The 115,343-nt window shown below is 60.1% G+C and carries 98 protein-coding genes and 4 pseudogenes (2 of these 102 cut by a window edge); 44 read left to right on the forward strand and 58 right to left on the reverse strand.

Annotation, left to right across the window (positions count from 1 at the left end):
• From ACZ5MJ_RS35260 to ACZ5MJ_RS35275, 4 genes are all read right to left on the reverse strand, one after another.
• Nucleotides 1-142: the 5' end (the start) of a TetR/AcrR family transcriptional regulator gene (locus ACZ5MJ_RS35260; RefSeq protein WP_464227452.1), read on the reverse strand. It extends 428 nt beyond the left edge of the window; the window shows 142 of its 570 coding nt (coding positions 1-142); its start codon is at nt 140-142; the stop codon falls past the left edge of the window.
• Nucleotides 143-359: 217 nt separating this feature from the next.
• Nucleotides 360-929, reverse strand: coding sequence for a c-type cytochrome (locus ACZ5MJ_RS35265; protein ID WP_464227453.1), 570 nt, complete (start codon nt 927-929; stop codon nt 360-362).
• Nucleotides 913-2,133 (reverse strand): sulfite dehydrogenase, encoded by a 1,221-nt coding sequence (gene soxC / locus ACZ5MJ_RS35270; RefSeq protein WP_464227527.1) that lies wholly within the window; start codon nt 2,131-2,133, stop codon nt 913-915. The genes ACZ5MJ_RS35265 and soxC overlap by 17 nt, the downstream gene beginning before the upstream one ends.
• Before the next feature lie 278 nt (nt 2,134-2,411).
• Entirely contained in the window at nt 2,412-2,990 is a 579-nt protein-coding gene (locus ACZ5MJ_RS35275) for a TetR/AcrR family transcriptional regulator (protein WP_464227454.1), read from the reverse strand.
• 377 nt (nt 2,991-3,367) lie between these two features.
• Between ACZ5MJ_RS35275 and ACZ5MJ_RS35280 the strand changes: the two genes are divergently transcribed.
• Nucleotides 3,368-5,317 carry a sigma-54-dependent Fis family transcriptional regulator gene (locus ACZ5MJ_RS35280; RefSeq protein ID WP_464227455.1) on the forward strand — a complete coding sequence of 650 codons (1,950 nt, stop codon included), beginning with the start codon at nt 3,368-3,370 and terminating at the stop codon, nt 5,315-5,317.
• Nucleotides 5,318-5,393: 76 nt separating this feature from the next.
• Here the strand turns inward: ACZ5MJ_RS35280 and ACZ5MJ_RS35285 are convergent, their stop codons facing one another.
• From ACZ5MJ_RS35285 to ACZ5MJ_RS35310, 6 genes are all read right to left on the reverse strand, one after another.
• Complete coding sequence (locus tag ACZ5MJ_RS35285) at nt 5,394-6,143, reverse strand: TSUP family transporter (RefSeq protein ID WP_464227456.1); 750 nt, start codon at nt 6,141-6,143, stop codon at nt 5,394-5,396.
• A 114-nt stretch (nt 6,144-6,257) separates the two neighbouring features.
• Entirely contained in the window at nt 6,258-7,568 is a 1,311-nt protein-coding gene (locus ACZ5MJ_RS35290; RefSeq protein WP_464227457.1) for an MFS transporter, read from the reverse strand.
• Nucleotides 7,569-7,678: 110 nt separating this feature from the next.
• Entirely contained in the window at nt 7,679-7,996 is a 318-nt protein-coding gene (locus ACZ5MJ_RS35295) for a Rieske 2Fe-2S domain-containing protein (RefSeq protein WP_464227458.1), read from the reverse strand.
• Nucleotides 7,997-8,014: 18 nt separating this feature from the next.
• Nucleotides 8,015-9,055: a 2Fe-2S iron-sulfur cluster-binding protein gene (locus ACZ5MJ_RS35300; RefSeq protein ID WP_464227459.1), complete on the reverse strand. Its 1,041-nt coding sequence runs from the start codon at nt 9,053-9,055 to the stop codon at nt 8,015-8,017.
• A 13-nt stretch (nt 9,056-9,068) separates the two neighbouring features.
• Complete coding sequence (locus tag ACZ5MJ_RS35305) at nt 9,069-9,530, reverse strand: aromatic-ring-hydroxylating dioxygenase subunit beta (protein ID WP_464227460.1); 462 nt, start codon at nt 9,528-9,530, stop codon at nt 9,069-9,071.
• Nucleotides 9,531-9,573: 43 nt separating this feature from the next.
• Nucleotides 9,574-10,791, reverse strand: coding sequence for an aromatic ring-hydroxylating oxygenase subunit alpha (locus tag ACZ5MJ_RS35310; protein WP_464227461.1), 1,218 nt, complete (start codon nt 10,789-10,791; stop codon nt 9,574-9,576).
• 470 nt (nt 10,792-11,261) lie between these two features.
• Between ACZ5MJ_RS35310 and aldA the strand changes: the two genes are divergently transcribed.
• The 3 genes from aldA (at nt 11,262) to ACZ5MJ_RS35325 (ending at nt 16,159) form a co-directional block, all read left to right on the forward strand.
• A complete protein-coding gene (aldA, locus tag ACZ5MJ_RS35315) occupies nt 11,262-12,698 on the forward strand; it encodes an aldehyde dehydrogenase (protein ID WP_464227462.1) in 1,437 nt (478 codons plus the stop codon).
• Between the two features lie 875 nt (nt 12,699-13,573).
• The gene (locus ACZ5MJ_RS35320; protein WP_464227463.1) at nt 13,574-14,914 is read left to right on the forward strand and encodes an MFS transporter; all 1,341 of its coding nucleotides are present in this window, start codon (nt 13,574-13,576) and stop codon (nt 14,912-14,914) included.
• Nucleotides 14,915-14,956: 42 nt separating this feature from the next.
• Complete coding sequence (locus ACZ5MJ_RS35325) at nt 14,957-16,159, forward strand: mandelate racemase/muconate lactonizing enzyme family protein (RefSeq protein WP_464227465.1); 1,203 nt, start codon at nt 14,957-14,959, stop codon at nt 16,157-16,159.
• A gap of 36 nt (nt 16,160-16,195) precedes the next feature.
• Here the strand turns inward: ACZ5MJ_RS35325 and ACZ5MJ_RS35330 are convergent, their stop codons facing one another.
• The 8 genes from ACZ5MJ_RS35330 to ACZ5MJ_RS35365 all read right to left on the reverse strand — a co-directional run bounded on the left by ACZ5MJ_RS35330 (nt 16,196) and on the right by ACZ5MJ_RS35365 (nt 24,826).
• Nucleotides 16,196-16,867 carry a GntR family transcriptional regulator gene (locus ACZ5MJ_RS35330; protein ID WP_464227466.1) on the reverse strand — a complete coding sequence of 224 codons (672 nt, stop codon included), beginning with the start codon at nt 16,865-16,867 and terminating at the stop codon, nt 16,196-16,198.
• Nucleotides 16,868-16,992: 125 nt separating this feature from the next.
• A complete protein-coding gene (locus tag ACZ5MJ_RS35335; protein ID WP_464227467.1) occupies nt 16,993-17,391 on the reverse strand; it encodes a helix-turn-helix domain-containing protein in 399 nt (132 codons plus the stop codon).
• An 80-nt stretch (nt 17,392-17,471) separates the two neighbouring features.
• Nucleotides 17,472-18,152: a Crp/Fnr family transcriptional regulator gene (locus ACZ5MJ_RS35340; RefSeq protein WP_464227469.1), complete on the reverse strand. Its 681-nt coding sequence runs from the start codon at nt 18,150-18,152 to the stop codon at nt 17,472-17,474.
• A 77-nt stretch (nt 18,153-18,229) separates the two neighbouring features.
• Complete coding sequence (acs, locus tag ACZ5MJ_RS35345; RefSeq protein WP_464227470.1) at nt 18,230-20,212, reverse strand: acetate--CoA ligase; 1,983 nt, start codon at nt 20,210-20,212, stop codon at nt 18,230-18,232.
• Between the two features lie 118 nt (nt 20,213-20,330).
• Nucleotides 20,331-21,332, reverse strand: a complete 1,002-nt coding sequence (locus ACZ5MJ_RS35350) for an AraC family transcriptional regulator (RefSeq protein WP_464227471.1) — start codon at nt 21,330-21,332, stop codon at nt 20,331-20,333.
• Nucleotides 21,332-22,321, reverse strand: coding sequence for a LysR substrate-binding domain-containing protein (locus ACZ5MJ_RS35355; RefSeq protein WP_464227472.1), 990 nt, complete (start codon nt 22,319-22,321; stop codon nt 21,332-21,334). Before ACZ5MJ_RS35355 ends, ACZ5MJ_RS35350 begins: the two co-directional genes overlap by 1 nt.
• Nucleotides 22,322-22,457: 136 nt before the next feature.
• Nucleotides 22,458-23,252 carry an enoyl-CoA hydratase gene (locus tag ACZ5MJ_RS35360; RefSeq protein WP_464227473.1) on the reverse strand — a complete coding sequence of 265 codons (795 nt, stop codon included), beginning with the start codon at nt 23,250-23,252 and terminating at the stop codon, nt 22,458-22,460.
• Between the two features lie 257 nt (nt 23,253-23,509).
• A complete protein-coding gene (locus tag ACZ5MJ_RS35365; RefSeq protein ID WP_464227528.1) occupies nt 23,510-24,826 on the reverse strand; it encodes a sigma-54 interaction domain-containing protein in 1,317 nt (438 codons plus the stop codon).
• A gap of 279 nt (nt 24,827-25,105) precedes the next feature.
• On the opposite strand from ACZ5MJ_RS35365, the gene ACZ5MJ_RS35370 reads away from it, so the two are divergent.
• From ACZ5MJ_RS35370 to metC, 3 genes are all read left to right on the forward strand, one after another.
• Complete coding sequence (locus ACZ5MJ_RS35370; RefSeq protein WP_464227474.1) at nt 25,106-26,005, forward strand: MBL fold metallo-hydrolase; 900 nt, start codon at nt 25,106-25,108, stop codon at nt 26,003-26,005.
• An 80-nt stretch (nt 26,006-26,085) separates the two neighbouring features.
• Nucleotides 26,086-27,396, forward strand: coding sequence for an NAD(P)/FAD-dependent oxidoreductase (locus tag ACZ5MJ_RS35375; protein ID WP_464227475.1), 1,311 nt, complete (start codon nt 26,086-26,088; stop codon nt 27,394-27,396).
• Nucleotides 27,397-27,466: 70 nt separating this feature from the next.
• Nucleotides 27,467-28,642: a cystathionine beta-lyase gene (gene metC, locus ACZ5MJ_RS35380; RefSeq protein WP_464227476.1), complete on the forward strand. Its 1,176-nt coding sequence runs from the start codon at nt 27,467-27,469 to the stop codon at nt 28,640-28,642.
• A gap of 50 nt (nt 28,643-28,692) precedes the next feature.
• Here the strand turns inward: metC and ACZ5MJ_RS35385 are convergent, their stop codons facing one another.
• Nucleotides 28,693-30,318, reverse strand: coding sequence for a 3-(methylthio)propionyl-CoA ligase (locus ACZ5MJ_RS35385; RefSeq protein WP_464227477.1), 1,626 nt, complete (start codon nt 30,316-30,318; stop codon nt 28,693-28,695).
• Between the two features lie 249 nt (nt 30,319-30,567).
• On the opposite strand from ACZ5MJ_RS35385, the gene ACZ5MJ_RS35390 reads away from it, so the two are divergent.
• Nucleotides 30,568-30,786 (forward strand): tautomerase family protein, encoded by a 219-nt coding sequence (locus tag ACZ5MJ_RS35390; RefSeq protein ID WP_111516981.1) that lies wholly within the window; start codon nt 30,568-30,570, stop codon nt 30,784-30,786.
• A gap of 258 nt (nt 30,787-31,044) precedes the next feature.
• Here ACZ5MJ_RS35390 and ACZ5MJ_RS35395 read toward each other — a convergent pair whose 3' ends face one another.
• The 10 genes from ACZ5MJ_RS35395 to ACZ5MJ_RS35440 form a co-directional block, all read right to left on the reverse strand.
• Nucleotides 31,045-31,434: a DUF779 domain-containing protein gene (locus tag ACZ5MJ_RS35395; RefSeq protein WP_464227478.1), complete on the reverse strand. Its 390-nt coding sequence runs from the start codon at nt 31,432-31,434 to the stop codon at nt 31,045-31,047.
• Between the two features lie 84 nt (nt 31,435-31,518).
• Complete coding sequence (locus ACZ5MJ_RS35400) at nt 31,519-32,862, reverse strand: MFS transporter (protein WP_464227479.1); 1,344 nt, start codon at nt 32,860-32,862, stop codon at nt 31,519-31,521.
• A gap of 196 nt (nt 32,863-33,058) precedes the next feature.
• Nucleotides 33,059-35,383, reverse strand: coding sequence for a molybdopterin-dependent oxidoreductase (locus ACZ5MJ_RS35405; protein ID WP_464227480.1), 2,325 nt, complete (start codon nt 35,381-35,383; stop codon nt 33,059-33,061).
• 105 nt (nt 35,384-35,488) lie between these two features.
• Complete coding sequence (gene adh, locus ACZ5MJ_RS35410) at nt 35,489-37,009, reverse strand: aldehyde dehydrogenase (protein WP_464227481.1); 1,521 nt, start codon at nt 37,007-37,009, stop codon at nt 35,489-35,491.
• 91 nt (nt 37,010-37,100) lie between these two features.
• Complete coding sequence (locus tag ACZ5MJ_RS35415; protein WP_464227483.1) at nt 37,101-38,777, reverse strand: cation/acetate symporter; 1,677 nt, start codon at nt 38,775-38,777, stop codon at nt 37,101-37,103.
• Nucleotides 38,777-39,085: a DUF485 domain-containing protein gene (locus tag ACZ5MJ_RS35420; protein WP_464227484.1), complete on the reverse strand. Its 309-nt coding sequence runs from the start codon at nt 39,083-39,085 to the stop codon at nt 38,777-38,779. Before ACZ5MJ_RS35420 ends, ACZ5MJ_RS35415 begins: the two co-directional genes overlap by 1 nt.
• 38 nt (nt 39,086-39,123) lie before the next feature.
• Nucleotides 39,124-39,567 (reverse strand): OsmC family protein, encoded by a 444-nt coding sequence (locus tag ACZ5MJ_RS35425; RefSeq protein ID WP_078199046.1) that lies wholly within the window; start codon nt 39,565-39,567, stop codon nt 39,124-39,126.
• A gap of 540 nt (nt 39,568-40,107) precedes the next feature.
• A complete protein-coding gene (locus ACZ5MJ_RS35430) occupies nt 40,108-40,419 on the reverse strand; it encodes a carboxymuconolactone decarboxylase family protein (protein ID WP_464227485.1) in 312 nt (103 codons plus the stop codon).
• 103 nt (nt 40,420-40,522) lie between these two features.
• Nucleotides 40,523-40,858: a carboxymuconolactone decarboxylase family protein gene (locus ACZ5MJ_RS35435; RefSeq protein WP_078199044.1), complete on the reverse strand. Its 336-nt coding sequence runs from the start codon at nt 40,856-40,858 to the stop codon at nt 40,523-40,525.
• Nucleotides 40,859-40,891: 33 nt separating this feature from the next.
• Complete coding sequence (locus ACZ5MJ_RS35440; protein WP_464227486.1) at nt 40,892-41,686, reverse strand: SDR family NAD(P)-dependent oxidoreductase; 795 nt, start codon at nt 41,684-41,686, stop codon at nt 40,892-40,894.
• Between the two features lie 551 nt (nt 41,687-42,237).
• Here ACZ5MJ_RS35440 and ACZ5MJ_RS35445 point away from each other — a divergent pair.
• Entirely contained in the window at nt 42,238-43,056 is an 819-nt protein-coding gene (locus ACZ5MJ_RS35445; protein ID WP_464227487.1) for a sulfite exporter TauE/SafE family protein, read from the forward strand.
• A 232-nt stretch (nt 43,057-43,288) separates the two neighbouring features.
• Here the strand turns inward: ACZ5MJ_RS35445 and ACZ5MJ_RS35450 are convergent, their stop codons facing one another.
• Nucleotides 43,289-43,855 (reverse strand): TetR/AcrR family transcriptional regulator, encoded by a 567-nt coding sequence (locus tag ACZ5MJ_RS35450; protein WP_464227488.1) that lies wholly within the window; start codon nt 43,853-43,855, stop codon nt 43,289-43,291.
• Nucleotides 43,856-44,043: 188 nt separating this feature from the next.
• Here ACZ5MJ_RS35450 and ACZ5MJ_RS35455 point away from each other — a divergent pair, with 188 nt between their 5' ends.
• Nucleotides 44,044-44,271: a hypothetical protein gene (locus ACZ5MJ_RS35455; RefSeq protein ID WP_464227489.1), complete on the forward strand. Its 228-nt coding sequence runs from the start codon at nt 44,044-44,046 to the stop codon at nt 44,269-44,271.
• 221 nt (nt 44,272-44,492) lie between these two features.
• On the opposite strand, the pseudogene ACZ5MJ_RS35460 reads toward ACZ5MJ_RS35455, so the two are convergent.
• A pseudogene (locus tag ACZ5MJ_RS35460) lies at nt 44,493-44,861 on the reverse strand (SDR family oxidoreductase); the annotation flags it as partial.
• Here ACZ5MJ_RS35460 and ACZ5MJ_RS35465 point away from each other — a divergent pair.
• Nucleotides 44,848-45,153: pseudogene (locus tag ACZ5MJ_RS35465) on the forward strand (integrase core domain-containing protein); the annotation flags it as partial. The pseudogenes ACZ5MJ_RS35460 and ACZ5MJ_RS35465 sit on opposite strands and share 14 nt — an antisense overlap.
• 250 nt (nt 45,154-45,403) lie before the next feature.
• Nucleotides 45,404-45,547, forward strand: a complete 144-nt coding sequence (locus tag ACZ5MJ_RS35470) for a hypothetical protein (protein ID WP_464227491.1) — start codon at nt 45,404-45,406, stop codon at nt 45,545-45,547.
• Between the two features lie 126 nt (nt 45,548-45,673).
• Here ACZ5MJ_RS35470 and ACZ5MJ_RS35475 read toward each other — a convergent pair whose 3' ends face one another.
• Nucleotides 45,674-46,486, reverse strand: a complete 813-nt coding sequence (locus ACZ5MJ_RS35475; protein ID WP_464227493.1) for an SDR family NAD(P)-dependent oxidoreductase — start codon at nt 46,484-46,486, stop codon at nt 45,674-45,676.
• A gap of 302 nt (nt 46,487-46,788) precedes the next feature.
• Nucleotides 46,789-47,055: an AMP-binding protein gene (locus ACZ5MJ_RS35480; RefSeq protein ID WP_464227495.1), complete on the reverse strand. Its 267-nt coding sequence runs from the start codon at nt 47,053-47,055 to the stop codon at nt 46,789-46,791.
• Between the two features lie 145 nt (nt 47,056-47,200).
• Between ACZ5MJ_RS35480 and ACZ5MJ_RS35485 the strand changes: the two genes are divergently transcribed.
• The 5 genes from ACZ5MJ_RS35485 (at nt 47,201) to ACZ5MJ_RS35505 (ending at nt 51,527) form a co-directional block, all read left to right on the forward strand.
• Nucleotides 47,201-49,186: an oxidoreductase gene (locus tag ACZ5MJ_RS35485; protein WP_464227496.1), complete on the forward strand. Its 1,986-nt coding sequence runs from the start codon at nt 47,201-47,203 to the stop codon at nt 49,184-49,186.
• A complete protein-coding gene (locus ACZ5MJ_RS35490; protein ID WP_464227498.1) occupies nt 49,173-49,577 on the forward strand; it encodes a nuclear transport factor 2 family protein in 405 nt (134 codons plus the stop codon). The genes ACZ5MJ_RS35485 and ACZ5MJ_RS35490 overlap by 14 nt, the downstream gene beginning before the upstream one ends.
• A 105-nt stretch (nt 49,578-49,682) precedes the next feature.
• Nucleotides 49,683-50,159 (forward strand): SDR family NAD(P)-dependent oxidoreductase, encoded by a 477-nt coding sequence (locus ACZ5MJ_RS35495; protein WP_464227500.1) that lies wholly within the window; start codon nt 49,683-49,685, stop codon nt 50,157-50,159.
• A complete protein-coding gene (locus ACZ5MJ_RS35500) occupies nt 50,042-50,590 on the forward strand; it encodes an SDR family oxidoreductase (RefSeq protein WP_464227529.1) in 549 nt (182 codons plus the stop codon). Before ACZ5MJ_RS35495 ends, ACZ5MJ_RS35500 begins: the two co-directional genes overlap by 118 nt.
• A gap of 88 nt (nt 50,591-50,678) precedes the next feature.
• Nucleotides 50,679-51,527, forward strand: a complete 849-nt coding sequence (locus ACZ5MJ_RS35505; RefSeq protein WP_464227501.1) for an SDR family oxidoreductase — start codon at nt 50,679-50,681, stop codon at nt 51,525-51,527.
• Between the two features lie 694 nt (nt 51,528-52,221).
• On the opposite strand, the gene ACZ5MJ_RS35510 is transcribed toward ACZ5MJ_RS35505, so the two are convergent.
• The gene (locus ACZ5MJ_RS35510; protein ID WP_464227530.1) at nt 52,222-52,731 is read right to left on the reverse strand and encodes a porin; all 510 of its coding nucleotides are present in this window, start codon (nt 52,729-52,731) and stop codon (nt 52,222-52,224) included.
• A 318-nt stretch (nt 52,732-53,049) separates the two neighbouring features.
• On the opposite strand from ACZ5MJ_RS35510, the pseudogene ACZ5MJ_RS35515 reads away from it, so the two are divergent.
• Nucleotides 53,050-53,258, forward strand: a pseudogene (locus ACZ5MJ_RS35515) (IS5/IS1182 family transposase); the annotation flags it as partial.
• Between the two features lie 237 nt (nt 53,259-53,495).
• On the opposite strand, the gene ACZ5MJ_RS35520 reads toward ACZ5MJ_RS35515, so the two are convergent.
• The 9 genes from ACZ5MJ_RS35520 to ACZ5MJ_RS35560 form a co-directional block, all read right to left on the reverse strand.
• On the reverse strand, nt 53,496-54,203 hold the full coding sequence (locus ACZ5MJ_RS35520) for an SDR family NAD(P)-dependent oxidoreductase (RefSeq protein ID WP_464227502.1): 708 nt from the start codon (nt 54,201-54,203) through the stop codon (nt 53,496-53,498).
• Nucleotides 54,204-54,264: 61 nt separating this feature from the next.
• Nucleotides 54,265-54,990 (reverse strand): ABC transporter ATP-binding protein, encoded by a 726-nt coding sequence (locus tag ACZ5MJ_RS35525; protein WP_464227504.1) that lies wholly within the window; start codon nt 54,988-54,990, stop codon nt 54,265-54,267.
• A 2-nt stretch (nt 54,991-54,992) separates the two neighbouring features.
• A complete protein-coding gene (locus tag ACZ5MJ_RS35530) occupies nt 54,993-55,751 on the reverse strand; it encodes an ABC transporter ATP-binding protein (RefSeq protein WP_464227505.1) in 759 nt (252 codons plus the stop codon).
• Entirely contained in the window at nt 55,738-56,625 is an 888-nt protein-coding gene (locus ACZ5MJ_RS35535) for a branched-chain amino acid ABC transporter permease (RefSeq protein WP_464227506.1), read from the reverse strand. Before ACZ5MJ_RS35535 ends, ACZ5MJ_RS35530 begins: the two co-directional genes overlap by 14 nt.
• Entirely contained in the window at nt 56,622-57,521 is a 900-nt protein-coding gene (locus ACZ5MJ_RS35540) for a branched-chain amino acid ABC transporter permease (protein ID WP_464227507.1), read from the reverse strand. The genes ACZ5MJ_RS35535 and ACZ5MJ_RS35540 overlap by 4 nt, the downstream gene beginning before the upstream one ends.
• An 83-nt stretch (nt 57,522-57,604) precedes the next feature.
• Complete coding sequence (locus ACZ5MJ_RS35545; RefSeq protein WP_464227508.1) at nt 57,605-58,771, reverse strand: ABC transporter substrate-binding protein; 1,167 nt, start codon at nt 58,769-58,771, stop codon at nt 57,605-57,607.
• A gap of 151 nt (nt 58,772-58,922) precedes the next feature.
• Nucleotides 58,923-60,743, reverse strand: a complete 1,821-nt coding sequence (locus tag ACZ5MJ_RS35550) for an acetyl/propionyl/methylcrotonyl-CoA carboxylase subunit alpha (protein WP_464227509.1) — start codon at nt 60,741-60,743, stop codon at nt 58,923-58,925.
• 5 nt (nt 60,744-60,748) lie between these two features.
• Nucleotides 60,749-60,898: a hypothetical protein gene (locus ACZ5MJ_RS35555; RefSeq protein ID WP_464227510.1), complete on the reverse strand. Its 150-nt coding sequence runs from the start codon at nt 60,896-60,898 to the stop codon at nt 60,749-60,751.
• Nucleotides 60,895-62,499, reverse strand: a complete 1,605-nt coding sequence (locus ACZ5MJ_RS35560; protein WP_464227511.1) for a carboxyl transferase domain-containing protein — start codon at nt 62,497-62,499, stop codon at nt 60,895-60,897. Before ACZ5MJ_RS35560 ends, ACZ5MJ_RS35555 begins: the two co-directional genes overlap by 4 nt.
• A 537-nt stretch (nt 62,500-63,036) precedes the next feature.
• On the opposite strand from ACZ5MJ_RS35560, the gene ACZ5MJ_RS35565 reads away from it, so the two are divergent.
• Nucleotides 63,037-64,248, forward strand: coding sequence for a Fic family protein (locus ACZ5MJ_RS35565; RefSeq protein ID WP_464227063.1), 1,212 nt, complete (start codon nt 63,037-63,039; stop codon nt 64,246-64,248).
• Nucleotides 64,249-64,817: 569 nt separating this feature from the next.
• On the opposite strand, the gene ACZ5MJ_RS35570 is transcribed toward ACZ5MJ_RS35565, so the two are convergent.
• Nucleotides 64,818-65,294 carry a 3'-5' exonuclease family protein gene (locus ACZ5MJ_RS35570; RefSeq protein ID WP_464227065.1) on the reverse strand — a complete coding sequence of 159 codons (477 nt, stop codon included), beginning with the start codon at nt 65,292-65,294 and terminating at the stop codon, nt 64,818-64,820.
• A 34-nt stretch (nt 65,295-65,328) separates the two neighbouring features.
• Between ACZ5MJ_RS35570 and ACZ5MJ_RS35575 the strand changes: the two are divergent.
• From ACZ5MJ_RS35575 to ACZ5MJ_RS35630, 12 genes and pseudogenes are all read left to right on the forward strand, one after another.
• Nucleotides 65,329-65,541 (forward strand): annotated as a pseudogene (locus tag ACZ5MJ_RS35575) (hypothetical protein); the annotation flags it as partial.
• Nucleotides 65,542-65,673: 132 nt separating this feature from the next.
• Nucleotides 65,674-65,976, forward strand: coding sequence for a hypothetical protein (locus ACZ5MJ_RS35580; protein WP_464227066.1), 303 nt, complete (start codon nt 65,674-65,676; stop codon nt 65,974-65,976).
• Nucleotides 65,977-66,364: 388 nt separating this feature from the next.
• Nucleotides 66,365-66,622 carry a hypothetical protein gene (locus ACZ5MJ_RS35585; protein WP_464227067.1) on the forward strand — a complete coding sequence of 86 codons (258 nt, stop codon included), beginning with the start codon at nt 66,365-66,367 and terminating at the stop codon, nt 66,620-66,622.
• A gap of 267 nt (nt 66,623-66,889) precedes the next feature.
• On the forward strand, nt 66,890-67,279 hold the full coding sequence (locus tag ACZ5MJ_RS35590) for a hypothetical protein (protein ID WP_464227068.1): 390 nt from the start codon (nt 66,890-66,892) through the stop codon (nt 67,277-67,279).
• 154 nt (nt 67,280-67,433) lie between these two features.
• Nucleotides 67,434-68,546: a type IV toxin-antitoxin system AbiEi family antitoxin gene (locus tag ACZ5MJ_RS35595; RefSeq protein WP_464227069.1), complete on the forward strand. Its 1,113-nt coding sequence runs from the start codon at nt 67,434-67,436 to the stop codon at nt 68,544-68,546.
• Nucleotides 68,547-69,359, forward strand: coding sequence for a hypothetical protein (locus tag ACZ5MJ_RS35600; protein ID WP_464227070.1), 813 nt, complete (start codon nt 68,547-68,549; stop codon nt 69,357-69,359). It begins immediately after the preceding gene.
• Between the two features lie 18 nt (nt 69,360-69,377).
• Nucleotides 69,378-70,649, forward strand: coding sequence for an IS256 family transposase (locus tag ACZ5MJ_RS35605; protein ID WP_464227531.1), 1,272 nt, complete (start codon nt 69,378-69,380; stop codon nt 70,647-70,649).
• Between the two features lie 711 nt (nt 70,650-71,360).
• The gene (locus ACZ5MJ_RS35610; protein WP_464227072.1) at nt 71,361-72,809 is read left to right on the forward strand and encodes a site-specific integrase; all 1,449 of its coding nucleotides are present in this window, start codon (nt 71,361-71,363) and stop codon (nt 72,807-72,809) included.
• Nucleotides 72,806-74,686 (forward strand): integrase, encoded by a 1,881-nt coding sequence (locus tag ACZ5MJ_RS35615; RefSeq protein ID WP_464227073.1) that lies wholly within the window; start codon nt 72,806-72,808, stop codon nt 74,684-74,686. Before ACZ5MJ_RS35610 ends, ACZ5MJ_RS35615 begins: the two co-directional genes overlap by 4 nt.
• Nucleotides 74,683-76,566: an integrase gene (locus ACZ5MJ_RS35620; RefSeq protein ID WP_464227075.1), complete on the forward strand. Its 1,884-nt coding sequence runs from the start codon at nt 74,683-74,685 to the stop codon at nt 76,564-76,566. The genes ACZ5MJ_RS35615 and ACZ5MJ_RS35620 overlap by 4 nt, the downstream gene beginning before the upstream one ends.
• Nucleotides 76,563-76,925 carry a hypothetical protein gene (locus tag ACZ5MJ_RS35625; RefSeq protein ID WP_464227077.1) on the forward strand — a complete coding sequence of 121 codons (363 nt, stop codon included), beginning with the start codon at nt 76,563-76,565 and terminating at the stop codon, nt 76,923-76,925. The genes ACZ5MJ_RS35620 and ACZ5MJ_RS35625 overlap by 4 nt, the downstream gene beginning before the upstream one ends.
• Before the next feature lie 456 nt (nt 76,926-77,381).
• Entirely contained in the window at nt 77,382-77,549 is a 168-nt protein-coding gene (locus ACZ5MJ_RS35630; RefSeq protein ID WP_464227078.1) for a hypothetical protein, read from the forward strand.
• 115 nt (nt 77,550-77,664) lie between these two features.
• Here ACZ5MJ_RS35630 and ACZ5MJ_RS35635 read toward each other — a convergent pair whose 3' ends face one another.
• Nucleotides 77,665-78,924, reverse strand: coding sequence for a tyrosine-type recombinase/integrase (locus ACZ5MJ_RS35635; RefSeq protein ID WP_464227079.1), 1,260 nt, complete (start codon nt 78,922-78,924; stop codon nt 77,665-77,667).
• Nucleotides 78,925-80,188: 1,264 nt separating this feature from the next.
• On the opposite strand from ACZ5MJ_RS35635, the gene ACZ5MJ_RS35640 reads away from it, so the two are divergent.
• Genes ACZ5MJ_RS35640 through ACZ5MJ_RS35650 form a run of 3 tightly spaced genes read left to right on the forward strand, consistent with a single transcriptional unit; the run spans nt 80,189 to nt 82,134 of the window.
• A complete protein-coding gene (locus tag ACZ5MJ_RS35640; protein WP_464227080.1) occupies nt 80,189-80,668 on the forward strand; it encodes a hypothetical protein in 480 nt (159 codons plus the stop codon).
• 26 nt (nt 80,669-80,694) lie between these two features.
• Complete coding sequence (locus tag ACZ5MJ_RS35645; RefSeq protein WP_464227082.1) at nt 80,695-81,480, forward strand: hypothetical protein; 786 nt, start codon at nt 80,695-80,697, stop codon at nt 81,478-81,480.
• Between the two features lie 3 nt (nt 81,481-81,483).
• Nucleotides 81,484-82,134, forward strand: coding sequence for a hypothetical protein (locus ACZ5MJ_RS35650; RefSeq protein ID WP_464227083.1), 651 nt, complete (start codon nt 81,484-81,486; stop codon nt 82,132-82,134).
• Between the two features lie 594 nt (nt 82,135-82,728).
• On the opposite strand, the gene ACZ5MJ_RS35655 is transcribed toward ACZ5MJ_RS35650, so the two are convergent.
• The gene (locus ACZ5MJ_RS35655) at nt 82,729-84,126 is read right to left on the reverse strand and encodes a replication initiation protein (RefSeq protein ID WP_464227084.1); all 1,398 of its coding nucleotides are present in this window, start codon (nt 84,124-84,126) and stop codon (nt 82,729-82,731) included.
• Between the two features lie 1,384 nt (nt 84,127-85,510).
• Here ACZ5MJ_RS35655 and ACZ5MJ_RS35660 point away from each other — a divergent pair.
• Both ACZ5MJ_RS35660 and ACZ5MJ_RS35665 read left to right on the forward strand, forming a co-directional pair.
• Nucleotides 85,511-86,722 (forward strand): ParA family protein, encoded by a 1,212-nt coding sequence (locus ACZ5MJ_RS35660; RefSeq protein ID WP_464227532.1) that lies wholly within the window; start codon nt 85,511-85,513, stop codon nt 86,720-86,722.
• Nucleotides 86,719-87,690, forward strand: coding sequence for a ParB/RepB/Spo0J family partition protein (locus tag ACZ5MJ_RS35665; RefSeq protein ID WP_464227085.1), 972 nt, complete (start codon nt 86,719-86,721; stop codon nt 87,688-87,690). Before ACZ5MJ_RS35660 ends, ACZ5MJ_RS35665 begins: the two co-directional genes overlap by 4 nt.
• A 1,208-nt stretch (nt 87,691-88,898) precedes the next feature.
• Here ACZ5MJ_RS35665 and ACZ5MJ_RS35670 read toward each other — a convergent pair.
• Nucleotides 88,899-90,068: a tyrosine-type recombinase/integrase gene (locus ACZ5MJ_RS35670; protein WP_464227086.1), complete on the reverse strand. Its 1,170-nt coding sequence runs from the start codon at nt 90,066-90,068 to the stop codon at nt 88,899-88,901.
• Between the two features lie 1,345 nt (nt 90,069-91,413).
• On the opposite strand from ACZ5MJ_RS35670, the gene ACZ5MJ_RS35675 reads away from it, so the two are divergent.
• The 3 genes from ACZ5MJ_RS35675 to ACZ5MJ_RS35685 all read left to right on the forward strand — a co-directional run bounded on the left by ACZ5MJ_RS35675 (nt 91,414) and on the right by ACZ5MJ_RS35685 (nt 92,775).
• Entirely contained in the window at nt 91,414-91,854 is a 441-nt protein-coding gene (locus ACZ5MJ_RS35675; protein ID WP_464227087.1) for a cupin domain-containing protein, read from the forward strand.
• A gap of 304 nt (nt 91,855-92,158) precedes the next feature.
• Entirely contained in the window at nt 92,159-92,413 is a 255-nt protein-coding gene (locus ACZ5MJ_RS35680; protein WP_464227088.1) for an AbrB/MazE/SpoVT family DNA-binding domain-containing protein, read from the forward strand.
• Nucleotides 92,413-92,775, forward strand: a complete 363-nt coding sequence (locus tag ACZ5MJ_RS35685) for a type II toxin-antitoxin system PemK/MazF family toxin (RefSeq protein WP_464227089.1) — start codon at nt 92,413-92,415, stop codon at nt 92,773-92,775. The genes ACZ5MJ_RS35680 and ACZ5MJ_RS35685 overlap by 1 nt, the downstream gene beginning before the upstream one ends.
• A gap of 343 nt (nt 92,776-93,118) precedes the next feature.
• Here ACZ5MJ_RS35685 and ACZ5MJ_RS35690 read toward each other — a convergent pair whose 3' ends face one another.
• From ACZ5MJ_RS35690 to ACZ5MJ_RS35700, 3 genes are read right to left on the reverse strand one after another with little or no spacing between them, the layout of a single operon-like run.
• Nucleotides 93,119-94,987, reverse strand: a complete 1,869-nt coding sequence (locus ACZ5MJ_RS35690; protein ID WP_464227090.1) for a hypothetical protein — start codon at nt 94,985-94,987, stop codon at nt 93,119-93,121.
• Nucleotides 94,980-95,948 (reverse strand): ATP-binding protein, encoded by a 969-nt coding sequence (locus ACZ5MJ_RS35695; RefSeq protein ID WP_464227091.1) that lies wholly within the window; start codon nt 95,946-95,948, stop codon nt 94,980-94,982. Before ACZ5MJ_RS35695 ends, ACZ5MJ_RS35690 begins: the two co-directional genes overlap by 8 nt.
• 59 nt (nt 95,949-96,007) lie before the next feature.
• Nucleotides 96,008-98,011: a hypothetical protein gene (locus ACZ5MJ_RS35700; RefSeq protein WP_464227092.1), complete on the reverse strand. Its 2,004-nt coding sequence runs from the start codon at nt 98,009-98,011 to the stop codon at nt 96,008-96,010.
• Between the two features lie 535 nt (nt 98,012-98,546).
• Here ACZ5MJ_RS35700 and ACZ5MJ_RS35705 point away from each other — a divergent pair.
• The gene (locus ACZ5MJ_RS35705; protein ID WP_464227093.1) at nt 98,547-101,981 is read left to right on the forward strand and encodes an AAA family ATPase; all 3,435 of its coding nucleotides are present in this window, start codon (nt 98,547-98,549) and stop codon (nt 101,979-101,981) included.
• A gap of 670 nt (nt 101,982-102,651) precedes the next feature.
• On the opposite strand, the gene ACZ5MJ_RS35710 is transcribed toward ACZ5MJ_RS35705, so the two are convergent.
• The 8 genes from ACZ5MJ_RS35710 to dapA form a co-directional block, all read right to left on the reverse strand.
• Nucleotides 102,652-103,362: an SDR family NAD(P)-dependent oxidoreductase gene (locus tag ACZ5MJ_RS35710; protein ID WP_464227094.1), complete on the reverse strand. Its 711-nt coding sequence runs from the start codon at nt 103,360-103,362 to the stop codon at nt 102,652-102,654.
• 69 nt (nt 103,363-103,431) lie between these two features.
• Nucleotides 103,432-104,196 (reverse strand): DeoR/GlpR family DNA-binding transcription regulator, encoded by a 765-nt coding sequence (locus ACZ5MJ_RS35715; RefSeq protein ID WP_464227095.1) that lies wholly within the window; start codon nt 104,194-104,196, stop codon nt 103,432-103,434.
• Between the two features lie 90 nt (nt 104,197-104,286).
• Nucleotides 104,287-105,459 (reverse strand): sialidase family protein, encoded by a 1,173-nt coding sequence (locus ACZ5MJ_RS35720; RefSeq protein WP_464227533.1) that lies wholly within the window; start codon nt 105,457-105,459, stop codon nt 104,287-104,289.
• Between the two features lie 34 nt (nt 105,460-105,493).
• The gene (locus tag ACZ5MJ_RS35725) at nt 105,494-106,930 is read right to left on the reverse strand and encodes a sodium:solute symporter family protein (protein WP_464227097.1); all 1,437 of its coding nucleotides are present in this window, start codon (nt 106,928-106,930) and stop codon (nt 105,494-105,496) included.
• A gap of 141 nt (nt 106,931-107,071) precedes the next feature.
• The gene (pdxA, locus tag ACZ5MJ_RS35730) at nt 107,072-108,097 is read right to left on the reverse strand and encodes a 4-hydroxythreonine-4-phosphate dehydrogenase PdxA (RefSeq protein ID WP_464227098.1); all 1,026 of its coding nucleotides are present in this window, start codon (nt 108,095-108,097) and stop codon (nt 107,072-107,074) included.
• On the reverse strand, nt 108,094-109,374 hold the full coding sequence (locus ACZ5MJ_RS35735; RefSeq protein WP_464227099.1) for a four-carbon acid sugar kinase family protein: 1,281 nt from the start codon (nt 109,372-109,374) through the stop codon (nt 108,094-108,096). The genes pdxA and ACZ5MJ_RS35735 overlap by 4 nt, the downstream gene beginning before the upstream one ends.
• A complete protein-coding gene (locus ACZ5MJ_RS35740) occupies nt 109,371-110,540 on the reverse strand; it encodes an iron-containing alcohol dehydrogenase (protein WP_464227100.1) in 1,170 nt (389 codons plus the stop codon). The genes ACZ5MJ_RS35735 and ACZ5MJ_RS35740 overlap by 4 nt, the downstream gene beginning before the upstream one ends.
• 47 nt (nt 110,541-110,587) lie before the next feature.
• Nucleotides 110,588-111,484, reverse strand: coding sequence for a 4-hydroxy-tetrahydrodipicolinate synthase (gene dapA / locus ACZ5MJ_RS35745; protein ID WP_464227102.1), 897 nt, complete (start codon nt 111,482-111,484; stop codon nt 110,588-110,590).
• 734 nt (nt 111,485-112,218) lie between these two features.
• On the opposite strand from dapA, the gene ACZ5MJ_RS35750 reads away from it, so the two are divergent.
• The 4 genes in view from ACZ5MJ_RS35750 to ACZ5MJ_RS35765 are tightly spaced (at most 30 nt apart) and all read left to right on the forward strand, a layout consistent with a single transcriptional unit that may run on beyond the window.
• Nucleotides 112,219-112,668 carry a MarR family winged helix-turn-helix transcriptional regulator gene (locus ACZ5MJ_RS35750; RefSeq protein WP_464227103.1) on the forward strand — a complete coding sequence of 150 codons (450 nt, stop codon included), beginning with the start codon at nt 112,219-112,221 and terminating at the stop codon, nt 112,666-112,668.
• A 30-nt stretch (nt 112,669-112,698) separates the two neighbouring features.
• A complete protein-coding gene (locus tag ACZ5MJ_RS35755; protein ID WP_464227105.1) occupies nt 112,699-114,681 on the forward strand; it encodes an FUSC family protein in 1,983 nt (660 codons plus the stop codon).
• A complete protein-coding gene (locus ACZ5MJ_RS35760; protein WP_464227106.1) occupies nt 114,678-114,887 on the forward strand; it encodes a DUF1656 domain-containing protein in 210 nt (69 codons plus the stop codon). The genes ACZ5MJ_RS35755 and ACZ5MJ_RS35760 overlap by 4 nt, the downstream gene beginning before the upstream one ends.
• On the forward strand, nt 114,884-115,343 hold the 5' portion of the coding sequence (locus ACZ5MJ_RS35765; RefSeq protein WP_464227107.1) for an efflux RND transporter periplasmic adaptor subunit. 509 nt of this gene lie beyond the right edge of the window; only the first 460 of its 969 coding nucleotides appear in the window; its start codon is at nt 114,884-114,886; the stop codon falls past the right edge of the window. Before ACZ5MJ_RS35760 ends, ACZ5MJ_RS35765 begins: the two co-directional genes overlap by 4 nt.

A 115,343-nucleotide genomic window follows, 5' to 3' on the forward strand; every position in this document is an offset into this window, starting at 1 on the left:
TGGGAAAATGGTGATGGATGCTTGCCTTCTTGATACCGACGGTGTCAACAAGGTCGGCATAGCTGAAAGCAGCGTACCCCTTCGAGCGCATCAAATTTTCCGCAGCGCACACCAGCGCTTCCCGCGTTCCCATCGCCGTCATCCGACTAACCATCCCTTCGTCATCCAATGCAGGACATTCTACCTACTAGTTGGTTGGTTGTCAAACACTCAAGCTGGGCGGTGACGATTGCCTACAGGGTCACTTCCCTATGGCGAAATGCGTAGCACTAGTAACACAGCATTAGGAGTAGCGCCGCTTCCGTCGATTGGACCGAGGGAAGCGGGGTACCAGATGAACGCAAGCTAGCTTCGAGCAACTAAGGCTTCTTGTTTCGGGGGTCTGGAATAAAGCCATCCCGGTTCGGCATCCTCACATTCGCAAGCGTCTTATGGCTCAACGTGGTAGTGGAGTCAATGATCTTCCCTTCCGAAAGGATATAGGCTGACAACGCATATACCTCATTGTTGGTCAGACTACCAGGCGCATTAAAAGGCATGGCACGCTTAATGTAATCGAAAAGAGTTGTTGCATAGGGCCAATAGCTTTCAACTGTCTTTATCGGGGCTTTAGTTGGATCATTATTTACCAGGGTGCCGCGGCCACCTATAAGGCGATCAGCAATTCCGCCTTCCAGGCTGACACCATGGCATGCGGCGCATTTTTGCTGAAAGATTTCCCTCCCCTCCTTCGCACTGCCAGCTCCTTTTGGCAATCCTGTACCATCTGGCAGAGGAGATATAAAACCCGCGAGATCGTTCTCAGTCGCAGGCGCTCCAAAGCCAAACGTTCGCACACTATCCGCGGCAATCGATAGTCCTTGGCCGCCTCCCGCGTAAAGAACGCAAAGAAGGACTACATTACGTACGCGCCTAGCCGTAGTGAACATTGGAGACCCTCCCGTCAGATGCTACTTTCCAGCTTTGGATTGCGTTCAAGTGATATACCGAGGCGACGGGTCCGTTGGTGCCACGAACTTTGGTAAGCTCAGCCAGCGTTGGCTGCCGGTATCCAGTGTCATCGACACAGCGGCTTTGCAGGACACACTCCTTCCCATCCCATTGCCATGCGAACCGGAAGCGTGTGTGACAGATCGGGAGGACAGGTCCTTGCAATTTCGCTTCCATCCAACTTTTTCCGCCATTGACGCTGATTTCAACCTTGCGGATGCTGCCCCGGCCGGACCATGCGAGCCCTGTGATCTCATAAAAGCCGGGCCCACGGAGCAACATCTCTCCCGAGGGATACGTGATTACAGACTTTGCGTCCATCTCGAATGAAAATTGGATAGCCTTCCCACTCGGAAGCAAATCAGTGTACTTGGAGGTTTCCTCTCTCGTCATAAATGGCCGGTCGGAAATCTCAAGGCGCCTTAGCCATTTGATATGCGTGTTTCCCTCATAGCCTGGAACGATCAGGCGCAACGGGTATCCTTGCTCGGGACGAATGGCTTCACCGTTCTGGCCATATGCCAGAAAACAATCCTTCAACGCCTTATCGAGAGGAATGCTCCGAGTCATGACTGCTGCGTCGCCACCTTCCGCTAACAGCCATTTAGCACCAGGCTTTATACCAACTTCGTTCAGAATCGTAGCAAGCGAAACGCCGGTCCACTCGGAGTTCGATGTCAATCCGTGCGTACCTTGCACCGTTTTCATCGTCGGCTTTATCCATTCGGTCAGACCGTTCCCTGAGCATTCAATGAATAAAATGCGGGATATAGATGGAAAACGCCTTATATCTTGCATACCAAACTTCTTGGCCTGCTTCACCATGCCATGAACGTAGAGCATGTGCTTGGAGGGATCAATAGTCGTGATACCTCCATGATGGCGTTCGAAGTGAAGTCCGGAAGGGGTGATAATCCCGAGACCATTTTGCAGCGGCGTCATCGTCCAAGATGACTGGTTTGTCGGTGTTTTAGGCCGAGTACGGATTTCGGTCTCAAACTGCGAACGCGTTCCATAGCCTCCATCCGCCCATGTGTCTTCACCCTGCACTTTGGTCGGATCTGGGGGAACCTCCCGGTTTTTCGCCCCTGCCGGTGTAGCTGACATGGCACTGCTAGCTACCCCCGCACCCATCGCGGCCATACCGCTAGCCAGGAATGCTCGACGACTAAACGAGTGGTTTTCATCGAGATAATAGGGAGAGTCGGGATTGCTTCGTTCGGTAGTCAAAAAGCTCTCTTCCCTCGATCGACGAGCTTCCACCGTTGGCCCCGCCCAAGGATCTTTTCGGCCGCCAGATTTCTCCTGCATTGGGTTGTCTCCGCATGGGTTTTGGTTATGAAACTGTACCGATCGGTCGGTACAGTGCGGCCCGTGATAATGCGCTACAGGGCCTCGATGAAATGATGCTTAGTTAAGGTTTACGGTTGCACCATGCGAAGCGCCATCTCATTTAGACGCTCCGCGATTGCCTCCGGGCTAACCGGCCCTTCAGGGCGAATCCAAAGGTAACTGTAGAAATACATCCCTAGCACGCCCTTCAAAACGACGGAATCGTAGGGCCGGAAAATTCCCAGGTCGGCCCCATCGACAAGAACCTCGCGCCACGCCTTCTCGTATTTCGAATGCAGCGCCAGGACCTCCTCTCGTCGGCCATCAGTTAGCGATTGCACGTCACGGAAGCAAACTGTCAGTTCGGCTTGGTGAGACGCAATCTTCAGCACGAGATGCTGACCAAGTACTTTGATCCTCTCGCGAGGATCCATATCTGCATCCAGCTGCTCGGCGAAAGCTGCAAGATCCGTGATGTACTCTCGCGTAATCTCGTAGAGCAAGTCCTCCTTGCTGTGAATGTGGTGGTATAGCGCTCCGCGTCCCAGTTTGACCGCCTCTTGAATCGCGCTAATGCCTACAGCGTGGTATCCCCGTTGCGCAAAAAGCTGCGCCGCAGCCCTCAGGATGCGGTCTCGTTGCAGACCGTGACTGACTCCCTTCCCCATAAGCTTGTGGCTCCCATCATTGTCTGCCCTTAAGAATAGGTCGTTGGACCGACCAGTCAATACAATCCCGCACTTTTAGCGTTTTGTGCCAAAAAAAGTGCAGATATTAGCTCATCAAGGCTGACTAGCAGTGTGGTAACGCGCATTTTCTGTACCGAACGGTCCACCAGGCTGGCCATGCTCGAGCCTCCAGGCCCGGACGGAAATGGCAAATCCCGAGAGGAGCGGCGAGCACCTCCTCGAGCGGGCGCTTCGGGCAAACGATAGGCGGCTTCTTGCCCACAAAGGGGCGCCTTATACCGAGAACTGCTTTACCATAACGATGAGTGCCGACCAGCGAAGTCGCGCCTACTTACCCCAAAACAGTGGAGACACGTGTGCCCCCGGAGTTCCATCCAGCCAAAGGCGCCCTAGCAAAACATGCCTTGGAGGCGTCTTGGCAGCGTTCTGTTGCGTCAGGATTGGCCGAAACACATCAGGTTCGCCCAACTGGGACGTCCTGGGCAGATGCCCGGGCGGTTAGGTCGCGCAACAGCAAACTTCTTAAATATGCCGAGCCTTCTGTCGAAAACACTTTCGAGCAGATGGCCGGTACCGGCACCGTGGTCGTGTTAGCCGATGCTGAGGGCATCATTGTTTGTAGCAAGGGGGATGCTGACCTAATGTCCGGGCCTTTCGGCCCCCTCTTTCAGCCGGGCGTTAGTTGGTCAGAAAGGATTGCTGGCACAAATGCCATCGGCACTTGCGTAGCCAGCCGTGCGCCAGTGACAGTCGATTTGGCCGAGCATTATCTGATCCCATTTCGGTCACTGAGCGGGGCAGCTGCGCCGTTTTTTGACTCTGCCGGCGCAATAGCAGGCGTTTTCGCTGCATACAGCACGAGCCCTGCCATCCACGCACTTCCATTGATTCGTACGGTAGCGGTGCTGATAGAGAACCGCATGCTCGTGCGTGAGATGGCCGACGAAATCGTCGTCGTTTTCCATCCTGTCGCCGAGTACCTTACGACCATCAAGCAAGCGATAGCGGTGTTTGGGCCCGACGGAAAGCTACTCGGTTCGAACAGTGCAGCACGTTGTCTCCTGAATCTGGGCCCAAGCGACACCCTGGGCAAGCGATTCACGGATTTGTTCGGGTTCAACTTTTCCTTGGAGCGCTTTGTAGACAAGGCCCGCGCGATGAGGGGCAGCCAGTTCGCGGCCTCTCTCCGGGATGGCCGCGACGTAACGATGATCGTGAACGTGGGACTTACTGGCGAGGCAGCTTGCTCAGGCCGGGCCCCCACTGATGCCGGTCAAAGTACGGACCAGCAACAAACGACGCCAAGAAGCGCACGCGTTCTGCTAAAGGACCTCGACCTCGGGGACCCGCAGATGCAACGAGCGATTCAGAAGGCTTCGATGATTCTTGGCTCCGACATCCCGCTGCTTATTGAAGGCGAATCAGGCGTTGGCAAGGAGGTCTTTACTGCTGCGTTTCACAACTCCGGGCCTCGGCACAACGGGCCTTTCGTCGCTGTCAACTGCGCAGCGATTCCAGAGGGGCTGATTGAGTCTGAACTGTTCGGTTACGAGGAAGGGGCATTTACTGGTGCGAAACGCAAAGGCTTCCCCGGAAAAATCTTGCAGGCAAATGGAGGAACGCTATTTCTTGATGAAATCGGAGACATGCCTCTATCCCTTCAAGGCAGGCTGCTGAGGGTGCTGCAGGAGCGTCAAGTCACTCCTCTCGGCAGCACGCGGAGCATGCCTGTCGATGTCTCCATCGTTTGCGCGACACATCGTTCGATGATCGAAGAGGTCACGGCCGGTCGCTTCCGCGAGGACCTTTACTATCGGCTAAATGGTCTTCGCATCCGTCTTCCATCCCTTCGGGAAAGGAAAGACATTTCTTGCCTAATTGATTTTGTCATCAACGCGGAGAGCGGCGGCAGGAAAATTGAAGTCGCACCGGACGTGCGCCACGCGCTTTGCACACACCCATGGCCAGGCAACATCCGTCAGCTTCAAATGACTCTGCGCACCGCGCTTGCAATCCTCAGGGACGGCACTGAGCTAAGGCTTGAGCATTTGCCAGATGAACTTCTTCCAACCGAAGGGTCGGAGACGCCGCTCCAGGCAGATGCGCAACCCTGCGACCTGGCACAAATTGAGATGGATGCCGTTCGACGGGCCATAGCCGCATCGGATGGCAACATGTCCGAGGCCGCGCGAGTATTGGGCATCAGTCGGAAGACGCTATACCGCAAGCTGGAGAAACTGTCGGCCCAGTCTGCGGCAGGCCAGGCTGCAAAAGAGCAGATCGCCCCGCGAACAAAGGGCACCTGATTGGGACCGATGTGGTGCCTCAATGATCTCGGGCTGGCGGCACTGCTTAACGGACCAGGTAGTGGGCGAACGGCGCTCATCGCCACCCCATCGCAACGATACAAATGCCCATCGCTGAAAGCAGCAAAAATGCGGCGCGCCGTATGGCTAACTCAGATAGCTGCGGTGGAAAACGAATGAACAACGCTGTCGTAATTGCCACCACCGGTATCGATAGCAGGCCCAGATAGACGGCGTTAGAGTCGACCCCCCCATTTGCTGCGAGGATAGTGATCCGCATCAGCGATATGGTGCCAAAAATTCCTAGAAGCGTGAGCCTTACCTGTTCCAGTGCCAGTGGCTGTATGTAGAACTGATAGATGATAGGCGGACCAGGTACGCTGAACATTCCACCTAGGACGCCACCGACACCGCCAGCCAATACAAAGCTTGTCGATGGTGAGGTCACCGCTCGCGCACGGGGACGCACGCAAAGCGTAGCCCCAGCCACCAAAACAACGACGCCAAGAGTCAGTTGCAGCAGCACGGCGCTGCGTGAGCTAACGGTTTCAAGCAGCCAAACACCTAACGGCACACCAGGAATTATCCCTAATAGCGTACGAATAAAGAGCTTTCGGTTAAGGAGATGGAGATTGCCGCGAAGCGCCAGCGCTGTGTTCACCAGCGTCATGATATTGATTGCAGTCGCGGTCGTCTCAAGTCGCACGAGTTGAAGCACGACAGCTGCGCCAAGCACGAAGATGCCAAGGGCAAACCCTGTGAAGGCTTGCAGGTAGCTCCCTATGGCAACTATGCAAAGAAAACCAATCAGGGCGGTAGTGCTCACGGTCAGCTCCAAGGCGCGTCGGACCAAAAATTAACCGCGCCACGTTCTTGTTCTCTCATTAAGCTTGGTGACAAATGAGACAAGGCGCGACTGAGTCGCGCCTTGTCTTGACTTTTATGCCACTACCCCGCACTCACTGTCTAGCGCTGCCTTACGGCGACTGAGCGCAACAAGCCCGATAAGTGCCATCACTTCTGAGGCAACGAGCAGCGCTGAGATCGGCCAGGTACCGTACTTCGGAAGCACTGCGGTTGAAAATAGAGGAACGAGTCCGCCGATGATCGTCGCAGCCTGGCTGCCTAGCGAGATGCCGGTATACCTGAGTTGCTCGGGGAACAACTCGGTAAAGTACGCCGGCAGGACTCCCCACATAGCCCAGAGGGGGCCAGCCATCAACAGCATTGCCAGCCAGATCCACTTGATCTCACCGAGGTCAGCGATTGTGAAAAACGGGAACGCTATAGCAGTGAGAATCACAAACCCAGTCAGGAAGATCGGCCTCTTTCCAATACGGTCCGACAATGCTCCCGCAGCTAGGATGACAAGGGTGAGCAAAAGGTTGACCACTACAACACCGAGAAGCACCATCGATCTGTCCAACTTCAGGACGGAGGTGGCGTAATAGGTCAGAAACACCCACACTGTGTAGAACGGGACCGTAATCGCACCCAGGTAGACGAACGCGGTATACACGACAACCCCCGGATGATCCCGCAGCACTTCGACAACGGGAAACTTGGCAATCTTGCCCGCTGCTTGCGCTTTTCGGAAGGCAGGCGTCTCAGTGACCTTCATGCGGATATACAGGCCTGACAGCAGCATGACGATGCTGAGCAGGAACGGGACGCGCCAGCCCCAGGACATGAACTGTTCCTTGGTCAGAAAGTACGAAGCACTGAAAAGGACCGCGGTCGCAATAGCCAGCCCAAGCGTGGCACCGATTTGAACAACGCTACCAAAAAAGCCGCGGCGAGCCGGCGGTGAATACTCAACGGCCATCAACACCGCGCCACCCCATTCACCCCCTAGCGCAATGCCCTGCATGAATCGGCAGGTGGTCAGCAGAATCGGAGCCCAAACGCCGATCACCTCATAAGTCGGCAGCAACCCGATTGCGAAAGTCGACGCACCCATCATTGTGAGTGTAGTGATGAGCATGGTCTTTCGCCCGATTCGGTCCCCGAAGTGCCCGAAAAGAACGCCTCCCAGTGGTCGAGCGACAAACCCGACCGCCAAAGTGCCGAATGAAGCGAGCGTGCCGGCAACTGAAGAATACGCTGGAAAGAAAAGTTGGCCGAAAACTAGTGCTGCAGTAAAGCCATACAAAAAGAAGTCGTACCACTCCATGATGGTTCCAACCATACTTGCGGTTGAAACTCGCGCGGGGGATACCGGCATCTCGTTGTCTAGAGAATTGCTGGTCATCGTTGTCTCCTCGTTTCGTGTCGAAGATGGATCTAGTAGTAGTGCGCTATTGATTTAATTGGTTGCGCAAATGACGGGTGGGGGATTTCACCAAGCCGTCGTGACCATGGCTACAGCTTCATATCGGGATCTACGTAGATGGCCTCTCCTTCCATATCGACCCTGTAAACATTTAGTGGGCACTCGGCGAGTCCCACGGGCTCCCCTGTTGCTACGTTCCACTGCCACATATGCTGGTGGCAGGTCAGCACTTCACCGTCGAACAGCCCATCTTCCAACCGTACCTCCTGATGTGGGCAAACGCCATCGCAGGCGTAAACCTGGTCATCCACCCGCAACAGAAGAATGGAGGCTCCGCCGGCGAGATCGAAGGTGGCCATGCCGTTCTCGGCAATGTCCCGGCGGTCACAGACATAATGACGTGCCATTTCCTTTCTCCTTGCGAGTCAGTTAAATTTGTCGTACGAAATACACGTCGGACTGAGCTTTCCTTGCAGCACAAGTCCGCGCATGGCCGCGTCAACCGCCGGAGGGGGACCGGCTAGAAAGGCGTGGACATCCGAAAGTCGTCCCTCCATCTGCTTCAGCGCAACCTCGTGAACGAGACCCCGTGTGAACGCCAACCCTGGGTACTGATGTGCGACATCTAGCGAAACCGACTCATCGGAGATGCAAATCGTGACGTCGAGTCCGCCTCGTGCTGCACGCGCGAAATCAGCTAGGCGCTCCAAAAAGAACGTGTCTCGCATAGACCGCACGCCGAAGAAAACAGCCCCCGTCCTTTCCCAAAAATAGTCTAGCTCTTGCGCATGGGAAAGAATGGACATCATCCCCGCCACTCCGCTGCCTCCGGCAATACAGAGCAAGTTCTTCTGCTGCGAAGGTTTGAAGACGGCTTGTCCAAATGGGCCCATTACACGCACAGCTGTTCCCACCTGATTCGCCCCAAAGTAAGCTTCCGAAAGTCCTCCCCCGGGCTTCCTCTTGATCAACAGTTCAAGCCTGCAAGAGTCACGCTCGTGATTGACGATTGAATATGCCCGGTAGCCACTGAGACCTGGAGTTGCAAGCAGCACAAACTGGCCCGCCTGATAGTTCATCGGCTCCTGAAGTTCGATCTCCCATGAGGCCACATCGTGCGTCAGCAACTCCCAACGGGTCACTGTCCCATTTGCGGCGAACGGCAGAACTTCCTCAGGCGCAACCCGTGCTACGGACTGCTTCAACTCGATTTCGCAGTCACCCCGTGGCGCACACTGGCACAGCAGAATTTCGTCAGCTTTCGCTGCTGATTTTTTTCCGGGCGCGGCACTCCACAGGTCTTCGACCTTGCCTGCCGTGAGCCGCGCGCTGCAACTGCCACAAGTTCCGCTCGCGCATGCATATGGCAATGCATAGCCTCTGGAAAGCCCCGCCATCAACAAGCTCTGGCCCTCGTCGGCCTCGAACTCATGGCGCTCGTTCCGAGAGTGAATGGTGATCTTCATAATGTTCATGACTCTAGAAAGGAACGTGATAGCCTTTTCCGAGCATTCTGGTATCCAGTCGTACCTCTCGCTGCACCAGTAGTGCCCCGTCGCTGCCGAGCTGGATCTCATCGAGATACTTGCCGACTGCAACGAGAGAGGTAGTCCCACCTTGTAGCTCCGTGCGGAATACCTGAAGTGCCGACATCACCTTCACATGTCCTTCCCGGTCTGCCGGTTCTACTGTGAAGATCGAAAAATGGCGCGTGAGCGGTGTCCGGTCCATGTTCTGCTTCGGCAGCAGGTTGAACAGATCCTTCAGATCAAGCTTGCTCTTCTCCAGCCAGAGCATGTCTTTTCGGATTTCCGGACTATATGCCGCGATGCGATAGTTGAAGCTCTCGTGGCAGAGGGCCAGATACCCTGGGTAGTCATTTCCATCCAGCGCCAGGCATGATTTTGCGATCAGCGCGCGAACGGTGCTTTCGATTTCCATGTCGATGTCCTGTATTAAGTGTCGGAATTTTCTGGTTCAGGGCTTACAGCTCGCAAAAGGGGTCAGATGCCTTACGCCCCATGCGACGACTCCATTCCTGATAGAAGTGGCGCATGCCAACTTCGTCGTGAATCTTGTTGTTCTCTACCCGTGCATGCAGGATGACGGGAGCTTCGGTCCGGTCGGCAAGCGCAAGACCCTGTCCATATGCCCCCATGAGATCCTCAGGGAGATTGCGTCCAAATGGGCCCCAGATGGAGTTATGCATACGAACACGCGCTGCCCGCTCTTCGGGGGTATCAGCCTTTAGACCGAAGCCGCGATACTCGATAAGAAGCTTGTTCGGGCCGAGCGGAAGAACCGTGTCAAGCCGGAATGCCGGAGCTCGAATATTGAACGTCGCACCGGGAAAGAGGTCGACCAGCGCCCAACGGTTGGGACCCAACCCTGGCCAGCCGAGCGTCTGCTTTTCATGGCCTTTCATTGCGTCGTACTTCAGCATCATGTCCGTAACTTGGGCATGACCGCCTTCGAAGGTGACGAACTCCCGGTCGAAGTAGCCGGGCTGCAGCATACCCGTGACGCGGTTGTGGTAGTGCATGTAGTCGTGGTACAGCTCGCAATTGGTGTCATGCCAAAGCTTGTAGTTACCTTCGACAACCGCGCGGTGGTAATGGAAGATCTCCAGAGGCTCTGCCAGCATCTCTGCCAACGGATCAAGAGCGCCGTTGAGATACTCTTTGAGCGAAGGCCCGTTATCGTCGACGTTGACCCATACGAAACCGCCGTGCGCAACTTCCGACCGGAATTCGCGCAAGCTGTAATCGCACTTCGACACACGATCCTGGTAGCCCTCCTTTTCGCGAGGGATATCGACGCAGTTCCCGCGCGCATCAAATGCCCACGCATGGAAAATGCAAGTGATGCGCTTTGGCCCGCCGGACGCGCTCGCTGCCGCAATCGATCCAGAGGCTTCGTGCAAGAGCAAGTTGCCTCGGTGAGGACAGATATTGTTGAAGACGTGAATCTTGTTGTCCTCGTCTCGGATGATGATCATGTTGTGGCCGCCGGGGTGCTCGTACAGGCGGTAGTCAAGCGGAGCCGGCAACTCGCTTTCATGACAGGCGACCAGCCAACATTTGTCGAAGATCTGCTGTTGTTCTTCCTTGAAGATCTCTTCATCTGTGTAGATCCTCGGATCTACGAACTGCGATGCGGTAAGGGAAGGTCTCCGGGTCCATTCCGAGCCGTTGCGCGACATTTCTGCTCCTTGTGTGGGTCAAGTAAGTGGACTGCACCCTTTCCTCTACAGGTTCTGTGCCAGCCAGGCTTTACCTAGGGGAAATCCCGACGCTCGATGCGCCCGAAGGGAGTAATTCATGCTGTTTTCCGCAGTGCAACACGCGCTCGGCCCTATTCGGAGAGCGGCACCTGTGTCGAACCGACCCAGCTCCCCCGCGCGCGCTGTAGCGTTTGGAAACACCTGTTACCCCACCCATCAATAGCGCCAGGCAGCTTCAGCTCCGCGTAGCAGGCAGTTATTGAAGGTCTGCGGCAAGAACAGGAGCCGCACCGGACTTGGCACGACCATTGCAGTTTCCGTCGTCAGCCGCTAGCCGACAGGTGCATTCACCGTGTCTTCCCGGCAAGACCCGCACCCGCGTACCGAGGAGACAGGACGAGGGTGCGGAGAGAGTTCCAAGTCTGACTTGCAATCCCAAAGGAGCAGGAATGTTCGACGACCATCGCAACTTCATTGATGGGGTGTTTTCCAAACAAGCTTCAACTGCGCAGTTGGCGGTACTGAATCCAGCAACCAACGAGACGCTCGGCTACATTCCCGATTCGGATCGAGCCGACATCAATGCTGCGGTTGCGGCAGCACGTCGCGCGCAAGGCCCCTGGGAACGGCTTCCGGCCATTGAGCGCGCCAGTTTTCTGCGCCGCATTTCCGCGAAGATTCGTGAAAACAAAGCGTACCTTGCGGAGCTGATTACCCGCGAACAAGGCAAGGTACTGAGCCTGGCGGAGGTGGAGGTAAACTTCACCGCCGACTACATTGACTACATGGCCGAATGGGCGCGCCGTATTGAAGGCGAGGTTCTCACCAGCGACCGCCCGAACGAAACGATTCTGCTGCTGCGCAAACCAATCGGCGTAGTCGCCGGGATCCTTCCGTGGAACTTCCCATTCTTCCTGATTGCTCGTAAGATGGCTCCCGCTCTTGTGGCCGGCAACACGATTGTCATCAAGCCGAGCGAAGAGACGCCGCTGAACGCATTTGAGTTTGCGAAGCTGGTCGCCGAGTGCGACTTGCCTCCAGGTGTTTTCAATCTGGTTGGCGGCGGCCGAGACGCAGGCGCGACGCTGGCCGGCCATGCCGGCGTGGATCTTGTATCGTTCACGGGAAGTGTCGGCACTGGCGTTCATATCATGCTAGCGGCCGCCCAAAATCTGACGCGGGTCAATCTGGAGCTGGGCGGGAAGGCGCCGGCGATCGTCCTTGCCAGCGCTGATCTTGACCTGGCAGCCAACGCCATCTACCACTCACGCATTCTGAATTCCGGACAAGTCTGCAATTGCGCAGAGCGCGTCTACGTTGAGCGCTCAGTCGTTCCGGCCTTCACTGAGAAGATCGTCGCGCTGATGAAGTCGGCTACCTTCGGCGACCCCCTAGTAGACCGGACCGTCACCATGGGTCCGCTGGTCAGCGCCGCGCAGCTCTCGAAGGTCGCTGCCGCGGTCGAGACAGCCAAAAGTCAAGGCGCGCGGGTGGCGCTTGGTGGCAAGGTTGCAGACCGCGCCGTCGGCCACCATTACGAGCCGACTGTGCTGGTTGATTGCAACCATGACATGGACATCATGCGGACGGAGACGTTCGGCCCAGTGCTCCCGATCCAGGCCGTTGATTCGCTGGACGAAGCAATTCGCTACGCAAACGACTCGGAGTATGGGCTGACTTCATCCATCTTCACCAATGATCTGAATGCGGCCATGCACGCGTGCCGCGAGCTAAAATTCGGTGAGACCTACGTCAATCGCGAGCACTTCGAGGCGATGCAGGGCTTCCATGCGGGCCGACGGAAGTCTGGCATCGGCGGTGCAGACGGCAAGCATGGCCTCTATGAGTATATGGAAACACACGCCATCTACATGCAGACGAGGTAAGTCAGCCATTGCCACGTAAAGAGGTGTTGCTCAAGTAGGGCAATGCCTCTGTCTCGCTCTCCCGCTTCACCCGTTCAAACCGCTCGAACTGGCGTCGTGCTCGAATCATGAAATCGTAGGCAATTTTCCTCGAGCGCAACACAGCATCGACGCGTGTAGGCCTCACCGCGCTACTCTTCGGCTCGTCAACAAAGTCGGTCTCCAGGGCTAGGGTGGATAAGGCCCACGTCCTCTCTCTTGAAGATGCCGGCGCCCGGGACGGGGTCGCACTATCCCTTCAAGATCCGCGCCTTCTCAGGTGAGCCGCCGCCCAGGACGCCGGCGCGGCATTGAGTCTACGCACGGGTAACTGGCGCCGCGGGCACATCTGCAAGCACTTCACTTTGGTAGCCCAACCTTTAGCGCTGTCAAGTACGCCCCTAGTCACGAAGCCACCGACTGCAGAACCCCGCCTCCACCCTCGCGAGACGCTGAGCCACCAAACTCCCGGTGGCATCTCTCGCCCTCCGGCCCATCACCTGGCTGCTTGTAGCAACCGCAACCTTGGCTACTCAATCCGCCAGAATTCGAACATAGCTTCACTATTTTCGTGTCAATAGGGCTTTAACCTATTGTGAAATGTCAGATTGGACCAGCTCACGTTGACTCCCCACTGTCACGATACATAAACTCCATCGAAACACGTAACGAATCCAAACAACCATTTTGAGTTTTTATTTAGAAGAAAAAAAGTTGAAAGTTTCATTTTGCCGAAACAATCAATTAAGGAGACATTGTGTTCCAAAGGAAGGATTTTCATTCGCCACACATTTATTTATCTCTGCATACTGTTATCCGTGATCAGCAATAACGAAATGTAGTTCTCGAGAAATTCCATGGAAAACACTGCAACTTCTCTTTCCCATTTGAAATTTGGCCTTAACTATACGGAGAACGAAGCACGCCAGGTTTACAAGAAGGTCACGCGGAGGCTCATTCCATTTCTTTTCATCTGCTATGTATTCGCGTATCTCGATCGCGTTAACATTGGCTTCGCAGCCTTGCAAATGAAACAGAATCTTCATTTCTCGGATGCCATATATGGCTTCGGTGCCGGGATATTTTTCATCGGCTATTTTTTGTTTGAAGTGCCGAGCAACCTCCTCCTTCAGAAGATCGGCGCGCGAAAGACGCTCACCCGCATCATGGTGCTGTGGGGTCTTGTCTCCGCGAGCTTCGCGTTTGTTCAAACTCCAATCCAGTTCTATATTGCCCGCTTTCTTCTTGGCGTCTTCGAAGCGGGATTCTTTCCGGGCATTGTCCTTTACCTAACCTACTGGTATCCGCCAGCGATGCGCGGACGGCCCATAGGCTTATTTATGACTGCCATTGCAGTAGCGGGAATCATCGGTGGTCCTCTTTCAGGCTGGATTTTGACTTATATGGGGGGAACGAACGGGTGGGCAGGTTGGCAGTGGATGTTCGTGGTCGAGGCAATTCCGTCCGTTATATTGGGCCTGCTGGTTATGACCGCTCTAGTAGACAGCCCCAAGGATGCGCGTTGGCTTTCGATACGCGAAAAGGAGCTATTGATCCACAATCTCGATACATCAATCGAGGTAGCACAACGTGAACACTCCTTCCGGAAGATTATCCGAGACCACAAAGTCTATATCCTAGGCCTGGCGTACTTCTCAATCGCGATCGGTTTCTATGCCATTAGTTTCTGGCTGCCGACAATTATTCGTGGATTTGGCGTTAGCAGTCCCTTAGAAATTGGATTTCTCAGTGCACTTCCCAGTACTGCTGGTGCAGTCGCCATGGTTGCAATTGCGAGGCACTCCGACAAGACGGCTGAACGACGCTGGCACACAGCTTTGTGCATGATCATTGGCGGTACGGCCTTAACCGCCGCGACGATGCTTAGTGGAAATCTTGCTTTAGCTCTGTGCACTCTTTCGATAGCGACAGCAAGTCTGCTGGCTGCCATGCCGGTCTTTTGGACGATTCCCACATCGTATCTATCAGGTTCTGCAGCTGCTGGTGGGATTGCACTCATCAACTCGATTGGGCTGGTTGGAGGCTTTGTCAGCCCGTCAGTAGTCGGATGGCTGAAAACGACGATGGGCAGCCTTGACTACGGCCTATATTTCGCGGGTGGAGCACTAACCCTCGGGGCGATTTTGCTGTTGTCATGTATCCCCTCTCGCTTGCTCAGAATTAGCAAAGCGAATTGACCAGTCCCATCATCAAAAAAAAGAATAGGAACAAGAAGCGAAATGAAAATCACCAAAATCGAAATCTTTGACTGCGAAGTCAATCGCCGCGATCCCTCGATGTTCAAGTTCAACCCTGTACTGCTGCGGGTACACACTGATGAGGGAGTAAGCGGTCTAGGAGAAGTTGGGCTCGCCTACGGAGCGGGGGCAAAAGCCGCGGTAGGCATGCTGCGAGACCTCGCGCCATACGCAATCGGCAGAGACCCCATGAATGTCGAAGCCTTGTGGGAGGGAATGTTTCGTGGCACATACTGGGGTATGGGTGGCGGACCCGTGGTCTACGGAGGCATCAGTGCCTACGACATTGCCATGTGGGACATCCGGGGGAAAGTCTTGGGCGCGCCAATCTATCAACTGCTCGGCGGGAAAACCAATGACAACCTGCGCACTTATGCAAGCCAGCTACAGTTTGGTTGGGGTGACCATTATCAAGTCAATACGGAGCCGGAGCAGTATGCAGCGACGGCACGCATCGCATTGGCCGAAGGATATGATGCAGTCAAAGTCGACCCCATCATGATCGGCCGGGATGGTTCGCTAGGCAGCTTCCAAGGCTTGAATCAGCGCTATTTCGGCCTATTGCAGCACGACGACATCAAAATGGGGGTCGAGCGTATTGCGGCAATCAGAGAGGCAGTAGGCCCCAACGTCGACATCATTTGTGAGATTCACTCGTTGTTGGGAACGAACTCCTCGATTCAGTTTGCGCGCGCGCTTGAGCCGTACAACATCTTCTATTATGAAGAGCCGATTAATCCACTGAATACCAAGAATTTTTCCAAGGTAGCCAATAGCATTAAAATTCCTGTGGCGACGGGTGAACGGTCCTACACCCGCTGGGGATATCGCGAATTGCTCGAACAGCAAGCACTAGCGGTAGTACAACCGGACCTGTGCCTGGTAGGTGGAATTACCGAAGGAAAGAAAATCTGCGATCTCGCTAACATCTATGACGCCACTGTTCAGGTGCACGTCTGCGGCGGGCCAGTCTCCACTGCAGCGTCGCTGCACATAGAAGCCGTAATTCCAAATTTCATTATTCACGAACACCACACGTTCGCACTGAAATCGTGTATCCGAGAGCTATGCATTAATGATTATCAGCCAGAAAATGGTCAATATCGAATTCCTGATGCTCCGGGACTTGGCCAGGAACTCAACGACGAAATTGCGATGGGCTATCTTGCCCATACCATCGAGTAGAATGACCTGATGCGCCAGGGAGAAGACGACTCGGAGTCAGTCTTGACTTCTGCTAAGCAGGGTCTTCTCCCTGGGCGTGAAACTACCGCTTATATGCTCCTCAAGTTTCGCACAAGCCTGGTCAACGTCCCCTTCTCCAAGTAGCTCGACAATACGCTTGTGGAATCCGAGCGATATCTGGAGGTGGGAATCTGGGAATGTCAGCCCGCTACGCATGGCCCAAACTTTTGTTGCAATCGTGCTGTAAGCCTTGGAGAGGTATGGATTATCTGAGAAGCGTAAAAGAAGTTGATGGAATTCGCTGTCGAGCTTCCTATACCCTTCCCTATAATTGCTGTCTTCGTGCTGCAGTTGATCCGCCTTCTGCAAATTTGCTTTTAGCGCCGGTAGCAACCTTGATGGGCCTGCCATCATTGCTGATCTGAGTGCCGCACTTTCCAATAAGCAGCGGACAGAACTTATCTGCTCGATTTCCGCTTCGTCGAGCGTAAAGATGAAGCTTCCCGCTCGAGGTTGAATCTGAATAAGACCATCCGCAGCAAGACAGCGTATTGCCGCACGGATCGGGGCCTTGCTAACCCCAAATAGCTGGGAAAGCTGGTTTTCTGTTATTTTTTCTCCCATCTCCAGCTCACCATTTGCAATCATGCTCTTTATCCTGTCATGGATTGCTAGCGTCTTCATAGAACCTTCTTTTATAGTATCCACGGATATCTCCTCTATTCCTTTCCGAGATATTCTTGTGACGTCAAAAGTGGAGGGCCGTGAACTGGTTCAGGATGCACCAAACTTCGTGGTGTAGACAGGCTGGTTTGCTACCCGCCTGATGTTCTCTACAAAACCCAATCACACAGGACTTGTGGGACTGCGGTCGTAATTCCAAGGCACAGAGACTCGCCTGGATAATCTGGCATTCTTGTGGGACCTTTTAGAAGTAACGTCGATTTGCTGGTCACCCCATCTGACTGCTCAGCGCTTGGCTCTAACTCCTTCCGCAAGGCATGAAGAGCCACAGAATGGTGGTCGCTGCGCGAGATCACCAGTTTGCCACTCTGCCGCTGCAACAATTTCATACCTAGCCGCACTTCCAGATTCTTGACCCGCGTGGTGACATTGGACGGCACCCGGTTTAGTTGCGCAGCCGCCTTTGTGATGCCGCCGCCATAATCGACCGCGGCCTGGAACACCTGCAGGGAATCGAGATTTCTGAAACAGTGGGCATTTTTGGCCATGTTCCTAGGGACAGCCACTCCTTACTCCCTTCCACAACTGCGCTCTGGGCCGGCTAATTTCTCCCCGGGAGAATGCCACTTCAAGGTCTGAGGGCATTCCACGCCGACGCCTCAGCTTCATCTGCTGTGCAAAGCAATGCGGCTATCGTCTCGCCAGCGGCTTGTGAGCTATCGCTCGGCTGTAGTATTTGCTTTCGCATCATGGATATTGCCTTGATGCACTGCCTGAGTGCTTGTTCCTTCTTCAGCTCCTCTTCCTGAGCAAGAGACGGAAAGCCGGGAGGCCCCTCCTGCCAACCGCTTCGTGGCTCGCTATAGCTCAGCAGAAGATTCTCAATAAGTGCCAGATCCTGATCTAGGCGAGCATTCAACTGGTCAATCACCCAGCGGCTGAACTGTCGACTGTCGTCGAGCAACCACTGGAATGTGGCTAGTGGGACTAGCGCGACAGCGCTAGCACGGACAGAACTCACGGCATAAGGCCGGGGCTGCCGGTTCAGTATGGCGCCTACGCCGAGCCACGCTCCAGCGAACACGCTCGAAAAGGCAATGCTCCGACCACCGCCGTCAACTGCATCGATTCTCAAAGCGCCTTCGATCACACCGAGCCAGTGCTGAGGCGCCGACCCACGCTGACAGACTACTTCACCAGCCAGATAGCGCTGGACGGACGCGTCCTGCTTGACGCGATCAAGCTGCTCGTCGCTCAGCCCCACACTCCAAGCAGCAGCGTCGATGAATCGAGAAAGATCAATGGACATGGTCCTCAGCACTGGTTGCGCACTAGCGTCATTGAAACCGGACTCCCGAGACCCGCGATAGGTCCCGGGAGCCAGTGTCACTGACTCTGGCTCAGCTGCTCCAGGATTCCCGGATTCTCCAGCGTCGAAATGTCCTGCGTAATGTGCTCACCCTTTGCCAGGGATCGCAGCAGGCGCCGCATGATCTTGCCCGAGCGCGTCTTAGGCAGGTTGTCCCCGAACCGAATTTCCTTCGGCTTGGCGATAGGGCCAATTTCCCTGCCTACCCAGCTACGCAACTCGGCCGCAATCCGGTGGGACTCATCACCTTCTGGGCGCGCGCGTTTGAGGACCACGAAGGCACAGATTGCCTCGCCCGTCGTATCATCGGGACGCCCTACCACTGCTGCCTCGGCCACCAAGGGGTTAGACACCAACGCCGACTCAATTTCCATCGTGCCCATTCGGTGCCCCGACACATTCAGCACGTCGTCGATGCGGCCCATGATGGTGAAGTACGCGGTGTTCTTATCGCGGATCGAGCCATCACCGGCTAGGTAAAGCTTACCGCCCAGCTCCTCTGGAAAGTAGCTCTTCTTGAACCGCGTGGGGTCGCCCCAGATGGTGCGAATCATCGACGGCCACGGCCGCTTGATCACCAGGATACCGCCGTTTCCGTTGGGCACCTCTTGGCCAGTCTCGTCGACAATGGCCGCCATGATGCCAGGCAACGGCAGCGTGCAGGAACCCGGAACCAACGAAGTTGCGCCCGGCAGCGGCGCAATCATATGGCCACCCGTTTCAGTCTGCCAGAACGTGTCGGCGACGGGGCACCGCCCCCCGCCAACGTTGGTGTGGTACCACATCCAAGCCTCTGGATTGATTGGCTCGCCTGCGGTTCCTAGCAGACGAAGGCTCGACAAATCGTACTGCTTCGGATGGATATTCTCGTCAGCTTCCGCTGCTTTGATCAGCGCGCGAATGGCTGTCGGCGCGGTGTAGAAAATGTTGACCTTGTGGCGCGCGATCATGTCCCAGAAGCGGCCCGCGTCAGGATAGGTCGGAATACCTTCAAACAGGACCTGCGTAGCGCCGGCCGCCAGTGGTCCATACGCGATATATGTATGCCCAGTAACCCAGCCAATATCAGCAGTACACCAGAAGATGTCATCGGGCTTGATGTCGAAGGTCCACTTCATCGTCATCCTTGCCCACAGCAAATAGCCCCCGGTGCTGTGCTGCACGCCCTTTGGCTTCCCCGTTGAGCCTGACGTGTAGAGCACGAACAGAGGATGCTCTGCGCTGACGGGCTCAGCCTCACAGGTATCCGGCTGGTTGGCGCAGAGGTCCTGCATCCAGTGGTCGCGCCCTGCTGTCCATCCCACGTTTCCGCCGGTGCGGCGGTAGACGATGACGTTCTCAACTGCCTCGCAGCCGCCCAGCGCCAGCGCATCATCTGCGATTGCCTTCAGCGAGAGCGCTTTGCCGCCACGCATCTGCTCGTCGGCTGTAATCAGCGCCACCGCCCCCACATCCGTGATCCGCTCATGGAGCGACTTTGCGGAGAAGCCGCCAAACACGACAGAGTGAGTAGCCCCTAGGCGCGCGCAGGCCTGCATTGCGATCACACACTCCACGGACATCGGCATGTAGATGACGACTCGGTCGCCCTTCTTGATGCCGCGCGTCTTCAGCCCATTGGCAAACCTGCATACCCTAGCGTGCAACTCGCGGTAGGTGAAGCGTGTCACCGTACCGTCGTCGGCCTCGAACACGATTGCGACCTTATCAGCATTGCCGTTCTGAAGGTTGCGGTCCAAGCAGTTATACGACGCGTTCAGCTCGCCATCTTCAAACCATGTATAGAACGGCGCATTGCTTTCGTCCAGCACCTTGGTAAAGGGCTTGTGCCAGTGCAGCAGCTCGTGCGCGTGACGAGCCCAAAAACCTTCATAGTCGCGCTCGGCTTCCTCGCACAACGCGTGATAGGCATCCATACCACGAACCGCGGCGACGGAACTGAATTCCGAGGGAGGTGGGAAAATACGGTGTTCCTGCAGGTGTGATTCAATCATCGTCATTGCTCTCAAGAAAACAATCCGTGCTGCACCGAGGCGTCGGCGCTCGCCCTCCGCGGCCCGACTCCTACGACCAGGTCAAATTTTCGGCCTTACTCTGAATGGTTGCTGGCGGACCAAGTCAACGCCGTCGCTCGTGCTGAGCCATCGGCTTCTCTTGCTTGCGCCAGGCAGCCGGTGGGATCCCAAACTCTCGCTTGAAAGCTCTGTTGAACGAGGTCTCAGATTCATAGCCAACCTTGGCAGCAATTTGGGCAAGACAGTCCTCTGTAGCAAGCAACGCACTTGCCGCCAACGAGATTCTCCACCGCACCAAATACTGCATGGGTGGTTCACCGAGACTTGCAACGAAACGGCCAGCGAGCGCCGAACGAGAAAGACCAACTGCCTTCGCGATCTGCTCTACTGTCCAAGGGGCCGCGGGGTCTTGATGCATGAGCGATAGCGCCCGTTGGACGAACCGGTCATTTGAGACGAGCAGAATCGATCCTTTGATCCGCTCTGCCTCCTTCACGTAATAGCGCATTGCTTCAACAAGCATGAGCTCAGAAATTCTCTGTACGACAATAGAACTCCCTACCGCCACACATGCTGACTCGGCAAGGCATGTCGTCATCGAGACACGAAGCCATTCAGCAAGAGGGTCGCCCCGAGGGATTCTCAGGAATCTCGGCATGCCCGTGAGCAGGGATGAAAGTCCCTGCCCTCCCTCAAACGCGACGAATCCGCATACCATTTTTGCAGCTCGGTCGAACTGAACTTCCTTCGTTACGCCATACCTTTGTACGTCAATACCGTTTCGAAGGTTCTCGCATTTCACTTCAATTGAACGCAACCGCTGATTGTCCTGACCACTACCTGCAAGGAAGTGGCTGTCGCCTTGAGGAAAAAATATCATGTCACCGGCGCTAAGCTCGACTTCTCCGCCGTCTTGCATCCATGCCAGACATTGGCCTTCCGTGACCAGATGGAATGCCATCAGGATCTCCGAGCGAGGCGACAAGAAGTCCATAATCGCTTGCGGGGCCGGGCTGACATAGCACCACTGCGAACGCAGTTCGGACTCAAGAAAGACTGAGCCGGTCAGCCGCATAGAGCGGAGGATGTCTGCGAGTACATCCATCACGCCTCCGCCCTCTGATTGGCCTCCACCTTACCGCTACACCGTCGCATGTCGCCGCGCGAACCCGCCATCTCCTCAAATACCCAGTCTCGAAAGGAGCGGACGACTGGCCGATCCAAGGAGCGCTGCGGACAAGTGAAGTAGTATGAATACGGGCAGTCAAGCGCATACGTCACGGGGGCCACCAGAAGGCCGGACGCGATCTCCGGTTGAACAAACCGGCCGTCCATCAACAAGATTCCTTGACCCGCGATTGCGGCCTCCAAGGCGAGCAGCGCGTTGCCAAAACGCCGCTCTTTAAGTGATGCCGGTTCCTGCATGGATGCTGCAGCAGACCATTCTGACCACCCGAACTTTTCCGTAGCACGGGACGTCGACGTGTCGCAGAGCAAAGGACCATCCATCAGCCTGTCCGGGGACGTGGCAATCTCCTGGGCTAGTTCGGGCGAGCAAAACGGCTTGAGTTGAACGTCCAGCAACTTCTGCACATGAAGATCCGGATAAATTCCATGCCCCAGTCGGATAGAGAGGTCAATGCCGGTTCTCAAGAAACCAGCAGCATCTGGCGGATTTACCGTTTCAGAATCTATGGAACCGATGCTGGCCTGGATGCGAACCTCCACCTCCGGACAACGTTCGTAAAAATGATGCAAGCGCGGAACGAGCCATTTGGTGGCAAACAAAGGCTCGGCGCATACGGTAATGCCCCACTGCGAATTTCCTTCGCGGCGCATTTGCTCAACCGCATCACTCAACGCCTCAAAGCCCTGTTGCAGCAAAGGCAGAGCCGCAACAGCAACTGGTGTCAGACTGACCGTCCTGTTGTGTCGCAGGAACAATTCCACGCCGAGATACTCTTCGAGGGCCTTGACCTGGTGGCTGACCGCAGCCGGCGTGACGTGCAGCTCTTTGGCAGCACGAGCAAAGCTCCTTGTCCGTGCGGCGGCCTCAAAATACAGTAAGGCAATTAGTGGGGGCAAACGTCTCATGGTCTCCGTCTCGTTCGTCCATCAGCGAAATCCCGTCCGATCTGGAAGCCACATCCGGCAGTAGACGACTACCCCGATGCTGCAATCCTTCAAAATAGCTATCGCTCACAAGGGTCAAGCGAAGCGATATTGATGCTCAGTAGCTCCAGACGGGCTTTCGTTTGGACAGGAAAGCATCGATACCCTCCTGCGCATCTTTGCCCATCAAGCTGACTGCGATTCCGTCAGTTGCAAAGTCATAGGCATCTGCAAGCTCCATCTCACGCTGCCGATAAAACTGCGATTTCCCAAACCGTAGGGCGACACCACTCTTGCTCGCAATCTCACTTGCGAGATTCGCCACCGTCTGGTCGAGCTCATCATGCGGGACAACCTCATTGACGAGGCCCCACTGCGCGACCGTTTTCGCGTCAAAGAAACGACCCGTGAAGAGCATGTTGAATGCGTGACGCGCTGGAATGGCCCGCGTGATGGCGACAGCAGGCGTCGCACAGAATGAGCCCAGGTTTATTCCGGCAGCGGCAAACCTTGCATTGGTACTGGCGATAGCCAGATCACATGCTGCGACAAGCTGACAGCCCGCCGCGGTTGCATCGCCATGGACTTTGGCAATAACCGGCACCGGCGTGGCTCGAATGCTCATCATTACTCTCGAACACAGCGCGAACAAGGAGCGGTAGTAATCGAGCGTCGCATTCTGGCGCATGTCTTTCAGATCATGACCAGCGCAGAAGGCACGGCCTGAGCCCGAGATGACAACGCATTTGACCTGAGCGTCTTCCGAAATCCGCAGGAACTCGACCTCAAGTGCAGTAAGTAGCTCTTCCGACAGGCAGTTCATCGAATTGGGGCGATTCAACTGCAAAGTCACGACGCCAGCCTCGTCGCTGCGTACTAATACTGGTTGTGTCGCACGTCCAGGTTCGTTCATCCCCAATCTCCGGTAGGCTTCGCTTTCTTCAACTGTGGCTCGCTGTGCTGTCCTGTGCATTGGCACACGTTGGCGCGGCAAAGTCCGCCCAGCGCTTGGTTTTCCCAGCCAATGATAAGTGGGGAAGCTCTCAGCGAATAGCGAATTCTTCTAGCGAATTGATTAGAAAAACTAAACTGAATTCGGGCGGAGACGGAACGAAGGAGCGGCCTGGGCTGCACATTAGTTCGCTCGGCGCCCCCCCCTCTCTATTGAGCTCACGCTAGGCCTAGCGCACTGAGGCGGCGGTACAGCGTGCGCTCGCTGCAGCCGATATGTGCAGCCAAAGCCTTACGGGTCCCCGCAAATTCCCGCACCAGTCGGCGAAGTTCAGCGTCATCGGGCATGACCGCCGGTCGACCCCGTTGGAGCGAGGAGGTGCGGACAACCGACCGCTGCACCGACCTGCCCTGGAGTTCCGTGAGCTCCGGCGGCAAGTCCTTGGCCCGTATGACTTCGTCGTCGGCAAATAGCATTGCCCGTTCCAGCGCATTGCGCAGTTCGCGAATGTTGCCCGGCCATCCATACGCGCACAGGCGCGACAAGGCCTCGCTATCGATCCGCAGGTTGTGCGCTTGGGGTACTGCCCTGCGCAGTAGCGACTGAGCCAGTAAGGGAATATCGTCGGGGCGTTCGCGCAATGATGGCAGGTGCATCGGAAAGGCGTTAATCCGGTACAGCAAGTCCTGCCTGAAAGTGCCTTGCGCAACCATCTGCTGTAGCGGCTTGTGGGTAGCTGCAACTAAACGGAAATCCGCGGAATGCGTTTCGAGTCCACCCACACGTCGAAAAGTGCGAGATTCGATAAGTCGTAGCAGCTTGACCTGCATGGTCAGGGGGACGTCACCGATCTCGTCCAGGAAAAGCGTACCTTGCTGAGCTGTCTCGACCAGGCCCGGCTTGCGAGCCATAGCCCCGGTGAACGCACCCTTCTCGTAGCCGAATAGCTCGCTTTCAAATAGGGCTTCTGACAGTCCGGAGCAATCGACTACGACAAAGGGTCCAGCGGCACGGTCGCTGGCGTCGTGCAGTGCCCGAGCAAATACCTCTTTGCCAGTGCCCGATTCCCCCTGAAGCAAGACCGGCAGGGCCGACGGCGCAACCCGCTGCAATAGTTCCACTGCGGCATTGAATGCCGGCGAGCGCCCAACTAACCCTCCCGCGCTGGCGCGAGCTGAAGCGCTCTTGACAGTTGCTAGTCGCTCGACGAATGCCATGATGGCACCATCAGGGCCCTTGATCGGCCGGAGCTCAACATCCACGTGCTCGGGACCCCTGGGGGTATGGTGCACATGCAGAACCCGGTCGCTCCCAAGGGTCTCTCTGGCTTTCTGCATCGGACAGTGTTCACCGGCCTTGTCACAGGGCACCTCATACCCATGTGACACTTGATAGCACTTGCGGCCAACATACTGTTTGCCATCGCCTGCGAACTGCCGTTGATAGGCGGCATTGGCGGCCACGATGTTGTAGTCCGGATCCAGCACGATCATCGGCTGCACTTCGTGCTCGAGGAACCCGATTAGCGGTCGCATTGCCTCTACATTGGCGGAGGTTTCTCCGACCACTGAAACCTTCTTGCGTGTCGTCATGATGGAAAGTAGTAGCGCCACCGGCACTGCCACACCCTGACACTGCCATCTCTGCCAATGGCAGCAAGTATGCCATAGCTCCGCAGCCTCAGGGCGCACGATCCGCCGGACATTCTCGCTATATGGTTGTTATTTAAGGGATTTCAAAGGCCCCGCTCAATGAATGCCGGACTGGCACGAAACTTGTTTCGGCTAGCATGAGTAATCAAATAACGGACAACCGTGGCAGCCCAGTTGAATTCACCCGCCCCGCGCCTCGCAGTCGAATCCTTCTTCGACTCGAGAACAAGCACCATAAGCTATATCGCCTTCGACGAAACCTCACGCCAGTGCGCAATCATCGACAGTGTGCTGGACTACGAGCCAAGTGCCGGTCGAACATCAACCGCCAGTGCCGACACGTTGCTTGCGCGCGTAGAGGCCCTGAGCCTGTCCGTGGTGTGGATACTGGAAACTCATGTCCATGCTGACCACCTTTCCGCCGCATCCTACTTGCAGACCCGTGTCGGAGGAAAATCTGCCATTGGAGAGCAGATTTCTGTAGTACAGGAAGTCTTTGGCGGTCTGTTCAACGCCGAACTTGGCTTCGCGCGGGACGGCAGCCAGTTCGATCGACTGTTGGCCGACGGCGACCGCTTGCAAATCGGTGGACTTGAAGTTTCCGTCCTGTCCACTCCTGGCCATACGCCAGCGTGCGTAACATATGTGGTCAGCGATGGACGCCAACGAGCCGCGTTTGTCGGGGACACGCTGTTCATGCCGGACTACGGTACTGCTCGCTGCGATTTCCCCGGCGGCGATGCACATACGCTGTACCGGTCTATCCAGCGCATCTTCGGCCTGCCTCTGGATACCGTGCTCTATATGTGCCACGACTACCAGCCGGGTGGTCGTTCGCCGCGCTTCAGCTCAACCGTCGAGGAACAGCGCCGCGAAAATCTGCACGTTCGGGACGGCATAGCCGAGAACGACTTCATCTCTATGCGCACGCAACGTGACGCAACGCTTGGCATGCCGGCTTTGCTTCTGCCGTCAGTGCAAATCAACATGCGCGCCGGGCGACTTCCAGAGCCCGAAGGCAATGGTGTGACCTATCTGAAGATTCCACTCAACGCGGTGTAGCGCTCACAGATCTCTCACCGCATTTTTCCGTGCCGCCTCAGGATGAACGGGGTGGCCTTCACCCTCCACCTGACGAAATCATGGATCCGCGCCCCCACGATCCCAGCACCCACACGCCCCTGCTCGACGAACATCGGCCCACCTTCCCCGCCGCCAGACTGGTGGACAGCCATACCATCGTGATTGTCGGCGCCGGTGCGGCGGGCATTGCAGTCGCAGCAAGCTTGCGTTCGCGAAACCCATCGCTCGATATTGCTTTGATTGATCCTGCCTCCACTCACTACTACCAACCGGGCTGGACGATGGTGGGCGGCGGGGTTTTCAAAGCGGCTGATACCGCGCGAGACATGTCAGCCTGCATCCCGCCCAATGTCTCCTGGGTACGAGCGGCGGTTTCAGCTTTCGAGCCGGAGCGCAACGAAATCCTCCTGGATAGCGGCCGTCGGATCCGATATGAGCGCCTGGTGGTCTGCCCAGGTCTCAAACTGAATTGGCAAGGCATCGAGGGGTTACCGGAGACACTGGGGCGCAATGGCGTTACCTCGAACTATCGGTTCGATCTCGCCCCATATACCTGGAAGCTGGTCAACACCGTGCGTGGAGGCAATGCAGTCTTCACTCAGCCTCCCATGCCGATTAAGTGCGCAGGCGCGCCGCAAAAGGCCATGTATCTCGCGTGCGATGCCTGGCGACGGTCAGGAATGCTGCAAGACATGAACGTCAGCTTCTTCAATGCCGGGGCGGTGCTGTTTGGCGTGCCCGACTACGTCCCAGCACTGATGTCGTACGTTGAGGCATATGGCATTGCTTTGCGCTTCCAGCACAGGCTGGTCTCAATCGACGGACCCACGAAGCTGGCTCGCTTCGTGCGGACTTTGCCTGACGGAACGACCGACACCGTCGAGCAAGGCTTTGACATGATTCATGTGGTACCGCCACAGACGGCACCAGACTTCATCAAGTTCAGCCCATTGGCCGACTCTGCTGGCTGGGTGGATGTCCATGCTGGCACGCTGCGCCATACAGCATTCGACAACATCTGGGCACTTGGTGACGTCGCCAATACCACCAATGCCAAGACCGCCGCGGCAGCGCGCAAGCAAGCACCCATCGTCGCACACAACGTGCTGGCCAGTCTCGGCCAGGAATACGGAACAGCGTGTTATGACGGGTATGGCTCCTGTCCGCTCACGGTCGAGCGCGGCAAGATCGTCCTCGCCGAGTTCCTATATGGCGGAAAAGTGAGCCCGACCCTTCCCACGTGGCTCATCGACGGCACGCGTCCCTCCCGCGCTGCTTGGGTGCTCAAGGCCAACGTATTACCGGCGTTGTATTGGGAGGCAATGCTCAAAGGCCGGGAGTGGTTGGCGCGGCCAGCTATTAGCCGATAACCATTGCCGGCAGGGACTGCGCTTCGTTTCCCTGTCACCACCCTCATCCAACTCAGTCAACGTCGTACATATGCAGAGCAAAACTTGTCCAACCGGAATCGATACCATCCTGAGCCACGCCGGTAGCTCCCCAGATGACCACCATGGCTTTGTGAACCCGCCGGTCTATCGCGGCTCGACTGTTGTCTTTCCTGACGTTGAAACGATGACCCGCGGCGCGCAGCGCTATCAGTATGGGCGCCTGGGCAATCCGAACACCGCGGCACTGTGCGATGCGATCTCCACGCTTGAAGGGGCCGAAGGAAGCGTCCTGTGCCCATCAGGCCTTTCCGCCTGCATCACCGCCATTCTCACGGCCGTTGGAGCGAACGGCCACATCCTGATGCCGGACAGCGTCTACGGACCGGTGCGCCATTTCTGCAATACAGCCGCCCACCGGTTCGGAATCGAAACAACCTACTATGACCCCCGCATCGGCGTCGGCATCGAGTCGCTATTCCGGCCCAATACCATGGCGGTCTATACCGAATCTCCGGGCTCGCACACCCTTGAGTTGCAGGATATACCGGTTATCGCCGAAGTCGCCCATCGCCGCGGTGCTCTGGTAATCATGGATAACACGTGGGCAACTCCTTTGTACTTTAAGGCCGTCGCCCACGGCGTCGATCTTTCGGTGATGGCTGCAACAAAGTACATCACTGGCCATTCAGATACCTTGCTGGGGACCATTGCAGCGTCAAGCCGTGCTTGGGACAGACTCAAGGACTTTCACTTTCAGATGGGGCAATATGCTGGCCCGGACGATGTCGCGCTCGTGTTGCGAGGCCTTCGCACGCTCGGTGTACGGCTACCCCGGCACCAGGAAAGCGCTCTGAAAATCGCAAAATGGCTCGAGAGTCGCGAGGAAGTTGCAAGGGTCATCCACCCCGGGCTGCCTTCACATCGCGACCACGCAATCTGGCTCAGAGATTTTTCCGGTGCCAGCGGCCTGTTCTCCTTCGTGACAAAGCCGGCGCCGGTGGAGGCCGTTCACGATATGCTTAACGACCTGACCTACTTTTCGCTCGGCTACTCATGGGGAGGCTTCGAGAGCCTTGCGATGACCATGGATCCAAAGACTGTGCGTACCGCCACCGACTGGGATGACCAAGGGCACCTGGTACGGCTGCATATTGGGTTGGAGGATCCGCGTGACTTGATCGCAGATCTGGAGGAAGGCTTCAAGCGCTTCCGGGCAAAGCACTGAAGGCCGCAGTGGCCGCACCACGTATCGCGGTGCGGCCCTACCACCCTCCATCAGTCAACGCATGCCGCCTTGACACCGCTTTCTGCAAGCATTTCTCGCAACCGCATCTTCTGGATCTTCCCCGTGGCATTGATGGGCATCGCGTCGATGAAAATCACGTCGTCGGGAATCGACCACTTTGCGATCCTTCCCGAATAGAAGGAGAGCATCTCATCTCGCGATACCTTGCTTTCCGGCCGTCTGACAACGAAGACCACGGGCCGCTCGCCCCATTTCGGATGCGGCAGAGAGACACATGCTGCCATAGAGACCCCAGGATGCGAGGCAGCAATATTCTCGATGTCGATTGACGAAATCCACTCGCCCCCGGACTTAATAACGTCTTTCAGGCGGTCCGTGATCTGCAGATAACCATCTGCGTCAATTGTCGCGACGTCACCAGTTGGAAACCATCCGCTCTCAAGTGCTGTGTCAGCTTGACCAAAGTACTCGCCTACGACCCAGTGACCGCGCACCATCAGTTCACCGCATGACTCACCGTCCCATGGCTGCTCGGTGCCTTTCCCGGCGGAGATCTTCATATCGATCCCGAACAAGGCCCTGCCTTGCTTGTCCAACACACGCTCCCTGGCTTCTTCCAGCAAGTCCTGGTGACGTGCAAGCAGCGTTCCACAGGTGCCCACGGGCGAGGTTTCGGTCATGCCCCAGGCCGGGAACGCGTGGATCCCTGCGATTCGGCAAGACTCTCGTAGAACCGGCGGCGTTGTGGCACCACCAATTACGATACGCCTCAAGGAGGAGAACTTCGCACCGGTGTCCTCTACATACCGTAGCATGTCAATCCACACCGTCGGCACGCCGGCGGCAAAGGTCACACGCTCCTCCTCCAGCAAAGCATAAAGCGATTCGCTGTCATTGTTAGGCCCCGGTAGAACGAGCTTCGCCCCAACCATGGCGGCAATATATGGGAAGCCCCAAGCGTTGACGTGGAACATGGGAACCACCGGCATGATCACGTCTTTAGCGGAACAGTTGAGCGAATCCGGCATAGCCGCTGCGTAACAGTGCAGCAGTGTTGAGCGGTGCGTATACATCACGCCCTTGGGATTACCAGTCGATCCAGATGTATAGCAAAGCGCCGAAGGACTACGCTCGTCAAACGTCGGCCAGGTCGAGATTGGCGAGACGGACGCCATCAAGTCTTCATAGCACAGCAAGTCGAGCTTCGATGAAGCTGGCATTGCAGCTCGCTCGGCCAGGGCAACCCACTTCTCTACCCTTGGACAGTGCTGCGCAAGCTGCTCTACCAGAGGAAGGAAGGTTAGGTCGAAGAAGACGACACGGTCGTTTGCGTGGTTGACGATGTAGGCGATCTGATCCAAATGCAGTCGTGGATTGACCGTGTGGCAAACCGCTCCGCTACCAGACGTGCCGAAGTAGATCTCCAGGTGTCGGTACGTATTCCATGCAAGCGTTCCGACCCTGTCACCGAATTTGACATCGAGCTTTCCCAGCATACTGGCTAGCTGACGGGAGCGCCGTTCGCAATCACGGTAGGTGTACCGATGCAGTCCGCCCTCGACACAGCGCGTTACGATCTCCGTTCTACCGTGATGGCGACCCGCATGCACGATTGCGTCCGAGATCATTAGCGGCATGTACATCATGTGGTTCATTCAGTGTCTCCTCTTTCTCACCTTCCCCTGCCAGTGCGAAGCACCAGGCACTCCGATGCGCCGACATATCTGACGTGTGAATTCTTCTTGATCTCGCACCGGCTCACCATAGAGCCAGTCCAACGACGGAGTATTGGTCAAGAATTCAGGCGTCTCTGTCATTCAAGTCATGCACCAGAAGCACGCATACTCAATAGACGCAAGGCGAGCCTGTCTAGCGTCAACTCAAACGGACCGCAAGGAACACTTATGCCGCTCATCAACGTAAAAGTCATCGAAGGCGTTTTCTCCGCAGCCGACAAGGAAAAGATCATTTCCACCCTTACTGACGCCATGGTGTCGATCGAGGGCGAAAACATGCGCCCCGTTACGTGGGTTGTCGTTGAAGAAGTAAAGAGCGGTGACTGGGGCATTGCCGGAAACGCACTAACGACCGAGAAGGTGAAGGCACTGGCCGCAGGCAAGTAACTCACCCCGAAGGGACTCCAGCGACAACCCCCTGAAGCTCCTAAGCTTACGTCGTTGGGGCCCTTTCATCGCTTCCTCAGCTTGCGCCACCTCTAACGCGCAACCAGCGCTTGACCAGATGGTTCTGGTCGCTCATAGCGGCCTGAGCCGTAAGTCGCCCCGCCCCCCCAGCCCCGTAGCAATTTTCTCAGCCCGAAGAGGTGGGCCACGCAGGGCTCTGCGGACATTCCCCCTCTCTGACTACCGACGGTGGCCAGGCTAGGCTCCGCGCTCCGGCTCGACCCCAACCAACTGGCTGGACTCCTCGTCGGTGAACAGCCGCGATCGTGTCAAGAATCGTAAGCCGGTAGCTCGCTCGATGGAGAACATGCCACCGTTGCCAGGCACGACGTCGATGATTAGTTGCGTGTGGCGCCAGTACTCGAACTGGGATTCGCTCATGTAGAACGGCGAGCCTCCGATTTCTCCCAGCTTGATGTCGGAGCTCCCTAGCAGAAACTCATGGCGCGGGAAACACATTGGTGCGCTGCCGTCACAGCAACCACCGGATTGGTGAAACAAGACTGGCCCGTGTGTTTCTATTAGGCGAGAGATCAGAGCCAACGCTTCTTCGGTCGCGACAACGCGCGGCGGAATACCCAAATTCATAGAGATCGTCCCAAAAAAATCCGGCCGCCAGGACAGAGCGGCCGGCAAACACCATGGAGGCACCCGACACTCTCCACTGAAGTACTACACCGATTTTTTGCTCAGAGCTTCCTCATAGGTCTCCCGTGCAAGCGCGGTCGCGACGAGGCTTATGATCCCCAGTATGATCATGTAGAGACAGATGCCCCATGTCTTCCCGTCGTTAATCTTGAGCAGCAAGGTGGCAATCAGTGGCGCCAGGCCTCCTGACAACACAGCACCGATGGCATAACCAATATTTGCACCGCTAAGACGAACCTTGGTACCGAAGAGCTCCGAGAAGTACACGGCTTGCGGACCGTACATGGCATCATGCAACACATTCAGGCCGATAATCATGCCGATTGTGATAAGGACTACCGAGCCACTTTGTGCCATCCAGAAGAACGGAACGACGAAGAGCATCGATGCAACCGTACCGAACATGTACACCTTTTTCCGCCCGATGAGATCGGACAGGTAGGACCATGCAGGTAGTGTGACGAAGCCGATTGCACTCGAAATCAGGATGGCCTGCAAGCCAATTGACTTGTCCAGTTTCAGCGTCCCGACGATGTAGCTCAGCATGAAGACGCTGTACAGATAGAACAAGGCATTTTGCAAGAGCTTCATGCCTATCGTTAGATACAGAGTCTTTCTCTGAGTACGCAACATTTCCATTGCGGGTGCCTCAGATACTTCCTTCCGCTCCTTCATCTGCTCGAACACCGGGGATTCACGCAGCTTGAGGCGGATGAACATGCCAATCAGCACCATCACGACGCTTCCAATAAAAGGAATTCGCCATCCCCATGCCAACAACTCATCGTTGCTCATGCTCGAGGAAACGAGCATGAACACCAACGTCGAAAGCAATAGCCCCGCCGGCCCGCCAATTTGAGGAAAGCTACCGAACAAGCCGCGCCGGTTTGCTGGGGCATGCTCAACCGCCATTACAACAGCAGAACCCCATTCTCCGCCCACAGCGAATCCTTGAATAAGCCGAAGAATGCACAGCATCACAGCAGCCCAGGCGCCGACTGTTTCGTATGTCGGCAACAGCCCGATTGCAACAGTGCTACCTCCCATAAGCCATAAGGAGAGTACCAATATGGTCTTTCGCCCTACACGATCTCCATAGTGACCGAATACCGCTGCCCCAACGGGTCGGGCAACGAAGCCTACGGCATACGTAGCGAACGCGGCGATTGTCCCGACCCACGGATCCATCGAGGGAAAGAATAGATGTGGAAAAATCAGTGCCGCACAAGTTCCGTATAGATAGTAGTCGTACCACTCCACTGCTGTACCGATAAGGCTTGCGACTGCTACCTTTCGGTGCTCGCCTCTTGATATTGGCGGAGCTGCCATTGCGTCCATCGGACGCGCTTCCGCGACGCGAGTTGTCATCCTTGTCTCCTCTAATAGTTAGTGACTGCGGTACTACCTGGTCAGTTACAGCTATTGGAAAGGCTTTACCGAGAAACTCCGATCAAGATTGCGTCAGCCTCAAGAGCCGATGCTTAGTTTGTGCAGGTGCCGCCAGGGTCGAAGCCGTTCGTAGCGTCGCTTCGCCAATTTTTTTCACTTTCAGAAGTGCAGACACCTAGGCAGGGTCAGCGATGACTGGCGCGTCAAATACCTCGATCCTCGGCGCAGATTCTGTGAATTTCGCTATCTCGACACGTGCCGAGTGAGAGGCCGGTCCTTGCGCGAGCCGCGAAGTCCGTAGATCGTGGGTAAGGACGTTGGGGTTCCCGTGGCGGTCTCGACTGTCTGGAGCTGAAAAATCGGGGTCATACCAGGCACCCGTGCAAAGGAATACAACTCCGGGCTTTATTTGACGGGTGACGACGGCCCCTGCAAGGCAACGGCCGTACTCATTCATCACCTCAACGACATCTCCGTGGGCGATTTCCCGCGCCTCGGCGTCCTGTGGGTGAATCAAGATTGGCTCGCGTCCCTGGACCTTTCGGCTTAGGCTGAACGCTCCATTGTCGAGTTGACTATGAAGCCGGGTCTCTGGCTGACCAGATAGCAGCGAGAGGGGAAACTGCTGGGCAGTCGATGACTGCCAGGCGCGTGGTGGAAACCATGTGGGGTGGCCCGGGCAATCGCTATAGCCGAACCCTGCAATTACATCAGACGCCAACTCAATCTTCCCGCTCGGCGTGGGGAGTGGAAACCTGTTCGGTTCGGTTCGGAAATCGGAGAGAAAGACCGCATCCTTATTTCTATCCTCGAGCTCAATCACATCTCCCGAAAGGAAGTCCGCCCAATCTGGCAACTCGATCCCGCTACGCTCTGCGTTACCTTGGAGCTCACTCCACATTCTTTCGAGCCACTCCGATGATGATAGGCCCTCACTAAACTGCATCCCTAACCCGAGGCGTTTTTCCAGATCGCAATAGATGTCATACTCGCAGCGCGCCTCGCCCGGTGGGGGCACTGCCTGTGGCATGGGGATGAGCGAATTGTCCTGCGTACCACCACAGAAGTCGGTACGTTCGAGCGGTGCCGCTACCGGCAATACAATATCCGCGTGTCGTGCGCTGGCCGTCCAGTTGATTTCATTGACGATGATGGTTTCGGGGCGCTGAAACGCCTGGCGCAACCGATTCAGATCCTGATGGTGATGGAAGGGGTTACCACCGGCCCACCACACCAACCTGGCGTCCGGGAACTGCATCTTCTGACCGTTGTACTCATAGGCTTCACTAGGGTGAAGCAACATATCGGCAATCATTGCCACAGGAATGTACGTGTCCACAGGATTCTCACCTTGGGGAAACGCCGGCCATCCAATGGGCCTGTCCACACATCCCATAGTCGCTTCCGAGGCATAGGCAATACCGTACCCGCCGCCCGGCAGGCCAATCTGTCCGAGCATCGATGCCAATGCAACCGTCATCCAAAGCGGCTGCTCGCCATAATCGGCGCGCTGGAGTGCCGCGGCGGTACAGATAAGTGTGCGTTGGGCAGCCATCTCCCGCGCAAGGGTTCGGATGCGCGTAGCAGGCAGGCCGGACTGCTTCGCGGCCCAGTCCGCGTCCTTTGGCTGCCCATCGGGCTCTCCCCGAAGATATGACGCAACCTTCTCGAATCCCACCGTATAGCGTTCTAGGAAGCTTCGATCTACCAGGCCTTCAGACAGAAGGGTGTGTGCAATTCCCATCATGATGGCCGTATCGGACCCTGGGGTGGGCGGCAGCCATTCCGCCTCGAGAAAATCCTCCGCATCGCCGCGAAACGGGCTGATGTTGATAAAGCGAACACCAGCTTGCACGCAGTTCTCGAGTTCGCGGCGCAGCCGATGCTTACCGACACCACCGCTGCCCACTTGCGCGTTCCTCAACGGCAGTCCACCGAACATGACTACCAGTCGTCCCTCTTTGGCGACTGTGCGCCAACGCGTCGCTTGCTTTACATGATCCCGAAAATTGCCGACGATGTGTGGCATCAGTACCAGCGCCGCGTTGAAGCTATAGTTGCCCTCCGAGCGGACAGAGCCGCCAAATGCATTGAGAAAGCGCTTCAACTGACCTTGCGCATGGTGGAAGCGTCCCGCACTTGCCCAGCCGTAGGATCCTGCAAAGATGGCTTCGTTTCCATGCGTGGAACGGACCCTCAACAATTCCTCGGATACCAAATTGAGAGCGGCGTCCCAACTTACTTCGACATACCGGTCCTTTCCACGCTCACCCAAACGTGACAAAGGTCCGTTACGCAAGTAACCTTCGCGAATCGACGGTCGAAGGACACGCGCTGTGCCTTGAAGGCTATCGGCTATGTTCTCGTTGATTCGGGATGGATTTGGATCGTCCAGGTAAGGCGCTACGGACTGTATCCGACCCCCAACCGTTTCCACTACCCCGGCTCCCCAGTGGCTGGCCGTAATCGTTTTGCGAATGATGTGGATAGGATCGTTCATGGATCTGTTTTTCCAAAACCAGGGAAACAAGTAGACACACCGAAACTGCCGAAACAGATGGAACAGTTACCCCGGGCCCCACAAGGGAAACCGGGGATAGAAAGATCAGAAGAAGCCGAGGGCGTTCGGGCTGTAACTGACCAGCATGTTCTTCGTCTGTTGGTAGTGATTGAGCATCATCTTGTGATTTTCACGACCCATACCAGACTGCTTGTAGCCACCGAATGCGGCATGTGCCGGATAGGCGTGGTAGCAGTTGGTCCAGACGCGGCCCGCCTGGATTTCGCGACCGAAGCGATAGGCACGAGTGCCGTCGCGGGTCCACACTCCCGCGCCGAGACCATACAACGTGTCGTTGGCGATCTCGAGGGCCTCCTCTTCCGTCTTGAAGGTCGTCACCGACAACACCGGCCCGAAGATCTCCTCCTGGAAGATTCGCATTTTGTTGTGACCGCGGAATACGGTCGGCTTGATGTAGTAGCCCTTCGCGAGGCTACCTTCCAGCACTTTGCGTTCGCCACCAGCAAGCAGTTGCGCCCCTTCCTGCTTGCCTAGATCGATATACGAGAGGATCTTGTCGAGTTGTTCGTTGGATGCCTGAGCACCAATCATGGTGGACAAGTCCAATGGATGCCCCTGCTTGATGGCCTCGACGCGCTTGATTGCCCGCTCCATGAAGCGGTCGTAGACCGATTCCTGAATCAGCGCGCGCGAGGGACACGTACAGACCTCACCTTGGTTCAGGGCGAACATGGCGAAGCCTTCGAGCGCCTTGTCGAAGAACGCATCATCCTTGTCGAGCACGTCGGCGAAGAAGATGTTGGGGCTCTTGCCACCCAGCTCCAGCGTGACCGGAATCAGGTTCTGGCTGGCGTACTGCATGATCAGACGACCGGTCGTCGTTTCACCCGTGAACGCGATCTTGGCGATGCGCTTGTTGGATGCCAACGGCTTGCCAGCTTCCAGGCCGAAGCCATTGACGACGTTGAGAACGCCCGGGGGCAGCAAGTCTCCAATGACCTCGAGAAGCACCATGATTGACGCGGGCGTCTGCTCGGCGGGCTTGAGTACCACACAATTGCCGGCGGCCAGCGCCGGGGCAAGCTTCCACGTTGCCATCAGCAACGGGAAATTCCAGGGAATGATTTGCCCGACAACACCAAGCGGCTCGTGGAAGTGGTACGCAACGGTGTCGCGGTCGATCTCCGAGATGCCACCTTCCTGAGCACGAATCACGCCGGCGAAGTAGCGAAAGTGATCGATAGCCAGCGGCAAATCCGCAGCCATCGTTTCACGCAGCGGCTTCCCGTTATCAATCGACTCGGCTACAGCGAGTCGCTTCAGGTTCGCCTCCATCCGGTCGGCGATGCGTGCCAGCACGTTTGCTCGCTCGGTGACCGAAGTCCGTCCCCATGCGTCTTTGGCAGCGTGCGCAGCGTCCAGGGCAAGTTCGATGTCATCCGCGTTGGAGCGCGCGATCTTGCAAAAAACTTCGCCAGTAATTGGCGACAGATTATCGAAATACAGGCCAGAAACCGGGGGAACCCACTTTCCACCGATGAAGTTGTCGTAGGACGACTGATACGGAAATTCGATGCCCAGGAATTGCATCTCGGCGTGGTTCATAGTGTTGCTCCTTAGTTATATTTAAGATACAGCGTCTTACATATGGACAGTCGTCAGTGGTGCTGCGACTGCGTTGGCTTCAGAACGGCATTTAATGTTTGCTTGCGCTCGCAGCACCCAGACCGGTTTGGGCCCTGATCCAGCTCGCATCAAATGCATCCCGTTCAGTTTTGGAGCGTTCCGTCTTGTCGAGCTTTGAGAAAACAAACGCCGCAAGGAAAGCAATCGGCATCGAAAAGAGAGCTGGGTTTTCGTACGGAAACACAGCCGCAGCGTTGTGCAGAACATCTACCCAAACTGCCTTGGAGAGAATCACCATCATCACCGCAGAAGTCAGCCCTGCGAGGCCCCCCGCCAGTGCGCCACGCGTCGTGAGGTCTCGCCAGTAGATGGCCAACACAAGCACAGGGAAGTTTGACGAGGCTGCAACGCCGAAGGTCAGGCTCACGAGAAACGCAACGTTCTGGTTCTCGAACGCCGTTCCGAGCACAACCGCCACCACGCCCAAGCCCAGCGTCGCCCAGCGCGAGACACGCATTTCGGAGCTTTCCTTTACCTTCCCTTTGCAGATGATGTTGCTATAAATATCGTGCGCGATGGCAGATGCACCGGCCAACGCCAGACCGGATACGACGGCGAGAATCGTTGCGAACGCGACTGCAGACAAGAATCCCAAGAAGATATTCCCGCCGACTGCTCGTGCCAGATGCATTACCGGCATGTTTCCGCCGCCCAGGATCTTCCCTCTTACATTGCCGCCCTCGAAGAACGCCGGATCACTACCGACGATGACAATGGCGCAAAGCCCCAGAGCACAAACGATCAGGAAGAAGGCGCCAATCAAGCCGCTCGCCACAAATACGCTTTTGCGAGCCTCCTTTGCGTTCGGCACAGTGAAGAACCGCATCAGAATGTGGGGTAAACCCGCCGGTCCCAGCACTACGCCGATCGACATGGAGATGGCAGAAATTGGATCGGAAAGCAGCCCATTGGGCCCCATGATCTTCCCACCATCTTTGTGAACGTCGACGGCTTGCCGAGCCAGCTCATCAAAGCTGAATCCGAAGCGAGACATGGCCAGGAACAACAGCAGCGCTCCCCCAAAGAGCAGCAGTGCTGCCTTGATGATCTGTACCCAAGTGGTGGCAATCATGCCGCCGAAGGTCACGTAGACAACCATCAACACGCCTACGACAATGACCGCATGCTGATAGTCCAGTCCGAAGAGCAGCTTGATGAGTTGGCCCGCGCCTACCATTTGCACAACCAGGTAGAAGCACACTACCGTGAGAGAGCTAACCGATGCGAAGAGGCGGACCTTAGTTTTGTCCAGGCGGGCAGAGACAATATCCGCCAGCGTGTACTTCCCTAGATTCCGCACCGGTTCGGCAAGCAGAAACATGATGATTGGCCATCCGACGAAGAAGCCAATCGCGTATACGAAACCGTCGTAGCCTTTCGCGAAGACTAGACTGGACAACCCCAAGAGCGTGGCGGCGGACATGTAGTCGCCGGCGATAGCCCATCCGTTCTGCATGCCTGTGATACCCCCGCCAGCGCTATAGAAGTCAGACGTCGAGTGCGTTCGCCTGGCCGCCCACCACGTGATTCCAAGGGTTGCAAGGACGAAAGCGAAGAACATCAGAATTGCCGGGACATTGAGGGGCTGCTTTTCCGCCGCGGAAACAACGGGCCCACAGAAGGCACTACCTGCCCAAGCCACCAGCTGAGTTCCGATAAGGAGATGGTGCGGAGACGTTGAGCGCATCAGTGCACCTCCTTCAGAAACTGGGCACTGAGATCGTCGAAGCGACGATTGGCGCAGTAGACATACCAACCAGTAAGCAACCAGGAGATGATGATGAGCGCTGCACCAATGGGCCAGCCTACCGTCACGAGTGACTTCTCCGATATTGGTAGGCTGAGCAGCGTCGGATAGAAGGCGGCAGTCAATATGAATCCGTAGTAGCCGACCAGCACGACGAGGCTCAGGACCATCGAGAGCCTGGTTCTCTCATATACCAGCTCACGGAAGCACCGATTCCTCAAAAGCCTCGTGATTTCTATATTTTTCATTTGTCTCCTCCATTTCCTGGGTCTTGTGATGCCCTAGGCTACGAAATGGATACCTTCGCTTTCAATGAGTTTCGGATGAAGCAGTTCTTGTGTGCCGCTGCGTGCAACCGAGCAAGGGCATTGCTGTCCGGCGTCTTGGTACCGCCAAAGACAACCTTGGGACTAAGCTCTACCCTTCCGATACCCAGCAGACCATCGTCCAGTTTTTCCAGATGGCCCACGGGCGAGTCATCGTATTGTTCGACCCGGTACCCTTGAAGATCTGCGATAGCGAGGAATGTGAGCATGTGGCAACTCGCCAACGCTGTGACGAGCAGTTGCTCAGGATCTGCACACCGGGGATCGCCCTTGTACTCTTTCGACGCCGAGACGTTCACGTTCTGCTCGCCATTGAGCGATACCTGATGGTTGCGCGAATAGGTCTCGCTCTCCAACGGATGAGCGATCCTGCTCCAGTGAACAGATGCGGCATGCTTTGACATCGTTTACCTCCTATTTGAATGGGGAGTCCCCGTCGAGGCGCATGTGTGTATGCGTGCTAGGATCGTAGGGCTCATCCACATAGGCGTAAAACGACATTTCTTGCTTCGATTGCTTAGGTCAGCTAAGCCTCTAGGCAACCAACCATTGCATGGAGTATGGTCGAGGCCTCACGCTGGCGTGGAGGCCCGGCCTCAGTCCTCTCGCCCAGTGGGCTAACATCAGCATCCAGAGTTAGGTGTGACAGCAAGGTCTGCCCTGCGCTCCGAATGAACAAAAACCGCGGCCGCAGTTTGCTAGCCCAGCGCGTTCCCGCAATCCGAACGACTCGTACGGCATGTGCAGATAGCAAGAGGAACAATGGTGTTCCGCTGCTGCGCGGGTAATAGCGCACACCATGCAGAAGTTATCGCTGGCATGCAATCACCGCTTGGACGCGGTAAATGCGATGTAAAGAAAGATAGTTAAACATTCGCCCCCCTTGCGACCGAGCATTGCATCGCAAGAGGATTTGTACCTTCAAAGCACGCTACGTCCCGAGCTTAGAGCTCTTCAAAAGCTTCGAGCGCGCGGGCAGAGTAGACATAGGCAGCCCCAGCGTTAAGTGCAATGGCCGTGCCAAGTGCTGCAGAAATCTCAGCCTTGCTTGCACCAGCCTTCTTTGCCGCGGCTGCGTGCGCGGTAATACAGCCGTCGCATCGTGTAGTCACTGCAACAGCCATGGCGATGAGTTCATGAGTTTTGGCATCCAGGATGCCGTCTGCGCGAGTTGCGGTTTCCAGGGTGTGGAACGCTTCTGCCACAGGCTTGTTTGCTTTCGCGAATCCGCCAACGCTCTTGATCAGATCCGTCATTCGTTCAGTCCATTTGCTCATAGCTTCTTTGCATCCTTTCAGTTTTAGCTGCTAGCTAGGTATTACGTGTTCGTTGCCGTGTATCGTTGCCGAGGAGGAGACCTTACAGTTCCTCGTAAGCTTCCAGGGCTCGGGCGGAATAGACGTACGCAGCGCCTGCATTCAGGGCAATTGCGGTACCAAGTGCCGCCGAAATCTCCGCCTGGCTGGCCCCTGCTTTCTTTGCTGCAGCGGCGTGCGCGGTAATGCAACCGTCGCATCGAGTGGTCACGGCTACGGCCAGCGCGATCAGCTCGTGGGTTTTGGCGTCCAGAGTTCCCTCGGCTCGGGTCGCAATCTCGAGGGTATGGAAGGCCTCTGCCACCGGCTTGTTGGCTTTCCCGAAGGCTCCGACGCTCTTTACGAGCGCCGTCATTTTTTCAGCCCATTTTGCTGCCATGTAACGTCTCCTTTCAGTGAAAAATTTCGCGAATCACTTTCCGAGTTTCCGGCCTGCCGACACACCGCCGTCGACGTCCCAAACCGCCCCTGTCACCCAGGAAGCCTTATCGGAAAGCAAGAAAACGATTGCCTCGGCAACATCGAGCGGCGTGCCATTGCGGCCGAGGGGGTGAAAACTATGGAAATCTTTAAGGGCGTCATCCAACTGCTCGCCGGGAATGAAGCGCTCGAAGATTCGGGTTTCGACGATGCCCGGGCAAACTGCGTTGACACGAATGCCATGCTCTGCCAACTCGGTTGCCACATGCTTTGTCATGGCTTCCAGCCCAATTTTCGCCATGGAATAGGCTGAAGCAGGCACCGTTTCAATGGCTTGTTTTGCTGCACTCGCCGTGATGGTGACGATAGAACCCGGCTGTTTTCTGGACACCAACGATGCAGCGACCTGCTTCGTGATGAAGAACAGTGCGCGGTTCAGGTTGAGATAGTTGTTGTAGTCTTCTAGCGAGTGCTCAAGGAATGCTTTGGGGTAGTAGATCCCAGCGGCATTCACGAGCATGTCAATATCCTTGTGCTCGCCTTCCAACTTGCCGATGAGGTCTTGAACGCTTTCGAAGTCAGAGAGATTGGCCGTCAGGGCGAATGCCTTACCTTCTCCCGTGACTGCAGCAAGTTTTTGGCGAGCTGCTTCTGCCTTGTCCGCGCGGTTGCCGATGACGACGACAGCAGCCCCTTGCTCGGCGACCATCAGAGCTGTCTCGAGGCCAATTCCACTCGTTCCACCAACGACCAGGAGTTTGCGGCCGTCAAATTGTTTAGCTTGCATAGTCTTTCCTCACGTGGGAGTTACCAACCCTACCAACTAGTTGGTAACGTCCCTGGTCAAAAAAAGCGCTGAGCCATCTGGACTGAATTACGATCCCGGAGGCGCAGCACCCTACCTACTAGTTGGTTCGTATCGTATGCGAGCCGTTTGGGGCTGTCAAGGGCTTAATTGCTGGCACTTTCGACGCACTTTTACGGCCACTGCCAAGTGGCTGCCATCTGCCGCTCTGGCAGTGAATATGTCGCACTAGGCCTTTTTCTTCGCTCGCGGGACGTTCGTTCATGCCGCGCTATATCCTTGTTTTTATGGAGGAATCAGCCGATTCTTGGCTATGCGGGACAGGTAGGCACAAAAATTGATCGCTCTACCGGTTTGGATCTTTCATGACATGCTCTATGGCAGCGTAATTCCGCCTCGATGCCCTTGCGGCACCAGGCGCTTTCGGACCGTACGCTCCTCCAGCAACTCTAAGCCGACGCCTGCTGCCTATGCGGGCGGGAGGAGGACTTCCCAGCGCCCTCCTATTCACAACGTCGGACAACACTACGTAAATGGACAGTTTTATTGGCAGCAGCGCGGCACTAGGTGCCGTAGTCGGTGTAATTCTGGCGCTAACCGGAGCAGGTGGTGCCATTCTCGCAGTACCACTGCTGCTGTTCGGTTTGCATTTGAACATCGCAGAGGCCGCGCCAGTGGCGTTGCTGGCGGTCAGCCTGTCCGCTGCGGTTGGAGCCGCCATGGGATTGCGTGCAGGCATCGTGCGCTACCGAGCCGCCGTACTGATGGCTGTAGCCGGTACAGTCGTTTCGCCCGTCGGCCTTTGGCTTGCACATCGTCTGCCGAATGGCCCTTTGACTTTGCTCTTCGCTCTGGTTCTGGCCTTCGTGGCCCTGCGGATGTTCGTGCAGACGCCCTCAAAACCGAATCCCAGCCTTTACGCCGCGCAGCCTTTGCCGCCTTGCCAACTTAGTAACGCTACCGGCCGCTTTGTCTGGACGGCCTCCTGCAGCCGGGCACTCGCTCTCTCGGGGGTTGGCGCTGGATTTCTATCCGGGCTACTCGGCGTTGGAGGGGGCTTCGTCATCGTCCCTGCTCTTAGAAAAGCTACCAACGCCCCAATGCATGCCATTGTGGCGACATCCCTGACCGTTATCGCGCTGGTCTCCGCTTCGGGCGTTGTTTCCACTGCGATTGCAGGGCGTATGAACTGGAGTGTCGGTTTGCCGTTCGCGACAGGGGCCTTGCTCGGGATGCTGGGCGGTCGACGCGCCGCAAGCAAACTAAGCAGAAGGCGCCTTGAACAAGGTTTCGCTCTGGTCGCCGCCTTGATTGCCCTCGGAATGGTTGTACGCGTCGCCATGGGTACCTAAGGCACGCACACAAGGCTGCTACGCCATCCGCCAGGATGATCGCCGGGAGAAAGATTGCCTTCGACTGCAAGATATGCACCGTGATGCGGCGGCTCGGAACGCAGTCCGCAAGCCAAATCGAGCGGGCTGCGGAGCGCTGGACGCGGCTCCCTTATCGTCGCGCACGGCCGTCCTGCAGGCTTCATGCCGAAAGGATGTGATAGAGCGCGGCGGATACCTTCTTTAAGGCTGCTTAGACCGCAAGCTCGCGGAGCGATTCCTCAAATCCTGTAAGGATCGACGCATTGTCCCTTAAGGCCCAGCCTATGAGGGAGCCGCCCTCCAAGGAGCTGAGAAGCATTAGGGCCGATCGCTTCGCTGAGCGATCAGCACGCAGTTCCCCGGCAGTAATGCCATCCTCGATAATGCGTTCTAGCCACTGCAAATGCAGTTGAAAGAAGGTCGAGGTTAATGACCGCATGCTCTCCGGTAAGACGGACCACTCCGCAGACAACGCGCCACAGAGAGGCAGCATCCCGTCATTCAATGAGGCAGCGAAAAGTTGAGCATGGGCAACCAGCTTGTCCTTTGCCTTACGGTGCTTAGCGTCGATGCGACTCAAACATTCCCGAAACCGCTCCAGGTATTCATTTACGAGAGCAACACCAAGGTCCTCTTTCGTTGGGAAATAGTGATGGACAGCGGGTTTCGAAATCGAAGCGCTTTTGGCTAGGTCAGCGTAGCTGAAATCAGAATATCCGCGCGTGCGGATGAGATACTCCGCGTGTTGAAGGAGAGCAGTTCGTCGGTCTACAGTCATGAACGGCTTATACCTTCTAGTTGGTAAGGTGTCAATGTCTCCCACAACAAGCGTGTGAGGTTGCTTGCCTTCACGGTACCTGGCGCTGCTGACGTCTGAATCCACAGACTGGATCCCAAAATGGACGACGCGGCCATCTACTGCGGCGAGGCGGCCGTCAATACGGGACTCCATTCCGTGTATTCGCCATGCGTTACATCCCGATCCGCGACCAGCAACTCACTATCCTCGCCCGCAACCGCGACGCCTTGCGGGCTCGGGCGGAACGACGCTTTGACGTCGAAGATCTCATTCGGGCATGCGTTCCGGATGCCGCCACTTGCGATCCAAGCATTGTGGCCGACGCGATCAGGGAGTGGTTCGATAGCTTCGACGACGGCATTCCGACATGGCGGCTGTCGTCGCAAGAGCGATAAGAAGTCAACCCAGGCGGATCCAGTGCCGAGGTTCGGCGTACCAGGGAGGGCCGTTGTCGGCCATAAAGAGCCCTGACATTCAGGTGTTGCTCTCCGTTCAGTTTCCGGCCGTTCGCAGGCCTCCGATGCCCGTCGCATCGGCCAATACGAACGACCCGACCAATTTGTTGAAATGTCAGCTACCAGCCAGAAGCGATAATGCCGGCCGCGGCGGCAGCAACCTATCCCTGCGCCGTGGGGCGGACGATAATCTCGCCCACGTCAACATCGGCCGGTTGCTCGATTGCAAACGCCATCGCCCGGGCAATGGCGTCCGGCGACATGGGGAATTCATCCATCGAGGCGGAGATTTGCGCCTTGGCTTCCGGGTTGGTCATCGATTCTGCAAAGTTCGTCCGCGTGAAGCCGGGTGAAATGACCGTTACACGCAGTTTGTCTCCCGCCTCCTGCCTTAACCCCTCCGAGATCGCGCGCACCGCACTCTTGGTCGCGGCGTAGACCGCCATGTTCGGCGCGATGCGATGAGCGGCGGTGGAGGCGGTATTGATGAAGTGGCCGAAGCCCTGCGTACGAAAGAGCGGTAACGCCGCCCAGTACTGCAGCCACCTGTTTCAAGACGCCTTGAAGGCGTACGGCATGCGCAGCTCGATGAGTCGCAAGGGCGATTGCTGGAATAATGCCCCGACTGAGAGCTTGTGGGGGTCATTGAAGGTAGCTCGCTTGCATGGCTGCCAATTCGCTACCCGCCGCGAGGCAATGGACGAGGTGATTGACTGGCTGAGCTTTTACAATGCCACTCGACTTCACTCGACCCTGGGCTACGTCAGCCCCATGACGTTCGAGAAAAACTGGTTCGCAGCACAGCAGCACCGGGCTGCTTGATTCCATCGGCTATGGGATTCGTGCGACAGGGGCAAGGTCATCCGGAGACAAAAATATCGTTAAAAAACATGATGTTAGTCCGTCAAAAATAACGACATCCTATGCCTTCCGAAAATAAAAAAACGACAACTTATGGCATACGGCCTTTCCATCCGTGAGCGCATTGCGCTACCTCTCCGGCCAATAAGGCGACATCTTTTGGCTTACAGGCGCGCCATCTAGTGCTTACGTTTCTCAAAGGGAGTGAGCCATGAAGACCTACCAGTATGCCCTGATCGTTGCCACCGCGATTGCTGCCGCCTTGTCGGCCGCACCGGCCTTGGCAAAGAGCGGCAACGACGCCTACGTCGATGGCACCAAGTACGAATTTTCGACGGATCGCACCCCGTTGTAAGTGCTGACCTCGCGCAGCAGCACCAACAACTGGAGAGGGTAATGATGCAATCAATACGGCGGTGGTCGTCGCAAATACCCAGGAGCATGCATCGGAATCGGTTCCGCTATACCACGAAGATTGTTGCTATGAGGAGCCCAGTGCCGCTGCTGTACTCCTCGAATCGCCCAACCCAGAGGCGGTCATCAGCATCGTGCTCAAGCCGCCATCAACAACAACATCGATTCCGGTCACGTAGGCGGCATCGGGACTAGCCAGAAACGCGATCACCGCAGCTTGATCTTCCGGCGTACCGACCCTTTGCAGCGGGTTGCGTTGAGCAGCCACCATTCGCTGGATCGGATCGGAATAACGCGTACTGGTCATCCCTGTGTGGGTCGACCCTGGGGAGACCGTATTGCAACGGATTCCATATTGCCCCCAATCGCAAGCCATCTGCCTTATCAGCATGACCAGAGCTGCCTTGCTTGATGCATATGCACCAAGCTGCGGAGTCGGTTCATGTGCCGAGATCGAAGCTGTCGCAACAATGGAGCCCCGGGATGCCGCAAGTAGAGAGTGGGCTTCCTTCGCAAGCAGCCACGTGGCGCGCGTGTTTAGCGCGAAGCATCGGTCAAAGCTGTCTGTGGTCATATCGAGCAAGCTCGAGCGTTCAATGCTCCCGGCATTGCTAACCAGGACGTCCAGTCCCCCAAACGCCTGTTTCGTGGCAGCGAGGATTTGTTGTGGAAGGGAAACATCAGTGAGATCTCCCAAGAATGTTTCAACTTGCGCTCCTTCCTTAGTTAATTCGGACGCGACCTCTTGCAGCTTGTCGGATACACGATCAACCAGCATGAGCTGTACAGGCTTACCCTCGCGGGCAGTTGTGTCACGCGATAAACGCAGGGCAGTGGCTCGTCCAATTCCGCTCGCAGCCCCGGTGATCAATGCTCTCATGAAATTATCTCCTCACTTTAACTACAATTAATTATTATCAACAACGCTTATACAAAACAAAATACTGTCGCGAATAATAAGTTATCTAAAGATGGTGGCCCATATCCCTTCCTTTATACAAGCCATGCAACGCGGCGATAGTCCGTCCGGACTAGAAATTCGCTCCTCGAAGAACCCCGTGTCTGCAGGCCAATACTCGCCGCACGTTTTCACCTGCTCGTCTAGACAGTCCGTCGTGACCAGAATGCACGCATCGGAATGAACGTGCACTTGCGCCAGTTCTTGCTGCTTAAAGCGCGCGTTCAGGAGCACGCTTCTTCCCCGGCCAACTGCACTGCGAAATAGGCGACCATGAAGCGCAGGCAGTTCGGCATCATGATGGCCACGTGTCCCCCGAGTCCGAGGCGGACGGCTACGAGCCCCTTCGCGAACCGGGTGCTGCGTTCCACCGGTTCGCCGTAGGTGATGGTTGGATCCGGGAAGATACCGAAGACAGTATCCCGAGATCGTCTCGCGCGGTCCTTCAACAGATCGGCGATGGTATTGAGTGAATGGTCTTCCGGTGTCATGTCTGCGCTCCAACAGGTCGTGCCATTCTGTGTCGGTCACACGGCAGCATCGCCTATCTCTGGATAGGTCTTCGCGGCAGCGGCCGGTCCTAGAATCAGCCAGCACCAAGGCGCGGTTGCGCCTTCAAAGTGGAGAACTCGCTTTATGACCTTTCCAATCTTATCCAGCCCCATCCGCATCGCCGGGCTCGACATACCGAACCGCACGGTCATGTCGCCGATGTCCACTGGCCTGGCCAATGCCGACGGATCGGTCAGCCCTGCCCAGATCGCGTTCTACCGCGAGCGGGCGCTGGGTGGCGTCGGGCTGATCATCGTTGAATTCACCTGCGTCGACCGTCGCCATGGCTTGGCGGAAACAAAGCAGCTGAGTCTGGACAGCCACTCCAACCTCGCTGGTCATGTTGCGCTGGTTAAGGCGATCAAGAGTGCCGGCAGCCGCGTGGCGCTGCAGTTGCACCTCGCGGGCCGCTACGTGGACCCGAGAACCCTCGATAGCCTGCCCGCCGGCCCGACCGACGAGTTCTCGAAGCGGGACCCGGCAACCCGCCTCGCGCGCGCACTGACAGATGGCGAGATCAAGGAGATCATCCGCAGTTACGGCCGCTCCGCGGAACTCGCGATGGAGGCCGGCTATGACGCGATTGAAATCCATGGCGCACACGGTTACCTTCCGATGGCCTTCCTCTCACCTCTGAGCAATCGCCGCGACGACGGCTGGGGTGGCGATTTCGATCGCAGGCTGCGCTTCGCCGAGGAACTCATCCGCACCGTCAAATCGGCGATCGGACCGGAGCGGCCTCTTTTCTACCGCTTGTCTTCGGCGGAACACCTCCCGGGTGGTCTGACCATCGAGGACATGGAGAGAATAGCGGCGCGACTGGCTGCGGCCGGTGTCGACTGCCTGGACGTGTCGAGCGGGTCGCTGGCGGGCAGCCTCGACTACACGGTCGATCCGATGTCGATGCCCGAAGGCTGGCGTTTCACCGACAGCCGACGGATCCGGCAAGCCGCCAAGCTGCCGGTGATAGGCATTGGCCCGGTCCGATGGCCCGAGACGGCCGAAAGCGCCCTGCTGCGCGAAGATGCCGACTTGATCTGCCTGGGACGACCCTTGCTCGCCGACCCCCAATGGCCGCAGAAGAGTTTCTCAGGCCAGACCAGCGACATCCGCCCATGCACCAATTGCAACTGGTGTTTCGACCGAGCCCTGCAGCACCAGTCGATCGCATGCGCCGAAAATCCCCGAACAGGGAGTGAGCTCCAAGCACCGATACCGCAAAACGGGGCCGGCCGAAGTGCCATCGTCGTGGGCGCCGGGCCGGGAGGGATGGCGGCGGCGCTCGAACTGGACAAGGCAGGGTTCCAGACACATCTCTATGAAGCCCGCGAGCGCCTTGGGGGCGGGCTCATCAGCTCCTCGGCACCGCCACTGAAAGAGAAATTGGGGTGGTATCTCCGACATCTCGAAAGTCAAATCGGCGCGAGCTCCGTCACCGTCCACCTGGGCGAAACAGCATCTGCGCCCATGCTGATCACGCAGAGCCCCGCACTCGTGGTCATAGCGACCGGCGCTAGATCCTTGCCCCACCCCATCCCATGTACAGATGCAGCGATGGTCGTCAGTGCCTACGACCTGCTCCTTGGCGATGCCGGCGTCGGACCAGTTGATGGCCGGACGATTGCGGTCTATGGCGGCGGGGAAACCGGGTGCGAGACTGCAGAACTCCTTGCGGCGCAAGGCTTTGCCGTCGTGCTGATAACCCGATCGAGCCACAAGGACCTTGCGCGCTCCGCGGAGCCGATGTACCGCAAGCACCTGCGCCGCAGGCTGGCCAACAATCCGCAGATTGCAATTGTCGATAACGCGACGATCCAGTCGATCGGGCCGGATGGTCTCCAGGTGCGCAGCCCCGAGGGCGTCAAGACACTGGACGTCTCGCGCCTGGTTATGGCGCAGGGCAGAACACCAGGCAGCGATCTTCTCGATGCTCTCCACGACGCGAATATCCCGACCTTCACGATCGGCGATGCCCAGGACGTAGGCCGCATTGGCGATGCGGTCCATACAGCACACACAGCAGTACGCACAGCACTTTCCACCAAAGGAACTGACCATGAGTCATCGTGACTTCGGCGAACGCTTCTTTGCAGCCATGAATCGGGGCGATCTCGCCACGATAGGCGAAATGCTCGACGCCGACTTCGTCGTAATGGAGCCCGATGGACTGCCGTATTCCGGCTGTTACCGCGGGCTCGACGGTTGGCGCGATCTGTCCAAGGCAGTGATCGGGACCTGGGCCGGATTCAAGATCCATCCACTGGAGTTCTTGGGCGAGACTGCCGACACCCTGGTGGTGCGCTTTGCGCTGTCCGGTCGGTCGCGCAAGACCGACCAGGCCTTCGAGACCACGGTGCTGGAGTTGTGGCGTTTTCGCGGCCAGCAGCTGCGCGAGATCATCCCGTACTACTGGGACACCAAGCATCTGGCCGACATCGACACCGGTCCCGCAGGCGTCTGACCACAGCCTTTTTCACCGCCCACCTGTCTTCCGGTAAGCATCATGCGCGCGACACCGCCGTTACCGTTCCGGTGTGGATCAATCGACAACCAGCGGCGGCTCTTCATGAAAGCCATCATCATGGGTGCGGACAGCCGCATCGGCAAGGCCACCGCCTTCTGCCTGGACCGGGATGCGCGCAGCCGTGAGGATCAACCGGCACAGTTGCTGCCGGTGGAGCTGGCCGGGGATCGGCTGAACGCGGTCGCCCGTGAGTTGGCGGACCAGAGAGCACAGGTCGCGGGTGTGGTTGCCGACCTGACGCAGGCTTCGGCACCGCTGCATGTCGTCGATGCAGCACGAAAGGCGTGGAACGGTCTGGAAGTCCTGATCAGCAATGCAGGTGTTATCGAACACGGCAGTCTGTTGGAAAGTCCGTGGACAGCTACAACCGCTGCTTCGCACTCAACACACGCGCCACGTGGTTGCTGGCTAAGGCCGCCCACCCTCGCGTGGCAGTATCGTCGCCACCGCATCGGTATCGGCCTACGTACCGACAGGCCCGCTCGGTGCGTACAGCGCCAGCAAGGCTGGCATTGGTGATGCTGGTTCGTCAAATGGCAAGCGACTGGGAGCCTGACGGCATTCGATGCAATACGGTGTCACCCGAATCCACGCAAACGACACTGACGGACGCCCGCTATTCCGATCCGGCGAAACGGCACGCGGCAGCGCAACGGAACCCCTTGCGCATGGCGGGCGCGCCCGATGACCAGGCGGCCGCGATTGCGTTCCTTGCGAGCCGCGATGCCGCCTACATCACCGGTGCGGACTTGGTGGTGGACGGTGGCCTCCACGCGACGTTGATGGCAGCGGCGGCGCTGGGCGCCCCGTGGAAGGTGAACACGCCAATGAGAATCCCGGCATCGAAGTTGGCCCGGCTAGCGCCGCTTGGAGACTCGCTCAAGCCGTTCCGATTCGCGTCGGTCAAGGCCGACGCCATGAACCCACATTTCAGGCACGCTGTCCTATGACCCGCACTCTGACAATGCCCATTCCGTCTGACCCGTGCACTGCACACAGTCTGTTCACACGCGCCGTATTGGTACGGAGAAGATGACCATGCCAGCCACTTTCCAGGAAAGGCCGGTCGCGGTGATCACCGGCGCGGCAGGCGGCGTCGGCATGGCGGTCTGCCGCTTGCTCGGCAGGACACAGAACCTGGTGTTGACCGATGTCGACGAAGCGCGTCTGCAGCCCGCGCTGCAGACGCTGGCCGACGAGGGGTACCGGGCCTGTGGTATCGGCGGAGATCTTTCCCTACCAGGAACCGCCGACGCGCTCGCCGACCTCTGTCGCCACCAAGGGCCCTTGCGGACCCTGGTGAACGCCGCGGGCCTGTCCCCCGTGATGGCCGACTGGCAGGCGATCGTCCGGGCCAACACGGTCGGCCCCGAGTTGCTGTTGCGCGCCTTTGAGCCGCTGCTGTGCACCGGGACTGCTGCTCTGTTGGTTGCCTCCGTTGCCGGTCACCTCAGCCCGGTCGACACACCGGCCCAGGACTTGCTTGCCGATCCACTGCAGGCCGGTCTGATGGACAAGCTGTCCGTACGCCTGGACATGCTGGTCGAAAAGCAGGGCGGTAGCCGCGAGGGCCACGCCTACGGGCTGTCGAAGCGCGCTATCATGCAGAACTGCGAGCGGCGCGCGAAGGCTTGGGGGGCATCGGGAGCCCGCATTGTATCGATCTCGCCCGGCGGGATATGGACCCCGATGGGCCGCCGCGAGGCGAGCGGCGGCGCACGTGTGAACGCGGTGATCGAAAGGACCCCAGCAGGCCGATGGGGAACAGCGGCGGAGATGGCGACGGTGATCGAGTTTCTTGCCTCCGACGCAGCCAGCTACATCACCGGCTGCGACCTGCTGGTCGATGGGGGTGCCGCAGCCGTGCTGCGAGGCTCGAAGTTCTGAGACATGGAATGAGCAGACTCTTCGTCATTGCGCGCAAGGCTGGCTGTCCTTGTCAGTGTAGGGGTGCAGGCCATGGTCCGCGTGCTCAAAGACGCCCGCCGCTCCTGGCACGCAGCGCCGGAGGCCTTCTCGCACAATTCCTGGCCGTGGGCTTTGGTTTTCCTGATTAGGGACCAACCTCAGTCTGCCAATGCTCTCCCTTGGTAGCTAGCTCCTGGGCGTCAGCGCCAACCGGAAGTAGGCCAGCCCAGAACGTAGCGCTGCGGCCGATCCCCCTGGCTACGCCCCCGCCTCCGCCTGAGGGGCGAGTCAACTCGCGGATGCGTTGCTTGAACTTCAGCGCACCACCTGCCGCCACCCAATGCAGCCCAGGAACTTGCGGCTAATCGCGCTCGCCCCCGCCCTCTGCGCTTCGTGGACCTTCAGAAGCAGATTGCCATATAGCCGTTGCAATTTCGCCATCGCCCGCTCACCCGCCCGCTGACTGCGCAAATACACGTTCTACGTCGCCTCCCTTTGATCACGAGCCTCGTCGTTGCGCTTCACCTCATTCGCTGTAATCAACTTACGGTGGAACTAGCAACTACAGGAGGGCGTCCATGCTGGGGGCAAAAAAAAAAGAACCCCAACCGCGGGTTGGGGTATCAATCCCTGGTGCAATGATCGAAAGCACCAGAGTGGAGATTTCCATCAATCAGAACTTATGGCGAATACCGCGAGCTGCGCCAAGTTGATTGTTGCTGCCTTGCGACAACCAAGACCCAGTTTGAAATCCATTGGCCGAAGTATCAAAGTTAGGGCTGGAGTTCTTTGCGTAGGAGGTCGTCAAATAGATGTCCGTTCGTTTAGATAGCTCATAACCTGCAACGAAGCTGAGCTGCCACGGGTTCTTGAGATTCACCGTAGACGCGACGGAACTAACCCTCAACGTCGTCATGTTGTGTAGTACCGTCAATGCAGACGTTGCTTGATATTGCGTTCCGGCCCAGTACACGTCGTCGCTGAGCAAAGTTGTTCCCGTCAAGTTCTCCGAATTACCCCAACGATAGCCCGACATGAGTTTTTCCGGCCCGACCACATAAATGACGGCCGCCCCGGCCTTCTTGACTCTTGCGACATTACCCTTGGCTACCGCCGGATTCCATTGGCGTACGCCATACTGATCCCAAAATGACCACTCGCATAGATTATGCGTCGGCCATATGCGGTGTTGTCGCGCAAATGGCCAGGCGCTTCACCGGCCCCACCCTCCTGCCAAGGCGTTGGTTCCTAAAGCCCCCGCCCCAGCGCCGAAACTCCAGTGCGCAGTGGCAGTCAGTCCACCGAAGACACCGGTGTACTTGAGCATATTGTCTTCGCGGAAATTCGAGCCGACTCGCGGTCCGTCTAAAGTATAGAAATCATGTGATAGAGGGGAACCTATACAAAGATAGGCAGTATCACTAACTGATTAGCGTGACCGTCTGGAAGTAGAAAGGGCCAATCTGCTGAATTTCTCCTTCCTCACGCCTTCGTGGCACACCGTCGCCTGCGTAACGGAAAGGCCAGCGGCGTCTGGGAGCGCCTGCACCTCGCCCTGTTGACCCGCTTCGTGACATGACCAGATCAATTTGAGCCGCGGGAGCATCGATGGCGCAGCGGTGGCCAGCCCTGGAGGGCCAGCAGACTGGCCGGAATCCCACGAACCGCGGCAAAGTCGGCAGCAAGCACCGTATCGTTGTACCAGTCAGGCACCTCCAGTCACAAGCACGATCTTGCCTGCGACACTGAACAAATCCGTCATCCAAGAACGTCCATGTGACACAGCGATCTTGCAAGAGAGGCGAGCGCTTAGCTGGCAACGCCACCGTGCCTGGACATGTTCCTTACTTATAGCCGGATCGCTGCCGTCTCATGCCACCGCCCACCGGAGAGCGCAACAGGTATGCCCTCCGGCGAGAAACTCTTCGCGTGCCGTGGGTCGCGGGCTCACAAGCCACCGTGAATGTCGATGGTCGTGCCGTTCACGTAGGCCGCACCCGGTCCGCACAGGAACGCCACGACTTGGGCAATCTCTGCAGGTTCCGCGCTGCGCTTGAGGGGGGTCATCGTCAGGAAGCGCTCGGCCACACCGGGCCCCAGCCTCTCTCCCATCCCAGTTCGGATGAGCGCAGGCGCCACGCCATTGGCTCGGATGCCATACTCGGCCAGGAGCCGACCCAGCGTGGTGGTCAGGTTGATGACGCCAACCTTCGAGGCACCATAGTCAATCTGCGAGCTTCCGTTCCTGCCTGCAACGGAAGCCACGTTGACAATCACGCCACCGCTACCGGCAGCGATCATCTGGCGGGCTGCCTGCTGACACAGCAGCAACACGGCGGCGACATTGACGGTCAGGGTGGTTTGAATCTGCGCCGCCGTCAGTTCGAAGAACGGCGTGGGAACATAGTACGCGGCGTTGTTCACCAGCACCTGGACGGGACCGACCTCGATGCGAATGCGCTCCATGGTCTGCTGCAGCGCCACGAAGTCGCACAGATCGCAGACATAAGACGCGTGCAAGGTGGTCCCATTAGGATCACCGGGGGGGTGAATATCCAGGCCGACCACCCGCAGCCCGGTGGCGGCCAGCGCGCGCGCGATGGCCATTCCCAGTTCGCCGCCGGTGCCGGTGACGAGCGCCACCTTGGAACGCACAGCGGCGTCCGCGGCTGGGTCATCGGGTCGTGACGCCCCCCTCTGCACAGCCGATGAGGATTCAATTGATGTGCTCATCTACATCCTGTCCTAGGTAATGTGCGATCACACGCGCATCCTGCGCCAACTCGGCGCTCTTTCCGGAATGCACGATGCGGCCGTGCTCCAGCACATAGGCGCGGGTGGACACCGACAAGGCCCGCACCGCATTCTGCTCGACCAGCAGGATGGTAAGCCCATCGCGGTTGAGTTGGGCGAGCGCATCAAAGACATGGTCGGTCATCAGCGGCGACAAGCCCAAGCTGGGCTCGTCGAGCATCAGCAGGCGTGGGCCACCCATGAGCGCGCGGCCTATCGCCAGCATCTGTTGCTGGCCGCCAGAGAGATTGGACCCCAACGTCGCCTGGCGCTCCTCGAGGATCGGAAACAGCCGGAAGACCTCACGCAAGTCGTACGCCGACTTGCGTCCACCGAGCGCCCGCTTGCCCACGAGCAGGTTGTCGAGGATCGACATCTCGCCCAGGATCTGCCGCCCTTCCGGGACATGCAGCAGACCACTGCGCGCGACACGATGCGCAGGGTTGTTGGCGATGTCCGTCCCCCCAAAATTGATCCTGCCAGCCTGGACACGAACGTTACCGCTCAGGCAGTTGAGCAAGGTGGATTTTCCGGCCCCGTTGGGCCCGATCAACGCGACGACTTCACCGGCTTCGATGGAGAAGCTGACGCCTCGCAAGGCCTGGATGCCGCTATAGCCGGCAACGAGCTTTTCAACGCCGAGCATCATCGTCAGTGCCCCCCCAGATAGGCCTTGACCACGTTGGCGTCGCTCATTACATCCTTCGGCTTGCCATCGGCGATGATGCGTCCGGCGTCGAGCACATAGACATGGTCACATAATCGATTCACGAAGCGGATGTTGTGCTCGATCAGCAGGATGCCCATGCCACCGGCCACCAGTTCGAGGAAGATAGCGCCGAGGCCGCTCGCCTCGACGTCGTTCATGCCCGCGACGGGCTCGTCCAACAACAAGACCGATGGATTGCTGGCCACCGCGCGCATCATCTCGATGCGGCGCTGGTGGCCATACGCCAGCGAACCGGCCGGAACATGGGCGAACCCTGCCATGCCGAAGCGCTCCAGCAGTTCCATCGCGCGCACGCGCATCCGCGACGACTCGCGCAGCGAACTTGGCAGACCCAAGACTCCCGCCAGGATCGAGGAGCGCTCGTGCCGGTGGAAGCCGATCAATACGTTGTCGAGCACCGATGCTTCGGCCAGCAGGCGGATGTTCTGGAAGGTGCGGGCGATGCCCTTGCGCACCACTTGCTGGGCAGTCGCCGCCTCAATGGGCTCTCCATCGAGGCGGATGGTCCCCCTCGTCAGTTGCAGCATTCCCGTGATCAGGTTCACCACGGTGCTCTTGCCAGCCCCATTGGGGCCGATCAGTCCGGTGACCTTGCCACTGGGCACTGTGATCGACACGTCGGCCACCGCATGGACGCCTCCAAAATGCTTGGAGACCTGCTCAAGTTCAAGTGCCTGCACTATGCACCTCTTCTTTGGCTTGTTCGCCACGCTTCGCCTGCAAGCTGCGCAAGTAGAACATGAAACTATCCCCCAGCCCGTGCGGCAGATAGTTGATCATGAGGATCAGGAGAAGGCCTGTCACCAACGGCCTGTAGTCAGCCAGCGGGCGGGAAATCTCGGGGAGCAATGCCATCACGGCCGTGCCGATAATGGGCCCCGCAAGCGATGTGCGTCCGCCGAGCACGATGGCCGCAAGGGTGGCAATCACCAGCGAGAAGCCGAACTGCGCAGGATCCACGCTGTAGGAGTACAGCGCCAGCAGCCCGCCGAACATCCCTCCGATGGCACCGCTGATCAAGAACGCGGTTCCTTGGTAGCTACGCACCGACACGCCCAGGCATGCCGCAACGGTCTCGTTTTGCCGGATGCTGTCGAACGCACGGCCCACACCGGAGCGGCCGATGGCAGAGCACACATAGACGACCAGCGCAACGGCCACGAGCAGATTCCATGTGGTCGTTATCTTGGGGACATTCTGGTATCCCGTGGCGCCACCCGTGAGGTCTTCGAAGTAGAGAATCAAGGCATGCAGCACCTCCACGAAAGCGATGGTCGCGATCGCCTGGAAGATTCCTCGCAGCCTCGCCAGAGGTATGGCCAGCACCGCCGCACAGGCCGCTCCCGCCAGCGTGGCCGCAACCACCGCGCTGAACAGGTCGAGGCCTTGTCGCGTGACTAGGATCGCCGCCGTGTATGCACCGACTGCCGCATACGCCGCGGTGGCCAATGAGAAGCAGCCCGCGCGAAGCACGATCTGCTGACTGTACGCGAAGCCCAGACTGATCAGGAAGAAATCGAAGGCTGGCTGGTAGGAAAGCCACATGTCCATCATGCCCTCCCCACACTGCGCGCATGCAGCGCACTTCCGAAGAAGCCACTGGGCTTGACCAGCAGCGCCACGAACAGCAGCGTGAAGATCACCGCGTCCGACAGTCCCGGTGGCATGTAGGCCACGGAGAAGGTCTGGACGAGGCCCAGCACCAGGCTGGCGACCACCGCGCCCACCATGCTCCCCATGCCTCCCAGCACGACCACCACAAATGCATACAGCATGTAGCGCTCTCCCATCATGAAATGGATGGAATTAAATGACAAACCGATGAGCACACCGGCGATTCCCGCCAACCCCCCCGCGATCAGGAAGGTCTGCAGGTAGACCAGTTGGGGATTGATACCCAGCAGACCGGCGGTCCGCTCATTGATGGCGACAGCGCGCACATCGCGACCGAAATCGGTCTTATAGAGATACAAGGCCAGTAGCAGCAGCAGCGTGGTTCCCACGATGGTCACCGTGAGCTGCAGCAGCGACAGACGCCCCCCCCAGAGTTCGAAGAACTTCACCGGAAAGGTACCGTATGGAAAGCGGAATACCTGGGTCTGTGTCAGCTGATGTCCCACGGTCACGATCACCAGATTGGCACCGATGGACGAAACGATCGCCGAGAACTCGGCATTTGCCTGCGTCAAATGCGCGCGCAACCGCTTGAAGGCGACCAGATCGACGACCACCGACAGGATTCCAGCCACCAGCATGGCGAGCAGTGCCGCCAACCACAGCGGTAACCCCAGCTCCACGGCATAGTAGGCAACGAGGGCGCCCGCCATGAACACGCCACCGTGGGCCAGGTTGAGAATCTTCTGCACGCTGAAGATGAGGGTAAACCCCATCGCAAATAGCGCGTAGACGAACCCAGTAATGAGCCCGTTAAGCAATTGTTGCCAGATCATGCGGACCTCTCGCAGAAGAGAAGATTGCAAATACCGCGCGCCCGCGGAACGTGGGCGCGTTCTTCAAAACGCCACCGACCACATCAGTTCGCGCGAACGAATTTGCCGTCCTTGACCGTCAGCAAAACTACGCCATACCGTGGATAACGTCGCTCGTCGAATGAAAAAAACCCATCACCCACGACGACCGGCACCTTGGATATCTTGAGCATGGCGTCGCGCACACGCTCGCGCGTCGGTGCCGGACCAGCGGCCTTGAGTGCTGCCAGGACCACCTGCCCAGCGCTGTAGCCCATGGCTTCCCAATTGCCCGGCTCACGACCTTTCGCGGCCCGATAGTTCTTGACGAAGGTGCGCCCCATATCGTTATTGCCGCCGGGCAGCCAATCGCCGTTGAAGGTCACGCCTTCGACGGCCGCTCCGCCGAGACGCAAGAAATCCGGAGTGGCAAATGCCGAGATGCCAAACACATGCGTCGCAGGGTTGAGGCCGGCTTGGCGGATCTGCGTCAGCAAGTTGGTTCCCACTGCTGGAGGCATGACCAGAACCAGGCAGTCCTGCGCCGCACGCGTGGTCAACTTGACCGACAGGGCTGCGAAATCGCTGTCGGACTGCTTGACCTTCTCCTCGGACAAGATGTTCACGCCGCGCGCCTTCAGCAACTCCGCAAAGAGTCGCGCCTGACCGACGTAGGCTTCACTGTCGGAGATGGACACCAGAGAGCAATTCTTCACCCCCTTCTTTTCCACCGCATAGGTGACAATGGGTGGTATGCCAGTGTTGAAGCCCTGTGCCTGTGTCATGGCCCACGGGCCTGCGCCATGCGCCTCGGTCGAATTCGTGACCGTGAACATCGGGATTTTCAGGTCCTGCGCGGCGCGGGCAGCCGGTCCCCCGATGGCGCCGGTGGTGGGACCGACGTAGAGAAGCACCGAGGGATCTGCGGCGTGGCGCGACAATAGCAGCATCGCTTGCGCGCGATCACTGGCATCGTCTTCGACGACCGCCTTGACGGTGTTGCCCGCCCCCAGCACACCGGACTTGTTGGCTTCGTCGATCGCCATCAACAGGCCATCGCGCACCGGTCCGCCGATGAAGCTGACCGGACCCGTGATCGACTGGGCAATCACGATCTTGTACTCCGCTGCCTGCACTGCCAACGGCTGCAACGTGGCCGCGGCGGCGGTGAGGCCCAACCATGCCCAGAGTCGGCTGCTTGTGATGCCGCAGATCTTGCTTCTCTTTTTCATGCTTGTCTCCTACATTGCAAACGATGTTATCTAGTCGCCGAGGCTTCCATCAGGACGGGAGGGGAGATGGAATCGGGAAAATACGTCCCGGCGAACATCACTGGGAACGGTCGATGCCGCGACACCGCGGCGCACACAAGGGTGTATGTCTTCATGCGGCGTCCTTGTCCCTGAGCCGCACCATGAGGCTGCCGCGCTTGACCACCTCGCCAGGCTGTACGAGCACGGCATCGACTGTACCGGCGCGCGGGGCGGTGACCTGCATCTCCATCTTCATGGCTTCCAGGATGACGAGCACGGCCCCTTGGACAACGGTAGAACCCTGTTGCACCAGGACGCGCGCAACCATGCCTTCCATCGGCGCCACGGGCTCGACCGCGGCCGAAGGCCGCCCCGCGCCGGCCGCAGTCGAGCGCCGCACGCCAGCGCGTTCAATTCCCTCTGCGAGCGGTTTGCGCGCCTTTCCGGGAACCACCACTTCGATAGTCCCGTTCGAAGTGTCCAGGCTGACACGGCGTTCCGTGACCACGGCGCGCAGCGGCTCGGCCGCTAGCGGCTCCTGCATGGCAGCCACAGGGACGGGGCGCTTCGTCGGATCGGGCCTCCAGTCACGCTCCACCGAGCCGGTGTCATGCTGCACGCCGACGAAGGCCGGTTCCGCCAACACCTGCTCAATGTAGGATGCGTTGGTCTGGATACCGGGCACCACCAGAGCGTTCAGCGCGCTTCCCAAGCGCCTGCTCGCCAGTGCGCGGGTGGGCCCCCAGGCCTGCACCTTGCCGAACATCGAGTCATAGTGGCCCGGCACCGTGTCGCCGGCCTCGGTGGCGAAATCCAGTCGCAGCCAAGGACCCAATGGCAACCGAAGCGCGCCAACCGGTCCGGGACAAGGCATGAAACCCGACCACGGATCCTCGGCTGTGATACGGGCCTGGATGGCGTGGCCGAAGAGCCGAACGTCCTGTTGAACGAAATCCAGCGGCAGACCCGCAGCCACCCGCAACTGGCACTGCACCAGATCGATGCCCGAGACGAGTTCGGTCACACCGTGCTCGACCTGCAACCGCGTATTCATCTCCAGGAAGAAGAACTTGCCGCTGGCACGGTCAAAAAGGAATTCGACCGTCCCGGCGCTCTGGTAACCCACGCTTGCGGCCAGCCGCACGGCGGCATTCCGCAATTGCTGGCGCACATCCTCCGGCAGGTCGGGCGCAGGCGCCTCCTCGATCATCTTCTGATGGCGCCTTTGTACCGAACAGTCACGGTCTCCAATGTGCACCACGTGGCCATAGGCGTCGCCCAGCACCTGTACTTCGACATGACGCCCCCGCTCGACGTAGTGTTCCAGGTAGATCTCGGCGCGGCCGAACGCGACGTTGGATTCCCGGGCGGCATCCTGCAGCGCCGTCTGCAGCTCCGATTCCTCGCGGACGACGCGCATGCCGCGGCCACCACCTCCGAAGCAGGCCTTCACGACCACCGGATAGCCGATGGCCTTCGCAACACCACGGGCAGCGTCCAGATCCTCCAGTGCCCCGTCCGATCCCGGCAGCACAGGCACCTCGGCACGCACCGCGGCGGCGCGTGCCGCGACCTTGTCACCCATCATCGCGATCACCTCGGGCGACGGGCCGACGAAGACCAATCCAACGGCCAGCACGGCGGCGGCGAAGTCAGCGTTTTCGCTCAGCAGCCCATAACCGGGATGCACCGCCTGCGCGCCGGTGCTCTTGGCGGCGGCAAGAATCAGCGCGATGTCCAGGTAGGACTCCCGTGCGGGGGCCGGACCCAGAAGTACCGCCTGGTCCGCCAAGCGCACGTGCAGAGCGCCCGCATCCGCTTCGCTGTATACCGCGATGCTCCTTATCCCTGCTTCGCGACAGGCTCGAATGATGCGCACGGCGATCTCGCCGCGGTTCGCGATGAGCAGCGATTCGATCGGGAGGTGCTTTTCCACGGGGGATTGGCTCATGATTCTCAGTACAGGGTATCGAGGGCTTCTTCGTCGTAGGGCACGAGTTCCGCCTCGCGCCCCTCGTGCACCTTGCGCGCCCAGGCGGGATCAGCCAACATGCCGCAGCCAACGGCGAACGGCCGGAAGAGGGAATCCGCGTGGTGCCTCGTCATGCCGTCCAGCTCCGCACGGGGCGCGGTCCCGCCTCGCCCCAGGCAATGTCGATGCTCTCGACGATGACGGCTCGAGTCTGGGCGGGCTCGATGACATCGTCCAGCGACAGGTGCGCCGCTGCCTCCCAGGGCTCGGACTCCGTAGTCCATTCCTCGATGAGCTCGCTGGCCAGCCGCTCACGCGCGGCCGGGCCTTCCTCCGCTTCCAGCGCATCGAGCCGGCGGCGATAGACCGTCTGAACCCCGGCCTCCGGCGCCATGAAGCCCATCTCGGCACTGGGCCAGGCGAACATGAAGTTCGGATGCGTGGGTCGACCGCCCATGGCAAAGTGCCCTCCTCCATAGGCCTTGCGGATCACCACGCCTACCTTGGGCACCCGCGCGTCGGCAATGCGCGACACGAGACGCTCGTAGGCGCGCAGGATGCCGCCCCGCTCGGCCTCGGTCCCGATCAGCAGACCAGGCACATCGTGCAGGAACACCAACGGAATGCCGAAGGTATCGCACATGTCGACGAAGTCATGCTCCTTGCGCAGAGCGTGGGGATCCAGTGCGCCTGCGCCCACCATCGGTTGATTCGCGACGATGCCAACGGGATGACCCTCAATCCGTGCCAGCACCGTCAGCAGGCTCGGGCCCCAGTCATTGCCCCACGGAAGGATGCTCGCCTCGTCGGCAATCGCCTCCAGCACGCGATGCATGTCGTAGCCCGTCTTGGATCCCAGGGGAACGATGCGGGCGAGTTCCTCCGGATCCACGGCCGGTGCGCGCGCGGGCGCCACCGGCGCCGGCATGGCAGCATTTGACGGCAGGTACGACAGGAATGCCGCGATCGCTTCCATCGCCTGCGCCTCGGTATCGACCGCCATGTGCGCATTGCCCACCGACATGGCGGCCTCTGGCCCACCCAGTTCCTGATCGCTCACCTCCTGTGCGATCGCCGCGGACACCACCGACGGCCCGGATAACGCGACCGTCCCGAACTTGACCATGACCACGAAATGTGCGGTGGAAGCGTGCAGCGCCGAATCGCCGTACGAGGGGCCCAGAATGGCGGCGGCTCGCGGGACCGGCGGCTGCCCCTCTGCAGGCTTGATGAACGTCTTGAAGTCCAGCGGCAGCACGCTGAAGCGCCAGCCCATCACATCGGGAATGCGTCCGCCGTCGGCGTCGCACAGCAAGACCAAGGGAAAACCCGCGCGTTGAGCGTGTTCGATCAGACGCCCCTGCTTGCGCATGCTGGTGGGCGCCGCGTCCGCCGTTTTGTCAGTCGGATTGTTTTCTCGCCGCCAGATGGGGATGAGGCAGCCCAGCGTGACCTTGTTCGCTTTCGGCTCTGGCCGCTCGGCTGCGGCTAGCGCACCCAGAGATGCCGCTTGGTCTGACGTCGCGGCAACCTGAGCGGCAGGGAGAGGTTCACCTCGCCTTAGGCTGAACTCATCCTCAAGCTGGACGGCAGCACGAAGCGCGAGACGGGCCGCCAAGGGGCGCTCTTTGGTGCGGAGGCTGTAGATGATCTCCCGCTTGCCATACACGGCAACGAGATCAACGGGGATTTTCTTGCGGAAGTAATAGACGCCTTGGCGGCGGGTGATGTGCATCGCTGGCTTCCTGTCGGTGTAAGTTACACGCGGAAGGTGCAGCGGTGTATTGGTGTCTCTTAGCGGATTCCCCAGCCCCCTCAAGGGCTGGGGTCCACATTCGCCATTGCTGGCGGAGACGGAGGGATTCTCCCGAGACCAAGCTGGTCTACGACTACGTGCGCGGCGCCGCAGAGCGATTCGCGACCAAAGACGGTATCGAGATCCACCTGCCACTGGCCGCGTGATGCCGCAACAATCCACTCCCTCACGGAAGATGATCATGCGATACGACGGGTTCCAACGCACCGGGCCCAGTCGGCGTTTGTCGCTACCCGATGGCCGGCGAGAATGGCCGACGGCCGCGTAACCGACGTTCGCATGTGCCGACTTTGGCGACGCGCGATCGCATCCTGCGGCTCAAGACCGGCAAAAGAACCGGCAAGAGAACCGGCAGTTCTCTAAACAGAAGTGCGCCGTGTATGGATTCTAAGTTGTTGTATATAATATGGAATTGCTTCACACTGATCCGGTTAAGGAACCGGCATACTTATTCCCATGTCCGCGCCAAGCACCGCCATCGATGTGTATGACAGTCCGCATCACTTTGAGCCGCTTCTGCCTCAAAAGCGGCTGGACGAGCTCGTTGAGAAAACACGGACTGTGTTCGAAAAGGCACATGCGCTGAGAGGCGCTTTGTGCCCGCCGGCGCGTGAGGCTGTGCGCGAGCTCGTGCGTGAGATGAACTCCTACTACTCGAACCGGATTGAAGGTCAAAGCACCCATCCGGCGAACGTTAGCAAAGCGCTGCAGAAGAATTTTTCGGACAATCCCGAGGTTGCCCAGCGCCAACGGATCGCGCTGGCCCATATTGAAGCCGAGCGCGAACTGGAGTCCGACGCCGAGCTTACCGAGGCGCAGGCGCTGCGCAGTGACTTTCTGCTGCGGGCGCACGCGAGCCTGTATGGGCGGCTCTCAGAGGACGATCGGCAAACGCCGAACAATCGGATTGTGCAGCCTGGCAAGATCCGAGACGAGGAGGTTTCGGTCGGCCGACATCACGCACCGGCCTTTGCCTCGCTCCCCCGCTTCCTCGCCAGGATGGACCAGGTGTATGGGCGTGTGCAAGGCGTTGACGCCCTTCTCTACACCATCGCCGCGGCACATCACCGCACCGTGTGGACTCACGCCTTCATTGACGGCAACGGCCGCGCAGTTCGCCTTCAAACCCACACCGCACTTTGCCGACTGAGCGGCGGCCTCTGGTCGGTGAACCGTGGCCTCGCTCGCAACCGCGACACCTACTATGCCATGCTATCGAACGCCGACATGGCGCGGCAGGGCGACCTCGATGGGCGGGGCAATCTCAGCGAGAAGATGCTCTGGGAATGGTGCAGCTATTTCATCGACCTCTGCGATGACCAGGTCAGCTTCATGACCCGCATGTTCGACGTCCAGGGTTTGCGCGATCGGGTGAAAGGCCTCGTGCTTGTGCGCAGCCAGTCATCAGACTATCGGCACTACCGCTCCGAGGCCGTGCTGCCCCTGCTGCATGTACTGCTCGCAGGGAGCGTGTCCCGGGGCGACTTCGCACAGATGACCGGGCTAGGTGAACGCGTCGCCCGGAGCGTGATCTCACAGTTGCTGAAGGACGGCATTCTCGTGAGCGACTCACATCGTGCAGACCTTCGCATCGGCTTTCCGCTCGATGCACTGAGCATTCTCTTCCCAAACCTGTATCCCGAGGCAGCCGTCGCCAATCTGGAGTGATTGACATCGTCTCAGGGCTCAGTCCGGATGCTCTTAAGTGGCCCGCCCCCCAAGTGCCCTCGTTGAAAAGGTCATCCGGAATGGTGTCCCCTCCAGCGTTGTGGATGACCTCCAGCGCGAGGAACGCATCGAATTCGGGCTCGTCAGCGGGATGGCGGATCGTCTCAGGATAGCGCTCGCCGAATTTCGTGCGCCAGTGCACAAAACGTTGTACGCCGGCATGCCAGCGTGCGATCGACGCGTTCCGGCAACGACCGCGGTAATAGGCGCCGTGCTGCAACGCTTCCTTGCGCAGCAGTCCGGCAGCGTAGGCCGCTTCGAGTGCCTTTAGGCTCGGATTGGGTGGCGGGCTACGCAACATGAAATTTCCAGATGTGAAAAAGGGATGGGGCGAATACGACCCGGGCCGTTAGCGAAATGGCCGAGCCAGACATTGGATTGGCATCCTAGATGATCGTCGTCATGCAGGCTCAGCGATGACATGAAGCCGCACGATAGGCTCGAGCGGCAGAGTTTCCGTTCGGATCCCACGCTCGCATGCACTGGGAGCGACCGAGCGAAACGAGATGCTAAAAGCCGCAAGCGTAGGCATTGGCTCGCGCATCGTGTAGCGCGTGGTGCTCGCCACCATACCTTAGAAAATATTCCGCCCGGCGTGCGGCGTCGAGCTGACCACCGATATTCTCGAAGGCCCAACCGCCAAGCAACCGGCCGTTCAGCAGGAAGCGCAGCATGTCTAGGTCTACTGTATGGTCGTAGCAGAGAACGGACGTGGACGCGGTGGGAATGCCTGCGACCCAGTCGCGCAACTCCTGACTCGGGTGATCCAAAATCATCGCCCTACCTTCGAATCGACCGAACTGGGGCACCACCACCGCTCGAACAAAGTCACTACAGCGCGCTTCGCTGTAGTCCGTGCGCTCACCGTAGAACTCAGCCCCATTCTCTCCAACGATGGCGATACTGAGTACTTCAGGCGCCTGGAAATCGCTGAATTCCGTGTCAATGAAATAGCGGTTACGCGAGGAAACTGAGCGCGCGCTCAAGCAGACCGTTACGCCCGCGTCGGCCGTCGCGACGTCGACACTCGAGCTCGGCGTCGATATCGGCCCCGTGGAATCGGTCGTGCAGCTCGGCCCGGCGCCGTCCGTCTCCAGCCTGAGGCAGCGCCTTGGCCGTTTCGGCCGGCGGAAAGGCACATCCACGATCCTTCGCTGCTACGCGCTTGAGGCGCCGTTGGATGCCCGTGCCGCCCTGCCCGACCGCCTGCGCGAGGACCTGGTGCAGCTGTGATTGCCCAGATCGACCTCCTGTTGCATCGCTGGGTTGAACCACCGCGATTGGGCGGCATGCACCTCTCGACCACCCCACCCGAGCGTCATCGCTCTCTCCTTTTTCCGCCCGTTGTGGCAACAAGGAGAGCACATGCAACAGCAAAAACTTCGCCGACAAATGGCGATGATTTCCCGAAACATCGAATCGGCAATGGAATCCGCGTTCCGGGTGTATTATTTCCTCATGGCAAAGTTCATCGCAGCCAACGGTCGTGAGGTACTGAAAACCGTCACCGAGTCCGGTGTAACGGGCTACATCGACTCGTCCATCCCCGCCGAAGTCCTTCCAGCCTGGCGCAGGCAGATCGCCGAATCGCGCGCTCGCAACTGCCGCGAACTCGCCCACGTGCTGGACGACGCGGATCGCAACTCAGGCATCAGCCCTGCTGTCTGACGGAGACACTGCATGGACGCCTCGCAGATTGTGCGAGGTGTTGTGCTCAAGTGTCTTTTCCCTTACGACAACGATCCCCATCAGCCTGACCGGAAACCCCATTACTGCCTCGTAGCGGATGTCCTTCGCACTGGGAGATCAGCATTACGTCGCGCTTGCCTATCGGACTTCGAAGCTGGATGAGGACCTGATGCGAGCGCATCGGGGACTGGTACTTAGTATCGACTCGGCACACCTGAAGGGCTCCGCTCTTCCAGGCCCGTCGGTCACTTCGTTCTGGATCATGTCGCCCTGGTTCCGCTCAACAAGGATTGGATCGACTCGGATTCCCGAAGACGTCGTCCATGTAGCAGTGGCAGAGGCGCTCTATCACCCGGAGCCCGTGGCAATGGCTGACCAGGACAACAACCCCTCCGCGGCGCGCGATGAACAGTGGCTTGAGTTGCTGCAGCTGCACCGCAGTGCCGTACAGCAGTCCGATATCGACATCTCGGACCTATTTGAGCAGCGGCTACGTGAATATCGCGAGCGCTTGCTGGCCGGCTCGCAGCAAGAGGGACCGCTTACCCCTGAAGCAATCTTGGGGTATGCCGCCATGCATGGGCTCATTTCCCAACGCCGACAGCAGTGGCGAAGGGTGGCGTGATACCTGATAGTGCGACCGATCATCATCCCAGCGCCATCATCGGCGTAAGCGCGAAATGCGATGCATGCGATCACTGCTGGACACCGCGTGCACACAGTTTCAGCGATCTCGTAGTCGATGACGAAGCCGACGAACGCGCCTCCGCTGGTGCTGAGAGCGGGGAGAAGAACGATGCTTGATCGCGACGCCCTGTGAAATCTGAGCATCAAGCTGGGGATCGCACGTGCAGAGGCGCACGCGCCGCAGTTCGATCAGGCGCAGGTAGGGATGCTGCTCGAGTTGGTGAACGCTGCTCTGGCCACGGCTATCCATCACGTTGCACTGGGCCAGGGAGAGGAGCGGGCCATCACAAGCCTGCTGACGCCCTGTGGACTCTTGGTCCGGGCGCTGCGCGTGGTCGCGCGCACGTCGCTGATGGATATGGCCAAGCATACGCGGCTCAAGCCGTCGGATCTGTCCGCGCTCGAGCTGGACCGGACCAAATACACGCAGGAGCACATGGAGCTGGCAGCCAAGTATTTCTACCGGTTCGGCCCTATTTGCCACTATCCAGGCCAGCCAAGAGCACCGGCAGGAGGTGCTATTCCGCAATGCCCCACCGGCGCCCGCCCGCCAGAGAACACATTGTGCCCCATAATCAACTTAAAGACCGCCTAAAGCGACGTCCTCGCGGCGACAGCATCACATACCCCCCTTTCTTAGCTGCAAACGATACATTTGTTGTGCAGCTAATCTATTAGTTTTTGCTAATCTATGAATAATGCGCCGTAGTTTGCTGCACAGCAAATGTAGCCATTTTCGCTAACGTACCATGAACAAATCCGCGCAGAATCAGCTGGCAAAGAACCGCTCGGCATTCAAGGCCGAGGTCGCCGCCGCGCTCGGCCTTGCTTTGGCAGAGGCCACGGACGGGCGGATCAGTGTCGCTCACGTCGAGCCCAACCCCGCGAACGGCCCAAGCCTGGATCTGGCGCTGGAGTTCGATGCCGCCGGCAAGTCCGTAGTAGTCGCCGTGGAAGTACTACGCGTCGCGTACCCCCGCGATGTACAAAGAGCCGTTTGGAAACTCTCCGAATATAAGCTCGCTTCGGAGCGCCCGCAGGACCTTATCCTCCTGGTAGCCGCCGAATCACTAAGCCCCGGGGCCAGAGAGCAGCTTCGCAAGCGCGGAATCGGCTATTTCGAGCGTAATGGAAACCTGCGTCTGAACTGGCGCAACTGGCTGATCAACGTTGAGCGGCCAGACCTACCGCCAGCGAGGAAGGAAACCACCTCACTATTCACCGAGTCGCGGGAGATGGTCGTGCACGCGCTCCTGGTCAATCGGAACAAGTGGATAGCCGGAAACGAACTCGCAGAGATGTCAAGGACCTCGCCGTACACATCCTCCAAAGTACTTCAGGAACTTGAGCGGCGCGAGTGGTGCGAATCCAGTGGCGCCGGCCCGACACGTAGGCGCCGGCTGACAAAACCAAAGCAACTGCTGGAAGCGTGGGCAACGGACTGGACGAAGCGCAAAGAAAAGAGCACTCGCTGGTACGCGTTCACGGAGCGGCCGCACATGCTGCTTGAGCACCTCACGGACCGGATCGATAAGGCCGGCGTCTCGTTCGACTGGGCATTCACGGGTGCGGCCGCCGCGAACGTCTACGCTCCTCTGCTTACGAGCGTAGACACCGCAGAGATCATCGTCCCGCCAGGGTGCGCCGAAGAACTAGCTCGCAAGATCGGGCTGAAGCCAGCCGAAAAGGGGGCGAACATTACCTTCGTTGAGCGCGACGGTGCCAGCCTCCTCTTTCGCGAAGGCCTTCCGGACGACCTGTCATATTTCGCGAGCCCATTCATCCTCTATCTCGATCTGCTCGACGGACGAGGCAGAAACAAAGAACTGGCTCAACACGTTCTTGAAGAACTGGAGCTATAGATGGCTGGAATCAAACCCGCCACTGCGGCGGGATATCGCCCCGACGTTACTGCAGCGTGCGAAAGTACCTTGCTCACCCTACTCTGCGCGTTCGGCAGCCTCAAGGGCACCCTGCGCCTAGTGAGCGGTCTGGTACCACGGTATCTAACGCCGGAAACTCCACTGGATGTGCCGGCGCATGCAGGGACCTCGGACGTCGACGTTGTCTTGAATCTTGCGGTGATCGCTGATGGTGAAGGCTATAGCACGTTGGATGAACAACTTGCTGCTCGCGGATTCGAGCGCCACACTACCCATAACGGAACCCGATCGTCGTGGCAATGGAAGCGCAAGGTTGATGAGCATACGCACGTGCTTGTCGAGTTCCTTCGCGACGCGGGCACCGACCAACCAGGCAAGCCAGTCACCGTCGATGGTGAACGTGTTTCGGCTCTGGTGACGTTTGGAGGAGTCGTGCACGACTGGTATGGGGAGCGGAAGGTCACCGGGCAACTGCTGGACGGTGGCGGCATCTCCACCGAAGAGGTTCGATTCGCCGACGTGCCTGCTTTCGTTATCCTGAAGGCATTGGCACTCGCCGATCGTATGGGGAACAAGGATGCCGGCGACCTCATTCACGTGCTCCAGTACGGTGGAACAATCGATGCGGTCGCAGAACTCTTCGTTCAACGGCAATTGTCCGACGCTCACCCGGCGCGATCGAGGCAGGACTCGCGGCGCTGCGTAGCCGCTTCTGTGATGACGCGGACGGCGAGGGGTACGCTAATTTTGGATCGGACCTATCCGGAAATTTGTGTACGAGGCATATCATGAGAGGTAATGACCATGGATATGCCGATGAAGAAGAAACGTACGGTGGCGTCTCAGGCAGCGGCCCGCGGGCCGCTGCCTGCTTTGCCTGACGGCTTGCTCGACGAGTTGGTTAAAGGGCCGATGACGCCTGGCGAGGTCCAGGATCTGATGCTGGCGTTCAATAAGGCCATCATCGAACGGGCGATGGGCGCCGAGATGAGCATGCATTTGGGCTACAAGCCAGGCGAGCCCAAGCCGGCCGAGCAGTCCAATGCGCGTAACGGTCTGAGCGGTAAGACCGTGATCACCGACCGCGGCCCGGTTCGAGTGGAGCTGCCACGCGACCGCGATGGCAGCTTCGATCCAGTTCTGATCCCGAAGCATGAGCGGCGCTTTACCGGCTTCGATGAGCGCATTATTGCCATGTACGCGCGCGGCATGAGCGTGCGCGAGATTCAGGCGTTTCTGGCCGAGAGCTACGGAACCGAAGTCTCCCCGGACTTCATCAGCTCGGTCACCGACGAGGTCATGGCCGAGACCATCGCCTGGCAGAACCGCCCGCTCGAGGCCATGTACCCGGTCGTGTTCTTCGACGCGTTGCGGGTCAAGATCCGCGGCGACGGCATCGTCAGCAATAAGGCCGTGTATCTGGCATTGGGAATCCAGGCAGACGGTCAACGCGATGTGCTGGGCCTTTGGGTCGAGCAGACCGAAGGCGCCAAGTTCTGGCTCAAGGTCTTCAATGAACTCAAGAACCGAGGCTGCCAGGACATCCTGATCGCGGTGGTCGACGGCCTCAAGGGATTGACGGAGGCCGTTGCCACGGCCTATCCCCGCACGACGGTGCAGACCTGCATTGTCCATTTGATCCGCAATAGCCTGGACTACGCCAACTACAAGGACCGCAAGGTGCTGGCCCAGGCGCTGCGGCCGATCTACGGCGCGGCCAGCGAACAGGAGGCCGGGCAGGCGCTGCAGGACTTCGCCGACGGCCCGTGGGGCGCCAGGTATCCGATGATCGTGCAGTCGTGGCGACGCGCCTGGGAGCACGTCATACCGTTCTTCGTGTTCCCGCCCGAGATCCGGCGCGTGATCTACACCACGAATGCCATTGAGAGTTTGAACATGCAGTTGCGCAAGATCATCAAGACCCGAGGGCACTTCCCGTCGGATGAAGCTGCGATCAAGCTGCTGTGGCTGGCGCTGCGCAACGTGCTGGCCAAGTCCGTTCGCACGACCTATGACTGGAAATCCGCCATGAATCAGTTTGCTATTCTGTATGGCGAGCGATTTACCGCCGCCCGAGGCTGACAGAATTCAAAACCGCCTCGCACACAAAAATACGGACAGGCCCTTTGGATCCGTGGCCTACGCTAAGTTCCACGTAGTCGACGCCGATGATGACGAGGATGAATTGGTGTCTAAGCAGCGCTTCGCCTCGGGTCTCGTCCAAGCGCTGCTCGATCGAATCGAGGTCCGGCTGGCGCAGCACGCTTCCGGGGTTTGACGCACCGCTGGATGAGGCGCACCACCCGATAGGCAAGTCCGTTGGCCCGCAGAAACGGGTTCCCATTGATCGACCACGCGGCGAGAGGGTGGCCATGTGGATGCCCACAGCCAACGCGAGTCGATGCACATCCATGGCGTTGCGCATAACAATGCCGGCCACTGCGCCGGCTTTGTTCTTCTTGGGGAAGCCTGTGTTAGCTGCCCTAGCGCCGCAGATGCTGAACCAGCATCAAGAGACGATAACCCGCACCTGCCTGCCCTGGCCAGCCTTGCCCGCCGCTAAACAGCGACTCGTTCGGTTGAGCGGCGTCACCGTTCAGCGAGTGCCTCCCGCGTCGACAGCCCAAAGTGCCGGTCTGCGGGTGGTAGACCGACTTGCATTCCCATTGCCACCGGTAGCCTCGAAAGCCCAATGATTTTCATAGAGTATGCGCAAGTTAAGAACGATTTTCAGATACTCGCAGGTTGTGTTAAAGCGGACACCTACACGAACACAGTATGAGGATCTGAACGATGAAGGCAAGACGAACCACCATCCAGCAACTGCCACTGACCGAGGTTGTTGACTGCGAAACTCCAGGCGCGACGCGGGTCAGTATCACTACGTCCGAGGGCGGCACCATCTATCACACCGTTCCGCTCGCAGACCCCGACACCGGAAAGCGGCGCGACGGCCGCCCGCAGTGGATCGCAGGCACCTTCTCTCTCTTCCCTGTTGTCCGGCTCGCTGATGGCGCACCGTGGGCGGAGGCGAACGTCTGGCTCATCGATATGATGGAGTCAAAGCCGTCGCCCAACATGCTGACATTCGCGAGCATCGCAGATGACCTTACGGCGTTCCGTCGTTATCTGGATGACGAAAGCATCGACTGGCTGACGTTTCCCGCGAACAAGCGGCAACGTCCGACCTACCGCTATAGCGCCTCGATCAAACTAGCCGTGCAGGCAGGCGAACTGTCTCCGGGCGTAGCAAAGCGCCGTATCGGCGTTGTGGTGCGCTTCTATCGCTGGCTCATGACCGAAGCAGGCTTCAAGCCTGGGAACGCGCCATGGATCGAATCTGATCGTCTCATCGAGTTTAGGGACCAGAAGGGTTTCGGCCGTGTGATCGAGGCAAAAACCACTGACTTGTCGATCAGCGGTCGGCGCGTAGAAGACCCGTGGGACGATCACATTCAGGACAGCGGTCGCCTGCGCCCGCTTCCCTCTTCCGAGCAATCGGTGCTGCTTGAATCGTTAGCCGCGCTTGGCAACACCGAGATGACACTCGTTCATCTGTTCGCGCTACTGACGGGCGCTCGCATCCAGACGGTCCTGACTGTGCGCGCGAAACACGTGATGCGCAAGCCAGGCGAGTTCCACGGCGACGACATTCGCCTTACCTGCGGGCCGGGCACGGGCATCGATACAAAGGGCGGTGTCAAAGGCGTGTTGCATTTGCCGCGCGATTTCTACGAGCGGCTGTACATCTACGTCCACAGCGATCGTGCGCTCAAGCGTCGCCAATTGGCGGACGGCGGAGATCACCCGGATCAGCCGCTCTTTTTGAGCCATCGCGGTGCGCCGCTTTATGAGGGTCGCGAGTCTCGCAGCCCGGCCAGCACGGGCCGGCAGGTGCGTCGCCACGTCAAGACCGGGCAGGCCGTGCGCCAGTTCATCAAGGACGAACTGTTGCCCAGGATGCGCGTGCAACTCGGCAAGCCGAAGTACGAATTCAGCTTCCACGACCTGCGCGCGACCTTCGGGCTGAACTTGGTCGACGCGATGACAGCGAATGAGATGAAGTATACGCGGGCGCTCGATCAGTTGCGGCAGTTGATGTGGCACGCGCGGCTGGCTACGACAGAGGGCTATCTCAGCTACCGCGAGAACCGCAAGTTGTTCGACGCTGTGCAGGACGGTTGGGGCACACACCTATCGACGCTGGTCACACGCGTCCTCGATACCGGGGTGGCAGCATGAAACGCAGGTACGAGGAAGTGTGCATGCCGCTCGCGGAGGGCACGACGCTGCTGCATCCCGAGCGCGCACTGCTCAAGTGGGAAGACATTAGGAACCGTTCCGATATTGGGCAGATCTGCTACTTGACTCGTGACACATCGAGTCAGCAGCGTACGCGACACACTTTCGACCATACAAGCTTTAGCAGCGAACGCATCAAGATCGTACGCCATCTCGTGACTCTGCTTTCTGCACGTATGACCCTTGGCGCGATGCGTTCGACGACGATCTACATTGCTCTGCGCGGCGTACTTGAGTTCGTCAACTGGGCCGACAGGCAGGGCTTGCACCAGGTGCTCTGTGATGAACACGCTACGGCGGATGCAGTTCATCGCTACTTCCGTGAGAAACGCGAGCAGGTCTCGCTGGGCAACCTGAACAGAAATCCCGTTGCCAAGAGTCAGCGCAATCTGCTGTCGACGCTACGTGAGTTCTTCAGAAACGACGAATTCTGCGCCGATGCGAGGGTGCTGCACCGCCAACAGAATGCTTCTGTGCCGACTGCCGCGCCTGACGCCGAGGCACAAGCTGCCTTGCTCTCGTGGACAGACGCGCTATTCATCAGCATCAGCACGTTGGTACTGGACTTCAGGCCGTACCCGGTGCGCGTGACCACAGCGCGAGGAGAGAGCCTTTGCCTGGTTCCGCACACGCACGACCGTACTGAAGGCGAGGACTCCCATGGCTTGCTTGGCTGGAATCTGGAGACAGGGAAGCCGCGCACTCGGGAAGAACTCTGGACGCGTATGGCTCAAGCGGGAGATAAAGATCCTCGTCAGCGTTCGTGGGCTATTTCTAGGTTAACGGCTAAAAATCTTACGGCGGCGAACGAGAACGCGCAGTCACCCATTCGTCGCTCGCACGCTTCGATGGCGGCACTTTGCTTCGCCGCGCTGTTTCTGGCCGAAACGGGCGTCAACCTCGCACAACTGACGGCCATGAAGTGGAGCCCGAAGCTTGCCTCGAGCCTGCAAGATGCGTCGGTTGTTCGTCAGACGTTTCGCGAGGTCAAGTACCGTGCAGGCGGGAAGGATGTTACGTTCACCGTCTCGTTGGGTTTCATGCCGAAGCTCAAGGCGTATCTTGAGTTGCGCGAATATTTGGTGCAGGGAGTAGATCGCGACGCGTTGTTCATCGTAGTCGGTCACCATGCACAACTGCGAAGGTTAATGGATCTCCCAACTCAATTTCTCGCTCAACTCTACAGTCGACTAGACACGCTTGGGATCGTGCTGCCGCGCGTTAGCGCCCGTCAGTGGCGTGCGGCGAAACAAGATTGGGCGGTGAGCAACCACGGCCCTGTCGTCGCAGCCAAGCTGATGGGGCACTCCCTGGATACGGCGCTGCGCTCCTACTCGAACGGCACGGACGCCGCGCACAAGGCGGAGATGGGTGCGTTCCTCGCCTCGGTCGAGAAGACCGTGCTGAATCCTGGTAACGATCCGGCGGGCAGCGTCAAGAGCGGCGTGGGTATCTGTATCGAGTTCCAAAGGCCTGTGCCGATCGCGGCGTCGGTCACCATTCAGCCTGACTGCCGTTCGACCGAGGGATGTCTCTTCTGCGACCAGTACCGCGTGCATGCTGACACTGCAGACATCCGCAAGCTGCTGAGCTGCCGTCACTGCGTCAGGCTCGTGAGTGGGTCTGCTGGCTCAATTGAGCAGTACGGCAGATCGTTCGGCGCGGTGCTGCGGCGCGTTGAATTCCTGCTGGAAGAACTGCGCAAGCGCGACGCCGCGCTGGTCAGTCAGATCGAGCAGGACGTTGATGTTGAAGGGAACTTGGATGCTTTCTGGTCGGCCAAGCTTGACCAGCTTTACGAATTGGGAGTGGCATGACCAACACGCTGATCGCGCCGATAGCTGCGCGCCCCGAATGGTATCGGGTCGAGGATGATACGGTCGTCACGCGCGACAAGGCTGGGAACGCTGTTTCGCTGTTTGGTGACGGCGCTTGGGACATCCGTGCATATACGATTGGACCGCGCCGGACCAATATCCATTTCAGGGGGCACCTGCCTGACGGCGTGAGCCGTGCCCTTTCAGATGCGAGCACGCGTCAGTGGAAGCAAGTGATGTACTTTTTGATGCACGAAGCGACCGATACGGTACCGGCGTCTAGTACGCTTCAATCTAGCTCAGTTTATCTGAAGGAATTCACGCTCTTCGCCGCCGAACGGCAGCTCACGCTCTACGAGGGGCTATCCAACCCCGCCCTTGTTCTGGACTACGCGGCCCAAGCTGGGATGGAGATGAAGGCCGTACGCCTTCACTCGATCCTCGTGAAGCTTCACCGTCTGGGTGTCAAGACCACGGGGCTGCGCGTGCCGCTGGCCCAACTGCACAAGCCGCTACTCGAGCGCTTCGCGCAACGCGCTGAAAGCTCACAACACCCGGTCATCCCGACGCGGATCTACCAGCGCTTCCTGTCGACCTGTGAGCACGACCTCGGCGTTGCTGAGGGCATCGCTGACGTTCTGTCGGATTACCTCGCACGGGTATACGCCGGCGAGAGTCCAAGCGCTTCTGCTGCACTGGTAACAGCTGCTGCGCACTTCCAGTGCAAGGACTCTCCCTACTTCGTATCATCGCTTGTGATGTCGATCAGCGCACTATGCCAGCTTGTCATCTTGTCGTTCACTGGCATGCGCACGATGGAAGCAGAGAACTTGCCGTACGACTGCCTGAGAGAGATCCGTCTGGATGGTGTGACGCACTACACCATCGAGGGCGTGACGACCAAGATGTCGGGAGGGCGTCCCAAGCGCGCATGCTGGGTGACCAGCCCGCTCGCTGCTCGCGCCGCCAGGCTTGCACAACGACTGTCTGGCGAGGCGCACCGTGCGTACGGCGCGAAAGGCTACGCGAAATCGACGGACGGTTCGCACCTGCTGTTCTGCCGGATGGGCCTGCGTCGTGGGTACGTGGCGAACCGGGCGGCAAGTACCATAAATAATGATGTCGAAACCTTTCGTGAGCGCGTCTTCCCGAAAATCACGCTGGAGGACATCGCTGAACTGAAGCGTGTTGATCCGCACCGCGCGTGGGAAGACGAGCCGAAGTACGCGGTCGGGAAGCAGTGGCCATTCACGCGCCATCAGCTTCGCCGCACGCTAGCGCTGTACGCGCACCGCAGTGGTCTCGTGACGCTGCCAACGCTCAAACGTCAGTTGCAGCACATCACGCAGGAGATGAGCATGTACTACGCTCGTGGCTCGGCGTTCGCGAAGGGCTTCGTCGACACCGACAAGACGCATTTCGCCAAGGAATGGGCCGAGTCGCAGGGGCTGTCTGAGTACCTTGCGTATGCCGAACAGGTGCTGTTTTCTGACGAGCGGTTGTTTGGCGGGCACGCGGCGTGGACGCAAAGCCGTGCCGTGCAGGTGTCGCCTGTGTCGGTCTACTCGCGCGAGCAGACGGTCAGGATGTTCGAGAGGGGCGAACTGGCGTACCGCGAGACGGTGCTCGGCGGCTGTGCCAGCATTGAGCAGTGCAAATCGACGCCACTCGACTGGATGCGTCTGGACTGCCTTGAATCGAACTGCCGTAACCTTGTGGTCGTGCCGTCGAAGCTTGGGCGCGTGATCAAGGTGCAGAAGGCTACGGTCGAGAAGCTACGCGTTATCGATAAGGGGAGCGTCGAATACCGTATCGAGGCACGGACGCTGCAACGACTGCTTGACGCGCAAGAGAAACTGATCAACTTGGAGGCAGCATGAGCGACACCATGACCGACTACCACGCCGCCCTTGAGCGGCTGAAGATGCGCAAGGGTGCGCGTATCAACAACGACACCGTGGCGATCGAGGCCGGTCGTAAGAAGGGCAGCATCAAGAAGTCGCGTCCGCAGTTCGCCGAGTTGATCAAAGCGATCGACGCGGCCAACGCAGTAGCCGCGCGCCCGAAACTCGAGCTGACAGACCGTTTGAGCCGCGCGAAGGGCAGCGCAAAGGATCTGCAGGCACAGCTTGACGAGTCGATGGCTCGTGAACTCGCACTGCTGCGTCAAGTGTTCAGGCTGCGCAAAGAACTGGCCGCGTTGCGTGGCGGTAGCATCTTGCCCTTGCAGCCGCGCTAGATCGGGGCGGGCGTCTTCGCTTGAAACGGGGGCTTGGGGCAGCTTCGCCTGGGTCGGGCGTTTTGAGTGTCTCGACTTGGTGTTTGGGAAACGTATAGGCTCGGCCTACGGTAATGCGAGGATTGCGGAGAGGGATGGACACTCCGACGGGCATTCTGTCCACTTTTTCTGCTAATCTGATGGACGCCCCACAGCCTACTGGTTCCTGTATTTTCAAGGACCTAGCGGGTGTCCATTGTTTTTCTCTTGCGCGTAACGATGGCACTCATGGGTACAGGACTGCGATTCTCAGAGGAGGCATACGCCGCGCTGCTAAAGCGAACAGGATCGCGTGCGGCGTCCGCGCCGGCCGCCAAAACACCGAACACCGTGCCCACGCTGCCGAGGCCTCAAGACCGCATGCTCGCGCTCTGCAGACTGCCCCCCCCGGCGAGATGAACCCGACCGAGAGGGCATATGCTGAACATCTCGAGTTGCTCAAGCAGGCTCCTGAAGAATGTCCTCGAACACCAGGGTGCGCCCAGCCAGATCAATGCGCTGATCGATGCGCCCGACATCTTCCATCTTTTCCCGACAGCGAGCGCCCTAGAAGGCAGCGACCCGCAAACACCTGCGTTAGCCTAGGTAAGCTTACGCACGTATTCGTCGAGGAACGATACTAGTTTGTCCCGGCTCTCCCAAGGGAATCAGTCTTAGCAAATGTCATTCTTTCTAAGAATGACAAATGTCAGTGTGTTTTCTAATCCCCCCTCTTGCCGGAATCCGGTGCCGGGGGCCTGAAAAGCACAATTCTGTCGTTGAGCTGCAGGTCCATTTGTCGTACGTCTACCAACGCTCCAGTCTGGCGCCGACCCGGTCTCTCTTGGGGGTTACCCGTCCGCACACCAGCCTGCGACGGCGTCCCGATTTCGCGCGGGACCGGCCGCGACTTGGCGGATTGGGCCTGGCGTTGCTCGGCGCTGACCTCCCGCGGTGGGCGGCGAAAGCCCTCGAAGCGACCATAGTACGAGCTCGTGACCCCCGGCCTGCTATGTCCTAACATTTCGCTCACCTGGCGTTGCGCATGATCCAGATCCGCTGCGGCCATCTGCTGGGCCGTCCCGCCCAATGTCGGCGGCACGAACGGCTTCTCCGGATTGGTCATGGCGGCGTTCTCTGCAAACTCGGCACGCAGACCGTGCCCGCTGACTCCCGCAGCAGCTCTCGTTAAGCCAATTTCCTCCATGCGACGCACATACTCCTTGAGGTTGTACTCAAGGGTCGCGGGTTTGCCGAGGCGCGTTGACTTCCAGCCCATCGCGTCGCCCTTAGGCATGCGTGCCTTCACGTAATCCAGCACTTCGCGCTGGTAGCTGTTCGTGATCGGCACAATCCGTGCCCGCCCACCTTTCGGCCCAGCGTTAGCATAGACGGCTAGGTAAGTCCCGTGGTCGCACTTCCACGGCTTGAGCATCAGAACTTCCTTGCGGCGCAGACCGAACGCGACCGCGAGCCTAAGCATCAGCCCAAAACGCTCGTTGAGCGCATCCGCCTGGGTAATCTTCTTGTCGATGTTAATGCCGTTGCCCGTCCACGATCTCGACGCCATTTGGCCGGTCTTGCGCTGAAGCTCTGCTTTTGGAACCTCCGGCAGGTAGTCCTGCAACCCGCGCACAATCTCCTTCTTCCCGATCCAGGTCGAGAATTTGCGCAACACCGAGAGTTCATTTTGCATCGTGGCAACGGCTCGACCCTGCCGGTGCCAATGGTGCACGAGCGCTTCAATATGGCGCCCACCGAGATTGCGAGGGTTCTGGATCTTGAACCCAAGCCCGGCAAGCGTGCCGAAGGCAGCGAAGAGCACGGAAGCAGTCAGTTCTCGCGTGCGGTGCGAGGCGACCTTTCCATTCACGCGGATGCCAGCATGCCGATCCACGATGGTCTGTAGTTCCCTCCGCCAGCCCCCAGGGGTATCAGTCCGCCTTGGGGGGGGCGCGTCTTGTAATACGAGTGCGTCCATACCAGCCTCCATAAGTTGCCCATCACACAATGTTCACGCCTCGCCGCGTTCCTTGCGCATCGTGAAATGCGCGCCCGTTCTCGCCGGGTTACCACACCTGCTGTAGCTTTTATGGGGCATGAGCAAGCCCTTCTTAAAAATGTGCGTTTATGCCGCCGGCTCCCACTACAACCTTTACCACTCAGCGACACCCCGACGCTCACGCTAATCGGGTCTCCCTCCCTTGCGGGATGGATCCGGCCTTTCAAGCAGGGACCATACTGCACCGGTTCGTCTTGCGACGATCTAGGCCCGGTACCAGCCTCATTCGTTCAACTCCCCCATGCCGTACAGCATGCAGGCTGGGCCCTCTATCCGCCGATCTTGCGACCCGACCGGATAGCCCACTCGCCGACGTACTCAGCAAGCGGCAAAAGCCTCTTCTACCGCAGGTCTTACGACCTCTCGGACTTTTCGTTTGTCTACGTTGTGAATTCCGGTACCGGGCGCTCTTCCGCACGTGGTAAGGGTTTCGCCCTTCCTCTGTGTCCGAATGGCGTCCGAATTGCCCGGGGTGAAAAAAAACGCGCTTGCGCGCGCCTTCGCGTTTCGAGGTGCTCGTCGCCCGACGAATTCACCTGAAAGAGGGGTCAGCGGTAGTGCTACCGACCGACTTCATGGAGAGCGAATCCGGCGAGGGAATCGCATGCCGCCAATGCGGCGCAGGAAACTACTGAGTGGGGCGCTGAGGCCCCGATGGCTGAAGTAGAGCATATCGAGAACCCAGCCGCAAGCGCTTCAGCGCAACCTTTCCGCGGATGGTGCCGCGCGACGCACCAATTGATGCCTACGGCTACTGACCGGAAGCTTTGCACTGCGATGAGTCCAACCGCGCTCCACGATTCTCTGCATTGCTCCGCGTCTAACTCCGTTTTGCTCTCCGTTGCTCTGCGTTGTTCTGCATTGCTCCGCATCGAACTCCGTTTTGCTCCCCGCTGCTCCGCGTTGTTCTGCATTGCTTCGCATCTAACTCCGCTTTGCTCGCCGTTGCTCTGCGTTGTTCTGCATTGCTCCGCATCGAACTCCGTCTTGCTCCCCGCTGCTCCCCGCTGCTCCGCGTTGTTCTGCATTGCTCCGCATCTAACTCCGTCTTGCTCTCCGTCGGTTGCATTTGCTCTATTCATTGATTCAATGAAAGCCATACTTCTGCCGCAATCATTCTGATTTTCTGTGACACCCCGTGCGATGCTCTGCACAACCGCCATCCATAACCACATAGAGCATCGTGACCGCCGCGCTACACCAGTTTTTGGCTAAAAAGCGACAGGGGCGAACCAGGGGGAAACTTGCGGGTCTCGCAACCCAGATCCAGGAACTCAAGGAACTGGGCGCGACCTCCAGGGATATCGCCGAGTATCTACATCTCGAATACGGCGTCACGGTGACTCCGAGTGCCGTACAGAAGCACCTCAAGGCTATTGCGACACGGTCGACCCAAGCCGCGAACGATCTGAGCGCGCCGGAGTCGGCACGGTCTGCCGTGCCAAAGGCACAGTCGCCTACGCCCCCCCGTGACAAGCCCCTAGGAAATGCGTCCACTCTGACCGAACCATTCGAGGAAGCGCGCCAGGTCGAGGGCGCCAGAATCGAGAACCGGAGCGAATTGCCCCAGGACGATGTTGTGACCAGGTACAGCTTCGGTTCCCCGGAGCATCAAGAAAAGCTCGCGACATACAGACAACGCAAGAATCAATCTAAAACCTGATCGACCAATAAGGTAAAGGAGCACCCATGCCGCACAAGATCCTCGTTATCCATTCAACAAGTATGGTCGGCAAGAGCACCACCGTGGCCTCTCTACTGCATCCCCGACTCCGCTCTCCGCGAGTATTCTCGGTCGAGAAACAGAATCAGGATGCGGGCCGCTATGGCATCGATGTCGTTCGCTATCGCGCCTCTGATGTTAAGAATCTGATCGACGACATCATCATCGAACCCATGGACTTGGTCGTCGATGTCGGCGCATCGCAGTACGCCGACGTTATGAAGGAGTTCACCCGCGTTCGCGGCGCCATCAACGACTTCGACATTGTGATCGTCCCAACTACGCCCGACGGCCGCGTACAGGAAGAGACCGTCGGAACCATCGAGACTCTCCGCAAAGTTGGACTTCAACCGGAAAAGCTGCGGGTTTTGTTCAACCGCGCGACCATTGACCAGGGAGACGATCTAGACGTCGAGTTCGAACCGGTCATCGTGTACTTGACCACCACCCCAGGCCTCTCGTACAACCCTGATCTCGTCGTCTACGAAAATCCGATTCACTCTGACCTGCGCGGGGAAGGGCTCTCTTTCGAGCAGGTGGCGAACGACAAGACTGACTACCGCAAACTGGTCGATGACGCCTTGCGTAAGGCGCCAAAGAGCCCGGAGGCCATAACCCTGATCCGTCGCCTCAGCATCCAACGAGCCGTTGCCAGCGCCAAGTTGGATCTTGATTCAGCATTCGTCGCTCTTCGTTTGCCGGTCGCTCACGCTGAAGCGGTAACAGCTGCTCGCGTTGGGGCGGAGGAATAAGCCGTGCGACATGGTGGACCGCGCGGCGCCATCGAAGCGCTTTACGCCCTTCAGGTAGAGGAAGCCAATGCCCTTCGCGCCGACATGCGAGGAGTAGTTGAAGAGATCCGCGCCCACCATGCCCGATACCAGGAAATGGCAGCACTGCGGGCCACGGCGGATCACCAGATCATCGAGGCCGTCACAGCCGTCGCAGCCCTCGCCGATTTCGCCAAAGCGCTCGATTCCCTCGCGTCCCAGGTGAGCTCGATGCCGGAAAGAGTGCAGGCGGTCCTAAACCCGGCCGACGTAACGGAGCTTCACAGGAGAATCGGCGAGGCTTTGACAGTGGATGTCTGGGCGCGCCTCGGCACGCATGCAGATGCCGAAGCTAAACGCTTCGCCGACATTGCCACCCGCATCGAGAACAACGTAGACGCCGCCGTGCGGAAGCTCCGAGACGCCAATGCAGGAAGGCCGAGCCTTCCGACCGTCATCACCGAGGGAAAGGTCAGCGAAAGGCTCTGGAGCCGAGCCCGTTACTACTGTGTCCGCTTGTTGCACTTGAGCGGCGACCTCCAACCCCTGGCGGTCGCCTTCGCCGGTGTCTCCATCGGCTTGACCGCCATCACAATCCTCGTTTCGCAACTCCTTCGGATGCCGCTTAGTCACTGAAGCCCCAGCCCCCGTCAGGGAAGGACGCAAATAGCCACGCAATCATTTGATTCCGTGGCTATTTTTCATTCACGCATCGCTAGCTTTTGCACATCAGTGACGCGCCTCATGAATGCACCATGAGGGCGAAGGGCGCCGCCGGGTAAATGTGAGGCGGCAAATTTTTTATCGGCGGGAGTGAAACTTTCCCTGCTGGCGCCGTACAGCATCTACATCGACGGCAACGATGTGCCGCCCCTTTGCGTAGAGAAAGTACCCCGGTGACCATGCTTCCCGCCCTTCCGCCCACGGCTAAGTGGTCGTGTGCCACTTCACGATCCTGCAGCAAACGGCGGCGCAAATCGCGCTGATCGCTACCATCCACGTACGACAAATACACGTGGACGACCGCAGGTGAAGGGATTGCCGACTTCTCGGATCAGACTACCGAAGACGGCATTCCCCTGCTGACACACCAGTTTTCTGCGCTTCGTTGAGCGTACCCGCGCGGAGTCTCTGTCTGGCAATGTCGGGAGCCGGTGCTAGCAAAACAACGTCGGAAAGTAGGCCCCCGAGCCGACTTGAAATGGCAACTCGCGGAGGAATCCCTTACCTTCAGGCGCGCGAGGATGCGAGACGCCCAAACACGAATTGACCCAGATACCATGCCAACTCTGAGTTGGCCAAGATGATGTCCTCGGATACGGATGACACCTCCAGCTTCATCCGTTTCAGCACCAGCTTGCCCTCACGCGAAGCCAGCCATGAGCGGACAAAATCCTGTCGCGCTCTGCTATCCGCTGTCCTGAAGTGCTCGCGTCCTTGCCGCGACTCTTCGTTCATGCGCGCGCGGGTCTCGTCTTCACGCGAGGCAACACTGCGCTCCACGCTGCTCTTGACGGCGATCTTCGCGGCGTCCTTCTGTTCTTCCTCGACAAGCAGCTTGGTCTGGACCTGGACCATCGTGCGCTCAGCCTCTGACATGCGCCAGTTGTCGCGCAAGGCCTTCATCAAATAGCCAGCGGGGCTCTTCTTGATCTGACCGCGATTGAGCTTGAAGCGCGTGTACTCGATCGCCTGCAGGATGCGATCATCGTTCCATGTCTCGCGGTTCTCGGAGAGCTCGCCGAACTGCCGGGTTGAGAGGTTGAACTCTTCCTTCAGAATCTTATAGATCTGGCTGGCATCGGACAGGCTTGCCATGACCGCGTCGGCCGTGTCCTTACGCTTGAGGAGAAAGCGAATCCGGTCGACCTTCTTCGAGGAAGTGGATTCGGTCTTGGTCTCGTAGGACAGCTCGATGTCCGAGATCTCATTGATTTCACGGACCGCAGGCTCCAGCCAGTCGCGCTTGAAGTATTTGAAGATGTTGGCATTCGCGCCCATCTTTCCCGGCCAGGTCCGCATCTCATCGAGTTTGATCCAGTCCGTACGCGCATTGGGCACACTCGGCAAGACCTTGTCATAGATCGCACGCGCGAGACTGCGGGTAAATGCCGTTGAGATGCGAAGGCTGAGCCAATGAGACTTGCGGGGATCTCGAATATGCGGGATCAAACTGTGATGCACATCGAAACGGACGCGGCCGCGATGCATTGCCACCATGCCGATCAGCTGGACCTGAACCCATATATCGTTCTCATCGGGCTCCCGGTCTGACGGTGTATTGGTGACGCGAACCTTGGCGTTCTGCGCTTCGTCCGCGATAGTACGTAGGTGCTTCAAGTTCCGGCTGTCATAGCGCATCAACCACTTGAAGTAGTTGAGCTCGACATCGTATTGGTCAGGAACCTCAGGCTCTTGTGCCACGATGAAATACGCGGCATCCAGGAACCGTCGCGCCGCCAACCCCATGTTCACGATTTCCGTGAAGAAATTGTTGCGCTGATAGCCGATTTCGCGGTTGGCCTCGTTGATGGGCATCCCGAGGTCAAACATGTCCTCGAACAATGCCAGCGCCATTTGGCGAGGCGTCGTCCTCGCTTTGACCTCCACCGGATTGTCCGTCTCCATACGCGTTTTCCCGCTCGTTTTATCGCTCGGGCGACTCTAGCATGTGATGGTGAGGTCCTGTCAACACAACAAACCTCACCTTCAGGTTGATCCGTCGCGCTATCGGGTCAGCGTGGGTCAGTGCGCACAATGAATCTCACCTGATGCACAACCAACCTCACCGATCTCCGTCACGCGTGTCGTTCAAGCCTAGGACCAGCCTGGGCAAGACGGACTTGTCCACAGGTGACGCACAATACATCTCACCTTCGAGGTGTTTGCACAATGAGCCTCACCTTGTCGGGGAATAGACCTCACCGTCGTCACACAGTAAACCGCACCTTCGCAACACAAGGAACCTCACCTTTGACACAGTTAACCTCACCTTTGAAAGGTTAAGTCCTTGATCCGCAAGAATTTGGGAATTCTCTGTTTGTAGGTTGGGTGGTTTACTTCAAAAACATCCAACCAACACAACGCCGACAGTCACGATGCGAATGGAGCGAGTCGGCGCCCTCCCCGTTCAGCAGATGCGTACCCATTTCTGCGTTCCGGTTGTCGTGAGTTTAACGGGACTGCGCCGAAGCAATCGGACCGACGGAGCACCTGTCCTGCGCTACGACGTAGCTGGCAAGAGGATCGCTGGAAGTCCTGTGAGGCCCGCATTGATGCGGCTAACCCCGCGCCCGGCCTCATGGTGAGGTTTTTTGTGCATGACGTGAAGGTGAGATTCTTTGTGCTGGCTATTACCGAGGTTGGGCGCTGCACAATGAACCTCACCGTCCGATGGATGGGTCTGGGCGCTCAAAGGATGGTGAGGTTGATTGTGCAAGGGCTGGCGCGTGCCCCCGCTGCGTGACTCTCAGCTCTAAGAAGAGTTGTCATTGCGACGAGAGGAGGCTCCAACGCTAAGCGATGCTGCAAAGCAGCACAAATAACCTCACCATCACTGTTCTTGCCTGATGGACTTCTTTGTCTGGACCGGCAAAGGTGAGGTCAATTGTGCGAAAAGGCCGAGTAGCTGCCCTCCCCTATACCAAGCCCTGGGGAAGACTTGGGCTGGACGGGAGCGAAGGTGAGTTTCATTGTGCGGGATTTCGCCAAGTTCACTTCTCCGGTTCTGCCGAGCAGCACAAATGACCTCACCTTGCCGGCGCCCGAAGGCGATGTAGCCATTGAAGGTGAGGTCATTTGTGCCACCCTCTGGGGCCGCCTATAGGCCGGGGAATCTCCCGAGGCTTACCGGGGGCCTCATGTGAACCCCAAGACGTCCAGGTGCTGCCTAAAATTTAGGCAAAATCGTTGTTTTTAATGAAACTCTGATTAAAAAACAGCGATTTATGAGCCGTTGCTCGTGCATTTCCTGTATTCTGAGCTTTCTCGAATTTTCCGGATAAACCTCAGAATGGTGAAAACGAGCCAACTTCCAGCAGTCGACCGAACTGTACCGCTAGAGCAGATATCCCAGTTCGCGGAAAAGGTCACCATTTTTACAGACGAACTTCGCGAGACGATTCTCGCACCGCGGCCGCGGAAAACCGCACCGATTTTCAAGACGGGGGAGATTGCAGACTTGTGCAACATCTCCCACTCGCAAGTTCAGTACCTCGCGACCAAGGGAGATGGCGAATTGCCGCCAGGAAAGGCCGCCGGTACTGGGCGTACCCGGACCTTCACGCTGGAGGAGGCACGCATCTGGGTGCAGAAGGTCTCCGACATTTATCAGACGCCGCTCGTCACTGGCACGAGAGAGCCAGAAGGAAAAATCATTATCACCGCCCAGCTCAAGGGCGGCTCGGCCAAGACTACCACGACTATGTGTCTGGCTCAGGGGCTGACATTGCGCGGCCGAAAAGTCTTGGTTGTCGACCTGGATCCTCAGGCCTCGCTCTCGGAACTGTGTGGTTTGTATGCCGAGAAGGATGTCACGCCGGAAGACACGGTCTTGCCCTATATCTATGACCAGCAAATCGAAGGGGGACTGCTGAGAAGCATCCAGTCAACCTATTGGGATGGCCTTGACTTGATTCCAGCGCACACAGAGTTGATTGGGGCGGAGTTCCATTTGCCCGCGATGCAGAAAATCAAGCCAGGCTTTCGCTTCTGGACGGTGCTGAGGGAAGGGTTGGAGCCATTGCGCAAGCACTATGACTATATCCTCATGGATACGTCTCCCTCGCTTTCCTACATGAACCTGAACGCCTTGCTTGCGGCCGACGCGATGGTCATGCCGATGGTTCCTGAGAACCTGGACTTCATCAGCTCGTTGTCTTTCTGGCGCTTGTTTTCAGACGTCTCCAAAAGCTTCATCAAATATGAAGCCGACAAGAAATACGACTTCGTCTCGTTGTTGCTCTCCAAGGTCGATTATGGGCGCACCTCGTCGGCACCTATCGTGCGTGCCTGGGCGCAGAGCGCTTATGAGAAGTGGCTGCATTCGATCGAAGTTCCGGCGAGTTCGGTGATGAGCACCGGGGCGTTGGCATTCTCGACGGTGTTTGACGTGAGTAGCACGCATAGCGCAGCCAAGTCGCTGACCCGCGTGCGTCAGCCGATTATGGATTATTGCCGGTGGCTGGATGAAATCTACGCAGAAAAATGGAGGAGCGCGCAATGAGCAATATGCGAGAACAGCTGCTGGCTAAGACGGCGGGCATCCGCAAGACCTCGGCGATTCAGCAGGACGAAGTCAAGCGTAGCGACCGAACCCAGACCGCGCCTGGCCTCACTGGGGCGCTGGCCGTTGCGCAACTCCGTGTCCAGGAGTTGGAGGCAACCGGCGTCGCGTCGCAACTTGCCGTTGCCGCTATCGTGCCGAACCCATGGCAGCCTCGGCGCGTGTTCAATGAACTCAAGCTGTCAGAGCTTGCAGAGTCGATTCGTGAAGTGGGACTCATGCAGCCTATCGTGGTACGCCGTGCTGAATCCGGCTACCAGATTGTGGCAGGGGAGCGCCGGTGGCGCGCCCACAAAATGCTTGGGCTCGATACCGTCAAGGCCGTCGTCTTGGAGTGTTCTGATGCCGATATGGCGGTGCTCGCCATGGTCGAGAATATCAGCCGCGACGACCTTTCCGACTATGAAATCGCGCTGTCTGTCCGGCGCACGGAGAAGGAATTTCCGTCCCGCGTGCGACTTGCGGAGGCGCTTGGCCTGTCCAAGAGCGGTCTCTATCGATTCCTTAGCTTCGCGCAGTTGCCAGATTTCGTGTTGAGGGATCTCGACCTTCAGCCGCGGCTGCTTGGCGGAAGCGCGGCCGAAGCCATTGTCACAACGATTCGGAAGTATGGAGAAGCTGGCAACGATGCTGCGAAAGAAATTTGGCCGCTCGTAGCATCGGGAAAGATGGAGCAAGGTAAAGTCGCTGGCGCTATCAAGGCACTCGCAACCCGGCGCGCTTCGGCACCGAGTTCCGCGAGTGAGCGAAGCATTGACAAGTTTTTTTCCGGCAAGGAACAGGCTGGTTCCATTACGAAGGACGTCAACGGCTTCACCGTGAAAATCAGGGCTGGGGTCCTGTCCGAAGCCCTGGAGACGCAAATCCGGCAGCTCATTAGCGAATCGTTTCACCATCAGCCCAAGTAAGTACAGCTTCAAGTAACCACGCCCGCTTCGAGCGGGCTTTTTTTTTGCCCAACGCTCAGCATGGGCGACGCGCGCTGACTTTCCCAAGTTGGGACGGTGCCCAGGCACGGCTCGCTGACCTTCCCAAGTTGGGACAGTGCCCGGCACGGCTCGCCGACCTTCCCAAGTTGGGACGGTGCCCAGCACGGCTCGCTGACCTTCCCAAGTTGGGACGGTGCCGAGCACGGCTCGTTGACCTTCCCAAGTTGGGACGGTGCCCGGCACGGCTCGCTGACCTTCCCAAGTTGGGACGGTGCCCGGCACAGCTGATCGACCTTCCCAAGTTGGGACAGTGCCGGGCACGGCTCGCCAACCTTCCCAAGTTGGGACGGTACCCGACACGGATCGTCGACCTTCCCAAGTTAGGACGGTGCCGGCGCGGCTCATCGACCTGCCCGAGTTGGGACGGTGCCGGCGCGGCTCATCGACCTTCCCGAGTTGGGACGGTGCCCGGCACGGCTCATCGACCTTCCCACGTTGGGACGGTGCATGGCGCGGCTCGCCGACCTTCCCAAGTTGGGACGGTGCCAACCACGACTCGCCAACCTTCCTAAGTGGGGACGGTCCGTGGCACGGTTTGCTGATCTTCCCAGTGGGACGTACCAAGCGCGGCCCGCCAACCCTCCCATTTCCGGATGGTGTCCAGCATAGCTCGGCAACCTTCCCAAGTTGGGACGGTGGCAGGTGCGCCTCACTAACCCTCCGAGGTTGGGACGGTGTCAGATGTGGGCCCGCCGACCTTCCAAGTTGAGACGCTGCTAGGCCTGCTTTACGACCACGCCACGTTGTGATGGTCCCAGCTACGGCTAGCGAGATTTCCTAACTTGGCACGCTCATAGTGCGGCTCGCCAACCTTCCCGTGTTGGGCGAGGCCGGCATCGAGTCCGCTCGGTGCCCCCGCCGCGGAGTCCCCGGAAAATCTTGGTTCGAACCAGATGCGACGGCCGGCCTCTCAACCGTATGGTTCGCGCGGACGGACCCCCGGCCACACCAGCGCATGCGCCTATGCCAGGTCAGCTTGACCTGGACCCAACCGCAGGGAACTGATTGCTCTCCGGCCGCGACAAAGAGGTGTTCTCGCACCCGGTTCTTCACTGCCATTCACGGCCGGCCGAAGGCGACCGCGGCACACAGCGAGGGAGCGTAGGAATAGCTTGAAGTGCAGCGCTCTACGCGGCGCCCGGAATTTTGCCCGCCAGCGCAAGAGCTACGTCTTCCAGCGCTTCGTGGGTGTACCGCCGCGTGGTGTTGATGTCGCGGTGTCGCAACGCCCGCTGCACGTCGGTTACCGGCACGCCGGCGCGGAGCAGATGCGTGGCATGCGTATGCCGCAGCCAGTGCGTCGACGCGGCTCGGAGCCCGGCCGCCTCTTCGCTACGGTGCTCCCGCTCCAGACTGTTGGCCGCTTCCGCGAATGCTGCACGCACGATGGCATAGATGCCCTGGCGTGTACGAAGCGGCCGGCTCAGCTTGCGCTGCAGCTCAGATGGATCGGCCGGCGGCACAGCGCGTTGACGCCCTCCAGCGATCGCTGGGATAACCGCCGCGGTGTCGGTGGCGCTCGGCGTGGGCGGCAGGCCAACCAGCCGGCGAAAGCGTGCCAGTTCGGGCATCGCGTTGTCGCACGGGACCAACTGATCGTTGCCACCCTTAGCCTGACGGATACGCACGGTCCAGAACACACGGGACCGGCCAGGATGGGGTTCGAAATCTGCCCAAGTTAGTGCGGCCACCTCGGAGGCGCGCAGCCCCGTCTGGAACAGCAGCGCAACTAGCAGGCGGTCGCGGGCCTGGTGTAGCTGCGCCCACCGCGTCGGCGCCGGACGTGCCTCAATCGCTTCGAATACCGCTGCCACCTGTTCCAATTCGAGGAACCTCCGCTGGGAGCCCGGCCCTGTGGCAGAGCGCTCTCGCGGCACTGGGGCGAACGGATTGATGCGCAGAGCCCCAACCCGTACCAGCCAATCGAACAGGCTACTCACGATGACTGCACTCTGGCGTCGCGATGACTCGGAAAGCGGGCCGCGCAGCGGTCGCCAAGCCGCGCTGCCGCGGCGAGCTCGGCCGTTGCTGACCGCGTGCTCGGGCGGGTCACGCAAGAAGGCAAGGTAGCCGCTGGCATGAGTAACCTGCCAGGTGGCCAGAGGCCGGCCCTGCGCGTCCGCATACCAAAGCAGCCGGCGCGCCTCGAGCTCGTACTGACTGCAGGTGCTGGCGCGCAGACCGAGACCCGCAGCGGACTTGGCATCTAGCCATGCGCGCACCAACTGGGCGTCGGAAAGCCCGCCTGGCAATACTGGGCTAGGCAGTGCGTTCGGCGGGAGGGGCGAGGTATTCATGGGCGGCTTGGGGCAGGGGTAGTCTGGGCCGCATCCATGGAAGGGCCCGGCGGCGGTGGCCGGGCAGCCGGCGCATAGACCGAACAAAGCCCGCGCCGGGTTCTCGGACCTGTGACCCATTATATCCAGCAGTTCATACAACTTACCATTATTCGGATAATGGTAAGTGAATAGTCGACCTCGGTGAAACGAGACATCGAAGGTCGCGGTGCACCATTGTGGAGGTAGAACATAGGCCAATCGCAGGGCGGCCATTCCGGTCGACTCCGCTATTGCCGCGGCGCAGAAAGGACCCAAGCCGCATCGATTCGTCGCCATTGGCATCAAGAATCTGGCTGGCCGCCGTTCGGGCGACCCGAGTCCGCGCGTGCCGCGCCCACCTGACGCAATAGTGGCCGTTGCCCGTGGGCAATATTGCGTCGGAAGCCCCCGCATTCGCGATAAGTTACTGATTCTTAACAAATTCTACGAATCCATCAGTTAAACCGGCCCAAAATGCATGGCAAAATGCAATGCCGATAATTTCTAGGGCTAGGCCAGGGCTGTCCGCGCACAGTCTCCCCAATACCCTTCGGCAGGTAGCCCGCTGTATCGCGCTGAGCTGTCGATGGTTGACCGTTTATGAATGCGCCTGAGTGCGGGGAAGTAGCGCCGTGATTGGATATCGGGTAGATGGAATGCATCGCATCGATCGGCACGCGTCAGACATCGCGCCGAACCGTGACCCTACACGTGCGATGCCTTGCATGGCGAGGGCAACGCCGGGGGTATATATGATCGTGCGCGATGATGTCTTGGGCATTGCCAGACCGTAGGCCGCGACGACCGGCACCATATAGATAGCTCCCCGCGCAGTGGACGCGAACAGCGGGGACCGCATGGTTGTCGCGGGGCGCGGGCTGCTCGTCGGTGTGGCGCGGTTGCTCCCCGCGTTGCACGTGCACCCGACCACTATTCGACGCGTCCTGCACGCGCACTTTTGGATATCATCCGACTCCACTTAGGACGGCAAGCGATGAACGTCGCAAGCTGTATCGGTGTGGAAATGCGATGGCTTGCCACGCGGACGCGTTTTACGTGTTGCTGATCCGGCTTTTGATGCAGCCGCTACCGAGGGTGCTGTAGTCGGGCTGGTATAGCTACACATGCCAAGCCGCGCAATTGAACGGTAGGCGGCGAGCAACTATGATGAATCTCCCGCGTGGCGGTGCGCTTGCCAGGAAGACCCATTTCGTCGAAGACGGAGACTCGGCCGGCCGGCTAAGGAGCACTGCAGTGAACCACCTGGAATCTTGGTCAGGCTGGTATGGGCACTTTGCCTGGTGAGACAGTGGAGCATTGCATCATGCAGACAACTATCGCGGCCGACCAGTCGAAGCTGGTGGCGGTGCATCCCGACAGTGAAATTGCCACCAGCCAGAAGCTGCCGTATTTCGTCGGCATCTCTGCCAGCACAACGGGATCCAAGGCATTGTCGATGCATCTTGTCGTCGTCCCTCCCGGCGCGCATGCGGAAGCGCACGTGCATTGCGAACACGAGACTGGCATCTACGTGCTGGAGGGCAGGGTGGAAACCCGCTACGGACCGGGCTTGCGACATTCGGTGGTGACTGAAGCCGGCGATTTCCTATTCATCCCACCTGGCGTTCCGCACCAGCCGTTCAACCTCAGTGCCACGGAGCCGGCCCGAGCAATCGTTGCCCGAAACAGTCCGGACGAGCAGGAAATGGTGCTGCCATATGATCCGGCCGCCGATCGACAAGCCACGGGCGATTTTGCGCCGTAAAATGATTCTGGCTGCACCTTGCATCGTAGCTTTTGCGCTGTCGTAATCAGGGCCGCATGCTGCGGGTTGCTCACGTCGACGGTAATGGTGTCCCGGCAGATCTTCACGGCTGTGCAACTCCAGCGCTAATCGGCCCAGCGGGGTGGCGGTGGAGCACGCCTCGGTTTTTCCGCTGGAGATGATCACGTCCTTCGAGCGATCGACCTCCACGGAGGAGATGAGTAACGTCGGCGAAGTAGATACGCGTTGAAACATAGCTCCATTATGTTTATACTTGTATCGACATTGCTTAGAGACTTCTATCATGCGAAAGAGCGCAACTCTGACGATTCAAAAATGGGGCAACAGCTTGGCGGTTCGGATCCCCACTGCGGTGGCTCGTTCTGCACATTTCGCCGAGGGTCAGGAAGTCGAGGTATCCGTCGATGAGATTGGTGTAACAGTGCGGCCCGTTGGCCGTCGTGCCCTCACGCTCGCGGAGAAGCTGGCCCTGTTTGACCCCAGCAAGCATGGAGGCGAAGCCATGGCCACGGAGCGTGTCGGCGCGGAGGCCGTCTAATGGCAGGCAAGCTATGGGTGCCGGAGCGACGCGACATCATTTGGATCGACTGCAATCCGCAAGCCGGCCGTGAGATGAAGGACATGCATCCGATGCTTGTGCTTTCACCGCGGCCGTTCAATGAGCGTACCAGTATCGTGATTGGCTTGCCGATGACTACGGCGGCCTACAACGACACCAATCCGTTTGCGATCAAGTTTCAGGGACCGAAGGGGAAGGACAGCTACGTTCTGGCCCATCAGCCCAAGTCGTTTGACTGGCGAGCCCGCAACGCAAAGGCCCACATCTGGAAGCAGGCGCCCTTGGAGGTCTTTGCTGCTGCATGCGAGCAACTGAACCAGATCATTGCGATCGCAGAGTGACCTATTTGCCGACTGCTACGGTGTGATTGCGGATGGTCACGTGACCTTCGCGCCCGGACGGGGGCAACAGAAGATTCAGGATCTTCCCGACCCCGAACGAAGCCGGCAAATTCAAGCCTGATAATACGCGTTATCAGGCTTGATTGAGCGCTCGCCGGCGCACTCCTGTCCACACGGTGCGCTGACACAACTAAAGTTGTATTCATCTTTGCAACTAAAGTTGTGGCTACCTGCGGGGTGGCTGCGTCGTCCGATCGGGTCCCGCCCCGACCCGGCACCGGGCCTGTCTCCATGATGGGTCGCGGCGACCAGAAAGGGAAGGGCCATCAAGAGCAGGCCGCGATCAGCGCCCGGCACCCTCCGGCAGGCCGTGCGCGCGCCGGTAGCAGCGGGCCGCTTCGGTCAGGTCCTGCGCCTCCTGCCAGAATCCGTGCCGGCGGCGGACCACGGCCACCAAGCCCTGATAGTCAGCCGCCGCCCGGGCCGCCACCGGCGCGGGCGCAAGTGCGCGCGCCGGGCGCGGAAACGGTAACGCGACCTGGTCGGTGCGCTGGCAGGTCGTCGCACAGTGGCGCAAGCCCGCCAGTGCCGCGCCCGGTGTCGCCGCCCACACCTGCAGCGGTGCGTGATCCCAGCGCGCGACAAAGCCGCCATCGGACGCGCGATAGAGCCAGCACCACGGACGCCCCGCTTGCAGGCCCAGCAAGCGGCGGCGCCGCAGATCGGCATCGGCCGGCGCGATCGCCTCGAGCACTTCCCAACCGGTTGCGTCCGACCAGGTCAGGCACGCGCCCCGGCTGGCCGCCCACATCGTGTCCCGGCGCGCCTGCGCGCGGGCGGCGCAGGCCAGTTGCCGCATCGCTTTGGTGTCGCGCGGCGCCGCCGTCCAGTCTGCCGGGACCGGGGAGGCGAAGCCAAGCCCGCTGGGCGTGACTGGCGCCAACCAGGCGCTGTCACACCACGCCGTGCCCGGCGCCGCGTCGGCCCAGGCGGCGACGCCCGACCAGACGGCAGCCGTCGCGCGCGCTTGCGCATCGCGCCAGAGCGCGCCCAGACTCACGCGCGCCGCGTGGCAGGCGAGCCAGTGTCGCGTCGCGGCATCGGCAGGGTCCGCGCCGTGCAGCTGACAATCGGCTTGCACGAGTTCAGCCAGCTGACCGGAGGTCGCTGCCGGTGGCGGGCGATCGGGCCAACGACGTTGTTCAATGCCAGGTTCGGCCGCCCGTGCCCACAGCATCTCGATGAACGCCTGCCGCGCGCGGGAATGGCCGCTGACCCACGCACTGATCGCGAACGGATCGCACGCGTCGATGAACCGGGCCACCCACCTCGCGCCGTCGGGTGCCAGGTGTCGGCGGACATGGCGGGCGAGCGCCCGATACACCGTCGTGGCTGGGATCGGCTGCCAGTACGCAGGCGTCCTGTGCCCGCGCGTGCCGGGCGGTGGCGGCGGATGATTGCGCGAGGGCGTTTGCTGCGGGCTGGGGCGATACCACACCGTGCCGATTGAGGCCGGCCCGGAACTGATCGGCCGCAAGCACGCGGGATAGGCCACGCCCAGCGCTTGCGCGGCCGTGATCACCCATGCCAGGCCCTCGGGCGCGTGCCGGCACAGGGCGTCGTCCAGCCGCGCGGAGCGGATCAGCCCCGACAAGGCCTCCAGCCAGGCAGCGACCGGATCGAGCGCACGCGCGGTGTCCAGCGCCAGCGTCGGCCGACGGCAGGTCTCGTGCGTAAAAAAGTGCAAACGACCGCAGCGGCAGCAGCCGGCCGCGGCGTAGTCGGCCAGGGAGCGCAACGTCGCGGAAAACGGCGCGCCGCAGTAACAGCGGTCAACGAGCGGCGTCCCGTGGATCGGGCAGGCATCGAGCAACGCGACCGAATACAGCGCGGCGTGGTAGCCGGCAGCGAGACAGGCGAAGCACAGGCGCGGCTGCGGCACCACCAGCGCCGCGCTCAGCCAGGAGGGCAGCGCGCCGAGGGTCGACCACCGAAATACCGCCGGCGTCTCGCCGAGCGCGCTCGCGAACGCTGCGACATCCACGCCACTGGCGCGCTCGAGCAATGCCACGGTCGTGGGGGGACGCGACCCGGGGCAGGGCAAGTCGTGCGGATGCAGGACATTGAGCGCGCAGGCGCGCAGTACCGTATGCCAGAGCGACGCATACGGCAATACGCTGCCGACGTGCCAGGTCAACCGCTTGTCAGGCATGAGGGGCGCGGCCGGCGCGACGCAGCGCGGCGGTGGCCGAGACCAGCGCCATCAGCGTGCCGTGCCCACAATTCTCGACGGCTGCCCGCCATGCCTCGGCGGAAGTCGCCATCTCGATGTCGGTGCCGCCGGCAATGCGCAGCAGGACATGGCGGCACGCTTGCGCCACGGTCTTCATCGGGAAGTCGTTCGGTCCGGCATACTGAGGCGGTAACGTCTCCTGCATGGCCTGCATCAGCGCTTCCGCCTGCTGCGCCATGCGGAAGCCCCCGGCCCAAGGCCGCGGTGCCAGGCCTGCCGTGAACGAGCAACCTGAGCCGGGCGGCCATTCGCTGCCTTCGTCGTAGCCGCGCAGCACGTAGGCGAGCTCGTCGACGCTGCGCACGCCATGAAAGGGTGCAGCCGCCAACATGAAACGCGCCGCGACATGGGCGCCGCCAGCCAGCGCCATGCCGAATGGTTCGTCGAAGAACTGCAGCGACGCGATCGAGAACACGCACAGGCGGATGCGTTGCTTTTCGAGCAGGCTATGCAACTCGACCAGCCACATCCATTCCCGCTGCGTCATGCCCTGGGCCTCGTCAATCACGACTACAAGAAAGCGACCGCCGCCCTGTGCGGCGAGTTCGATCCAGCGCTCGATCAGCATGGTCTGGCGTTCGAGCGGGGTGCGCCGCACCTGCGCCAGCCTGTGACCGCTTGCTTCGAGCAAGTGCGCGTAAAAGCGGCCGACTGCTGGCGCGCTGCCCGAGTCGGTGTGGCTCCAGATGACGAGCGGGACGTAGCCGCCATAGCGCTCAGCCAGCAGGCGCTGCAGCCAGTGGTCGACGGCATTCGATTTGCCAAAGCGCGACGGGCCGAAGATCGTCGCGCCATCGACCTGGTCGTCCAGCCAGGTGGCCACGCGCTCGACCATGTCGTGAATCGCGACCGTGTACAACGAGTAGTCGCGAGTGACCACGGGATGATCCCGTGGCACGTGGGCCGCGACGAGCGGTTTGGGGGCGGCTTCAGATGACATTACCATTGCTGGGCTTTGCGCATCGGCGGCAAGGTCGTGGGATGGCGCGTCTCGGGCGCGGCCGGTGCCTCGGCGTCGGCGGCGGGCGGCCCGGCACCGCTGGCAAGGCTCACCATCGATTGGCCGGCCAGCCGCTCCGCATGCTGCTGCAGGATGCGCCGCGCCTCAAGGTAAGCCGGGTGAACCGGCAACTTACCGCCGGGTGACGCTTCGGCATACCGAATCAACGCCTCGACCGCGTCGCCGTGGCTCGCTAGATGGAGCAGCCGGCGTTTTTCCAGCGCGCGAATCGCCTTGCGCACATAGAGCGAATGAGGCGTGCGGTGCCAGGGGGGCGCGGCGCGGACCACGCCGAGAAACAGGCCTTGCTGCGTCGAGACGGCGGCATAGCGCGCATCGTCTTCATTGTCGAGGTGCAACCAGAAGGCCTGGCCGAGCAGATCGGTGCGCAAGCACAGCCACTCGGCCGAGTAGCGGGCATTGGCAAAGTTGAAGTGTGGCCGGCGGCCGCTCTTGACACCGCCGAGCAGGGTGCAGAGCTTGCGCACGCCCACCATGCGCCGCACAGCGGCGGGGTCGGCCGTGCGCGGCGGCGACATGCCCTCGGCCATCGCCCGCTCCAGCTGCGCGAGTGGACTGCGGTAGCCCAAGCCCGAGTGCGGGGTCGCGTTGTAATTGGCGATCAGCGTGTCGAGTAGTTCCTCGGCGTATTCGAGCTGGAACTGCGTGGCGAATGCGGCGGCCTCGGGGTCGGCGCCGCGTTTGTCGGCAGGCGAACTGCCGGTGGTCGTCGCGAGCCGATGAAATCCGCCGGCCGCCAGGTGTCCGAAGAACGACTCAACGAACGGCCGGTCATCCTTGCCGCGCCGACAGCTGTAGCTGGCCGGATCCTGTGGCTTGATGATCTTCGCACCCACCACGTCGCGCAGTACGCTTTCGACGCGCGCGCAGATATTGGCGAGAGCACCGTCAACGCTGAATTCGTTCCAGCATGCACCGACGAGCTGCGGCAGGCGGTACGAGGGCAAGCCTGCACCGGGCACGTAGGCTTCGCCGCTGAACTGCAGTTCGCGCGGCGTCCACGGCAGGAGTGCGCAACGGATGGCCCGCAGCACATCCTCGGCCGCACACTCGCGCCGCAGGCTCAGGTGGTAGCCGAGCACGGCACGGGTGGCGACATCAATCAGAACCACCACCCACAGACGATGGATCACGCGCGGCTCGGTGCCGCCGTGCGGGGACGGTACCAGTACCATCATGCGGGCATCGAGCTTGTGCGCATCGCATTCGACGCGCGCGAACGGCGCCATCGGCGGTCGGCGCGTACCGTCGCCGCTGCGGGCCTTGCGCACCGCCTCTTGACCACCGGCCAGTTGGCGAGCCCGCGCGGGATCTTCAGCAAGCACGCGGTCGATATAGTGCGCGATCGTCACGTAGCCGCGCTTCTCGACGTTGAACGGCCATTCGCCTCGGCGCTCGACGCCGCGCTCGCGCAACTCGGCCAGAAACCAGCGGAACACCGCCATGCGTGGCCGGCGCGAAGCTTCGAGTTCACCACGTCTGCCGAGGATCCGCTCGCGCAGGCGGTCTTCCAGTCCTCGCCCTGCCGGTGACTCGAACAACCATTGCAGCGCACCGACTGCCCCGCCGCTCCATGCATTGAGCTTGAGTGGCGCTGTCCTTTGGTAGGTCTTCACGCGCGCATGTGGTAAGAGGCCGCGCCAGCCGTAGACACGCCCATCGGGGTGCTGCTTGAGGCAGCGCTCGTTCAGTAACCGGTAGGTCTGAGCACGGCTCATGCCGCAGGCCGCTTTGATCTCGCTATCGTTCGCGCCTTCGAGATAGAGGCGGATCGCGCGTTCGCGGCGCCGATAGAGTGCACGACGGTCGGCGGCGAGGGCGAGTTCGTCGATCGTGGGCCAGGTTCCGAGATCGACAGCGCGAGAGATCGCTGCATCGCCATTCAAGTGGCTGCCGACTCGTAGCCGCGAGCGTCGCGTCATCGAAGCCTCCGCCGAAGCGTCGACCATCACGACACAAGATTAGTTGAATTCGCGCACTGCGCTACAACTTTAGTTGACGGCGCGGGGCGCGATAGACACAACTTTGGTTGAAATGAGATTTGGCTGCCGGCGCTTGCGCGACAAGGCCTTGCGGGGAATTTCGCCGTGCACTTTGATGGTTACAACTTTACTTGTGTAGGCGCGGTGCGCTCACACACCCGAAGTTGTGTGTGCTTTCACCTAACTTCGTGGCTGGCTGTAGCTGCCTGGTCAAGCAACCTTGCCCCGACGATAGCGGAGGGGGGCGGCCCGCAGCGCCATGATGGCTGTGCGCGACGTCTCGCCGACCGCCTGAAGGCGCCCGTCGCACAGGCGCGCGACAAACGCGCCGCCCGCTTCCTGTAAATCCAGAACATCGCGCCGGGATCTTGCTGGCCGAGCAGGCGCCGCTTGCGGATATCGGCGCTTGTATCTTGCAACGAACTAATTACGCTTCTAATGAGTTCGTCGCAGGCGAAGGCTGTCAGAGGGCGATATGCGCTGCACAAAATGCGGATTCGAGAACCCCGCGGAAGGAAGATTCTGCGAGGAGTGCGGGCAAAGACTTGCGCAGGTCTGTCGGCAATGCGGCCATGAGTCCAGCCCCGCGGCGAAGTTCTGCGGTTTTTGCGGCATGCCCCTGACGGAGCTGGCTGCAACGCCAGTCGCTGCCGCCGTGCCAACGCCCGCTATCTCCGCACCGGTTCTTTACACACCGCCCCATCTCGCTGAACGTATCCTCGCCGAGCGGGCCGCGATGGAGGCTAGGGGAGAGGCTGCCGGCGAACGCAAGACTATTACGGCGCTGTTTGCGGATATGGCCGGCTCGACGGCCTTGATCCAAGATCTGGACCCCGAAGAAGCGCGCGGGCTGATCGACCCCGTGATTGCGCTGATGATGGAGGCCGTGCATCACTACGAGGGATACGTTGCCAAATCCCTGGGCGACGGCATCCTGGCGCTATTTGGCGCGCCGATTGCCAACGAGGACCACCCCCTGCGCGCGTTGTACGCGGCGCTGCGCATGCAGGAAACAATGCGCCGCCATGGTGACCGGGTCCGTCTGGAGCAAGGTGTCCCGCTGCAGATCCGGATCGGCGTCCATACCGGCGAAGTGGTCGTACGCTCGATCCGCAAGGACGACTTGCGCACGGACTACGACCCGGTGGGGCACACGATCCATATCGCCTCCCGAATGGAAGGCGTCGCGACACCGTCGTCGATCCTCGTCAGTGAATCGACCCATAAGCTGACCGAGGGGTACTTCGAATTCAAGGGTCTCGGGACCACGCACGTAAAGGGCATTCGGGAGCCGCTAGCGGTCTATGAGGTGCTCGGCCTCGGCGCATTGCGCACGCGCCTGCAAGTGGCGGCGCATCGCGGTCTGGCGCGGTTTGTAGGCCGTCAGGCCGAATTGGAGCGCTTGCATGAGGCGTGGGAGTCGGCCAAGGCGGGGCAAGGACAGATCGTCGGGGTGGTAGGCGAGGCGGGGGTTGGCAAGTCGCGTCTGTACCACGAATTCAAGGCACGCTCGCAGCGGGGTTGGATGGTGCTCGAAACCTTCTCGGTTTCGCACGGCAAGGCGTTTCCCTATCTGCCGCTGATCGACCTGCTGCGCAACTATTTCCAGATCACCGCACAGGATGACGAACGGCTGTATCGCGAGAAAGTCACCGGCAGGTTGCTGACCCTGGACCGCACCCTGGAGGACCATCTGCCCTATCTGCTTTACCTGCTCGGTATCAGCGAAGCCGGCTCGGCATTGCCGACGATGGACGCCACCATCCGGCGCCAGCGCACCTTCGAGGCCATTGCACGCCTACTGGTGCGTGAGAGCCAGAATCAGCCGTTGATGGTCTTGTTCGAGGACCTGCAATGGCTGGACAGTGAGACCGAGGCCTTTCTCAATATCCTCATCGAGCATGTGCCAGGCGCCAGGTTGCTTCTGCTCGTCAACTATCGCCCGGAATACGCGCATGACTGGGGCCGAAAGCTTTACTACACCCAATTGCATTTGCAACCTTTGGAACAAGCGGAGGCGCAGGGTCTGCTCACGGCACTGCTGGGAGACGATACCTCGCTCGTGTCCCTGAAGCTGCTTATCCTGGCGAAGACCGAGGGCAACCCGTTCTTTATGGAGGAAGTCGTCAAGACGCTGGCCGAGGAAAATGTCTTGCTTGGCCAGCCCGGCAGCTACCGGATCGAGAAGGCCCCTTTGTCACTTCATATTCCGACGACCGTGCAGGGGGTGCTCGCCGCCCGTATCGACCGGCTTCCCGTCGCGCAGAAGGACTTGCTGCAGACCCTCGCGATCATCGGCAAAGAGTTTCCCTTAAGTCTGATCCAGCATGTCACCGCGCTACCGGACGAGGGACTGCGCCCGCTCCTGGGCGACCTCCAGGCCGGCGATTTCATTTACGAGCGTCCCGCATTCCCCGAAGTGGAGTACGCGTTCAAACACGCGCTTACCCAGGAGGTGGCCGCTAACTCCCTGCTGACCGGTCAGCGCAGTGTGCTGCATGAACGCACGGCGCGGGCCATTGAGGCACTGTTTCCAAGTCGCCTGAAGGATTATTGCAGCGAGTTGGCTCACCATTACAGCAAGAGTGGCAATGTGCCGAAGGCGATCGAATACCTGCACCTGGCGGGCCAGCAGGCCTTGCAGCGTTCAGCACAGCTCGAAGCGATCCATCATCTCAGTGCAGCCCTCGAACTGCTCAAGTCCGTGGCTGACACCCCCGAACGCGCACGCGAGGAGCTCACCCTGCTGCTGACGCTCGGTCCTGCCTGGATGGCGGCTCGAGGCTTTGGTGCGCCAGAGGTGGAGGAGACCTACACGCGTGCATTAGCCTTGTGCGAACAGGGCGGGGAAACATCGCAGATCTTTTCGGCGCAGTTAGGACTGTGGTCGTTTTATCTATTGCGTGCGCAACTCAATACGGCACACGCCTTGGCACAGCGGCTCCTCGGTCTCGCGCAGGACACACAAGAACCGGAACAGCTCGCGGAGGCGCACCGCATTCTCGGCGCCACCATGTTCCGTCTGGGCGAGATCAGGATGGCCCGGACCCACACGGAGCAGGCGTTGACACTGCATCGGCCCGATCGGCAACCATACAGCAAACTTCTGCGTTACGCGCGAAATCCCGCCGTTCATATGCGGAGCACGTTGAGCTGGACCCTCTGGTTTCTGGGCTTGCCGGACCAGTCGCGCGCGCGCAGCGAGGAAGCGCTGGCGCTGGCCAGAAAGGCCTCTGATCCTTTCGGCCTTGCCTTGAGCCTGGTTTTCGCGGCCGAATTGCACCAGTACCGGCGCGAAGTGCAACTGGCGCGGGAGTATGCAGACGCCGCCATCGCGCTTTCGAGCGACCAGGGGTTTCCACTCTATCTGAGTTGGGGAACGGTCCTGCGCGGCTGGGCGCTGGCAGAGCAGGGCAATCATGAGGATGGAGTCGCGCAAATACATCAGGGCCTCAGTGCCCACGAAGCCACCGGAGCTGCATTGGGTCGGCCGACGCTTCTGGGACTGCTCGCCAACGCTTATGGCAAAGCAGGACAAGCCGAGACAGGGCTTCGTGTGCTGAGTGAGGCGTTGGCTCTGGTGAAGAACACGGGCGAGCGGTTCGCTGAGCCGATTCTGCTTCGGCTCAAGGGGGAACTGATTCTGATGTTGTCTGGCGACGAGGCCGGCTCGTCCACCAGGGCCAAAGCAGCCGAAGCCTGTTTTCAGGCGGCAATTGCAATGGCTCGTGATCAGGGAGCCAAGTCAGTCGAGTTGAAAGGCGCGCTGAGCGTGGCCCGCCTATGGCAACGCTGTGGCAAGGCGGATGCAGCGCGCTCGGTCCTCGCCGGTATTCTTGACACCTTCACCGAAGGCTTCGATACCGTTGACTGGCAAGATGCCAAAGTGCTGTTGGAAGATCTGACGTAAGCGGCCCGGCCAAGCTCCTGGAGGCGTCTGCCGACGACAAGCGGCTGGCATTTCGGATCGCTGCGGTTCCCTCAGGCGCTTGGTGAGGCGTCCGGTATCGACATCGGCCAAGACTGCCTGGAATGCCCCCCGGCTCGCCTTTGGATCCCTGTCGCAGCTATATCGAGGAACGAATCGCCCAGGGCTGTCGCTGTGCGAGTCTGATCTGGCAAGAACTCAAGCAGCAAGGCTATACGGGCAGTCGCGCCGCCGTGCAGAATTGCATGGTCCGCCTCCTCTTTCCGCAGGGCAAAGTACCGCTTCTCCAGGCCCCGTGCGCACGATGCCGTGCCCGTCGGTCCGGCGCGTGTTCGGATGGCTTGTCGGATGTCACACAAAGTGCGGGAGACCCATCATTACTACACTTCACGATAGTGGCCGCCACTAGCCGAAATAACGATCCGCAACACCCTGCGCAAAGACGCCGGGTTACAGGTTGCGGCTGCTTTCGGGCCGGCGCGTGTGCCGATTTCCGGCCGCGCGGAGCGGACCGAAAGCCTTTCGTTCAAAACTGAATCGGGGGATGCCGTTGTATTGACGGCCTACTCTCGACTTGTGGATCGTGCTTGAATCCGGCAAGGCAATCCGTCGCTGTTGGTATACGTCTACGGCACCAAAATGAAGGTAATCCTTACAGCGACGCCCCGCCACACATCACGATTTGCTGCCCTGTCACAGCGCCACCAAATTCGCCGACGAGGAACGCGGCCAGGGCCGCCACCTCCTCGGGCATGACGAAACGGCCGATTGGCGGCATCCGTGGCGGTGTCTGGGCGCGTGCGGGATCGCGCAGGAAGGGCGTGTCGGTGGCGCCTGGCGCGATCACGTTCACGGTGATGCCGCGTGGCGCCAGTTCTGCTGCCCATGAGCGCGCCATGCCGACGAGCGCCGCCTTGGTGGCGGCATACTGGCTGCGGGTCGGCGCGCCATTGGCGGTGCGGCTGCCGATCAGGATGATCCTTCCGCCATCGCGCATGCGGGGCACGAGACGGTTCGCCAGGCACTCCGCGGCGCCGACGTGCACCTGCCACATCGCCGCGCTGTCGTCGGCGGACAGTTCCCCCAACGGCGCCGTGCGCATAAAGCCTGCCGCGTGCACCAGCGCATCCACGCTGCCAAGGCCATCGCACACTGTTTCCAGCGCGGCCAGGTCGGTGACATCTACTGGCACGATGCGCAGGCGTTCGACGGATTGGGCAGGCGTGGTCCGGCACAAGCCGGTCACGTGCCAGCCGTCCTGCAGCAGGCGCATGGCAATTGCGCGGCCGATACCGGACGAGGCGCCGGTGACCACGGCATGACGGGGCGAGGCCACCGTCGGGTCTGCTGCGGTTGTTTCCATTGCAATCCTTTTTCGCGGGGTTCGGAGCGGGCTCCCGACCCGGCGCGCGCCGGTGCCGGCATCACCGCATCACGGAACCGCGACAGTCTCCACTTTGACCTCGGTACGGGCCCGGAACGGCTCCAGCTGGCCGTCGGAGGCTGCGTTGTCCGTAATCAGCGTCCAGGGGCGTTCCAGCGGCGTCCAGCACTGCTGGCCGGCGCGCCCCACCTTGTCGGCCGTGACCAGTACGAACACCTGCGCCGACTGCCGGATCACGCACTCCTTCAGGTATGCCTGTTCGGCCGAGGCTTCGCACAGGCCGTTGGTGGCCACCACGCCGTCCGCGCCGAGGAAGGCCTTGTCCACGCTGACACGGCTCATTGAGAGCTGTGCCAGCGGGCCCAGGGTGCTCATGCTCGATGGCCGCACGTCGCCGCCGATCAGCGTCACGCGCAGGTCGGTGCCGGCCAAGGCGGTCACTACCAGCAGGTTGTTGGTGATCACGTGCACCGCCTTGCCGGCCACATGCCGCGCCAGCGCCGCGGTGGTGGTGCCGCCGTCGAGGTAAACCGTGTCGCCATCGGCGACATGGACGCAGGCTGCCCTGGCGATGGCGTCCTTCTGCTCGCGGTTGCTCACGCGGCGCTCTTCCAGCGAGGCTTCGGGCTCGTGCGAGCCGACTGCCGCCGCGCCGCCGTAGGTGCGCAGGATGCGCCGGTCGGAGGCCAGGGCGCGCAGGTCGCGCCGGACCGTGGCTTCTGACATGCCAAAGTGGTCGCACAGCGTCGCAACGTCGTTCATGCCGCCCAGCACGGCCTTCAGCATCGCCTCGCGGCGGTTGGTCACTTTCATCTTTGCACCCAGGGCGCACGCCGGTGCTGGCATGCCAAGGAGCCTAAATGTAGCAAATCCGCGCCCCAGCAGGTGTGCAATGGCGCTGCATCAACCATGCACCCACGACTCGTCAACCGTCACGTACCTGATGCGCTGGCGGAAGTAGGTGAAGGCGATATGCAGCGAGCCGTCCGCGCCCTGTACCACGGAAGGGTAGGAGTACTCGCGGTTGCGCTGGTCGGCCGAGTTGTTAGTCATGCAGTAGCCGTCGCCGATTTCCAGGTTGCGCCGCCGGCGCCAGGTCTGCCCGCCATCCTCGGAAATGGCCAGCGATAGCGGCGCCCGCGGCGCGCCCCAGAAGGCGGTGCCGCGCGCCGAGGCTGCCTGGTCGCGCAGTTGACCGCTGTCCTCCGAATCCTCGATGTCGTCATACAGCGAAGCGCGGCGCCCGGTGGCGTGCGACGCGTCGCTCTCGTTGTAGACCAGCGCCAGATGCCCGTTGCGCAGCACGGTGAACTGGATCGACGAATTGTTGTTGATCAGCGGCGTCGGCTGGGGCCGCGTCCAGTTGCGGCCGTCGCTTGACCGGCTGGCATAGATGAAGTCGGCCCAGCGGCTGCGGTACAGCGCCAGCAGTGTGCCGTCGGCCAGTGTATGCACGTTCATGTGCACGCAGCCGACGCTGTCCAGCACTTCATGTTCGCGCCACGTCAGCCCTTCATCGTCGGACACCATGATGGCGCTGACGTCGTCGTTGCCCACCCAGCGCTCGCCCGGCTGTGTGCGGCAGAGGAACACGGGGCAGGCCCAGGCGCCGTCGGGCAGCACCACGATGGGCTGGCGCACGAACGTGCCGGGGCGGTCAAACAGCGTTTCGACCGGCCCCCAGCTCTGGCCGCCATCCGCCGAGATGCGCCGCCGCACGATGGCGGTGTTCTGGTGGCCCGACAACTGCGCGGTATAGATCAGCCACAGCTGGCCGGACGGCGTGGTGAACAGCACCGGGTTCTGCTCGGAGCGCGTGGGATCGTCGGACAGCTTCACTGCAGGCGACCATGCGCTGCCTCCGGCGGGCAGCCGGGACAGGTAGACCGATACGTCGGGAATGCCTTCCTGGGTGCCGCCGAACCAGACACACAGCAGGTCGCCATTGGGCAGCGCGTGCAGGTTGGCCGCGTGGTTCTGCACGCAGGGCGAAGGCAGAAAGGCTTCCTTGCGGCCGGCGTCGGCGTACGATGCGGCGACGGTCGGGTCGTACGAGCCGGGGTTGGTGCCAGGGATGGACGTCACGTTGTCTCTCCGGATGCCAGCGGCTTCAGCGCGTGGCGTTGTTGGTTGGTGCCTGGCTGGCCTGGGGCTCGGCCACGGCGCGGGATTGGGCGCTGCCGGAAAAGCACAGCTTCTCCACCACCAGCACTACGGCCGGGGTCACCAGCGCGATGTACATGTTGTCGATACCGAACGGGTTGCCCAGCAGGTACCACACCGTCGTCGCCAGTGCCGCCAGGGCCAGGCCGCTGACGGCGCCACGGCGGCTGTCGAAGAACGGCAGGTAGATGCCGATCAGGGCCACGATCGATACCGACAGGCGCAACGCACGGGTAAAGAACGACAGGGCCAGGATCTGCGGAACGAACAGCACGAAGATCAGCGGCAGGAAGCCCACGGCCAGCGAGATCCAGCGCGTGACCACCAGCTCGCGCTCGGGCGTGGGGCGGTAGCGCGGCACATAGAAGTCCTTCACGATCAGCGACGCAATGGCCAGCGCCACCGTGCAGACGCTGACGAAGATCGATGCCACCAGCGAGGTCGTCACCACGCCGGCCAGCAGCGGGTGCATGTGTTCCATGAACACCGGCAGGGCGTACAGGCTCTTGATGTTCGGGTACAGGTACTTGGCCGCCACGCCGATGAAGCCCAGCGCAATCGAAATCGGCACGCATAGCAGCGCTGCGATCAGCGAGGCCTGGCGCGCAGCCGCCGGGCTCTTCGTTGACGAGATGGCCTGGATGATGAACTGGGTGGAGAAGATGGCGCCGGCAGAGCCGATGATCCAGGCGCCGATGGTGCCGCCGCTGAGCGCGCCCTTCCAGGTGAAGTAGTGCTCAGGCATGGCTTGTGCCATCGGCACGATGCCGCCGGACAGCTTCCACGCCACGGTCACCAGGATGCCGATGCCCAGCAGCTTGACGGCACTGTGCACGATGGTCAGGTAGGCTACGCTCTTCAATCCGCCCCAGACAAAATAGATCGTGCTGACGATGGCCGTGATCACCGCAGCCGTCGGCAGGTCGATATGCATGACCGTCGAGATCGCCGCCGCACCGCTGACGTAGTTGCCCACGTTGACCAGGAGCAGCGCGTAGATCATGATGGCCGACACCACCAGCTTGGCGCTGTTGCCGTACTTCTGCGCGATAAAGCCGGAGATGGTGAACTCGCCGGACGCATAAAGCCGCCTGGCCATCAGCAGGCCGAACAGCAGGAAGCCGATCGCCGCCGAGATGACGGACCACGAGGCCGCGATGCCGACGTTGAAGGCCTCCTGCGAAGTCCCCACGGTCGACTTGGCGCCGATGTACTCGGACATCAGCAGCACCGCCACCACCACGGCCGGCATCGAGCGGCCGGCCACCATGAACTGCTCGGAGTTGCGGCTGCGCAGGCGGATGCTGGCCACGCTTGTCACCACGATGTAGACCACGACCATGCCGATGATCATGGCGGTGTCCCAGTACGAGAACGACGTCATCTTTTGTCTCCTGATTCGAACAGTAGGGCTGCGGCCGGCCGGCGTGTTCCCGCCGGTTCTGGCCTGCGCCGGAGCGCATTTCTTGCTTTCTGCCTGGCGCGAGGGGCGCGGCGATTCAGCGGTTTCTGCGATCCGGCGGTGTCACGCCGCGCGCACGGCGGCGCCGGGTTCGGTCCGGTGCGCCGCCAGTTCGCACGCCTGTCGGAAGGCCTCCAGCATGCTGCGTTCGTCAGCGATGCCCTGGCCGGCGATGTCGAAGGCGGTGCCATGGTCGACCGAGGTGCGGATCACCGGCAGGCCCACCGTGACGTTGACGCCGGCCTCCAGGCCCATCACCTTGACCGGGCCGTGGCCCTGGTCGTGGTACATGGCCACCACCACGTCGAAGTCGCCGCGGCCGGCGCGGAAGAACAGCGTGTCGGCGGGCAGCGGCCCTTCCACTTGCCACCCGCGCGCTTGCAGTACTGCGATCGCGGGCAGGATCTTTTCTTCTTCCTCGCCATAGCCAAACAGGCCGTTCTCGCCTGCATGCGGGTTGATGCCGCACACACCGATGCGCGGGTTGGCGATGCCGGCGCGCGTGAGCGTGTCATGCGCGCGCTCGATGGTGCGCTGGACCAGGCCAGGCTCGATCCGGCGGATGGCATCGAGCAGGCCGATGTGCGTGGTCACGTGGATTACCCGCAGGTTGGGCGCCACCAGCATCATCGACACTTCGTCGATGCCGGTCAGGTGCGCGAGCATTTCGGTATGGCCCGGGTAGATGTGGCCACCGGCGTGCAGGGCCTCCTTGTTCAGCGGCGCGGTGCAGATGGCGTCGAGTTCGCCGGCCGAAGTCAGTTCGACGGTGCGGGCGATGTATTGGTAGGCCGCGTCGCCGGCGATCGGCGACAGCTTCCCGTAGGGCAGGTCGGCCGGGATCAGGCCGAGGTCGATGCAGTCGACCACGCCGTAGCGGAAGTCCGCATCCGCCGGCGTTTCGATGGAGCGCACTTCCAGGGCGACGCCTGCGCGCCGGCCTGCGTCGCGCAAGCGGGCGGTGTCCCCGATCACGAGCGGACGGCACTGCTCATAGACCGAACGGTGCATCAGCGCCTTCATGATGATCTCGGGACCGACTCCGGCGGCATCGCCCATGGTGATGCCGATGACAGGACGATAGGTCATTGCAGGTGTTCCTCTTGGGTAGGGGTGGGGCGTTGCGATGGCGCGCATCCGGCGCCGGCGAGCCGCCGCCAGGCGGTCGCCAGCGAATCCGGCGCGCCGAAGCCGCCGGCCTTGGTGACCACCGGCAACGGCTTGCCGGCCAGGCTCGCCAGCAGCAGCGGCATGCCGGGCTCGACCTCGTCGACGATGTGCAGGGTGTCGATGCCAGCCGCCGCCAGCAGCGCACGGGCGGTTTCTCCGCCGGTGGCAATCAGTGCGCCGGCATGGGGCAGGGCCGGCGCCAGCATGTCAGCCAGCCGCTGGCAGATGGCCGGGCCGTCCGCGGGATCGCCGCGGGTGGCCTGGCTCAGCGTAATCAGTACGTCGCGGCCGTGCCGCAGGGCTTCGATGACGGCATTGGTCAGGTCGACCATCGGCAACACCGGCGCGGTGGCCTGTACTTCCAGCGCGAGCAGCGCTGATCCGGCGGCGGCCTTCAGTTGCGCGGCCTGGGCGTGCGAGACGCTCGACATGCTGCCAACGACAGCCAGGACCGGGCGAGCGGCGATGGGCGCCGGATTCTCAAGCGTTACGCTACCGAGTCCGAGCGCGCGAATCAGTGCCGGCGCCAGCCCGGCCGAGCCGGCCCAGAACACGTTCGCCAGGCGCGCCGAGGCGTCGGCGATGCGCCGCAGGTCCTCGTCGGTCTCGGCATCGCAGACCACGGCCTGCATGCCCTCGGCCTGCAGCGCGGCGAGCCGCGCGGGCAGGGCAGGGCCAGGCTCGCGAATGTGGTCCAGCGACAGGGTTACGGTACGCAGACCTTGATCGCGCAGCATCGCGGCAAGGTCCGCGCGGCCCGGCAGGTTCTCATTGCGCCAGGCCTCGGTGTCCTCGACCGGCACGCCGTGCAGCCACTGGCGTGCGTCGCGCGTGGTCCGGCCGAGCGCCGGAAAGGCGGGCGCAACGATGGCGAGGCCGGCAAGCGGCACCAGTGCGGCCACTTCGGCGCCCACGTTGCCGCGCAGCGTGGAATCGGTCTTCTTGCAGAGGCGCGTGCCTGGGGCCGCAAGCGCCCGCCAGGCCGCGGCGTGCCGCTCGGCGGCCTCAGCGGCGTCGGCGCGGCGGGAATCGACATCCACGGCCAGCACGTCGACGCCGGCAACCGTGCTGCCGGCCCCCAGCGCCACGGCGCTGCGCAGCCCGGCGCGCACACCGGCCACGGCGCAGTCGGCGGCGCCGGAGAGGTCGTCGGCCACAACCAGGAGGCGGAGGCCGGGTGGGGCGTTGCTGGTCACGGCAGCAGTCGGCGGTAGATCGCCTTGATGTCTTCCAGGCTCAGCGGCTTGGGATTGTTGCCCAGCAGCCGCTTCACCTTGGAGGCGGCCTCGGCCAGCGCGTCGAGGTCGGCTTCGGACACGCCGAATGCGCGCAGGTCCTGAGGAATCTGCAGCTGCACGGTCCACTCGGCCAGCCGGTCAATCAGCCCCTGTGCGGCGGCGTCGTCCGCCGCGCCCTCAGCGGCGATGCCAAGCGCGCGCGCAACAGTGGCGAGCCGGCCGACGATCGCATCCTTGTTGAAGGCCATCACATGCGGCAGCAGCATCGCGTTGGCCACGCCGTGTGTGATATTGAACATGCCGCCCAGCGGGTAGGCCAGCGCGTGGACCGCCGCGGTGCCGGCCGCGGTCAGCGCCAGGCCGCCGTACATGGAGCCCAGCATCATCGCCTCGCGCGCCTTGACCGAGTGGCCGTCCTGCCAGGCCTCGACGATGTTGGCGCCGATCAGGCGCATCGACTCCATCGCGAACATGTCGCTGACGGGGTTGGCCTTGGTCGAGATATACGACTCGAGCGAGTGGACAAAGGCGTCGACGCCGGTGGCTGCGGTGATCGGCCTGGGCAGGCCCAGGGTCAGCTCGGCATCGAGGATGACCAGTTGTGGCAGCAGGTGGCGGCTGACGATGCCGACCTTCAGCGCCTCATCGGGCAGCGTGACGATGGCGTTGGGCGTGACCTCGGAGCCGGTGCCGGCCGTGGTCGGCACCAGGATCATCGGTGCGCCCGGATGGCGGATCAGGTCGACACCGAGCCATTCGCGCAGCGGCTGGTCGTTGGTCAGGCGCACGGCGAACAGCTTGGCGGCGTCCAGCACGCTGCCGCCGCCGATCGACAGGATGGCTTGCGGCGCAAAGGGCGCGATCTGCTCACGAAACACCGTCTCCACGTTGTCGATGCTGGGTTCGGGCTCGACGCCACGCACGATGCGGACTTCCACATCGCGCTCGGCCAGGGCGGCAACCACGCGGCCGATCACGCCGTTCTCTTCCATGACGGGCTGGGTGATCAGGGCAATACGCGAGACGGGGCGGTCAAGCAGGGCGAGCTTCTCGGGCAGCAGGGCAAGGCTGCCGGCGCCGTGCACGATGTGCTTGACGGTCTGGAAATGGTAGGTGCTGGGCATGGCGGTGGGAGTACGGTGCGATGTGATCAGGTGGTCGTGGCGTGGGCTTACCGGGCCGCGGGACCCGTGCGGTAGACCGACAGCGCTTCCTCGAGCAGCCCGCGCGCTTTCGCATCAAGGGGCTTTGCCGGCGAGCGGGCAGGGCCCGCGGGCATGCCGAGCATTTCCGCGGCTGTCTTCAGCACCACCGGCATCGTGCCGAGCGCAAAGGCATCGCGCAGCGCGCGCAGCGATTCCTGCGCCGCGCGGGCGGCCGGGATATTGCCGGCCTGGAACTGGTTCCAGATTGACATCACGACGTGCGGCACCGCATTGGTGGTGGCTGCCACCGCGCCGTCGCCCCCCGCGATCAGCGACCACAGGATCATCGAATCGGTGCCAGTGAACACGGCGAAGTCGTCGCGGCGCAGGTTGATCAGCTGCAGCAGGCGGTCAAAGTCTCCGCCACTGTCCTTGATCCCGCGGATATTGGGGATCTCGGCCAGGCGGCGCACGGTGTCAATGGTCAGCGTGACGCCGGCCTTGGCGGGAATCGTATAAAGCATGATCGGCAACGAGGTGGCCTCGGCGATCTGCTTGTAGTGAGCGAACAGTTCCGCCTGCGTGGCGCCATTGAAGTAAGGCGTGATCACCGAGGCAGCATCCACGCCCAGGTCCTGCATCTTGCGGTTCAGCGCGATTACATCGCGCGTGGCGTAGGCGCCGGTGCCGGCAATCACCGGCACCCGGCCGCGGGCCTGATCGATGGTAATGCGCACGATGTGCAGCTTTTCTTCCTCGTTGAGCGCAATGAACTCGCCATTTGTGCCAAGCACGAAGAGCGCGTGGACGCCCGCCTCGATGAGCTTGTCGATGAGGGTGCGCAGCCCGGCTTCATCGACGGCTTCGTCGGGGGTCATCGGGGTGATCAGGGCGGGGATGATCCCCTTGAACGACACGGTCATTGGCTCCGTCTCCTGGCGGTATCGATAGTGTCCGCCTTGATGTGGCTGGAAATGCCCGGGGAGGCGTGCGTCGCTTGGCGAAAGCATCACTTCCACGCGGCATAGCGATTGAACTGCGCAAAATATGCGCAGTTCAATTGATCGGTTCAGTCATTATAGGCCAATAGATGACTGATTAGATCGTAGTTTACCCTGATTTGATTGAATCGATCAAAATGGCTCGCAGCGCCGCCGCTTACCCATTGGCAGGATTCCCGGCTACTCCCGATCGGCTCCGATGATGCGATCGTGGGGCTATCCGCCACGTCATCGAGAAATTCTGTCTGGCAGGCCGTGGTGGCGAGGCACCCTAGAGAGGATGGCTGGTCCTGTTGAGGATCAAGGATCGCGCGAGCGCTGCTCACCATGCGCAAGAGCAATCACACGGCCAAAACGCTCTGATTTCTATGTGGATTTCGTCCGTAAGTACTCTCTTCGACAGTTGCTGAAAGGCAACATGAAGGCTGTAGATGCTCAGCATTCGTGAGACTGCGTCGAGCTGAAGAAAAAGAAGCAGCGGGCGAAACGCCCCACAGGGACGTTGTTTCTCAGTGAAAAGCTACAGTCGCATGAATGTTGAGCGCGGCTCGCACGAATGACGATCTTCAACATCAGGATTCATCACCCGACTTCGGTCAATTAGTTCGGAGATAGATAGCTTGCATACTAATAATATCATCACTATCATTTAGCACATGACTTCCCTCGATACGCTACGCTTCGCCTTTACTGGCCAGTTGATGCGGGCCGGCAGGCAGTGGCGCCAGATTTCCCACGCTGTCGTCACCGCTTACGGCATCTCCGCCGCGGCCGCTGGCCCGCTCATGTTCATCCTCCGTCTGGGGGGCGGTGTGCGTCAGGTGACGCTGGCCGAGTATGTCGGCCTGGAAGGCGCCTCGCTGGTCAGGCTGCTCGACCAGCTCAGCGCCGCAGGCCTGGTCCGCCGTGAGGTGGACGCCAGCGACCGCCGCGCCAACTCGCTGTGGCTGACAGAAGCGGGAGAGGCGCTGGCCGCCAGGATCGAGGCAGATCTCAAGCGCCTGCGGGCCAATGTCTTTGCGGACATCGCGCCAGAGGACTTCGAGGGTGCGCTGCGCCTGCTGGGCGCCTTGGCGCGCGCCGCGGAATCGACCCCTAACCCCTAGGGTTCCACGAGAGGTAGGGAGCGTAAAGCGATGGGTGGTTGGCCTTCCGCAAGGGACTGGATCTTTTCTGCCAAGGCCTTCGTGGCTTCCATGCTGGCGCTGTTCATCGGGCTCTACCTCGGCCTGCCGCGCCCGTACTGGGCCATGGCGACGGTCTACGTGGTTGCGCATCCCCTGACTGGCGCGACTCGGTCCAAATCGGTGTATCGCGTGCTCGGCACGCTGCTTGGCGCCACCGCCTCGGTGCTGTTCGTGGCTGCGCTGGTCAATACGCCTGCGCTGCTGATGGCGGCCGTCGCTGTCTGGGTCGCGGTGCTGCTCTATGTAGCGCTGCTGGACCGTACCCCGCGCAGCTATCTGTTCATGCTGGCCGCCTACACGCTGCCCTTGATCGCGCTGCCTGCGGTCGACCACCCGCAAGGCGTCTTCGACCTCGCCGTGGCCCGCTCTGAGGAAATCTGCCTGGGCATCCTCTGCGCAAGCGTGGTCGGGGCAGTGTTGTTCCCGGTCAGGGTCTCCGACGTGCTGCACGACCGCCTGGCAAGTTGGATGGGCGATGCGGCCCAGTGGGTGGGCGACATGCTGTCGCCAGGCGCGGGCGCGGCCCTGTCGCGCCATCACAGCCGGCACCGGCTTGCCGCCGACATCCTGGCGCTCGATCAGCTGATCAGCCAGCTTTCCTACGACACCGAGACGGCTGCACGCATTCGCGATGCCAAGGAGCTGCGCGGGCGGATGACCATGCTGCTGCCGGTCATGTCCTCCCTCGCCAGCCTGGTCGAGACCATGCAGCGCGATGAGGCGGGCGTGCCGCCCGAGCTGGCTGCGCGCATGGCGGTCGTGTCGGACTGGATCAGCGATGCAAGCGGTCCGGCGCCGATGCCCGACGATGGCGCGGCGCTCTCGTTCGACACGGCGCTGACCGCGACTGTCCACGACCGACTGCGCGAGCTGACCGCGCTGTGGCAGGACTGCGTGACGCTGCAGCGCCGCCTCGGCAACGCCGAGTCTGGCGGCGAGTGGAAACCTGTCTTCCGCCGCTGGAGCGTGCGCGAGGCTCGCCATTATGACCACGGCATGCTGCTGTTTTCGACGGTCACCACCGCCCTGGCCATCTTCTGCATGGGCATGATCTGGATCTGGACGGGCTGGGCCGACGGCGCCGGCGCGGTGACGTTGGGTGCGGTCGCGTGCTGTTTCTTTGCCGCGCTCGACGAGCCCGCGCCGATGATCCGCTCCTTCTTCACCTGGAACGTGGTCTGCATGGTGCTGGCGATGGTCTACCTGTTCATGATCCTGCCGCTCGCGCACGACTTTGAGTTGCTGGTGGCGATGTTCGCCATCCCCTTTCTATTGTTCGGCGTGATGATCGTCCAGCCGAGACTTAACCTGGTCGCGATGCTCTTAACCACTGTGATGGCCAGCGAAATCGGCCTGCAGGCCAGCTACAACGCCGATTTCCACAGCTTCTTCAACGGCAATGTGGCCGGCGTCGCCGGCATCCTGTTCGCGCTGATCTGGACGCTGCTGGTGCGGCCCTTTGGCACCGCGGCGGCGGTGCGCCGGCTGGTGCGTGCCAGCTGGGGCGATATCGCGCGCAACGCTAGCGGCCGCGACCCGCGCGAACACGACCGCCTGCGCGCCCGTATGCTGGACCGGCTGGCGCAGCTGGTGCCGCGGCTGGCCGCCAGTGAGAGCGAACAGTCACCCGACGGCTTCACCGAGGTGCGGGTGGAGTTGAGCACGCTGGCACTGCAGCGCGAACTGCCCGCGCTGCCCGCCGAGCGGCGGCATGCGGTGCGCCGCGTGCTGCGCAGTGTCGCGCGCTACTACCGCGACAAGCTGGAGGCCAGGGTGCAGGCGCCGCCGCCCGCGCTGCGGCTGCGCCTGGCACGCGCCATCCAAGGCGTGGCCGACCGGTCCGACCAGCCCTCGCGCACGGCGCTGGCCGCGTTGATCGAAATAGAAGTGGCATTGTTTTCAACCTCTCCTATGAGCGGGAGGCAAAGATGAGCGGTGAAGTCAATCTCTACGGCGTCTACGTACCCAGCCTGCTGGTCTGGATGCTGGTGGCATTCGTGATCATGGCGAGCCTGCGAGCGGTGATGTCGCGCGTGGGCTTCTACCGGCTGGTCTGGCACCGCGCGCTGTTCAACCTGTCGCTGTACGCGATCATCCTCGGCGGGGTGGTGTTGCTGGCGGCGCATCTGCAATCATGAAACTCACACTGAAATCCATCGGGCCGGTCGTGTTTACGCTGGCCCTGACTGCCGGTGCGGCAGTTGTCGCCAAGCATCTGTGGGATTACTACACGATTGCACCGTGGACACGCGACGGCCATGTGCGGGCCGACGTGGTGCAGATCGCGCCCGACGTCTCCGGCCTCATCGCGCGCGTGCTGGTCAAGGACAACCAGCGCGTGCAGCGCGGTCAGGTTCTGTTCGAGATCGATCGGGCCCGCTTCGCGCTGGCGCTCCAGCAGGCGCAGGCGAACGCCGCGGCGATCCGTGCCACGCTGGGCCAGGCCCGGCGCGAGGCAGCGCGCAGCCAGCAGCTGTCGGAGATCGTGGCCAAGGAAGTGGTGGAGGAGGGCCTGGCCAAGGTCCAGCAGGGCGAGGCCGCGCTGGCGCAGGCCGAGAGCGCGGTCGACCTGGCCAGGCTGAACCTCGAGCGCA

This window comes from Cupriavidus sp. LA-1 (assembly GCF_055385985.1).

Bases quoted from the DNA above. Each gene is read 5' to 3' on its own strand.
- ACZ5MJ_RS35265 (WP_464227453.1), bottom strand. From the start codon at position 929: ATGTTCACTACGGCTAGGCGCGTACGTAATGTAGTCCTTCTTTGCGTT.
- soxC (WP_464227527.1), bottom strand. From the start codon at position 2,133: ATGGCCGCGATGGGTGCGGGGGTAGCTAGCAGTGCCATGTCAGCTACA.
- ACZ5MJ_RS35275 (WP_464227454.1), bottom strand. From the start codon at position 2,990: ATGGGGAAGGGAGTCAGTCACGGTCTGCAACGAGACCGCATCCTGAGG.
- ACZ5MJ_RS35290 (WP_464227457.1), bottom strand. From the start codon at position 7,568: ATGACCAGCAATTCTCTAGACAACGAGATGCCGGTATCCCCCGCGCGA.
- ACZ5MJ_RS35295 (WP_464227458.1), bottom strand. From the start codon at position 7,996: ATGGCACGTCATTATGTCTGTGACCGCCGGGACATTGCCGAGAACGGC.
- ACZ5MJ_RS35300 (WP_464227459.1), bottom strand. From the start codon at position 9,055: ATGAAGATCACCATTCACTCTCGGAACGAGCGCCATGAGTTCGAGGCC.
- ACZ5MJ_RS35305 (WP_464227460.1), bottom strand. From the start codon at position 9,530: ATGGAAATCGAAAGCACCGTTCGCGCGCTGATCGCAAAATCATGCCTG.
- ACZ5MJ_RS35310 (WP_464227461.1), bottom strand. From the start codon at position 10,791: ATGTCGCGCAACGGCTCGGAATGGACCCGGAGACCTTCCCTTACCGCA.
- aldA (WP_464227462.1), top strand. From the start codon at position 11,262: ATGTTCGACGACCATCGCAACTTCATTGATGGGGTGTTTTCCAAACAA.
- ACZ5MJ_RS35320 (WP_464227463.1), top strand. From the start codon at position 13,574: ATGGAAAACACTGCAACTTCTCTTTCCCATTTGAAATTTGGCCTTAAC.
- ACZ5MJ_RS35325 (WP_464227465.1), top strand. From the start codon at position 14,957: ATGAAAATCACCAAAATCGAAATCTTTGACTGCGAAGTCAATCGCCGC.
- ACZ5MJ_RS35335 (WP_464227467.1), bottom strand. From the start codon at position 17,391: ATGGCCAAAAATGCCCACTGTTTCAGAAATCTCGATTCCCTGCAGGTG.
- ACZ5MJ_RS35340 (WP_464227469.1), bottom strand. From the start codon at position 18,152: ATGTCCATTGATCTTTCTCGATTCATCGACGCTGCTGCTTGGAGTGTG.
- acs (WP_464227470.1), bottom strand. From the start codon at position 20,212: ATGACGATGATTGAATCACACCTGCAGGAACACCGTATTTTCCCACCT.
- ACZ5MJ_RS35350 (WP_464227471.1), bottom strand. From the start codon at position 21,332: ATGGATGTACTCGCAGACATCCTCCGCTCTATGCGGCTGACCGGCTCA.
- ACZ5MJ_RS35355 (WP_464227472.1), bottom strand. From the start codon at position 22,321: ATGAGACGTTTGCCCCCACTAATTGCCTTACTGTATTTTGAGGCCGCC.
- ACZ5MJ_RS35360 (WP_464227473.1), bottom strand. From the start codon at position 23,252: ATGAACGAACCTGGACGTGCGACACAACCAGTATTAGTACGCAGCGAC.
- ACZ5MJ_RS35365 (WP_464227528.1), bottom strand. From the start codon at position 24,826: ATGCGACCGCTAATCGGGTTCCTCGAGCACGAAGTGCAGCCGATGATC.
- ACZ5MJ_RS35375 (WP_464227475.1), top strand. From the start codon at position 26,086: ATGGATCCGCGCCCCCACGATCCCAGCACCCACACGCCCCTGCTCGAC.
- metC (WP_464227476.1), top strand. From the start codon at position 27,467: ATGCAGAGCAAAACTTGTCCAACCGGAATCGATACCATCCTGAGCCAC.
- ACZ5MJ_RS35385 (WP_464227477.1), bottom strand. From the start codon at position 30,318: ATGAACCACATGATGTACATGCCGCTAATGATCTCGGACGCAATCGTG.
- ACZ5MJ_RS35390 (WP_111516981.1), top strand. From the start codon at position 30,568: ATGCCGCTCATCAACGTAAAAGTCATCGAAGGCGTTTTCTCCGCAGCC.
- ACZ5MJ_RS35395 (WP_464227478.1), bottom strand. From the start codon at position 31,434: ATGAATTTGGGTATTCCGCCGCGCGTTGTCGCGACCGAAGAAGCGTTG.
- ACZ5MJ_RS35400 (WP_464227479.1), bottom strand. From the start codon at position 32,862: ATGACAACTCGCGTCGCGGAAGCGCGTCCGATGGACGCAATGGCAGCT.
- ACZ5MJ_RS35405 (WP_464227480.1), bottom strand. From the start codon at position 35,383: ATGAACGATCCTATCCACATCATTCGCAAAACGATTACGGCCAGCCAC.
- adh (WP_464227481.1), bottom strand. From the start codon at position 37,009: ATGAACCACGCCGAGATGCAATTCCTGGGCATCGAATTTCCGTATCAG.
- ACZ5MJ_RS35415 (WP_464227483.1), bottom strand. From the start codon at position 38,777: ATGCGCTCAACGTCTCCGCACCATCTCCTTATCGGAACTCAGCTGGTG.
- ACZ5MJ_RS35420 (WP_464227484.1), bottom strand. From the start codon at position 39,085: ATGAAAAATATAGAAATCACGAGGCTTTTGAGGAATCGGTGCTTCCGT.
- ACZ5MJ_RS35425 (WP_078199046.1), bottom strand. From the start codon at position 39,567: ATGTCAAAGCATGCCGCATCTGTTCACTGGAGCAGGATCGCTCATCCG.
- ACZ5MJ_RS35430 (WP_464227485.1), bottom strand. From the start codon at position 40,419: ATGACGGATCTGATCAAGAGCGTTGGCGGATTCGCGAAAGCAAACAAG.
- ACZ5MJ_RS35435 (WP_078199044.1), bottom strand. From the start codon at position 40,858: ATGGCAGCAAAATGGGCTGAAAAAATGACGGCGCTCGTAAAGAGCGTC.
- ACZ5MJ_RS35440 (WP_464227486.1), bottom strand. From the start codon at position 41,686: ATGCAAGCTAAACAATTTGACGGCCGCAAACTCCTGGTCGTTGGTGGA.
- ACZ5MJ_RS35445 (WP_464227487.1), top strand. From the start codon at position 42,238: ATGGACAGTTTTATTGGCAGCAGCGCGGCACTAGGTGCCGTAGTCGGT.
- ACZ5MJ_RS35450 (WP_464227488.1), bottom strand. From the start codon at position 43,855: ATGACTGTAGACCGACGAACTGCTCTCCTTCAACACGCGGAGTATCTC.
- ACZ5MJ_RS35455 (WP_464227489.1), top strand. From the start codon at position 44,044: ATGCGTTACATCCCGATCCGCGACCAGCAACTCACTATCCTCGCCCGC.
- ACZ5MJ_RS35470 (WP_464227491.1), top strand. From the start codon at position 45,404: ATGAAGACCTACCAGTATGCCCTGATCGTTGCCACCGCGATTGCTGCC.
- ACZ5MJ_RS35475 (WP_464227493.1), bottom strand. From the start codon at position 46,486: ATGAGAGCATTGATCACCGGGGCTGCGAGCGGAATTGGACGAGCCACT.
- ACZ5MJ_RS35480 (WP_464227495.1), bottom strand. From the start codon at position 47,055: ATGACACCGGAAGACCATTCACTCAATACCATCGCCGATCTGTTGAAG.
- ACZ5MJ_RS35485 (WP_464227496.1), top strand. From the start codon at position 47,201: ATGACCTTTCCAATCTTATCCAGCCCCATCCGCATCGCCGGGCTCGAC.
- ACZ5MJ_RS35490 (WP_464227498.1), top strand. From the start codon at position 49,173: ATGAGTCATCGTGACTTCGGCGAACGCTTCTTTGCAGCCATGAATCGG.
- ACZ5MJ_RS35495 (WP_464227500.1), top strand. From the start codon at position 49,683: ATGAAAGCCATCATCATGGGTGCGGACAGCCGCATCGGCAAGGCCACC.
- ACZ5MJ_RS35505 (WP_464227501.1), top strand. From the start codon at position 50,679: ATGCCAGCCACTTTCCAGGAAAGGCCGGTCGCGGTGATCACCGGCGCG.
- ACZ5MJ_RS35525 (WP_464227504.1), bottom strand. From the start codon at position 54,990: ATGATGCTCGGCGTTGAAAAGCTCGTTGCCGGCTATAGCGGCATCCAG.
- ACZ5MJ_RS35535 (WP_464227506.1), bottom strand. From the start codon at position 56,625: ATGATGGACATGTGGCTTTCCTACCAGCCAGCCTTCGATTTCTTCCTG.
- ACZ5MJ_RS35540 (WP_464227507.1), bottom strand. From the start codon at position 57,521: ATGATCTGGCAACAATTGCTTAACGGGCTCATTACTGGGTTCGTCTAC.
- ACZ5MJ_RS35545 (WP_464227508.1), bottom strand. From the start codon at position 58,771: ATGAAAAAGAGAAGCAAGATCTGCGGCATCACAAGCAGCCGACTCTGG.
- ACZ5MJ_RS35550 (WP_464227509.1), bottom strand. From the start codon at position 60,743: ATGAGCCAATCCCCCGTGGAAAAGCACCTCCCGATCGAATCGCTGCTC.
- ACZ5MJ_RS35555 (WP_464227510.1), bottom strand. From the start codon at position 60,898: ATGACGAGGCACCACGCGGATTCCCTCTTCCGGCCGTTCGCCGTTGGC.
- ACZ5MJ_RS35560 (WP_464227511.1), bottom strand. From the start codon at position 62,499: ATGCACATCACCCGCCGCCAAGGCGTCTATTACTTCCGCAAGAAAATC.
- ACZ5MJ_RS35565 (WP_464227063.1), top strand. From the start codon at position 63,037: ATGTCCGCGCCAAGCACCGCCATCGATGTGTATGACAGTCCGCATCAC.
- ACZ5MJ_RS35580 (WP_464227066.1), top strand. From the start codon at position 65,674: ATGCAACAGCAAAAACTTCGCCGACAAATGGCGATGATTTCCCGAAAC.
- ACZ5MJ_RS35585 (WP_464227067.1), top strand. From the start codon at position 66,365: ATGGCTGACCAGGACAACAACCCCTCCGCGGCGCGCGATGAACAGTGG.
- ACZ5MJ_RS35590 (WP_464227068.1), top strand. From the start codon at position 66,890: ATGCTGCTCGAGTTGGTGAACGCTGCTCTGGCCACGGCTATCCATCAC.
- ACZ5MJ_RS35595 (WP_464227069.1), top strand. From the start codon at position 67,434: ATGAACAAATCCGCGCAGAATCAGCTGGCAAAGAACCGCTCGGCATTC.
- ACZ5MJ_RS35600 (WP_464227070.1), top strand. From the start codon at position 68,547: ATGGCTGGAATCAAACCCGCCACTGCGGCGGGATATCGCCCCGACGTT.
- ACZ5MJ_RS35605 (WP_464227531.1), top strand. From the start codon at position 69,378: ATGCCGATGAAGAAGAAACGTACGGTGGCGTCTCAGGCAGCGGCCCGC.
- ACZ5MJ_RS35610 (WP_464227072.1), top strand. From the start codon at position 71,361: ATGAAGGCAAGACGAACCACCATCCAGCAACTGCCACTGACCGAGGTT.
- ACZ5MJ_RS35615 (WP_464227073.1), top strand. From the start codon at position 72,806: ATGAAACGCAGGTACGAGGAAGTGTGCATGCCGCTCGCGGAGGGCACG.
- ACZ5MJ_RS35620 (WP_464227075.1), top strand. From the start codon at position 74,683: ATGACCAACACGCTGATCGCGCCGATAGCTGCGCGCCCCGAATGGTAT.
- ACZ5MJ_RS35625 (WP_464227077.1), top strand. From the start codon at position 76,563: ATGAGCGACACCATGACCGACTACCACGCCGCCCTTGAGCGGCTGAAG.
- ACZ5MJ_RS35630 (WP_464227078.1), top strand. From the start codon at position 77,382: ATGCTGAACATCTCGAGTTGCTCAAGCAGGCTCCTGAAGAATGTCCTC.
- ACZ5MJ_RS35635 (WP_464227079.1), bottom strand. From the start codon at position 78,924: ATGGACGCACTCGTATTACAAGACGCGCCCCCCCCAAGGCGGACTGAT.
- ACZ5MJ_RS35645 (WP_464227082.1), top strand. From the start codon at position 80,695: ATGCCGCACAAGATCCTCGTTATCCATTCAACAAGTATGGTCGGCAAG.
- ACZ5MJ_RS35655 (WP_464227084.1), bottom strand. From the start codon at position 84,126: ATGGAGACGGACAATCCGGTGGAGGTCAAAGCGAGGACGACGCCTCGC.
- ACZ5MJ_RS35660 (WP_464227532.1), top strand. From the start codon at position 85,511: ATGGTGAAAACGAGCCAACTTCCAGCAGTCGACCGAACTGTACCGCTA.
- ACZ5MJ_RS35665 (WP_464227085.1), top strand. From the start codon at position 86,719: ATGAGCAATATGCGAGAACAGCTGCTGGCTAAGACGGCGGGCATCCGC.
- ACZ5MJ_RS35670 (WP_464227086.1), bottom strand. From the start codon at position 90,068: ATGAATACCTCGCCCCTCCCGCCGAACGCACTGCCTAGCCCAGTATTG.
- ACZ5MJ_RS35675 (WP_464227087.1), top strand. From the start codon at position 91,414: ATGCAGACAACTATCGCGGCCGACCAGTCGAAGCTGGTGGCGGTGCAT.
- ACZ5MJ_RS35680 (WP_464227088.1), top strand. From the start codon at position 92,159: ATGCGAAAGAGCGCAACTCTGACGATTCAAAAATGGGGCAACAGCTTG.
- ACZ5MJ_RS35685 (WP_464227089.1), top strand. From the start codon at position 92,413: ATGGCAGGCAAGCTATGGGTGCCGGAGCGACGCGACATCATTTGGATC.
- ACZ5MJ_RS35690 (WP_464227090.1), bottom strand. From the start codon at position 94,987: ATGCCTGACAAGCGGTTGACCTGGCACGTCGGCAGCGTATTGCCGTAT.
- ACZ5MJ_RS35700 (WP_464227092.1), bottom strand. From the start codon at position 98,011: ATGACGCGACGCTCGCGGCTACGAGTCGGCAGCCACTTGAATGGCGAT.
- ACZ5MJ_RS35705 (WP_464227093.1), top strand. From the start codon at position 98,547: ATGCGCTGCACAAAATGCGGATTCGAGAACCCCGCGGAAGGAAGATTC.
- ACZ5MJ_RS35710 (WP_464227094.1), bottom strand. From the start codon at position 103,362: ATGGAAACAACCGCAGCAGACCCGACGGTGGCCTCGCCCCGTCATGCC.
- ACZ5MJ_RS35715 (WP_464227095.1), bottom strand. From the start codon at position 104,196: ATGAAAGTGACCAACCGCCGCGAGGCGATGCTGAAGGCCGTGCTGGGC.
- ACZ5MJ_RS35725 (WP_464227097.1), bottom strand. From the start codon at position 106,930: ATGACGTCGTTCTCGTACTGGGACACCGCCATGATCATCGGCATGGTC.
- pdxA (WP_464227098.1), bottom strand. From the start codon at position 108,097: ATGACCTATCGTCCTGTCATCGGCATCACCATGGGCGATGCCGCCGGA.
- ACZ5MJ_RS35740 (WP_464227100.1), bottom strand. From the start codon at position 110,540: ATGCCCAGCACCTACCATTTCCAGACCGTCAAGCACATCGTGCACGGC.
- dapA (WP_464227102.1), bottom strand. From the start codon at position 111,484: ATGACCGTGTCGTTCAAGGGGATCATCCCCGCCCTGATCACCCCGATG.
- ACZ5MJ_RS35750 (WP_464227103.1), top strand. From the start codon at position 112,219: ATGACTTCCCTCGATACGCTACGCTTCGCCTTTACTGGCCAGTTGATG.
- ACZ5MJ_RS35755 (WP_464227105.1), top strand. From the start codon at position 112,699: ATGGGTGGTTGGCCTTCCGCAAGGGACTGGATCTTTTCTGCCAAGGCC.
- ACZ5MJ_RS35760 (WP_464227106.1), top strand. From the start codon at position 114,678: ATGAGCGGTGAAGTCAATCTCTACGGCGTCTACGTACCCAGCCTGCTG.